At 70.3% G+C, this 115,343-nt stretch carries 102 protein-coding genes, 1 tRNA gene and 1 pseudogene (1 of these 104 running past the window's edge); 73 read left to right on the top strand and 31 right to left on the bottom strand.

Annotated elements, in window-relative coordinates; translation table 11 throughout:
• Both PV343_RS24235 and PV343_RS24230 read right to left on the bottom strand, forming a co-directional pair.
• Positions 1-1,388, bottom strand: the 5' portion of a protein-coding gene (locus PV343_RS24235; RefSeq protein WP_319149052.1) for a SpoIIE family protein phosphatase. 994 nt of this gene lie to the left of the window's left edge; 1,388 of the gene's 2,382 nt are visible here — the first part of the coding sequence; its start codon is at positions 1,386-1,388; the stop codon falls past the left edge of the window.
• A gap of 151 nt (positions 1,389-1,539) precedes the next feature.
• Positions 1,540-2,364, bottom strand: a complete 825-nt coding sequence (locus tag PV343_RS24230; RefSeq protein WP_319149051.1) for a lysozyme — start codon at positions 2,362-2,364, stop codon at positions 1,540-1,542.
• A gap of 239 nt (positions 2,365-2,603) precedes the next feature.
• Here PV343_RS24230 and PV343_RS24225 point away from each other — a divergent pair, with 239 nt between their 5' ends.
• Positions 2,604-3,095, top strand: coding sequence for a MarR family winged helix-turn-helix transcriptional regulator (locus tag PV343_RS24225; protein WP_319149050.1), 492 nt, complete (start codon positions 2,604-2,606; stop codon positions 3,093-3,095).
• Between the two features lie 60 nt (positions 3,096-3,155).
• Here the strand turns inward: PV343_RS24225 and PV343_RS24220 are convergent, their stop codons facing one another.
• A complete protein-coding gene (locus PV343_RS24220) occupies positions 3,156-3,944 on the bottom strand; it encodes a hypothetical protein (protein WP_319149049.1) in 789 nt (262 codons plus the stop codon).
• A 399-nt stretch (positions 3,945-4,343) separates the two neighbouring features.
• Between PV343_RS24220 and PV343_RS24215 the strand changes: the two genes are divergently transcribed.
• The 5 genes from PV343_RS24215 to PV343_RS24195 are packed head-to-tail and all read left to right on the top strand — an operon-like array spanning position 4,344 to position 10,052.
• Positions 4,344-7,235 (top strand): nitrate- and nitrite sensing domain-containing protein, encoded by a 2,892-nt coding sequence (locus PV343_RS24215; RefSeq protein ID WP_415923510.1) that lies wholly within the window; start codon positions 4,344-4,346, stop codon positions 7,233-7,235.
• Positions 7,232-7,729 (top strand): roadblock/LC7 domain-containing protein, encoded by a 498-nt coding sequence (locus tag PV343_RS24210; RefSeq protein WP_319149048.1) that lies wholly within the window; start codon positions 7,232-7,234, stop codon positions 7,727-7,729. Before PV343_RS24215 ends, PV343_RS24210 begins: the two co-directional genes overlap by 4 nt.
• Entirely contained in the window at positions 7,726-8,145 is a 420-nt protein-coding gene (locus PV343_RS24205) for a DUF742 domain-containing protein (protein WP_319149047.1), read from the top strand. Before PV343_RS24210 ends, PV343_RS24205 begins: the two co-directional genes overlap by 4 nt.
• Positions 8,126-8,773, top strand: coding sequence for a GTP-binding protein (locus tag PV343_RS24200; RefSeq protein ID WP_319149046.1), 648 nt, complete (start codon positions 8,126-8,128; stop codon positions 8,771-8,773). Before PV343_RS24205 ends, PV343_RS24200 begins: the two co-directional genes overlap by 20 nt.
• 25 nt (positions 8,774-8,798) lie before the next feature.
• Complete coding sequence (locus tag PV343_RS24195; protein ID WP_319149045.1) at positions 8,799-10,052, top strand: styrene monooxygenase/indole monooxygenase family protein; 1,254 nt, start codon at positions 8,799-8,801, stop codon at positions 10,050-10,052.
• On the opposite strand, the gene PV343_RS24190 is transcribed toward PV343_RS24195, so the two are convergent.
• The 4 genes from PV343_RS24190 to PV343_RS24175 form a co-directional block, all read right to left on the bottom strand.
• Positions 10,025-11,086 (bottom strand): C40 family peptidase, encoded by a 1,062-nt coding sequence (locus PV343_RS24190; protein WP_319149044.1) that lies wholly within the window; start codon positions 11,084-11,086, stop codon positions 10,025-10,027. The two genes, PV343_RS24195 and PV343_RS24190, sit on opposite strands and share 28 nt — an antisense overlap.
• A 112-nt stretch (positions 11,087-11,198) precedes the next feature.
• Positions 11,199-11,522 (bottom strand): hypothetical protein, encoded by a 324-nt coding sequence (locus tag PV343_RS24185; RefSeq protein WP_319149043.1) that lies wholly within the window; start codon positions 11,520-11,522, stop codon positions 11,199-11,201.
• A complete protein-coding gene (locus tag PV343_RS24180) occupies positions 11,509-12,162 on the bottom strand; it encodes a TetR/AcrR family transcriptional regulator (RefSeq protein ID WP_319149042.1) in 654 nt (217 codons plus the stop codon). Before PV343_RS24180 ends, PV343_RS24185 begins: the two co-directional genes overlap by 14 nt.
• A 106-nt stretch (positions 12,163-12,268) precedes the next feature.
• Positions 12,269-13,207 carry a diiron oxygenase gene (locus tag PV343_RS24175; RefSeq protein WP_319149041.1) on the bottom strand — a complete coding sequence of 313 codons (939 nt, stop codon included), beginning with the start codon at positions 13,205-13,207 and terminating at the stop codon, positions 12,269-12,271.
• Positions 13,208-13,330: 123 nt separating this feature from the next.
• Here PV343_RS24175 and PV343_RS24170 point away from each other — a divergent pair, with 123 nt between their 5' ends.
• Together PV343_RS24170 and PV343_RS24165 are read left to right on the top strand one after the other, a co-directional pair.
• Complete coding sequence (locus tag PV343_RS24170) at positions 13,331-14,440, top strand: ferritin-like domain-containing protein (protein ID WP_319149066.1); 1,110 nt, start codon at positions 13,331-13,333, stop codon at positions 14,438-14,440.
• Positions 14,441-14,475: 35 nt separating this feature from the next.
• Entirely contained in the window at positions 14,476-15,297 is an 822-nt protein-coding gene (locus PV343_RS24165; protein WP_319149065.1) for a hypothetical protein, read from the top strand.
• A gap of 129 nt (positions 15,298-15,426) precedes the next feature.
• On the opposite strand, the gene PV343_RS24160 is transcribed toward PV343_RS24165, so the two are convergent.
• The 5 genes from PV343_RS24160 to PV343_RS24140 form a co-directional block, all read right to left on the bottom strand.
• The gene (locus PV343_RS24160) at positions 15,427-16,884 is read right to left on the bottom strand and encodes a penicillin-binding transpeptidase domain-containing protein (RefSeq protein ID WP_319149064.1); all 1,458 of its coding nucleotides are present in this window, start codon (positions 16,882-16,884) and stop codon (positions 15,427-15,429) included.
• 23 nt (positions 16,885-16,907) lie between these two features.
• Positions 16,908-18,269 carry an FtsW/RodA/SpoVE family cell cycle protein gene (locus tag PV343_RS24155; protein WP_319149040.1) on the bottom strand — a complete coding sequence of 454 codons (1,362 nt, stop codon included), beginning with the start codon at positions 18,267-18,269 and terminating at the stop codon, positions 16,908-16,910.
• 172 nt (positions 18,270-18,441) lie between these two features.
• On the bottom strand, positions 18,442-19,692 hold the full coding sequence (locus PV343_RS24150; RefSeq protein WP_319149039.1) for a HAMP domain-containing sensor histidine kinase: 1,251 nt from the start codon (positions 19,690-19,692) through the stop codon (positions 18,442-18,444).
• Positions 19,689-20,510 (bottom strand): hypothetical protein, encoded by an 822-nt coding sequence (locus PV343_RS24145; RefSeq protein WP_319149038.1) that lies wholly within the window; start codon positions 20,508-20,510, stop codon positions 19,689-19,691. The genes PV343_RS24150 and PV343_RS24145 overlap by 4 nt, the downstream gene beginning before the upstream one ends.
• 91 nt (positions 20,511-20,601) lie before the next feature.
• A complete protein-coding gene (locus PV343_RS24140; RefSeq protein WP_319149037.1) occupies positions 20,602-21,108 on the bottom strand; it encodes a dual specificity protein phosphatase family protein in 507 nt (168 codons plus the stop codon).
• Positions 21,109-21,209: 101 nt separating this feature from the next.
• On the opposite strand from PV343_RS24140, the gene PV343_RS24135 reads away from it, so the two are divergent.
• On the top strand, positions 21,210-22,016 hold the full coding sequence (locus PV343_RS24135; protein ID WP_319149036.1) for a nuclease-related domain-containing protein: 807 nt from the start codon (positions 21,210-21,212) through the stop codon (positions 22,014-22,016).
• 85 nt (positions 22,017-22,101) lie between these two features.
• Here PV343_RS24135 and ligD read toward each other — a convergent pair whose 3' ends face one another.
• Positions 22,102-22,983, bottom strand: coding sequence for a non-homologous end-joining DNA ligase (ligD, locus tag PV343_RS24130; RefSeq protein WP_319149035.1), 882 nt, complete (start codon positions 22,981-22,983; stop codon positions 22,102-22,104).
• 62 nt (positions 22,984-23,045) lie between these two features.
• Between ligD and PV343_RS24125 the strand changes: the two genes are divergently transcribed.
• The 3 genes from PV343_RS24125 (at position 23,046) to PV343_RS24115 (ending at position 26,356) form a co-directional block, all read left to right on the top strand.
• Positions 23,046-24,092: a Ku protein gene (locus PV343_RS24125; RefSeq protein WP_415923511.1), complete on the top strand. Its 1,047-nt coding sequence runs from the start codon at positions 23,046-23,048 to the stop codon at positions 24,090-24,092.
• Positions 24,093-24,140: 48 nt separating this feature from the next.
• Complete coding sequence (locus PV343_RS24120) at positions 24,141-25,226, top strand: hypothetical protein (protein WP_319149034.1); 1,086 nt, start codon at positions 24,141-24,143, stop codon at positions 25,224-25,226.
• 161 nt (positions 25,227-25,387) lie between these two features.
• Positions 25,388-26,356 (top strand): Ku protein, encoded by a 969-nt coding sequence (locus PV343_RS24115; protein WP_319149033.1) that lies wholly within the window; start codon positions 25,388-25,390, stop codon positions 26,354-26,356.
• Positions 26,357-26,505: 149 nt separating this feature from the next.
• Here the strand turns inward: PV343_RS24115 and PV343_RS24110 are convergent, their stop codons facing one another.
• The 3 genes from PV343_RS24110 to PV343_RS24100 all read right to left on the bottom strand — a co-directional run bounded on the left by PV343_RS24110 (position 26,506) and on the right by PV343_RS24100 (position 30,539).
• Complete coding sequence (locus PV343_RS24110) at positions 26,506-28,614, bottom strand: hypothetical protein (RefSeq protein ID WP_415923509.1); 2,109 nt, start codon at positions 28,612-28,614, stop codon at positions 26,506-26,508.
• Positions 28,615-29,304: 690 nt separating this feature from the next.
• On the bottom strand, positions 29,305-29,682 hold the full coding sequence (locus PV343_RS24105) for a hypothetical protein (protein WP_319149031.1): 378 nt from the start codon (positions 29,680-29,682) through the stop codon (positions 29,305-29,307).
• A gap of 332 nt (positions 29,683-30,014) precedes the next feature.
• The gene (locus tag PV343_RS24100; protein WP_319149030.1) at positions 30,015-30,539 is read right to left on the bottom strand and encodes a serine/arginine repetitive matrix protein 2; all 525 of its coding nucleotides are present in this window, start codon (positions 30,537-30,539) and stop codon (positions 30,015-30,017) included.
• Between the two features lie 847 nt (positions 30,540-31,386).
• On the opposite strand from PV343_RS24100, the pseudogene PV343_RS24095 reads away from it, so the two are divergent.
• From PV343_RS24095 to PV343_RS24050, 10 genes and pseudogenes are all read left to right on the top strand, one after another.
• A pseudogene (locus PV343_RS24095) lies at positions 31,387-31,608 on the top strand (site-specific integrase); the annotation flags it as partial.
• Between the two features lie 188 nt (positions 31,609-31,796).
• On the top strand, positions 31,797-33,224 hold the full coding sequence (locus tag PV343_RS24090; RefSeq protein ID WP_319149029.1) for an FG-GAP-like repeat-containing protein: 1,428 nt from the start codon (positions 31,797-31,799) through the stop codon (positions 33,222-33,224).
• A gap of 57 nt (positions 33,225-33,281) precedes the next feature.
• Positions 33,282-34,640: an FG-GAP and VCBS repeat-containing protein gene (locus PV343_RS24085; protein ID WP_319149028.1), complete on the top strand. Its 1,359-nt coding sequence runs from the start codon at positions 33,282-33,284 to the stop codon at positions 34,638-34,640.
• A 1,103-nt stretch (positions 34,641-35,743) separates the two neighbouring features.
• On the top strand, positions 35,744-36,970 hold the full coding sequence (locus tag PV343_RS24080; protein WP_319149026.1) for a DNA sulfur modification protein DndB: 1,227 nt from the start codon (positions 35,744-35,746) through the stop codon (positions 36,968-36,970).
• 252 nt (positions 36,971-37,222) lie between these two features.
• A complete protein-coding gene (locus PV343_RS24075) occupies positions 37,223-37,879 on the top strand; it encodes a class I SAM-dependent methyltransferase (RefSeq protein ID WP_319149025.1) in 657 nt (218 codons plus the stop codon).
• Positions 37,876-38,889, top strand: coding sequence for an HNH endonuclease domain-containing protein (locus PV343_RS24070; RefSeq protein WP_319149024.1), 1,014 nt, complete (start codon positions 37,876-37,878; stop codon positions 38,887-38,889). Before PV343_RS24075 ends, PV343_RS24070 begins: the two co-directional genes overlap by 4 nt.
• A 332-nt stretch (positions 38,890-39,221) precedes the next feature.
• Positions 39,222-42,014 carry a serine/threonine-protein kinase gene (locus tag PV343_RS24065; RefSeq protein WP_319149023.1) on the top strand — a complete coding sequence of 931 codons (2,793 nt, stop codon included), beginning with the start codon at positions 39,222-39,224 and terminating at the stop codon, positions 42,012-42,014.
• A gap of 81 nt (positions 42,015-42,095) precedes the next feature.
• Positions 42,096-42,335: a hypothetical protein gene (locus tag PV343_RS24060; RefSeq protein WP_319149022.1), complete on the top strand. Its 240-nt coding sequence runs from the start codon at positions 42,096-42,098 to the stop codon at positions 42,333-42,335.
• Positions 42,336-43,033: 698 nt separating this feature from the next.
• A complete protein-coding gene (locus tag PV343_RS24055) occupies positions 43,034-43,654 on the top strand; it encodes a hypothetical protein (protein ID WP_319149021.1) in 621 nt (206 codons plus the stop codon).
• Between the two features lie 239 nt (positions 43,655-43,893).
• Positions 43,894-44,814 (top strand): hypothetical protein, encoded by a 921-nt coding sequence (locus PV343_RS24050; RefSeq protein ID WP_319149020.1) that lies wholly within the window; start codon positions 43,894-43,896, stop codon positions 44,812-44,814.
• Here the strand turns inward: PV343_RS24050 and PV343_RS24045 are convergent.
• The 3 genes from PV343_RS24045 to PV343_RS24040 form a co-directional block, all read right to left on the bottom strand.
• Positions 44,795-46,447, bottom strand: coding sequence for a class I SAM-dependent DNA methyltransferase (locus tag PV343_RS24045; protein WP_319149019.1), 1,653 nt, complete (start codon positions 46,445-46,447; stop codon positions 44,795-44,797). The genes PV343_RS24050 and PV343_RS24045 overlap by 20 nt on opposite strands.
• A gap of 2,462 nt (positions 46,448-48,909) precedes the next feature.
• Positions 48,910-49,635, bottom strand: a complete 726-nt coding sequence (locus PV343_RS40440; protein WP_415923508.1) for an MAE_28990/MAE_18760 family HEPN-like nuclease — start codon at positions 49,633-49,635, stop codon at positions 48,910-48,912.
• On the bottom strand, positions 49,595-50,656 hold the full coding sequence (locus tag PV343_RS24040) for a DUF262 domain-containing protein (RefSeq protein WP_319149018.1): 1,062 nt from the start codon (positions 50,654-50,656) through the stop codon (positions 49,595-49,597). Before PV343_RS24040 ends, PV343_RS40440 begins: the two co-directional genes overlap by 41 nt.
• A gap of 519 nt (positions 50,657-51,175) precedes the next feature.
• Between PV343_RS24040 and PV343_RS24035 the strand changes: the two genes are divergently transcribed.
• The 14 genes from PV343_RS24035 to PV343_RS23970 all read left to right on the top strand — a co-directional run bounded on the left by PV343_RS24035 (position 51,176) and on the right by PV343_RS23970 (position 61,338).
• Positions 51,176-52,027: a helix-turn-helix transcriptional regulator gene (locus PV343_RS24035; RefSeq protein ID WP_319149017.1), complete on the top strand. Its 852-nt coding sequence runs from the start codon at positions 51,176-51,178 to the stop codon at positions 52,025-52,027.
• Positions 52,028-52,124: 97 nt separating this feature from the next.
• Positions 52,125-52,514: an ATP-binding protein gene (locus PV343_RS24030; RefSeq protein WP_319149016.1), complete on the top strand. Its 390-nt coding sequence runs from the start codon at positions 52,125-52,127 to the stop codon at positions 52,512-52,514.
• A 175-nt stretch (positions 52,515-52,689) separates the two neighbouring features.
• Positions 52,690-53,541, top strand: a complete 852-nt coding sequence (locus PV343_RS24025) for a sigma factor-like helix-turn-helix DNA-binding protein (protein ID WP_319149015.1) — start codon at positions 52,690-52,692, stop codon at positions 53,539-53,541.
• Positions 53,538-54,359, top strand: a complete 822-nt coding sequence (locus PV343_RS24020) for an integrase (protein WP_319149014.1) — start codon at positions 53,538-53,540, stop codon at positions 54,357-54,359. The genes PV343_RS24025 and PV343_RS24020 overlap by 4 nt, the downstream gene beginning before the upstream one ends.
• 185 nt (positions 54,360-54,544) lie before the next feature.
• Positions 54,545-54,892 carry a hypothetical protein gene (locus tag PV343_RS24015; protein ID WP_319149013.1) on the top strand — a complete coding sequence of 116 codons (348 nt, stop codon included), beginning with the start codon at positions 54,545-54,547 and terminating at the stop codon, positions 54,890-54,892.
• Positions 54,893-54,897: 5 nt separating this feature from the next.
• On the top strand, positions 54,898-56,265 hold the full coding sequence (locus PV343_RS24010; RefSeq protein WP_319149012.1) for an FtsK/SpoIIIE domain-containing protein: 1,368 nt from the start codon (positions 54,898-54,900) through the stop codon (positions 56,263-56,265).
• Between the two features lie 86 nt (positions 56,266-56,351).
• Entirely contained in the window at positions 56,352-57,062 is a 711-nt protein-coding gene (locus PV343_RS24005) for a DUF2637 domain-containing protein (protein ID WP_319149011.1), read from the top strand.
• A gap of 13 nt (positions 57,063-57,075) precedes the next feature.
• Positions 57,076-57,255: a mobile element transfer protein gene (locus PV343_RS24000; protein ID WP_319149010.1), complete on the top strand. Its 180-nt coding sequence runs from the start codon at positions 57,076-57,078 to the stop codon at positions 57,253-57,255.
• A 14-nt stretch (positions 57,256-57,269) separates the two neighbouring features.
• Positions 57,270-57,425 (top strand): hypothetical protein, encoded by a 156-nt coding sequence (locus PV343_RS23995; RefSeq protein WP_319149009.1) that lies wholly within the window; start codon positions 57,270-57,272, stop codon positions 57,423-57,425.
• A gap of 19 nt (positions 57,426-57,444) precedes the next feature.
• Positions 57,445-57,747: a SpdD-like protein gene (locus PV343_RS23990; protein ID WP_319149008.1), complete on the top strand. Its 303-nt coding sequence runs from the start codon at positions 57,445-57,447 to the stop codon at positions 57,745-57,747.
• 97 nt (positions 57,748-57,844) lie between these two features.
• A complete protein-coding gene (locus PV343_RS23985) occupies positions 57,845-59,221 on the top strand; it encodes a replication initiator (RefSeq protein WP_319149007.1) in 1,377 nt (458 codons plus the stop codon).
• A complete protein-coding gene (locus PV343_RS23980; protein WP_093474702.1) occupies positions 59,197-59,391 on the top strand; it encodes a helix-turn-helix transcriptional regulator in 195 nt (64 codons plus the stop codon). The genes PV343_RS23985 and PV343_RS23980 overlap by 25 nt, the downstream gene beginning before the upstream one ends.
• Entirely contained in the window at positions 59,388-60,761 is a 1,374-nt protein-coding gene (locus PV343_RS23975; RefSeq protein WP_319149006.1) for a tyrosine-type recombinase/integrase, read from the top strand. The genes PV343_RS23980 and PV343_RS23975 overlap by 4 nt, the downstream gene beginning before the upstream one ends.
• A gap of 193 nt (positions 60,762-60,954) precedes the next feature.
• A complete protein-coding gene (locus tag PV343_RS23970; protein ID WP_319149005.1) occupies positions 60,955-61,338 on the top strand; it encodes a DUF6083 domain-containing protein in 384 nt (127 codons plus the stop codon).
• A gap of 176 nt (positions 61,339-61,514) precedes the next feature.
• Here PV343_RS23970 and PV343_RS23965 read toward each other — a convergent pair.
• Positions 61,515-61,586, bottom strand: a tRNA-Arg gene (locus tag PV343_RS23965).
• A gap of 118 nt (positions 61,587-61,704) precedes the next feature.
• Between PV343_RS23965 and PV343_RS23960 the strand changes: the two genes are divergently transcribed.
• The 25 genes from PV343_RS23960 (at position 61,705) to PV343_RS23840 (ending at position 88,557) form a co-directional block, all read left to right on the top strand.
• Complete coding sequence (locus tag PV343_RS23960) at positions 61,705-62,298, top strand: response regulator (RefSeq protein WP_319149004.1); 594 nt, start codon at positions 61,705-61,707, stop codon at positions 62,296-62,298.
• Between the two features lie 217 nt (positions 62,299-62,515).
• Positions 62,516-63,829, top strand: a complete 1,314-nt coding sequence (gene nrtL, locus PV343_RS23955; RefSeq protein WP_319149002.1) for an ArgS-related anticodon-binding protein NrtL — start codon at positions 62,516-62,518, stop codon at positions 63,827-63,829.
• A 52-nt stretch (positions 63,830-63,881) separates the two neighbouring features.
• Complete coding sequence (gene lysA / locus PV343_RS23950; RefSeq protein WP_319149000.1) at positions 63,882-65,273, top strand: diaminopimelate decarboxylase; 1,392 nt, start codon at positions 63,882-63,884, stop codon at positions 65,271-65,273.
• 171 nt (positions 65,274-65,444) lie between these two features.
• Positions 65,445-66,734, top strand: a complete 1,290-nt coding sequence (locus PV343_RS23945; protein WP_319149061.1) for a homoserine dehydrogenase — start codon at positions 65,445-65,447, stop codon at positions 66,732-66,734.
• Between the two features lie 6 nt (positions 66,735-66,740).
• Positions 66,741-67,799 carry a threonine synthase gene (thrC, locus tag PV343_RS23940; protein ID WP_319148999.1) on the top strand — a complete coding sequence of 353 codons (1,059 nt, stop codon included), beginning with the start codon at positions 66,741-66,743 and terminating at the stop codon, positions 67,797-67,799.
• 450 nt (positions 67,800-68,249) lie between these two features.
• On the top strand, positions 68,250-69,167 hold the full coding sequence (gene thrB, locus PV343_RS23935) for a homoserine kinase (RefSeq protein WP_319148998.1): 918 nt from the start codon (positions 68,250-68,252) through the stop codon (positions 69,165-69,167).
• Between the two features lie 401 nt (positions 69,168-69,568).
• Positions 69,569-71,617, top strand: coding sequence for a transcription termination factor Rho (gene rho / locus PV343_RS23930; RefSeq protein ID WP_319148997.1), 2,049 nt, complete (start codon positions 69,569-69,571; stop codon positions 71,615-71,617).
• A 385-nt stretch (positions 71,618-72,002) separates the two neighbouring features.
• Positions 72,003-73,136: an LCP family protein gene (locus tag PV343_RS23925; protein ID WP_319148996.1), complete on the top strand. Its 1,134-nt coding sequence runs from the start codon at positions 72,003-72,005 to the stop codon at positions 73,134-73,136.
• Positions 73,137-73,301: 165 nt separating this feature from the next.
• Positions 73,302-73,526: a 50S ribosomal protein L31 gene (gene rpmE, locus PV343_RS23920; protein ID WP_019753312.1), complete on the top strand. Its 225-nt coding sequence runs from the start codon at positions 73,302-73,304 to the stop codon at positions 73,524-73,526.
• Positions 73,527-73,633: 107 nt separating this feature from the next.
• Positions 73,634-74,701, top strand: a complete 1,068-nt coding sequence (gene prfA / locus PV343_RS23915) for a peptide chain release factor 1 (protein ID WP_319148995.1) — start codon at positions 73,634-73,636, stop codon at positions 74,699-74,701.
• Positions 74,702-74,775: 74 nt separating this feature from the next.
• The gene (prmC, locus tag PV343_RS23910; protein ID WP_319149060.1) at positions 74,776-75,615 is read left to right on the top strand and encodes a peptide chain release factor N(5)-glutamine methyltransferase; all 840 of its coding nucleotides are present in this window, start codon (positions 74,776-74,778) and stop codon (positions 75,613-75,615) included.
• Positions 75,616-75,667: 52 nt separating this feature from the next.
• The gene (locus PV343_RS23905; protein WP_319148994.1) at positions 75,668-76,315 is read left to right on the top strand and encodes an L-threonylcarbamoyladenylate synthase; all 648 of its coding nucleotides are present in this window, start codon (positions 75,668-75,670) and stop codon (positions 76,313-76,315) included.
• The gene (locus tag PV343_RS23900) at positions 76,312-76,992 is read left to right on the top strand and encodes a protein-tyrosine-phosphatase (protein ID WP_133920325.1); all 681 of its coding nucleotides are present in this window, start codon (positions 76,312-76,314) and stop codon (positions 76,990-76,992) included. The genes PV343_RS23905 and PV343_RS23900 overlap by 4 nt, the downstream gene beginning before the upstream one ends.
• Before the next feature lie 124 nt (positions 76,993-77,116).
• Positions 77,117-78,355, top strand: a complete 1,239-nt coding sequence (gene glyA, locus PV343_RS23895; protein ID WP_319148993.1) for a serine hydroxymethyltransferase — start codon at positions 77,117-77,119, stop codon at positions 78,353-78,355.
• A 175-nt stretch (positions 78,356-78,530) separates the two neighbouring features.
• Entirely contained in the window at positions 78,531-79,886 is a 1,356-nt protein-coding gene (locus PV343_RS23890; protein ID WP_319148992.1) for an MraY family glycosyltransferase, read from the top strand.
• Positions 79,887-80,174: 288 nt separating this feature from the next.
• Complete coding sequence (locus PV343_RS23885) at positions 80,175-80,612, top strand: hypothetical protein (protein ID WP_319148991.1); 438 nt, start codon at positions 80,175-80,177, stop codon at positions 80,610-80,612.
• A 273-nt stretch (positions 80,613-80,885) separates the two neighbouring features.
• The gene (gene atpB, locus PV343_RS23880; RefSeq protein ID WP_319149059.1) at positions 80,886-81,656 is read left to right on the top strand and encodes a F0F1 ATP synthase subunit A; all 771 of its coding nucleotides are present in this window, start codon (positions 80,886-80,888) and stop codon (positions 81,654-81,656) included.
• 69 nt (positions 81,657-81,725) lie between these two features.
• On the top strand, positions 81,726-81,965 hold the full coding sequence (locus tag PV343_RS23875) for a F0F1 ATP synthase subunit C (RefSeq protein WP_319148990.1): 240 nt from the start codon (positions 81,726-81,728) through the stop codon (positions 81,963-81,965).
• 38 nt (positions 81,966-82,003) lie between these two features.
• Complete coding sequence (locus PV343_RS23870) at positions 82,004-82,552, top strand: F0F1 ATP synthase subunit B (protein WP_319148989.1); 549 nt, start codon at positions 82,004-82,006, stop codon at positions 82,550-82,552.
• The gene (locus PV343_RS23865; RefSeq protein ID WP_319148988.1) at positions 82,549-83,364 is read left to right on the top strand and encodes a F0F1 ATP synthase subunit delta; all 816 of its coding nucleotides are present in this window, start codon (positions 82,549-82,551) and stop codon (positions 83,362-83,364) included. Before PV343_RS23870 ends, PV343_RS23865 begins: the two co-directional genes overlap by 4 nt.
• A 126-nt stretch (positions 83,365-83,490) precedes the next feature.
• Positions 83,491-85,083, top strand: a complete 1,593-nt coding sequence (gene atpA, locus PV343_RS23860; protein WP_020942272.1) for a F0F1 ATP synthase subunit alpha — start codon at positions 83,491-83,493, stop codon at positions 85,081-85,083.
• A 21-nt stretch (positions 85,084-85,104) separates the two neighbouring features.
• Complete coding sequence (locus PV343_RS23855; protein ID WP_319148987.1) at positions 85,105-86,022, top strand: F0F1 ATP synthase subunit gamma; 918 nt, start codon at positions 85,105-85,107, stop codon at positions 86,020-86,022.
• The gene (gene atpD, locus PV343_RS23850; protein ID WP_319148986.1) at positions 86,022-87,458 is read left to right on the top strand and encodes a F0F1 ATP synthase subunit beta; all 1,437 of its coding nucleotides are present in this window, start codon (positions 86,022-86,024) and stop codon (positions 87,456-87,458) included. The genes PV343_RS23855 and atpD overlap by 1 nt, the downstream gene beginning before the upstream one ends.
• Before the next feature lie 111 nt (positions 87,459-87,569).
• Positions 87,570-87,947, top strand: coding sequence for a F0F1 ATP synthase subunit epsilon (locus PV343_RS23845; RefSeq protein ID WP_020942275.1), 378 nt, complete (start codon positions 87,570-87,572; stop codon positions 87,945-87,947).
• A gap of 163 nt (positions 87,948-88,110) precedes the next feature.
• Complete coding sequence (locus PV343_RS23840) at positions 88,111-88,557, top strand: DUF2550 domain-containing protein (protein WP_319148985.1); 447 nt, start codon at positions 88,111-88,113, stop codon at positions 88,555-88,557.
• A gap of 81 nt (positions 88,558-88,638) precedes the next feature.
• Here PV343_RS23840 and PV343_RS23835 read toward each other — a convergent pair whose 3' ends face one another.
• Complete coding sequence (locus tag PV343_RS23835) at positions 88,639-90,465, bottom strand: glycoside hydrolase family 18 chitinase (RefSeq protein ID WP_319148984.1); 1,827 nt, start codon at positions 90,463-90,465, stop codon at positions 88,639-88,641.
• Between the two features lie 218 nt (positions 90,466-90,683).
• Between PV343_RS23835 and PV343_RS23830 the strand changes: the two genes are divergently transcribed.
• From PV343_RS23830 to PV343_RS23815, 4 genes are read left to right on the top strand one after another with little or no spacing between them, the layout of a single operon-like run.
• A complete protein-coding gene (locus PV343_RS23830; RefSeq protein ID WP_319148983.1) occupies positions 90,684-91,379 on the top strand; it encodes a response regulator transcription factor in 696 nt (231 codons plus the stop codon).
• A complete protein-coding gene (locus tag PV343_RS23825; protein WP_319148982.1) occupies positions 91,376-92,839 on the top strand; it encodes a sensor histidine kinase in 1,464 nt (487 codons plus the stop codon). The genes PV343_RS23830 and PV343_RS23825 overlap by 4 nt, the downstream gene beginning before the upstream one ends.
• Before the next feature lie 55 nt (positions 92,840-92,894).
• The gene (locus PV343_RS23820; RefSeq protein WP_319148981.1) at positions 92,895-93,296 is read left to right on the top strand and encodes a hypothetical protein; all 402 of its coding nucleotides are present in this window, start codon (positions 92,895-92,897) and stop codon (positions 93,294-93,296) included.
• Positions 93,296-93,547, top strand: coding sequence for a hypothetical protein (locus PV343_RS23815; protein ID WP_319148980.1), 252 nt, complete (start codon positions 93,296-93,298; stop codon positions 93,545-93,547). Before PV343_RS23820 ends, PV343_RS23815 begins: the two co-directional genes overlap by 1 nt.
• Before the next feature lie 40 nt (positions 93,548-93,587).
• Here the strand turns inward: PV343_RS23815 and PV343_RS23810 are convergent, their stop codons facing one another.
• Positions 93,588-94,160: a cob(I)yrinic acid a,c-diamide adenosyltransferase gene (locus PV343_RS23810; RefSeq protein ID WP_317445437.1), complete on the bottom strand. Its 573-nt coding sequence runs from the start codon at positions 94,158-94,160 to the stop codon at positions 93,588-93,590.
• 343 nt (positions 94,161-94,503) lie between these two features.
• Here PV343_RS23810 and PV343_RS23805 point away from each other — a divergent pair, with 343 nt between their 5' ends.
• From PV343_RS23805 to PV343_RS23795, 3 genes are all read left to right on the top strand, one after another.
• Positions 94,504-95,352 (top strand): 3-hydroxyacyl-CoA dehydrogenase family protein, encoded by an 849-nt coding sequence (locus PV343_RS23805; RefSeq protein ID WP_319148979.1) that lies wholly within the window; start codon positions 94,504-94,506, stop codon positions 95,350-95,352.
• 163 nt (positions 95,353-95,515) lie between these two features.
• On the top strand, positions 95,516-95,839 hold the full coding sequence (locus PV343_RS23800) for an STAS domain-containing protein (RefSeq protein ID WP_020942284.1): 324 nt from the start codon (positions 95,516-95,518) through the stop codon (positions 95,837-95,839).
• 271 nt (positions 95,840-96,110) lie between these two features.
• Positions 96,111-98,567, top strand: coding sequence for an ATP-binding protein (locus tag PV343_RS23795; RefSeq protein WP_319148978.1), 2,457 nt, complete (start codon positions 96,111-96,113; stop codon positions 98,565-98,567).
• Between the two features lie 78 nt (positions 98,568-98,645).
• Here the strand turns inward: PV343_RS23795 and nucS are convergent, their stop codons facing one another.
• A complete protein-coding gene (gene nucS, locus PV343_RS23790) occupies positions 98,646-99,317 on the bottom strand; it encodes an endonuclease NucS (protein ID WP_319148977.1) in 672 nt (223 codons plus the stop codon).
• 298 nt (positions 99,318-99,615) lie between these two features.
• Between nucS and PV343_RS23785 the strand changes: the two genes are divergently transcribed.
• On the top strand, positions 99,616-100,008 hold the full coding sequence (locus PV343_RS23785) for an SCO5389 family protein (RefSeq protein WP_020942287.1): 393 nt from the start codon (positions 99,616-99,618) through the stop codon (positions 100,006-100,008).
• A 134-nt stretch (positions 100,009-100,142) separates the two neighbouring features.
• Here the strand turns inward: PV343_RS23785 and PV343_RS23780 are convergent, their stop codons facing one another.
• The gene (locus PV343_RS23780; protein WP_319148976.1) at positions 100,143-101,171 is read right to left on the bottom strand and encodes an LLM class flavin-dependent oxidoreductase; all 1,029 of its coding nucleotides are present in this window, start codon (positions 101,169-101,171) and stop codon (positions 100,143-100,145) included.
• Positions 101,172-101,392: 221 nt separating this feature from the next.
• Between PV343_RS23780 and PV343_RS23775 the strand changes: the two genes are divergently transcribed.
• Complete coding sequence (locus tag PV343_RS23775) at positions 101,393-101,725, top strand: ATP/GTP-binding protein (protein WP_319148975.1); 333 nt, start codon at positions 101,393-101,395, stop codon at positions 101,723-101,725.
• Between the two features lies 1 nt (position 101,726).
• Here the strand turns inward: PV343_RS23775 and PV343_RS23770 are convergent, their stop codons facing one another.
• The 7 genes from PV343_RS23770 to mce all read right to left on the bottom strand — a co-directional run bounded on the left by PV343_RS23770 (position 101,727) and on the right by mce (position 111,645).
• A complete protein-coding gene (locus tag PV343_RS23770) occupies positions 101,727-102,602 on the bottom strand; it encodes an ABC transporter permease subunit (protein WP_319148974.1) in 876 nt (291 codons plus the stop codon).
• The gene (locus PV343_RS23765) at positions 102,599-103,870 is read right to left on the bottom strand and encodes an ABC transporter ATP-binding protein (protein WP_319148973.1); all 1,272 of its coding nucleotides are present in this window, start codon (positions 103,868-103,870) and stop codon (positions 102,599-102,601) included. Before PV343_RS23765 ends, PV343_RS23770 begins: the two co-directional genes overlap by 4 nt.
• A gap of 130 nt (positions 103,871-104,000) precedes the next feature.
• The gene (locus PV343_RS23760; protein WP_319148972.1) at positions 104,001-104,774 is read right to left on the bottom strand and encodes an ABC transporter permease; all 774 of its coding nucleotides are present in this window, start codon (positions 104,772-104,774) and stop codon (positions 104,001-104,003) included.
• 2 nt (positions 104,775-104,776) lie between these two features.
• The gene (locus PV343_RS23755; protein WP_319148971.1) at positions 104,777-105,733 is read right to left on the bottom strand and encodes an ABC transporter ATP-binding protein; all 957 of its coding nucleotides are present in this window, start codon (positions 105,731-105,733) and stop codon (positions 104,777-104,779) included.
• A 295-nt stretch (positions 105,734-106,028) separates the two neighbouring features.
• Positions 106,029-106,964 carry a cellulose-binding protein gene (locus PV343_RS23750; RefSeq protein ID WP_020942294.1) on the bottom strand — a complete coding sequence of 312 codons (936 nt, stop codon included), beginning with the start codon at positions 106,962-106,964 and terminating at the stop codon, positions 106,029-106,031.
• A gap of 183 nt (positions 106,965-107,147) precedes the next feature.
• Positions 107,148-110,996 (bottom strand): polarized growth protein Scy, encoded by a 3,849-nt coding sequence (gene scy, locus PV343_RS23745; RefSeq protein ID WP_319148970.1) that lies wholly within the window; start codon positions 110,994-110,996, stop codon positions 107,148-107,150.
• Positions 110,997-111,204: 208 nt separating this feature from the next.
• Positions 111,205-111,645 (bottom strand): methylmalonyl-CoA epimerase, encoded by a 441-nt coding sequence (gene mce / locus PV343_RS23740; RefSeq protein ID WP_133920352.1) that lies wholly within the window; start codon positions 111,643-111,645, stop codon positions 111,205-111,207.
• A 149-nt stretch (positions 111,646-111,794) separates the two neighbouring features.
• Here mce and PV343_RS23735 point away from each other — a divergent pair, with 149 nt between their 5' ends.
• From PV343_RS23735 to PV343_RS23725, 3 genes are all read left to right on the top strand, one after another.
• The gene (locus PV343_RS23735) at positions 111,795-112,994 is read left to right on the top strand and encodes an acetyl-CoA C-acetyltransferase (protein ID WP_319148969.1); all 1,200 of its coding nucleotides are present in this window, start codon (positions 111,795-111,797) and stop codon (positions 112,992-112,994) included.
• Between the two features lie 37 nt (positions 112,995-113,031).
• Positions 113,032-113,988, top strand: coding sequence for a methylmalonyl Co-A mutase-associated GTPase MeaB (gene meaB, locus PV343_RS23730; protein WP_319148968.1), 957 nt, complete (start codon positions 113,032-113,034; stop codon positions 113,986-113,988).
• Between the two features lie 145 nt (positions 113,989-114,133).
• Positions 114,134-115,343, top strand: a 1,210-nt coding sequence (locus PV343_RS23725) for an MFS transporter (RefSeq protein WP_319148967.1), incomplete at its 3' end; no start/stop codon positions are given.

Below are 115,343 nucleotides of genomic sequence, written 5' to 3'. Positions count from 1 at the left end.
ACGTCGAACCAGTCGCCGCCCACCCCGGCCCGGGTGGCCGCGGGCAGATAGCGGGTGGCGATCTCCAGGGCCGCCTGGTCGGGCAGGGTGTGCGGGAGCAGGCTGCGCTGCAGGGACATGGTGGTGGTGCGGGCCCGGGCGGCGCGGCGGCCGGTGCGCAGGCCGGTGGCCGCCTTCGTGGTGAGTTCCTCGGCCAGCCGCAGGTCCTCGGGGCCGAACGGCTCGCGCCGCCGGTGGCGGCCGAACAGGGCCACCCCGAGCGTGCTGCCCTCGGCCCGCACCGGCACCACCATCAGCGAGTGGGCACCGTAGGCGTGCAGCCAGGCGGCGGCCGGGTCCACCGCCGCCCATCCCGACACCACCGGATCCGAGGTGGCGTACAGGACGGACTGGCCGGAGATCAGGCAGTCCGCCGGGGGTGAGCCCGGTTCGTAGGCGGTCGCCTCGCCCACCCGGGCCCCCGGCGCGGGCCCGTCGCCGTCCGGGACGGCCCGTACCGCGGCGCGGCGCAGGACGAGCGGGCTCGCCGTGGAGTCGCCGGGCTCGGCCCGGCCACGCGGGGCGTCGAGCAGGTCCACGGCCATGAAGTCCGCTAGCCGGGGGACGGTGGCGTCGGCCAGCTCCTGCGCGGTGTGCCGCAGCTCGGGGGAGGTGCCGGCCCGTGTGCCGGCTGTGTCGGCGTCCCCTGGGCCGGCGTCCCCGTCGTCCGGCCCGGCGGCGGGGTCCGCCGCGCGCCGCTGCGCCGCGAGGCAGACGGCGCGCACCCGGCCGGTGCCGTCCTTGAGCGGGGTGAGGACGGTCGGCGGGCCGAGCCCCGCGCCGACACCGGTCCGCAGCTCCCGAGGCTCGCCGCTCTCCACCACCTCGCGCATCGTGCGGTCGGCGTCGTCGCTGGCCCGGCCGGGGGCGATGTGGGCCAGGTGCAGTCCGCGCATCGCCGCCTCGGGCAGCGACAGGGCCCGCTCGAGGCGGCGGTTGGCGCGCATGAGGCGCAGTTCGGTGTCGAAGATGGCCAGCGGGAACGGCGACTGGATGAAGGTCCACTCCTCCAGGGGCTCGCCCCGGGGCGGCTGCGGGCGGTCGCCCACGGCGGACACCACGAGCCAGTCGGTGGTCCCGGTGCCGGAGGTGCGGCGGTGGGCGAGCAGGCCCTGCTCCAGACGGTGGCCGTCCCGGTGCCGCAGCGGCACGGTGCCGTTCCACCGGTCGCGCCCGGCCAGGACCCGCCGGGCGGCCGCGCCCTCTGCGGCGAGCAGGGCGGTGGCGGGCCGTCCGACGACGGCCGAGGACTCGTAGCCGAGCAGTCGCCGGGCACCCTCGCTCCAGCTGGTCAGGATGCCCTGTTCATCGATGGTGGCCGTGGCCGTGTACGTCGACTGTCGCTCCATCGCCGCTCATCTCGCCCTTGCTCGTCAGGCTCTCCTGACCAGCATGATCCCGGCCGGCGCGGAGCACCAACGCAAGCCCGCACGGCGGCGGCGCGAGAACGCGGCGGCCGTCCCTCGGGGACGACCGCCGCTTCGGCGACACGCGAGGGGGCTAGCCGTTGGCCAGTGCCTGCACCCGGTCGAGGGCGCCGTTGAACTTGTCGTGGTCGCCGACCGTCGGGCCCGAGGAGGTGTACTGCCACATCGTGTAGTACCCCCAGCCCGCCGGCAGGGTGCCGGGGTCCGTGGCGTAGCGGGCGATCCACAGCGGGTTGTTCACGGCGAAGCCGCCGTAGTTGCCGGTGCACTGGGTCCACCAGCTGGTCGCCGTGTAGATGACGGCGTCCCGGCCCGTGCGCGCTTTGTAGGTGGCGAGGAAGTCCGCGATCCAGCTCACCATCCCGCTCGCCGTCTTGCCGTAGCAGGCGGCGCCGTACGGGTTCCACTCGATGTCCAGCACGCCCGGCAGCGTCTTGCCGTCCCGGGACCAGCCGCCGCCGTGGTCCACGAAGTAGTTGGCCTGGGTGGCGCCGCTCGTGGTGTCGGGGGTCGCGAAGTGGTACGCGCCGCGGATCATGCCGACGTTGTACGAGCCGTTGTACTGCTGGGCGAAGTAGGGGTTCGTGTAGTACGTCCCCTCGGTGGCCTTGGTGTAGGCCCAGCGGACGCCGCTGCCCCACAGGGTGCTCCAGGCGACGTTGCCCTGGTAGCCGGCGACGTCGACGCCCTCGGTCTGGGTGACGTCACCGGTGGTGGGGGTGCCGGCCCGGCCGTCGTGGGCGAGGACCCCCATGCCCATGTACGCCGTGCCCCGGCCGGGCGTGGTCGCGGCACGGGCGGTGGTGAGCGGGACGGAGAGGGCGAGCGCCGACAGCAGGGCCGTGAGGAGGACGGCGAGCGGGCTTGGCCGCAGGAAACCGGGTCTGGGCACGGGCATGACGTGTCTCCGGGGGAGTGAGGTGTGGGGGCGCGTGGGGTGACCGAAGTGACCGTTGCTTCACTGGCGTGGTCATGTCATTACTTGCCTGCTGAAGAAGCTACGCACGTAGATGACGGCGTGGGAAGAGGGTCCGGAGGCTGCCGTTGGTCTACGCCTGCGAAATACTTACGGAGCTGCGGCAATGACGACGTTTGACAGAAACTTTCAGGACCGCGAAACCGAGCAGGGGTGCTGACGTGCACGAGGACGGAAACGGCGGTGCGTCCGGCACCGTCGGCCAAGCGACGCCCAGTGGTGCAGACCAGGAGTTCCTGGCGCTGGAGCGCGAGTTGACGGTGCTGCTCCGGCGCGCCCGGGCCAGCCAGGGCGAGATGGCCCGCGAGGTCCACCCCGACCTGGAGTCCTCCGCCTACGGCCTGCTCATCCGCCTCGACGAGCTGGGCGGCCAGCGTGCCACCGAACTGGCCGCCTACATCGGCGTCGGCAAGGCCACCATGTCCCGCCAGCTGCGCGCCCTGGAGGAGCTCGGCCTGATCGCCCGCGAGCCGGACCCGGCGGACGGACGGGCCTGGCTGGTGACCCTGACCGACGAGGGCCGCGGCCGGGTCGGAAAGGTCCGCGAGGCCCGCCGCGCCCGCTACGTCCGCCAGCTCGCCCACTGGGACCGCCGCGAGGTGGCGGAACTGGCCCGTCTGATCCACCAGTTGAACAACGTCATGGAGCGCTAGGCCGGCTGGTCCCCACGCCGGCCCTCGCGGTGAATCGCACGGCGGCCCCCGCGGTGGTCCTCACAGCTCCACGAACACCGCCGTCGCGTCGTCGTGCGTCTTGGCGCGGCCGAGGAACACCCGGGCCTCGCGGTCCGCCGCCTCCAGCTCGCGCACCCGGCCGACGAGCCGGCGGGCGCCCGCCTCGGCGAGGAACCCGAACAGCGCCGTCCAGTCGCCCTCCTCGAACCGCTCCGTCCAGCGGGCCGCGCCGTCCGACAGCGCGGCCAGGGCACCGACCTCGGCGCGGGGCAGCGTGCCGGTGACCGCGCGGACGGCGACCGAGGGATCGGCCGCCGCCGTGAAGAACCCGCCCTCCTTGTTGCGCAGATGCGTGTCGACCAGCGCGTCGGTGGCCAGCGCCGCTCGCGGCAGCCGGGCGAGCCGGTCGTCCAGCACCGGGGTCACCGCACCGCCGGGCGACCGCAGCAGCAGCACGGAGTCCGACAGCACCAGGTACTCCACGGCCGCGTCCGACCAGCGGGACAGCGCCACGGTCGCCTGAGGCGTGCGCGGGTGAGAAAGGTCACAGGTGCCCGCGTGGGCCCCGGCGGTCCGCTCGATCGCCTCCGCGAGGACCTCCGGGAGCGTCAGATCCCGCCGCGAAACGGTCAGTTCGGTCAGCGCGCCGCCGAGCCGCCGGACGAACCAGGGGACCGTGTGCACACAGCCCGTGCCGTCCCGCGGCGGCGTCACTCCGTCCAGCAAGATCACGCAACCACCCTGACCGCAGGCGGGTAGTCCGACACCTGCGAAGTCCTCGTTGGGGCGGTTCGGGTCACCGGGTTCCGAAACGAGATCTGTTCGCATCCCGCCAGTCTGCACGAGCCCTTCACAGGCTCCGCCGCACGCCGGCAACCGCCGCCGAATCGGCCCCCCGCCCAGGTCAGCCGCCTGGTTTGCGGGTAATGCGCGGTAATGGGAGCACTCCGGGAAGACGTGGCGGCGAATACTGCCAAAGCCTGCCGCGCGCGTCCAACCGGCCCGCCGCGCACCGGCCGCGCACAGGCCGCTGGAACTTGCCCGCCAACTTCCCTTCGATGTTCACTCCTTCGGGTGGCGGGTCAGGTGATGCGCGACCACTGCTCACCGGCGCTGGGAGGGTCGGGAACCGTACGAACCGGGTGTACGCACCACTTGGCACCAGGACCCAGACGTCGGGGCGCCACCCGGGCCCATGGGTAGACGAGTTCAGGATTGCGAGCACCGGTGCAGATGAAGCGGCCTCGGCGCACAGGCAGGCAGACGACCCCCGAGGGGGCCGCCCCGCAGAACCCGGTGGGCGCCGGCCGCCCCACCCATGTGCGCACCCGGCTGATCGTCGCCGTGGCCGTGGTGGCCGCGGCCGTCGCCGGAGCGGGAGCACCCTCGCTGCTCGCCGCATCCCAGGACCTCAGCGACTCCCAGGACCTGGTGACGCTGGCCGGCCGCACCGAGGACGCGCTCGCGCTCGCCCACTCGCTCGCCGACGAACGCGACGAGGTCACCTCCTACGTCGCGGCCGGCCGCCCCAAGTCCAAGGCGCCCTCCGAGGACCGCAGCGCCCGCGTCGACCGCCAGGTCGAGGAGCTGCGCGCCGACACCGACACCCCGGCCGGGCTGCGCGCGGACCTCGACGGCATCGCCGCGGTCCGCCGGTCCGCGCTCACCGGCAAGACGGACGCGCTGCGCACCCACCAGACGTACTCGGCCACCATCGCCGCGCTGCACCGGCTCGCCGACGAACTGGCCGAACGGCTGCCCCCGCGGGCCGGCACCGGCGTCCACCCCCTCGCCGAACTGGACTCCGCCGTCCAGGACTCCGCGGCCGCCCGCGGCCTGCTGCTCGCCGCGCTCAGCGTCCCGTCCACCCGGCAGACGGTCATCGACCCCACCACCGGCCTGCCGACGACGACCACCACCACGACCGCCGCCGACCGCAAGCAGCGCGACGCGCTCACCGCCGCCGCGCAGATCGCCCGGCTGCGCTCCGACGCGGCCCTCGCCGACTTCCGCGAGACGGCCCCCAAGGCGTCCGTGACCTCCTACGACTCCACGGTCACCGGCCCCGAGGTCAACTCCGCCGACAAGTACCTGGCCGCCCTCACCGACCAGCCCTCCCTGACCGACGGCGAACTGTCCACCAGCACCAAGAAGCTGGACGCGGCCCTGTCCGCCCGGGTCGACCTCATGCGCGGCGCCGAGTCGGCGCTCTACGACCACCGCACCAAGGACCTCGCCCGGCTGCGGGACGACGACGTCACCGCCCTGGAGATCCGCGTCGCCGTCCTCGGCGCCCTCATGCTGGTCGCCGTCGGCATCGCCACCGCCATGGCCCGCACCCTCACCCGCCCGCTCTCCGTGCTGCGCCGCGGCTCCGCCCGCCTGGCCGACGCCGAGGACCCCGCGGGCCAGGAGCCGATCGCCTTCACCGGCCGCAACGACGAGTTCGCCCAGGTCGTCCGCTCGGTCAACGCCCTGCACGCGCACGCCGCCGCCCTGCACGAGCGTGTGGCCACGCTGGAGGCCGACCGCAAGCACCTGGTCGGCCAGCGGCAGAAGATGGCCGACGCCCGCGAGGAACTGCGCGCCGAACTCGCCGACTCCGCCGCCCAGCTGGACCGGCTGCGCACCAGCATCGGCGGCACCTTCGTCAACCTCGCGCTGCGCACCCTCGGCCTGGTCGAGCGGCAACTGGCCGTCATCGAGGGCCTGGAGGACCGCGAGCAGGACCCCGACCGGCTCGCCACCCTCTTCAAGCTCGACCACTTCGCCACGGTCATGCGCCGCCACAGCGAGAACCTGCTGGTCCTCGCCGGCACCGAGCACGTCCAGCAGCACCACGGCCCGGTCCCGCTGGTCGACGTGGTCCGCGCGGCGGTCAGCGAGATCGAGCGCTACGAGCGCGTCCGCATCGCCGCCCTGCCTCCGCACGCCCATCTGGCGGGCTTCGTCGCGGACGACCTCTCCCACCTGCTCGCCGAGCTGATGGAGAACGCCACCTCGTTCTCCCCGCCGGACCTGCCCGTCGAGATCTCCGGCTGGCTGCTGGAGTCCGGCGAGGTCATGCTGTCCGTCCAGGACGAGGGCATCGGCATGGCCGGCGACCGCCTCGACCGCCTCAACGCCCGCCTCGCCGAATTCGACCCCGAGTCGCCCTACGACCGGGAGGGCGAGGCCGGTCTCGGCCTCGGCCTGTACGTCGTGGCCCGCCTCGCCCACCGGCACGGCATCCGCGTCCAGCTGCGCGAGCAGAAGCAGGGCGGGGTGGCCGCCGTCGTCGTCCTGCCCCAGTCCCTGCTCGCCGAGGCCCCCGCGGCGGCGGTGCCGCCCCCGGCCAGGCGCCCGGACAGCACCCAGACCTTCTCCCTGCCCGGCGCCGACGCCGAGGCCAACTCCAACGTCCTGCACGCCCGCCCGAAGGACACCGACCCGCTGGTGGCACTGGCGGAGCGGGCGGCGCGCGCGACCGGGGAGCCCGCCCCGGAGCCCGCGGAGCCGGAGCCGCACGCCCGGCCCGCCGCGGAGCCCGAGCCGCACGCCCGCGCCACGGACGACCAGGAGCCGTCGGCCGAGGCCGCCGGCACCCCTGAGCCGCACGCCCGCGCCGCCGGGAGCCCCGAGCCCCACGCGGCGGCCGCCGAGGCGTCCGAGCCGCACGCACGGGCCGCCGAGCCGCACACCGGAGCCGTCGAGGCAGCGGAACCGGACGCGGCGCGGGCGCCGGCCCGGCCGAAGGGGCCGCGGGAGACACCCGCCGAGACGACCATGGAACTTCTCCTCCCCGAGCTCGCGGACCCCGCGTCCGCCGAGGGCGGAGACACCCCGGGGGGACCGCTCGCGGCCGGGGACGGAAAGCGCACGGCGGCCGCCGGCGACGACGAGGCCGCGCCCGAGGCGGAGCCGGTCACCAGCAAGGGCCTGCCCAAGCGCACGCCCAGGATCACCGCGCCGGCGGCACCGCCCCGCCAGCGCGCCGCGGGCGTGGACGCCGAAGCCCTGCGCCGCAGGCTCGGCGGCTTCCGCCAGGGAGCACAGGCCGGCTATCGCGAGGTGGCGGCGGAGACCGCGGAACGTACCGAAGAAGCCACGGGGGGCACAGTCGAGGAGGCAAGCAGTTGACCGCGCCCAGTACCTTCGGACTGAGCAGTGAGGCCCGCAACCTGCACTGGCTGCTGACCAACCTGGTCGAGGAGGTCCCCGGCATCCAGTCCGTCGCCGTGGTCTCCTCGGACGGTCTGCTGCTCCTGTCCTCCGACCCGGGACACACCGAGCAGTCCCGTCGCGCCCGTCCGGCCAAGGGCCCCCGTGGCTCCTCCGCCGACCTCGCCACCATCGTCTCCGGCATCGGCAGCCTCACCGTCGGCGCCGCCCGGCTGATGGAGTTCGGCGGGGTCAAGCACACGATGGTCGCCATGGACGAGGGCAGCCTGTTCGTGATGTCGATCAGCGACGGCTCGCTGCTCGGGGTGCACGGCTCGGCGGAGTGCGACATGAGCGTGGTGGCCTACCACATGGCGCTCTTCGTCGGCCGCGCCGGCCATGTGCTGACCCCCGAACTACGCAGCGAGCTGCGCAAGTCCCTGGAGGCCGAGTCGACCGGGAGCGCCCGATGAGCGGCACAGTGAGCAAACTGCCCGTGCGTGGCGGCGACCGCAAGCCCGCCCGGGTGCGCCCCTATTCGCTCACCGGCGGCCGCACCCGCTTCGGCCACGTCCTCCTCGTGGAGACGTTCGTGGGCACCACGGCCGCCCTCGAAGCCGCCGAGGAGCGCAAGGAACTGACGAACAACCCGCTCTCCAGCCGGGTGATGCCGGAGATGCGGGCCATCGTCGAACTGTGCCGCCGGATGCGCACGGTGGCCGAGATCGCCGCGCTGCTGCAGATGCCGCTCGGCGTGGTCCGCGTCCTCATCAGCGACCTCGCGGACCAGGGAAAGATCCGTGTGTACGGCACCGGCACCGGTCACGGCACCGGCCGTCCGGACCGCGCTCTGCTGGAAAGGGTGCTGAGTGGACTCCGCCGTCTCTGACGCCACCGGCGTCGCCCCCCTCGTCGCCGGCTTCGCCGAGCCCGACGAGGACCTGAAAGCCTGGCAGCAGGACCGTACCCGGGCCCCCATAGCCACCAAGATAGTGGTGGCCGGGGGCTTCGGGGTCGGCAAGACCACGCTGGTCACGGCCGTCTCGGAGATCACGCCGCTGCAGACCGAGGCGCTGATGACCGAGGCCAGCGAGGGCACCGACGACCTGTCCGCCACCCCCGGCAAGCTGAGCACCACCGTGGCCATGGACTTCGGCCGCATCACGCTCGACGACGACCTCGTGCTGTACCTGTTCGGCACCCCGGGCCAGCAGCGGTTCTGGTTCATGTGGGACGACCTGGTGCGGGGCGCGATCGGGGCCGTCGTGCTGGCCGACACCCGCCGGCTGAAGGACTGCTTCCCGGCCCTGGACTACTTCGAGAGCTGCGGGCTGCCGTACGTCGTCGCGGTCAACCACTTCGACGACAGCGAGCTGTTCGAGCCGGAGGACGTGCGCGAGGCGCTGACCATCCCCGCCCACATCCCTGTCATGATCATGGATGCGCGGCGCCGGATCTCGGCCATCGAGACCCTCCTGGCCCTCGTCGGCCACGCGCTCGACGAAACCCCCGAGTAAGTCCCCGTTAGGAGCCCTCACCCGCATGCGGAAGATACTCGTCGTCGGAGCCGGCCAGTCCGGTCTCCAGCTCGCCCTCGGCCTGCAGTCCCACGGCTACGAGGTCACCCTGATGTCGAACCGGACCGCGGACGAGATCCGCTCCGGCCGGGTCATGTCGACGCAGTGCATGTTCGACACGGCGCTCCAGCACGAGCGCGACCTCCAGCTCAACTTCTGGGAGTCCCAGGCCCCGAGGATCGAGGGGCTCGGCGTCTCGGTCGCGGCCCCGGGCTCGCACGACCCGGGGCCCACCCAGCGGGCCATCGACTGGGTGGGCCGGCTGAACGGGTACGCGCAGTCGGTCGACCAGCGGGTGAAGATGGCCGGCTGGATGGAGACCTTCGCCCAGCGCGGCGGCCAGCTCGTCATCCACGGTGCCGCGGTCGGCGACCTCGACTACTTCTCCCGCGCCTACGACCTCGTCCTGGTCGCGGCCGGCAAGGGCGAGCTGGTGTCGATGTTCGCCCGGGACCCGGAGCGCTCCCCGTACACCGAGCCGCAGCGCGCGCTGGCGGTGTCCTACGTCCACGGGCTCGGCCCGCGCCCCGAGCACCCGGACTTCGACGCGGTCCGCTGCAACGTGGTCCCCGGTGTCGGCGAGCTGTTCGTCATGCCGACGCTGACCACGTCCGGCCGGGCCGACATCCTGTTCTGGGAGGGCATACCCGGCGGCCCGCTCGACGTCTTCGGCGGCGTCAAGGACCCGGCGGAGCACCTCTCCCTGACCCTGGAACTCATGGAGAAGTTCACGCCCTGGGAGTACGCGCGGGCCACGAAGGTCGAACTGACCGACGCCGGGGGCACGCTGGCCGGCCGGTACGCGCCGACCGTCCGCAACCCCGTCGGCCGGCTGCCCGGCGGCGGACTCGTGCTCGGCGTCGCCGACGTGGTCGTCGCCAACGACCCGATCACCGGCCAGGGCTCGAACTCCGCGGCCAAGTGCGCGGCCGCGTACCTCGGCTCCATCCTCGAGCAGGGGGACAAGCCGTTCGACGAGGAGTGGATGCGGGCCACCTTCGACCGTTACTGGGCCACCGCCCAGCACGTGACCAAGTGGACGAACGCCATGCTGGCGCCGCCGCCGGAGCACGTCCTGAACCTGCTGGGCGCCGCGGGCGGGCTCCAGCCGGTGGCCGACCGCTTCGCCAACGGCTTCGACGACCCGGCCGACTTCGAGAACTTCTTCTACGAGCCGGAGCGCACGGAGGCCTACCTGGCCTCGGTCGCCGGGGCCTGAGCGGCGGAGCCGTCCGGTCGTACGGCGCCGAGCACCGGATAGGACGCCAGCGGGGAGACCTCCACCTTCTCGCCGGGCCTCGGCGCCTCGACGACCTCGCCGTCGCCCACGTACATCGCCACGTGGGTCGCCTCCGGGAAGTACACGACGAGGTCGCCGGGGCGCAGCTCGCGCAGCGGGACCCGCTTCAGCCGGGCCCACTGCTCCTGGCTGGTGCGGGGGATCGGGGTGCCCGCCTGCCGCCACGCCCGGGACGTCAGGCCCGAGCAGTCGAAGGACTCCGGGCCCTGGGCGCCCCACCGGTAGGGCTTGCCGACCTGGCCGAGGGCGTAGCGGACGGCCCGGTCGCCGCCGCGGGACGGCGGGCGGTCGTCGCCGCCGAGGGCGCCCGAGGCGGTGAGGCCGCGCTGGGCCTCGGCGACCGAGTTCCGCTCCAGCCTGGCCACCGCGCCGAGCTGTTCGGGTGTGAGGGTCGCCAGGAGCCGTTCGACGTCGGCCAGCCGGGCCCGCACGTCGTCGCGCTGCTTCCTCTGCCGCCCGGCGAGGGTGAGCCGGGCGTCCAGCGCCCGGCGGGCCGCGCGGGCCAGTTCGTCCCGCTTCCGCTCGGTCCCGGTGAGCCGGGTCATGGTCTCGGCCCGTTCGCGGGTCAGCCGGCCGATGACATGGCCCTCGTCCAGCGCGTGCTGCGGGTCGCGGGCCAGCAGCAGCCGCAGGTAGGCGGAGAAGTCGCTGCTGCTCTGGTACTGCTGCCGGGCCAGGCGCCCGGCGTCGGTGCGGCTGCCCTGCAGGGCGAGCCGGGCGCGGGCGAGTTCGCCGTCGAGCCGGGCCACCTCCGCCTGCTGCCGCTTCAGCCGCTCCGCGGTGGTGTTGTAGGTCTCGGTCGCCTGCTCGGCCTGCCGGTACAGCCGCTGAAGGTCCGTCAGCAGTCCGGAGACGGACCGCGGCGCGGGTTCGGCCACCGCGGGCACGGGCGCGAGGACCGCCTGGGCCGCGACCGCTGCCGTACAGGCCAGGCGCACGAGCACTCCTGACACGTCATCACCTCCGGTGCGGTACGGGCGGACCCTCCGCCCGCTTCCGCACGGTGATAATCAGACGTGTCGGTGTGCCGTGTGGAGCATGCGTACGCCGTCCGGCGCAGCCTTCTCACCCGGTCGGGCCGCCCGGCTTGCCGGACGGCGTGGCGTCCTTCCTGGCCCACGGCCATCTGATCCGGCCGCTGCCGCTGCCGCCCTCGGGGTCGTAGCGGTACTTCCAGCCCCGCACCACGCCGGTCCGCCTGCCGTACGCGCGGGCCACGCGGCGGTAGACGAGCACCGTGGGCGGGCCGCCGGCCGCGTCCGGGACGGGGATGCGGTACGTCTTCGGGGGGTGGCCGGTCATGCCCAGCAGGACGGGCAGCACGCGCCCGTCCATGGGGCCGCCCTCGAAGGGGGTGTCCTGACTCTTCACACCCTCAGTCTCGGCCATCCCCGGCGAGCGTGCCGACGAGGGCCGCGGTCTGCGGGTCGCGGGCGGCGGTCACCGTGAGGACCGCCACGAACTGCTCGACCAGCCAGTCGCGCAGTTCGCCGGCCTCGGGCTGCTTGCCCTCGTCCAGCCAGATCAGCGAGGCCGCCTCGACGGCCGTGATCCACATCCGGACGGTCATGCGCAGCCGCGGTCCGGGGTCGCGGACGCCGAGGTGGCCGAGGATGTGCTCGGCGGCGGCCCGGCGCACCCCGTCCACGATGGCGGTCGTCCGGGACGTCTCCACCACGCTGCCGCCCTGGAGCAGCGCGCTGAAACCGGTGTCGTGCCCGTCCACGAAGGCCAGGTAGCGGTCGAGCGCCCGGGACAGCCGGGGCAGCAGCCGGCCCTGGCGCGGCTCGTCGAAGCACTGGCGCAGCTCCTCGGCGGCCGACCGCAGCGCGGCCTCGTAGAGCTGCTGCTTGCCGCCGGGGAAGTAGCGGTACACGAGCGGGCGCGAGACCCCGGCCGCCTCGGCCACGTCGTCCAGCGAGACGTCCTCCGGCGCGCGGTGCGCGAAGAGGGAGAGCGCGGCGTCGAGGAGCTGGCTCCGCCGCTCCTCGACACTCAGCCTGCGGTAGGCCGGGACGGTGGGGGTCATGGGGTTCAGCGTAGTCGGCCCCGGTGCCGGCCGGTCGTGGCCGATCACGCCGTTCCTCGCGGCCGCCGGCTTATCCGGCGGCCGGAATCCGCCTGGACGGCGCGTCTCAGGCCAGGAGGCCCGAGGAGCGCCACAGCCGCCGGCCGACGCCGCGCAGGACCCCGATGTCGTCCAGGAAGTCGGTCAGCCGCTTCGCCCCGCTCTGCATGACCTCCCGCCGGTGCCCGCTGGCCTTCACCTGGACCATCGCCTCACGCCTGTCCAGGCCCACGTTGGTGTAGACGTCGGGGTTGACGAAGGCGACCGAGAACACCCGGGCGAACTCGCCCGAGGTGACCCGGGTGAACTCCTGCGACCACTTGGGCGCGGTCAGCATCTGGCGCCGCAGCTCCTCGCGGGCGTACCGCACGTGCCGGGCCTCCTCGACCACGTGGATGCGCGTGACCCCGCGGATCAGCGGCTGCACCCGCTCGTCGGGGAACGTCAGCCGCTGCATCCAGTCCAGCACCTCCTCGCCGAGCAACGTGGCCGTGAAGGAACCGGGGGTCGTGGAGATGGTCTTGAACAGGCGTCCGAGGTTCTGGTGCGCCCGGCTCACCGGGTACCAGGGCGCGTCACCGCGCTCGATCAGCCGCGCGAACATCTTGGAGTGCCGGCACTCGTCCTCGATCTCGGTGAGGGCGTAGCGCACGTGCGCGCTCGTCGCCGCCTTGTCGTAGATGTGCCGGCACAGCAGCTGCATCAGGATGATCTCGAACCAGATGCCGAGCGAGGCCAGTGCGGCCGCCTCGTGCTGGGAGAGCAGGATCCGCTGCTCCTCGCTCATCCGCCGCCACATCGGGGTGCCGTACAGCGAGACCAGCTCCGGCGGCCAGAACCACTTGCCCTCCTCGAAGGGCGCGTCCCAGTCCAGCTCCTTGTCGGGGTCGAAGGAGTGCTTGGCGGAAGAGACGAGCAGCCTTTCGGCCACCTGTTCGCGGTCCTTGAGCAGGCCGAGCGCGTCGCGCAGTCCGTCGAGCGCGTCCGCTTCCGTCAGGGTCGTCATGGCTCCCTCACCTCGTTACCCGGGGGTACGTCGTCCGCCTCTTATGAGACTGCGTGTCAGCAACGCCGTCAATCCCTCGCGCATGACTTGTTGACTCACCGTCTACGTGTGACTCTGCGAGGTATGCCGAGCCACGACCTGTACACAGACGACCCCGGAAGCTCCCCGTGGCAGGTGCCCGCGTCCGGCGCGGCCCGCTTCAGCTGGGAGTACGACGAGGGCCGCGACCGCCTGCTAGCCCTCTACCAGAAGGGCAAGGACAAGCAGTGGGACGGGCAGCGGCGCATCGACTGGGAGCTGGAGGTGGACCCCTACGACCCGCTGGGCACCCCCGAGGAGGCGATGTCCCTCTACGGCACCCGGTACTGGGACAAGCTCACCGACCGGGACAAGGGCGAACTGCGCAAGCACTACGCCTCCTGGCAGTTCAGCCAGTTCCTGCACGGCGAACAGGGCGCGATGATCTGCGCCGCCCGGATCGTGGAGTCGGTGCCCGACATGGATGCCAAGTTCTACTCGGCGACCCAGACCATGGACGAGGCCCGGCACGCCGAGATCTACGGCCGCTTCCTGCACGAGAAGATCGGCATGCTCTACCCGATCAACGACAACCTGCAGTCCCTGCTCGCCGACACCCTGCGCGACAGCCGCTGGGACATGCCGTACCTGGGCATGCAGGTGCTGATCGAGGGGCTCGCCCTCGCCGCGTTCGGCATGATCCGGGACACCACCGACAAGCCCCTGCCCAAGCAGATCCTGGCCTACGTCATGCAGGACGAGGCCCGGCACGTCGCCTTCGGACGTATGGCCCTGCGCGACTACTACCGGCAGCTCACCGACGCCGAACTGCGCGAGCGCGAGGAGTTCGTCATCGAGGGCTGCTACCTGATGCGCGACCGGCTGCGCGGGGTCGAGGTGCTGGAGAACTTCGGCATCCCGCGTGCGGAGGCCGAACGGATCAGTGAGGACTCGGAGTTCCTCCAGCTCTTTCGCAAGCTCCTCTTCAGCCGCATCGTGCCCTGCGTCAAGGACATCGGGCTGTGGGGCAGACGGCTCCAGCAGGCCTACCTCGACCTGGGCGTGTTCGAGATGGGTGACGCCAGCCTCGACCTGCTGATGACCCAGGACGAGGAGATCGCCGAGCGGCTGGACGCGGAGCGCTTCGCCGCCGAGGAGCGGGAACGGGTGGCCGAGGTGCGGGAGACCATCGAAGCAGCCGGCGAACCGTCCTGAACGTCACTCAGGTGCAGTAACGTGCTGGCGTGTCCATGCCTCCGCCGCCCCAGCCGCCGCAGTACCCCTACGGTCAGCAGCCCCCGCAGACTCCACCGCCGCCGGGCCCGTACGGCTCCCCGTACCCCCAGCAGCAGCCCTACCCCCCGGCTCCCGGGTCCTACCCGCAGCAGCCGTACCCCGCCTGGGGCATGCCCCCGATGGGCCCGCCCCCGAAGAAGAGCCGGGTCGGGCTGGTGCTCGGCATCGTCGGCGGAGTCGTCGGACTGGTCGTGCTCGGCGTGGTCGCACTCGCCCTGATCGGGCTGAAGGTCGAGCACGACTTCCCGGCGGCCAAGAACAAGCTCACCGCGCCCCGGACTCTGGTGGACGGCAAGTACGAACTCACCCAGGACCTCTCCGGCACCGAGGGCCAGAAGATCGAGGACGAGGTCGACGGCGCCTGGGACGCCAAGGTCACCGACTCCGTGGTGGCCCGCTACGGCGTGGGCGGCAACGACGGCCGGGGCAGCCTGGTGATCTCCGGCCTGTACGGCCGCTTCCAGAACACGGCCGACGGCCGCGCCAACATGCTCAAGGGCGCCGGCAAGGCCGACGGCGTGACCGTCGTGGAGCCCGCCAAGGACGTCACCCCGCCCGGCACGGACACCACCATCAGCTGCGAGGTCGTCACCGAGAACCACTCCGGTCTGAAGGCCACCTACCCGGTCTGCGCCTGGGCCGACGGCAACACGGCCGCCATGGTCGGCGAGATCGCCCCCGGCGCCCTGACCGCCGACCCCGCCGACGTGGACCTCGAAGCGGCGGCCCGGCTCACCGCCAAGGTCCGCTCCGAGACGGTCCGGCCGATCGGCTGACCACCGCCCGCCGGGACCCGGGCGGGCGCTGACCACCGCCCGCCGGGCCCGGGCGGGCAGCGACCACGGCCCGCCGGGGCCCGGGCGGGAGCCGACCACCGCCCGCCGGGGCCCGGCCGGGCCCTCGGCTCACAGCCCGAGCACCGCCCGCATGACCTCCCTGGCGATAGGCGCCGCGTCCCCGCCGCCGCTGATCTCCCCCCGGTCCGCCGAGGCGTCCTCGACCACCACCGCGACGGCGACCTTCGGCTCCGGGTCGTCGTCGCCCTGCGCCCAGGACACGAACCAGGCGTACGGCACCCCGGCGTTGCCCAGACCGTGCTGGGCCGTCCCCGTCTTGCCGCCCACCGTGGCACCGCGGATGGCCGCGTTGGTCCCGGTGCCCTCCCGGACCACGTCCGTCATCAGCTCCCTGAGCCGCACCGCCGTCGACGGGCGCATCACCTGCCGCTCGGGCCGCAACCCGCCGCCCGCGACCGTCTCGCCGCCCCGACGGGTGGTGCGCTCCACCAGGTACGGCGTCCGCAGCCGCCCGTCGTCCGCGACCGCCGCCGCGACCATCGCCATCTGCAACGGCGTCGCCCGGGTGTTGTACTGCCCGATCGACGACAGCGCCAGCTGCGCCTTGTCCACGTGCGTGTCGAAGGTGCTCGGCGCCACGGCGAACGGCACCCGCAGCCGGGTGTCGTTGAAGCCGAACGCCTGGGCCGTGGCCGCCATGTCCGTCACCCCCACGTCCACGCCCAGCTTCGCGAACACCGTGTTGCACGACCACGCGAAGGCGTCCCGCAGCGTGGTGTCCCGGCAGCCGTCGCCCTCGTTGGTCAGCCGCGTGTCCGTCCCCGGCAGCCGGTAGGGGTCGGGGGAGCGGGTGCGCCCGTCCAGATCCGTGACCACCCCCGCGTCCAGCGCCGCCGCCGCGGTGACCACCTTGAACGTCGAACCCGGCGGATAGGTCTGCCGCACCGCCCGGTTCAGCATCGGCTTCTCCGGATCGTGGTTCAGCCGCGCCCACGCCGAGGCCGCCGCCTCACTGTTGCCCGACAGCTCGGCGGGGTCGTACGACGGCGTCGACACCAGCGCCAGGACGCGGCCCGTGGCCGGCTCGATCGCCGCCACCGCGCCCTTGCGCCCGTGCAGCCCCCGGTACGCCGCCTGCTGCGCCTTCCGGTTCAGCGTCGTCACCACGTTCCCGCCGGGGCTCGCCCGGCGCGTCACGTCGTTCCACAGCGGCAGCGGCGCGAGCATCGGGTCGGTGCCGGAGAGCACCCCGTCCTCGGCGCGCTCAAGGAACGTGGTGCCGTACAGCTGCGAGGCGAACCCGGTCACCGGCGCGTACAACGGGCCGTCCCGGTAGGTGCGTTCGTAGCGCAGCTGCTCCCCGGTGTCCGTGGAGCCGGTGACCGGCTCGCCGCCCACCAGGATGTCGCCCCGGGGCTGCTGGTAACGGGCGATCGCCGGGCGGCGGTTGGCCGGGTTGGCGTCGTAGGAGGACGACTGCACGAGCTGCACCCGGGCCGCGTTGACCAGCAGTGCCACCAGCAGCAGCACGCAGAACGCGCAGGCGTGCCGGATGTACCGCGCCATCGGCCGGCCGTTGCCGTACTCCGTCACGGGGCCTCCTGCCCGTCGTACTGGCTGCGCGCCGAGTCGCTCACCCGGATCAGCAGCGCCACGATCGCCCAGTTGGTGACGACCGAGGAGCCGCCCTGGGCGAGGAACGGCATCGCCATGCCGGTCAGCGGGATCAGGCCGGTGACCCCGCCCGCGATCACGAACACCTGCAACGCCAGGATCGAGGACAGCCCGACCGCGAGCAGCCGCCCGAACGGCTCGCGCAGCGCGAGCCCCGCCCGGTAGCCGCGCTCCACCAGCAGCGCGTACAGCAGGATGATCGCCGCCAGGCCCGCGAGCCCCAGCTCCTCCCCTGCCGTCGCCAGGATGAAGTCCGACTTGGTCGCGAAGCCGATCAGGATGGAGTGCCCCAGCCCGAGCCCGGTGCCGAGCAGCCCGCCCGCCGCGAACGCGAACAGCGACTGGGCGAGCTGGTTGGGCCCCAGCCCGGCCTCGATGGTGGCGAAGGGGTGCAGCCAGTCCTCGATCCGGCCGTTCACGTGCGGCTCCAGACGGCCCACGGCCACCGCGCCGAGCACCGCGAGCATCAGGCCCACCGCGATCCAGCCGGTCCGGCCGGTGGCTACGTACAGCAGCACGACGAACTGCCCGAAGAACAGCAGTGAGGTGCCCAGGTCCCGCTCCAGCACCAGCACCCCGACGCTCAGCAGCCAGATCGTCACGATCGGGCCGAGCACCCGGCCGGTGGGGAACTGGATCCGCCACAGCCGGCGGCCCGTGTAGGCGAGCGCGTTGCGGTTGGCGGCCAGGTAGGCGGCGAAGAACACCGCCAGCAGCACCTTCGCGAACTCGCCCGGCTGGATGGAGAAACCGGCGATCCGGATCCAGATGCGGGCCCCGTTGACCGCAGGGAACAGGATCGGCAGCAGCAGCAGCGCCAGGGCCGCGACCACGCACACGTACGAGTACCGCTGGAGCACCCGGTGGTCGCGCAGCACCAGGACCACGGCGATGAACAGGGCCACCCCCAGCGTGGACCACACCAGCTGGGCGGGGGCCGCCCGGTCGCCCGGCGTCTCCAGGTCCAGCCGGTAGATCAGCACCAGGCCGAGGCCGTTGAGCAGCACCCCGATCGGCAGCGGCAGCGGATCGGCGTACGGCGCCCGGATACGGACCGCGACATGGGCGAACAGGGCGAGCACCCCGAGCCCGGCACCGTAGCCGACGGCCCCGGGCGGCACGGTACCGCTGCGCGCCAGGCCCACCGCGCAGTAGCCGTACACCGACAGCAGCACGGCCAGCACGATCAGCGCGAGCTCGACGCCACGGCGCCGGGGGAGGCGCACGGCGCGGGCACGTTCCCGAGGTGTCGCCACGGCGGTTCCGGCCTTGGTCATGTCCGGAACCTACCGAAATGACCGAGCCCGGCCGGACAGGCGCCCCGGAGTCACGGGGCACCGGCGGGGCGGAGGGCCGCGGTGCGGGGCGGGTCCGGCTCGGGTGCGGTGCCGGCCGGTGCCTGCGGCGGGGCGAGGGCAGCGGCCGGTCGCGGGGCCGCCCAGGGCCCCGCTACTCGCCTTCGGCTCCCGGCAGGGCCAGTACGGCGACCGCGCCGCCGTCCACCGCGTTGGTGAACGTCAGCCGTGCGCCCAGCACCTCCGCCTGTCCGACCGCGATGGTCAGCCCCAGCCCGTGCCCCTTCGCCCCGCCCTCGGTGCGGAACCGCTGCGGGCCGTGCGCCACCAGGTACCGGGGATAGCCGCCGCCGTGGTCCCGCACGGTCACCTCGGGCCCGTCCACGGTCAGCACCACCGGCGGGGCCCCGTGCTTGTGCGCGTTGGCCACCAGGTTGCCCAGCACCCGCTCCAGCCGCCGCCGGTCGGTCTCCACCCGGACGTCCCGCACCACCCGCACCTCGGTGTCCGTCCCCGAGGCCCGCACCACCCGGCCCACCAGTGCGCCCAGCTCCTCGGTGTCCGCCTCCAGCCGCTCCCGCCCGGTGTCCAGCCGGGAGATCTCCAGCAGGTCCTCGGTGAGCGTCCGCAGCGCCGCCACCCGGTCCCTGACCAGCTCGGTCGGCCGCCCCGGCGGCAGCAGCTCGGCCGCCGCGTGCAGTCCGGTCAACGGAGTCCGCAGCTCGTGCGCCACGTCCGCGGTGAACCGCTGCTCGCTCAGCAGCTTGCCCTGCAACGACGCGGCCATCGAGTCCAGCGCGGCCGCCACCACCGCCACCTCGTCCTGCGGGCGCGTCGGGTCCTTCGCCCGCGGATCGTTCACCCGCGCGTCCAGATCGCCCGCGCTGATCAGCCGGGCCACCCGCGCGGTGCCGTGCAGCCGCCGCGTCACCCGGGTCACCGCGAACGCGCCGACCAGCACCGTCGCCCCGATCGCCAGCGCCGACGACCACAGGATCGACCGGTCGAGCCCGGCGATCGTACGGGACTGCTGCGCGTAGTCGACCTCCACCGCCAGCGCCCGCCGCCCGTCGGCCGGGCCCGCCGCCCACATGATCGGCCGCCCCTGGTCCGAGGTCACCATCGTGCCCCGCGCCCCGGTCAGCGCCAGCGCCCGCAGCCGCGCCGGCAGCCCCCGGGAGTCCACCCCGGCACCCGGCGGCAGCGCGTCCCCGGCCTCGTACGCCTGCGTGGCGTCCTGCAGCCGGGACAGCGCCAGGTCCCGGGCCTGCCCGACGGTCTGGTCGGTCACCGACACATGCACCAGCACCCCGAGCAGTGCGGCCAGCGCACAGCACATCACCGTGATGAACGCGGCCGTCTTCACCGCGAGCGTCCCCGCCCACCGCGGCAGCGCGAGCCTCACCGGAGGCCCCCCGAGGGGGAGGCGCCGCCGGACGTGGCCCCGGGGGAGGCGCCGGCCGTGGCCGAGGAAGACGCGCCGGCCGTGTCCGATGCCGAGGGAGAGACGCCGGCCGTGGCCGACGGGGACGGCGCGTGGCTGTGCCGGCCCCGCCCGGTGCGCAGGAACTCGTCCCGCGAGAACACCATCGCCCGCCGCTCCGGGTCCCAGGTCCAGGTGGTGCGGTACTCGTACCCGGTGATCCCCGCCGCGGAGCGGACGATCACCGCCCGGCCGGCCAGCTCGACCCCGAGGATCGCGTCGTTGTCGGCGAGCACCTGCACCAGCCGGTGCTTGTCCACCGCGTACACCCGCACCGCCGTCTGGTTCGTCGGGTACAGCCGGAAGCCCAGCGTCATGTCGGCCCGGCCGTCCCCGGTCAGATCCCGGTAGTACGCCTTCAGCAGCGGGCAGCGCGCCCGGTTCCCGCCCGGCGCGCACTCCTTCATCCGGTCCACCGTCGCGTGGTACGTCCCCTTCGACCCGTAGTCGGACGGATGCGCGGCGAACTCGGCCCGCACCACGTCCACCGGGTCGACCTTCCTGATGTCGTCGTCCGGCACCGCGACGCCCTTGACGATCTCCGTGCTGCCCTCGTCGTACGCGTACGCCGGACTCGACGCCGGCCGCAGATCGGGCCACAGCCGCGCCGGGCTCACCGCGGTCGGGGTGGCCCCCGCGCCCTCAAGACCGCCCGCGTCCCCGCAGGCCACCGCCATCACCGACAGCAGGGCGACGGCGGCCGCGACGACGGCGGCGCGCACGGGACGACGGGCTGGCACGGTGCTCCTGGGACTGGCGGGATCACGGACCTCGTACACCTTATTCGTACGGAAGTCCTTTTTGCGCACTCGGGGCGGCGCTGGGGAGAGGCTACTCGGCCAGTTCCTCCAGCAGCCGGGCGGTGGTCAGTCCCGCCGTCAGGTACTCCACGAACAGCTCGTTGTGCAGTGCCCAGGGGGAGCGCCGGGCACGGATCAGCGCGATCGCCTCCTCGGCCGTCCGGCCCCGCCGCACCAGCGTGTGCGCGACCACGAGGCCCGACCGGTTGTACCCGTGGTAGCAGCGCACCAGCACCGAACGCCCCGCGTCCAGCGCCTCCTGCGCCGCCCGGGCCAGCCGCATCACCCCAGCCAGCTGGGTCCCGTCCAGCGGCCCGTCCGGGATCGGCCACACGTGGTGCTCGGTCCCGGCCCCCGGCCCGTGCCCCGGCAGCCGCAGCAGGCTCTGCACCACGTCGAACTGGTCGCGCACGACGGCGAACTCCAGCCCGCCCGAACGCCCCCGGAACTCGTGGCCGCCCATCCACAGGCCGGGTTCGATCTCGTTCCACGGGCTGTCCGGAGCCGGCACGCCTGGCTGCTCTCCGCGGGTCCGCAAGGGTGCCTCCCCAAGTCCCACCGACCGGACTGCCTCCAAGGTAGCCGGGTTCTTGCCGAGGGAGCACCCCGCCTGTTCCCATGGTCGAGGGGTGATGGCTCATGAGCCGACTGCGCGTGGTACCGACCTGGCGGCACGGCCGGGAGAGGCTGTACGTCTGCGGCCCGGACGGGGAGAACGTCGCCTGGTACGACCGGGAGACCAGCCGCGTGAACCTGATCGGCGAGGACCGCAGGGACGCCGTGCTCGAAGCCCTCAAACCCTTCCTGGCCGGCCCGGTGACCGTGGGCCCGCCCCCGGTGCCCACACCGGCGGAACTGGCCCGGCTGTCCCTCCACCCGGACGACGACCTCGCGCCCAACCGCCCCGGCGAGGCCCTGCTCGTCGGCCTCGAACGCGACCCCGGACCCGGCCACCGGCTCCGCCCCGACCCACGCCGGCGTGCCCTCACCGCCGAGCAGACGGCCGGCGAGGCCCTGGACCGCCTGGAGGGAGCCGGCTGGCACACCCTGCACTCCGTCCCGCTGCCCGGCGGCGACCGCCTCCACCACCTGCTCATCGGCCCCGGCGGCCTGTTCGCCGTACACGCCCTGTACGCCCGCAAGCAGCGGGTCAGGGTCGCCGACCCCCTGGTCACCGTGGGCCGCCGCGAGGCCCTGCCGCTGCTGCGCCGCCTGCGCGCCGACGCCGTCCGCGCCACCTACGCCCTGACCGCCGAGGTCCAGCCCGTGCTGGCCCTCGTCGGCCCGCCGGCCGACGTGCGGTTCACCCTGCCACCCCGGGGCGTACGTGTCCTCCAGGAAGCGGAACTGGCCGCTCTGGCCGGCCTGGGCGGAGTCCTGAAACCGGCGGACGTGGAGGCGCTGCACGCGATGGCACGGGACCGGAGGACGTGGGAGAAGGTGTGAGGGGCCGCCGGCCGCGGGCGCCGGTGCGGGCCGGGGCCGGTGTGACGGGCCGCGCGACCGCGGGCGCCGGTGCGGCCCGGCCGGCTCAGGGCAACGGCACCGACCGCCCCGCGTCCAGCAGCGGAGCCAGCAGATCCCCGTGATCCTGCACCCGGGGCGCGACGTCCCCGGCCAGGAACCGGAGCATCCCCGGCTCCCGGCACTCCTCGACCTCCGCCCACCGCACCGGCGCCGACACCAGCGGGGCCGGCCGGGCCCGCAGCGTGTACGGCGCCGCCGTCGTCTTGCGCGCCGCGTTCTGGCTCCAGTCGACGAACACCTTCCCCGGCCTGAGGCTCTTCGTCATCCGGTGCACCACGAGCCGGGGCATCGCCCGCTCGGCCTCCACCGCGAGCTGCTTCGCGTACTCGCTCGTCCGCTCGGACGACGCCCCGCGCACGGCCGCCAGCAGGTGCAGCCCCTTCGACCCGGCCGTCTTGGCGTACGCCTCGATCCCGTCCGCGGCCAGCCGCTCCCGCAGCCACAGGGCGACCTCGCAGCAGTCGACGATCGTCGCGGGCGCCCCCGGGTCCAGGTCGAACACCAGCCGGTCGGCCTCCTCCGGCGACTGCACCAGCCACTGGTGCGTGTGGAACTCGGTCACCAGGTTCGCCGCCCAGACCAGGCTCGCCAGATCCTGTACGACCACCATCCGGGCCGGGCCCTCGGAGCGGGGGACCTCGGCGGTCGTGACCCACTCGGGCGTACCCGGCGGCACGTTCTTGGCGAAGAACCGCTGCCCGTCCGGGCCGTCCGGGAAGCGCAGGAAGGACATCGCGCGGTCGCGCAGGTGCGGCAGCAGCACCGCGGCGGTGGTCGCGTAGTAGTGCACCAGCTCTCCCTTGGTGAAGCCCGTCTCCGGATACAGCACCTTCTCCAGGTTGCTGAGCGCGACCCGTCGCCCGTCCACCTCTGTGATAGGCGTCATAAGATGACAATCCCAGACATTCAGTCACGTAACACCGGAGACCGGAAGGAAGGCTGGTGCCCGTGCGATCCATCTGGAACGGTGCCATCTCCTTCGGTCTCGTCAGCATCCCGGTCAAACTGGTGAACGCCACCGAGAGCCACTCGATCTCGTTCCGCCAGATCCACGCCGAGGACAACGGCCGCATCCGCTACCGCAAGGTGTGCGAGCTGGACGACCGCGAGGTGAGCACGGAGGAGATCGGCAAGGGGTACGAGGACGCGGACGGCACCGTCATCCCGATCACCGACGAGGACCTGGCCCACCTCCCGATCCCGACCACCCGCACCATCGAGATCGTCGCCTTCGTACCGGCCGACCGGATCGACCCGCTCCAGATGGGCACGGCCTACTACCTGGCCGTCGGCTCGGCCCCCGCCGCCAAGCCGTACACGCTGCTGCGCGAGGCACTCAAACGCGGCAACAGGGTCGCCGTCGCCAAGTACGCGCTGCGCGGCCGGGAGCGCCTGGGCATGCTGCGCGTGGTGGGCGACGCGCTCACGATGCACGGTCTGCTGTGGCCGGACGAGGTGCGCGCCCCGGAGGGCGTGGCCCCGGACGAGAAGGTCACCGTACGCGCCAAGGAACTCGACCTCGCGGACGCCCTCATGGAGACCCTCGGCGACGTCGACCTGGACGACCTGCACGACGAGTACCGCGCGGCGCTCGAAGAGGTCATCGCGGCCAAGGCGGCCGGCGAGGCGCTGCCCGTGGCCCCCGAGCCCGACACCGGCGGCAAGGTGCTGGACCTGATGGCGGCCCTGGAGAACAGCGTGCGCGCGGCCCGAGAGTCCCGGGGCGACGGCAAGGCTCCGGAGAGGGCACCGGAGAAGAGGACCGCGGGGAAGAAGGCCCCGGCGAAGAAGACCACGGAGAAGAAGGCCGGGGAGAAGGGGGCAGCGGAGAAGAAGGTCACGGGGAAGAAGGCGGCGGAGCGGAAGCCCCCGGCGAGGAGGACGGCGCAGCGGTCTGCGCAGGGTTCCGCGCAGAAGACCGCCGCCCAGGAGGAGCGGAAGAGCGGACGCAAACCCCCGGCGAAGAAGGCGGCGCCCCGCAAGACCCCGGCCTGAAACCGCCATCCCTCCCCCCGAAGGGGAGGACTCGGGCACGATGAAGGCGTGACTTACGTGGTGACCGTGGCCATGGCCCACCCCCCGGGGGCCCCGGAACTCGACGCGCTCCAGCGCGAGGGCGTCATCTTCTTGCTGCGGAAGGGGTTCGACTCACTCGAAGCGATCGAGGGACCCGATGGCATGGAGATCGAACTGCTGGACGACCTCATCGCCGCCGGCCCCTCGGGAGCCCTGCTCAGGATCTTCGTGGACGCGCCGGCGCTGGAGTTCGCCGAGGACGCCGCCCGTGAGGTCGTCTCGGAACTCCTGGAGCGGACCGAAGCGCTCGCAGACTGGCGGATCACCCGGTGCGGAGTGGAACTGAACTCCGAACTCCTCCAGGAGAGCCTCGACGCGGCCGACGGCCCCGACGCGCCCCCGGCCGACCCGGCGGAACGCGCGCGGCGCCACGCCGCCGCCGACACCACGACCGGTCCCGACCGGCTCCACCCCGCCGAGGTCGAGGCCATGCGCGCCCGGCTCCGCGCCCTGGCGCCCACCCTGGCGGCCGTTCCCCTGGAAGCGTTCGGGCACGGCGACGACCCCGAGGAACGCACGGTCGGCCGGGAGGCCGCGGAGATCGCGGCCGGCGCCCTGGTGTTCGCCGTCGACCTGCTGGTGGACGAACTGTTCACCGACCTCGCCGCCCTGGAGGAGGACGGCCCCACGGTGGCGGAGAGCGACGCCGCCTTCATGCTCCTGGACGACCTGCCCCCACAGTCCGCCGACGAGTACACCGTCCTGTTCGCCCGCCGCCTCACGGTCACCGCCGTGACCCTGACCGGCCGCCTCGCCCAGCCCCGCCCGGTCCGCCCGTCCTGCGTGGCCGAGGAGATCCTGCTGCGCCTGCTGATCACCCAGGCCGAGGTGACGGCCGACCTCTACGACCTCCTCTCCGACGAGGTCGCCACGGCCCTGGAGACGTTCGCGGAGGGCATCGGCGCCGGCCCCGACGCCGATGCCACCGACTTGGCACCGCTCGGGGCCGAGGACTGGTTCACCCCCTTCGACGACGACGGGGACGCCGGATTCGTCCACCCGTACGCGGCACACGACGACGAGGAGTCCCTGCAGGGCCCTACGGCCCGCTGACCGGCGCCGCACGGTCCGGCGCCGCACGGTCCGGAGGCGCACGGTCCGGAGGCGTCCGCCAGAGACCCCCTGAGCCGCCCCCCGGTCGGGCGTACGTGGCCTGCGGGCGGGGGGAGACTTCCGTAGCCTGATGATGCTCGGGGCGACAGCGGAGGTCTGCCATGCCCCGGACCATCTGGTCAGGAGCCATCTCGTTCGGCCTGGTCACCGTGCCGATCCACGTGGTCGGCGCGACCGAGGACCACAGCATCCACTTCCACCAGTACCACCTGGAGGACATGGGGCGGGTCCGCTACCGCAAGGTGTGCGAGCTGGAGGACCGCGAGGTCGCGCAGGACGAGATCGGCAAGGGCTACGAGCTGACGAAGACACAGGTCATCCCCATCACGGACGAGGACCTGAGCAACCTGCCGCTGCCGACGGCGAAGGCGATCGAGATCGACGCGTTCGTCCCGCTGGCGTCGATCGACCCGATCAGGATCGCCGAGGGCTACTACCTCCAGCCGGCGGGCCAGGTCGCCGCCAAGCCGTACAAGCTGCTCGTCCAGGCACTCGGCCGCTCCAGCAAGGTGGCCGTCGCGAAGTACGCGTGGAGCGGCCGGGAACGGCTCGGTCTGCTGCGCGTCCGGGACGACGTCCTGGTGCTGCACGCGATGCGCTGGCCCGACGAGGTCCGCGACCCGGCCGAGCTGCTCCCGCCCCCGGTCGAGGTGACCGACGAGGAGATCGAGGGCGCGCTCGCCCTCATGGACACCATGACCACCGACTCCCTGGAAGGCCCCGAGTTCCAGGACCAGTACACCGAGGCACTCGCCCAGATCATCGAGGCGAAACGCGAGGAGAAGCCGCTGCCGGAGGCGCCCGAGCCGGAGCAGCCTGCCCAGGTGCTCGACCTCATGGCCGCGCTGAACGCATCCGTCCAGCAGGCGAGGGCGTCCCGAGGCGAGCAGCGCGAACCGGCCGAGGTGCACGAGCTGCCGAGCCCGAAACGGAAGACGACGGCGAAGAAGCAGCCGACGGCGAAGAGGACGACGACGGGGAAGACGACGACGCAGAAGAAGACGACGACGGCGGGGAAGCAGCCGACGCGCGCGAAGAAGACGACGCCCCGAAAGCCGAGGAGCGCCTGAAGCGCCTGAAGCGCACGGACCGCACAGTTTCCGGAAGGCGGCGGAAAACACCACGGCCGCCGTACCGAAACGGTACGGCGGCCGTGGGCTGGAAGGCTTGCGCCGGAAGGCGTCAGCCGTCAGCCGGCGGTGATCCGGTGATCCGGCGCTCAGCCCTTGACGTGATCGCTGCTGTTGTCGAGCACGGCCTCGTTGTCCCGCTGCGTCGGAATGACCGGAAGCGTGCGCACGGCCATGCCGGCCCGGTGCTCGTCGGCCCTGGCGCACAGCGCGCGGGAGGCGTCGTTGAAGCGGACGACGGACGGCGGGTCCGACGGACCCAGCAGGTGCAGCTTGAGCTCGGTGCGGTCCGCGGCGTAGGCGTCCTTCTCGGGGTGGCGCACGGACTCCAGCAGGGCCGGCACACCGGAGGCGTCCGGCGTGAGGACGGCACCGGCGCGGACGGTCGGGAAGGTCTCCCGGAAGTCGCGCTCGGGAAGACCGCTGGTGTTGGCGACGGCGTACGGCTTCTCGCTGGCCAGGTAGTCCGAGATCACGCTGGAGACGTCGCTGATCAGCAGGTCGGCCACGTTGAAGCAGGCGTAGACGGTGGGGCCGGCGCCGACGACGATCTGGTGCTCCCAGACGGGGAACGAGGCCCAGTAGGCGGCCTCCCAGGCGGCGGTCGCGGCGGCGACGGCGTCGGCACGGCCCGGCTCAGGGGCGGACTGGAGCAGCATCCGCTCCGCGTCGTCGGCGCCCGCCCGGTAGGAGGAGGAGGTCAGCCGGCCGAGCTCGGCGGTGCGGGCGGCCAGGTCGGCGGCGGCGGTGGGCGCGGGCCGCTCCTGGGCGTGCTGCGCGGCACGGGCGGTGTTGGCGGCGCGGATCATGTCCTGGATGCGGACGTTCGCGGCGCCGGCACGGGGGTCGACCGAGCCGGTCAGCGGGTGCGGCTTGTACAGCAGCCGGACCTTGGGGTCGGCGAGGAGGGCGCGGACGATGTTCTCGCCGGCCTCGACGACGGAGGTGTTGCCGGGGTTGCCGTCCCAGCCCTCCCAGGTGGGGGCGTACAGGACGGTGGTGTACTCGCCCGTGGGCGCACCGGCGTAGGGCTCGATGGCGTGGAGCTGGGGGCGCCCGATCTCGACGACGTCGCGGTTGTCGACGCCGACGTTGGCGAGGGCGTACCGCTCACGCGCCGCGGGACCGGCCACCCAGACCTCGTCGTAGGCCTTGGCGTACGGGTTGCAGCTGGACAGCTTGTCGCTCTCGCCGTGGTTGACGAAGGCGTGCTTGATGGTGGGGATGCGCAGGACCTGGGAGGTCTTGCCCGAGTTCGACGGGTGGATGAGCATCTTGAGCGTGGACTGCTCGAGCCGCATCAGGTCGGCGACCTTGGGGAGGCAGACGATCGGGATGTCGGTGGAGGCGATCCGCTTCACCATGAACCGCTCGCGCAGCACGATCAGCGGACGGCCGTCGAGACGGGCCAGCGGCTCCAGCCACATGTTGGCCTGGTAGGCGGAGCTGGTGCCGCCGGAGAAGTACATGCCGACCGTCGGCTGGTACTCGGCGAGCCAGGCCTCGAACCACTCCAGCGTCTCTTCGCTCGTCGCGGGCCGGCGGGAGGGCAGGAGCCGCACCAGCAGCATGCCGACGGCCACGGCCGCGAGGACGACGGACAGGGCGATGCCGGCGGCGGCGAGCCGGGCCGAGCCGGTCGCGGCGGCGGCGAGCAGGCCGGCCGCCGAGGGCAGACCGAACAGGAGCAGCCGCTGCCCGGCACGCTGCATGACCAGCGCCGGGGGAGCGGCGCTCAGCCGCAGAGCCGAGGCGTCGACGTTGCGGGTGAGCACGGGCAGGGTGCGGGTGCGGCGCACGACTATGGCCAGTGCCTGGCAGGCGAAGTGCAGGCCGTAGAAGACGAGCAGGCCGCAGACGAGGGCGAGGTACCGCGTCTCGTAGTCCTGCTCCTCGAGGCGGAGCAGGCCGGCGACCATGAGCAGGTCACGGACGACCTGGCGCACGGTCACGGTGGCGTGCAGTTTGCCGATGCTGCTGGCGAGGCTCCGCTGCCAGCGGTGCAGGGCTATGTCGGCCGCGAGCCCGAGGGCGAAGGACGCCATGAGCAGCGGGATGCTCGGGAGGAAGGCCCCGGCAGCCTGACCGGCGAACGACAGGGCGAGCAGCGTGGGCAGGAGGAGGCGTGCCGCGGCGGTGCGCAACCGTGCGGACAAGGGCGATGCTGACAACTTCGCGGGCTCCAGGCAACTCGACATCCCCGGGCACGGACTTGCTGACTGGCCCGATCAAGGCCGAGCCCGGAAGCCGATACGTATGGATGTTCTTTTCATGAAGTGAGTGGTGGGACTTTACCTGCGCGCCACCATCTTCGGCAGGGGGAGGGCAGGAGCGGGACGTCACATCGCCCTGTATCAGCCGCACCGATGACGACTGTACCGACCGGGACATGACACGTCGATGGGGCAGTGGCGTGGCTTGGAGTGATTGGGAATCGTATGAGCCGATTTACCCCTTCTGCTGGAACAGGATTGTGATGACGGCATCGGTCGAGCGGCTTTGGGGAGAGGTGAGGGGGGCGGCGGAGCCGGCGGGGAAGGTGAGGGGAGCGGTGGAGGCCGTAGGTGGGGCTCGGGGGCGGCGTCCGCTGGGCCAGGGGTGGTGGCTGTTGTCTGATAAGTCTCGCTCGATGCCTGCAACGGCAACGGCAACAGCAGGCAACCGGTGCGGATCCAGCAAAGGGGCGGGCGCGGAGCCTCGCCTCGGAGGGATCGAGCCCCTGGGCGCGCGGGAAACGGCGCCGAGGGTCGTCAAAGCCGGCGCGCCGAGCGCGTCGCCAGGCGCCGGAGGAGCGCTGACCGCCAGGTGAAACACCGGCTGGCGGATGACGACCGCGGACGGGGCGCGGGCCCAGTGGGTGCAGGCGCCGTACGGGCGCGCTGTATCGCCTAAACAGCCGTACGGCGGTCCTTCCGGGCCTGCCGGAAGTCGAGGTAGGACAGGGCGAGGACCAGAATCGGAATGATGGCCCACAGCAGGAGGACACGGAGCCGCCCCCCTGTCACGGTCGCGACCAGGACGACGGCGACGGTGCTGCCGACGAAGCCGAAGAACTGGCGGTAGGAGCGGAACCCTCCCACCGAGGCCGCCCTGAGGGCATCGGGATCGTCCTCCTCGGCCAACACGGCGCGCACAGGGTGACTGTCACCGTCGCGGCGGGCCTGCTGCCAGGTGAAGAACCAGCGGGCGAGCGTGTAGAGGACAATCGTGCCGAGGAAGATCCACCACTCGGCGGGACTGTCCGGGAGTGAGCGCGCCAGTGTCATGAACACCACGTGCCCGGGGCCTGAGTGAACAGACGATTCCGCATGCGACAGAAGCACCGCTGGCTGGCCGCTCCCGACCGGTGATCCTTATCGCCAGGCCCCGGGTCCGCCGGCGGGAGCACCATCACGAGTCACCGGGAGGCCCTGGGCCGATCCGGGCAGGCGCGCGGCAGGATCAAGATGGCGAAGCAGGCGGGCTACTCGCCGGCGAGCGGCAGGGACTTCATCCTGGCGACAGCCGCGGCCTGGCGCGCACCTGCCCAGAAAACGATCCTCTCGTCGCACGGGGGATGACGGGTGCCGACTCGTGACTAACCCATCGCACCGACCGACTAGAACGGCGGGTTGTGCGGAGGCCCCGGTACGGGACCGGAGGCTGCTTGGCCCCACTGCTGCTGCGGAGCGCCCCATGCAGAAGCAAGCCGTCGACGGTGGCGGCTGCGTCGGACAGCGGTGACGACGACGATGGTCACCACCGAGGCGAACGCGGCGAGGAAGCAGCCGATCGCCGCGGCGATACCGCCGATCGCGGCTCCCACACGGGGCTGGTCACCCAGAGCGAACTCGGCCGGCAGCTGTGAAGTGCAGGTGAGCGTGTAGTCGCCGCTGCTGCCGGGCTTCACCTCCAAGACGCGCTCCCAGGTGCGGGACCCGACGGTGATGCGGAAGCTGCTGCCCGGCGGGGTGATCGACCCGGACCGCATCCCGGGGATCCGGCAGTCGACCCGGGCCTTCCCGGACTGCGAGACGTAGATCGCCTTGGTCTTCCCCTCGACGAAGCTGAACGTCTGCGAGTCACCGCTGGAGAAGCTCCGGGCCGTGTCGACGGAGTGCACCGCGGTCCGCACTGTCGTCACGAGGAAAGCGGTACCGACGCCGGCCAGTACGAGACCCAGCAGTGCGGCCACCAGATACCAGACGCGCCGGGGCCGCAAATCCTTCGCCGGGACGTTCAACGGCGGAGGCGGCGGGCCCCCGTACGGTGCTCCCCACGGATACTGATTCGGTATCGCCACAGTGACGCATCGTACGACAATCGCTGCGGCGGGGCGTCTGCGGTGTGGGCCGCCGCCGGCCGGACGGTGACACCGGTGAGCTCTAGGCGGCGGCCACCGAAGCCGGCTTGTGACAACGGCTTCTTCGAGGCGGCACACAGCGGCAGGTGAGGCAGGTTGCCGTCACCTCTCGGCCCTGCTGAAGTGGCCAAAAGCCGCCAGGCGCCGCCCCGGTCGACACTTCACAAGTCGGGTCTTCCGGAGATTGTCGGTTCTCCTTCCGTTCCGGGGGCCGGTTCGAGGGCCCCAAACCTTGACGTCGAGAGCCTTCAGGTCGAGTGCCACGGACACTTCAGGTTCGCAGCCCCTAATCAGCGGCCGAGTCGTCGTGAGACACCGGGCGGCCAGGCTAGGGGAACCATCGAGGGCAACCGCATGAAAGCCTTACCCGGTGTCTCTGGGTCTCTGGACCTTACGACGGCCCGTCCAACCCACGAGCAAGGTAGGACCGCATGACGTCAATCGCCAAAGCCATTCTCACCCTGGAGCGGCAACGCTGAAGAGGCTCAATGAATCTCCTACGAGCGTGACCATGGAACTTCTCCTGGAGCGGCCAGGGCGGCCGTCCGACGAGGAGATCCGTAAGGCCTTACGCAACTGGGCCTTCGTGCTGCCAGGGCCCAGAGACCGGGAGGTTCCAGATAACGTCCTTCCGCCGGCCGTCGCGGCCTCGCCGCTGGCGAGTAGGCCGTACGACCTTCGGCACTCGGCGCTGTCGACATGGCTCAATGCCGGAGTCGATCCCACCGAGGTTGCCGAGCGCGCCGGCAACAGCGTTGAGGTCCTGCTGACGCGCTACGCGAAGTGCCTCGACGGACGGCAGGACGTCGCCAACCGGCGCATCGAGGACCTGCTGCGCGAGTACGAGTGAGACAAGGGCATCACGCTGAAGCCTCGGGCATGTCGCCTGGGTCCTCCCTCGTTTGCGCCCTACCTGGTGAACGGCCGCCGTACTCGATGGAACGTCCGTATCTCGCAACGGAGTTCCAGCGGTGTACAACCTTCACTCGAAGTGGTCCGTCTCCCGTTACGTCCCACACGTTCCGCACAGGAGGCACAGTGCCCCGCCGCACTCTCACGGCCGCGATCGCCGTCACCGCGCTCGCGACCCCCCTCGCGCTCTTCGCCGCCTCCGGCGCGGCGTCGGCCGCGCCCGTGCCGCCCCGCACGCCGATGACTGACTTCAACCACGACGGACACGCCGACCTCGCGGTCGCGGCGCCCTTCGGCACCGTCGGCGGTGTGGAGAAGGCCGGTTACATTTCGGTCGTGTACGGCACCGCCTCCGGGCCCGGAACGGCGCGCCACCAGATGATCAGCCGGGCCACGCCCGGCGTCCCCGGCGACCTCCAGGGCACCTTCGCCTTCGGTGTCCAGACGCTCCCCGGTGACCTCGACGGTGACTCGTATACCGACCTGCTCGTGACGAGCGGCGGCGACGAAGGCGAGCCGACCGTGCTCTGGGGTTCCAAGGACGGCCTTACCGGCCAGAACACCGTTCTGCCGTACCGGTACTCCGAGTTCGCCCTCGGTGACTTCAACGGCGACGGCAAGCGCGACCTCGTTGTGAACTCCGACCCGAGCGACGACCCGGACGTCTCCGGGATGACGATCCAGTACGGTCCGTTCACCCGCGACGGCAAGACGCGCACCCAGGACAGCATCACCACGGACGACGGCCCCTCGGGTCTGCGCTCCTTCATCACCGGTGACCTCACGGGTGACGGTGTCGACGACATCGTCACCACGCACGGCTTCGAGGAGATGCAGCACCAGGCCCGCTTCTGGAAGGGGTCGAGGACCGGCGTCGGCCACACCTCCAAGGCCCTCGGCACGGCGTACAGCGGCACCGTCGGCGATGTCGACGGCGACGGCTACGGCGACCTGATCACCCGCGACATCGGCTCCGTCACCGAGGTCATCGACTCCGCCCCGGGCAGCATCACCATCCAGTACGGCGGCTCCACCGGGCCGAGCAACACGCGCAAGAAGGTCATCACCCAGGCCACTGCGGGGGTGCCCGGGGCGAGCGAGGCGAACGACGCCTTCGGCGCGTCCCTCAGCGCCGGTGACGTGAACGGCGACGGCAAGGCGGAGGTCGCGGTCGGCGTTCCCGGCGAGAGCCTCGGCGCCGCCACCGGTACCGGCGCGGTGATTCTGCTCAAGGGCGCGCCCAAGGCCGCCGGCGGTATGACCGGCAAGGGCGCGATCGCCTACAGCCAGTCCACTGCGAACGTGCCCGGTGTCTCCGAGTCGGGCGACGATTTCGGCCGCCAGGTGAGCCTCTCCGACTTGAACAAGGACGGCAAGGCGGACCTGACCGCGACGGCCCCCGGCGAGGACGGTGCCTTCGCCGACTCGGGGGCCCTGTGGAACCTCTACGGCTCCGCGAGCGGCCTGACCACGACGGGCGCCGGCACGCTCAGCCCCGTGAAGCTCGGCGCTCCCGAGAAGGACGCCAAGTTCGGCCACACGCTCGGCGGCTGACCCCCTCCCTCTCTCTCGCCTTCTGTTTTCCCTGTCTTTCTCTCTTCTGGAGGATCAGTGCGAGGCTCTCTCGCGGCCGCCCTCGCGGTCACCACGCTCGTCACTCCCCTCGTGCTCGTCGACTTCAACCACGACGGGTACGCCGACCTCGTGTTCTCCGCGGTCGGCGGCTACGAGGAGTCGACGCCCGGCCGGGTGACGGTCGTCTACGGCTCCGCGTCGGGCCCCGACACCGCGCACGCCAAGACCTTCAGCCGCGCCACCCCTGGCGTGCCCGGCGACCCGCGGAGCGGCGGACGCTTCGGTCAGGAGACGGCCGCCGCCGACCTCGACGGCGACCGGTACACCGACCTGGTCGTCAACGGCTACGACGGCAAGGCCGTGGTCCTGTGGGGCTCCGCCGCCGGCCTGTCCGGCCAGGGCAGCACCGAGCTGCCCTGGAACGGCGGGCACGTCACCGCCGGCGACTTCAACGGCGACGGCAAGCGCGACCTGGTCACGGTGGACTTCCCGCGCAGCGACGACCCCGACAACGACGACCAGGGCATGCTCATCTCCTACGGCCCCTTCACGCGCGAGGGTAAGGCCGCGAGCACCCAGGCGGTCGCCACCAGCCAGACCTTCGGCCCCGGCGGCTTCGTCACGGGCGACATCACGGGCGACGGCGCCGACGACATCGTCTCCAACCACGGCTTCGAGGAGATGGCGTACAGCAGCAAGTTCTGGGCCGGCGGCAAGGACGGCGTGAACACCACCCCGAAGCCGCTCGCGGCCTCCGTCGGCGGGGCGATCGCGGACGTCGACAAGGACGGCTACGGCGACCTGATCGTCCGCGACATCGGCAACAACTTCGAGGACATGCCGTACCAGAAAGGCACGATCCTCATCAAGTACGGCACCGCGAACGGGCCTTCGACGACCCGCACCGCGAAGATCACGCAGGACTCGGCGGGCGTGCCCGGCGTCGGCGAGAAGGGCGACGAGTTCGGCTCCTCGATCAGCGCGGGCGACGTCAACGGCGACGGCTACGCCGACGTCGCGGTCGGCATCCCCGGCGAGGACATCGGGTCGGTCGCGGACGCGGGGAGCACGGTGCTGCTCAAGGGCTCCCGCACCGGTCTGACCGGCACGGGCGCGCAGGCCTTCCAGCAGTCCACGACCGGCGTGCCCGGCGTCTCCGAGAAGGAGGACAAGTTCGGCAGCCAGGTCCTGCTGTCGGACACCAACAAGGACGGCAAGGCCGACCTGACGGCGACCGCGCCTCTGGAGGACGGCACCTACGCCGACTCCGGCGCCGCCTGGCACCTGCGGGGCGCGGTCGGCGGCCTGACGGTCACCGGCATCAAGTCGTTCGGCCCCAAGGCACTCGGCGCGCCGGAGAAGGGCGTCGTGTTCGGCTCGTGGCTGGCGCGCTGACCCGTCCCTTCGGGACAGCCCCGGGCGGCGGTGGCGAGTCGCAAGGCACGAGGCCCCCACGCGCCACCGCCCTCCGGAAGCAGCGCGAGGAGGCGGCACGCCAGGCCCGCAGCAACAACCACGACTAGGTGTCGGCAGTCCTTGAGGGAGCCCGCTGGTAGCCCTGATGGCGTGAGGATGTGTATCAAGGCAGCGGCACCTGGCGCCGGTGCTGGCCTCGCCCTTTCATGGACCTCACCTGCGGCGATGCTCCAAGATCCCATCAACGCCTCGTCCACAGACCCCGGCATACGGCCGCTCCGGGCCTCATATGGTTGCACATACGCGAAGACCCCGGCCTCAGCGTTTCCGCTGGTGACGGGGTCTTTGGGCACCTCATGCTGGGTGCCCCCGGCAGGATTCGAACCTGCGCACACGGCTCCGGAGGGCCCTTGAGTCCTGGAGAAAAGCACCGGTCAGACCCTTATGAACCCACGACGGCCCGAGGTTCGTCCACGGATAGTCCACACTGACCGCGTACATCACTGTGCGTGAAGGTCCCCGGGCCCCTGCCACTGCGGAGCGTCGTGGCAAACCCGTAATCCGCGGCAACCTGCTCAAGCTCGCCGGTCCACGGCTGCCGGTGAGTACCTCGCAGAGGCCGTGACCCGCCCACGGGTCTTTCCCTGCCTGAGCGGGCACGCATGGGGCACTGCCCGAAACTGGGAGAGCAAGCGATGTTTCTGATCCGCATCTTCGTACGCTCCATCTCCCCTTGGTCTGGACTAGGCGAATCGACCGGAACAGCCCCTGGTGGTCAGACGTCGTCCGGAGCGGTTGCGGTGGAGTCAGATACGCAAGCGGGACCGTCATCACCTTAGCTGATCAAGGTGCGCTCCAGCTGGGGCCGCCGCTGTATCCGCGGATGACTTAAGTGACCGAGAATTGCCCGCCGCGGTCGCATCTGCAGAGTAAATGACTCCACCGCAGTCCAAAATCCCTAACTGCGGTACAGCGATAGGGGATACTCGGTCACCTCAGTTGACGCCCTGACGGTGTGTCCGCTAGCGTCATCGCACGTGACGGTGCGTCAAAGTGGCGCCCATGGGGTGGGGAGTTTGAGCATGCCTACGTCTTTGAAGCCGGTGACCACCGGCCTGCCCGTCGACCTTCGAGAGATCCGCAAGGGGGTCATGGCTAACGGCGTCATTGACTGTGAAAACCTCCTGGCGATCGTCAACGATCCCCAGGAGATCGAGGACGCCACCAAGCGCGCACAGAAGGCCGGACAGCCGATCAGCGAGTATGCCCGCACGCGCGCCGAGATCCAGCGGCTCCTGGGTACTGCGGGCAGCAAGAAGGCCAAAAACGTCGGCGAGTACGCCGATTACATTGCGGCCGGCCTGCGAGGGGACTATGACGACGCTTGGTCGCTGCCGCAGATCACCCTGTGGTCGCCGCGCCCGCTGATCATCTCTGAGGACGGCTCGTCGGCCCTGCCGATCAAGGACGGCCTCTACGCTCTCGACAGCGAGACCCAGGTCACCGCCTGGCACCGGATCAAGAAGCACCCGGGCGCGTACGGCCTGGAGGACTGCGACTTCGGCGCGATCCCGCTGTCGTTCGAGATCTTCCACGGCATCAGCGTCATGGCCGCCCGCCAGATCTTCCACGACCGTAACCTGAAGGGCGTTCCGGTCGACAAGTCCCTGGCCATGTCCATGGACGGCCGCGACTTCGGCACCACCGTCACGCGCAAGCTGATGGAGTCGCTGAAGGTGCCGGCCGGGGAGACCACGGTTCCGCTGTCCAGCCTGATCCTCACCGGTAAGCGCCAGGTGTCGGACAAGGCCCCGGAGTGGATGACGATGTCGGTCCTGCGGACCCTCATCGCCACGGCCATGCTCGGCAAGGCCGGTATCCACGCCGCGTCGACCGGCATCGAGTATGAGGACATCCCCTCCAACGAGAGTGGCGACCGACCGGACAAGGCGATCGTTCAGCGTGAAGTCATGGAGACGGTGGGCGCGTTTCTTCAGGAGAACGCCGCGCTCTTCCATGCCAAGACTGCCGTCACCGCGCCCGCCGTCGTGGCCGGCCTCGGCGCGACCATGAACCGCACCATGTCTTGGAGCGCCGACCCCATGCCCGAGGGCATCACCCTGGAGCGAATGCTGGAAGGTATCCAGTGGGAGCGTGAGGCGAAGTACTGGAGCGGCATCGCGGCCAAGGTGACCGACCGGGGGGCCGTCTCCTGGGCAGGCGGTGCCCGTGACTCCGGACACAAGGTCTACGACGCGCTGAACCACCCGGAGAGCGACACGGGTAAGCAGATCCGCGGACGGTTCTAGCTGTAGGTATCGGCTCCTGACCAGCAAGTTTGGGCAGGAGCCGATTTCTTGGGCCTGCAGCTCGTGGCCACGTTTCCTCTTGGACCCTCTCGCACTGACACCTTGATCACGCGTGTTTCTCGGTGTTCCCCGTGGCTTCCCGCACGACCTGGCACGGTTCTGGCACGTCGGCCCGGGGTGCCGAATGACTCCACACCCACCCCTCGTCTTCATGCGTCGGCCGTTGTCAGTGCGGTCCCGTAGCTTGAGGCCATGGTTGGTATAGGCGAGAACTTCCCTCACCTCGACGAGTCGTCGGCGGTGGGCCAGCCCGCTGCGGGCGTCCAGCCTTACTACGCGCAGCGCGCCGCATTGCTGGGGCAGAGGTACGGGAGCGTCACCTTCGAAGAAGTGCATGGCGGGGTGTTGGATCTGCTTCCGCCGACGTCGGCGAAGGTGCTGGACGTAGGTGCTGGCACTGGGCGGGACGCCGTGGCACTCGCACGGCGCGGTTACCAGGTGGTGGCGGCGGAGCCGGTCCGTGAGCTTCGGGAGGTCGCGCAGAGCCTCAGCCCGTGCGAGGCCGTCCGTTGGGTCGAGGACTCGCTGCCCGCACTGTCCCACCTGCAAGGGCCCTTTGACCTGGTGCTGCTGTCGGCTGTTTGGATGCACCTGGCGCCGGCCGAGCGTGAGCAGGCGATGGAGCGGCTGGCCACGCTGCTGACTCCGGCGGGGCTGCTGGTCGTCTCGCTTCGGCGCGGAGTCCCTCCGACAGACCGGGTGATGTTCGATGTGCCCGCGGAGGAGGTCGTGCGGGACGGGGAGCGGCAGGCGCTGCGGTTGGTGCGACTGGTAGAGGAGGGCGCGGACCGGCTCGGCCGCGCCGAGGTGTGGTGGCAGACGGTTGTCCTGCGCAAGGGGGGCGAGTGAGCGGGCGCGAGTTCTACGCCCAGGATTCCTCGGCGCGCGCGTCGTGGCGGTTGGCAGTGCTGATGGGAGCCAACTCGCGCACCTACAAGTTTGCTCTTGGGCAAGCCCTGCTGGAGTTCGGGCGGACCGGGCGTGAGGAGATCTCGCTTGCCGAGCTCGCCGCTGCCTACAGCCTGGGCCTAGTACAGCATTTGGCCCAGGACCCGCAGGCGCCGCAGACGGTGGAGCTGGGCGAGAAGGACTTCCTCACCGTCGCTGAGCAGGAGAGGGCCGCGACGCTGGAGGCCGCCCAGCCCACCGAGCGTCTGCTTGCAGCCGCAGTGCGTTCCATGCCGATGATGGTGATGCAAAAGTTCCACAATCTCCGCGGTGAAACTGCGGTGCCCCACATCTTCTACGAGCTGGCAGGGACGGGACGGCAGCGTGTCGTGCGCCTGACTCCTGCCCTGCTGCGACTGGCGCAGTCGGAGCAAGCACCAGGCCTGGCTGCGGAGTTGGGTGCGCGCTGGAGCATCGTGGAGAGCTCCTTCGCTGCCGGCGTCGGGCGCAGCCTCGTCGAGGATGGTGTCACGGTCGACTGGGACACCCTTAAGATCACCGACAAACGCCGGCGCCGCTCGGTGACCGGCATCGTTGACGCCACGGTCGGTTTTCAACACGGCCGCTGCCTGATCTGCGGCGATGTTCTCGCCCCGGGGGAAGCCATAGCCGTCGACCACGTCTTCCCGTTCTCCCTGATGCGTCGCTTCGACAGCGTCGGCTCCTGGCACGGTCCAGATCTGGACGCCCTGTGGAACCTTGCCCCCGCACATGCAATCTGCAACGCAGCCAAGAGCGACCGACTGCCCACCCCGGCCGAACTCGCCCGCCTCGCGGCCCGGAATGACGCAATCATGCAGTCCCCCCATCCCCTGCGCCGCACACTGCAACTCAGCCTGAAACACGCCCTGCCCGGTCAGAGGGCGCCCTTGTGGACCGAGTTCCTGGGAGCGGTTCAGGCAGCAGTCTGAGTCCTACCCCAGGAGTCCTGGGCCGTTTACGGACGGCGTGCATGGCTCAGAAGTGATCGCGACGGATGAGCACCGCTTTAGGAGTTCGATCTACGCCCGCTCCTGGTGCCGTCCCCGGCTGGTCCGACGGATGCAGGACAACGGGGGCGATCGTCGGATACGGGGTATGACCCCGACGAGGTCACTGACGTCCGGTCTCCAGAAGGGTGGCCAGGTCTCACCAGACATGGTCACGCCCAAGCTCTTTGAGCAGTGCGGATGCCCTGATGGACCATCATCCGCTAGCGTCTCGAGGCATATCACCATCTCAGTCATACTGGGGGATCCCGAAGATGCCGGTGCGCGATTTGGCGGAAGTACAACTTGACCGGCAGCAGTGCGCCTTGCTGGTCACCATCGGCACGCAGCAGGCAAAGGATCCGGCTGGCCGGTGGCCCTTGTGGGAGTGGGTGGAACACAGAGCTGCTTCCCTCGGGCTGGAGAATCCCCGTGCGCTGCTCAACTCACTCCCGCGGATCGGCACCCCGGCCGATTCCTTCGGACTCTCCTACGGGTTCACTACAGCGCTTCCGCGTTCCTTCGTGGATGACACACGGGTGGCGCTGACGGTTGCTGCGGCCTGGGCGCTAGACGAGGCGAGATCAGACCTTGGTGACCCCTTTTTGCAAGTGATGCACCACATGATCGCGCTGTGGCGGGACACGCCGCGTTCTCCAAACGAGGTCACCCGCATCGCGCTGACATCAGAGAACCTCCAGGCCGCGTTCCCGAATCTGCGTGCCCGCACCATCAGCTTGATCCCCGAGATCTTCGCCAACGAGCCCTTCCTGTCCGCTTCTCGCAGCAGACAGTCAGACGACAGTTGGGCGATGGAGATTCCGCGGCAGGTCATGCAGTACAAGGACGTCAAGACACTGCATGACTATGTGAGGGCCGTCAGCCATCACGTGAACGATGTCGTTGAGGCCGATAGATCGCTCTATGTCGGCGTTCCAACCCCCGTTCCATTTCCCTTCACGGCGTTCGAGTCTGAGTCCATGCCCGTCCCTGTCAACGGGGGCGAACGTGCACCGGCTCAGTTCGAAGCACCCACTACCACGGTCGCGTTCCCTGGCGAGGCCATCGAGAGCAGTGCTTACCTGGCCCGGCTGCTGCTGTGGCTGGACGCTCAAGCGCAGCAACATCCAGGAGAGTACTCGGACGTCACCCGGTTCGTTGAGGAGCTTGGACTGGAGGAAGAGGACCCGACTGTCCTCGCTCTCCAACTAGAACAGCGCGGCCTGGTGAACATTGCCCGCAACCTCGCAGGCATCCCCGATGTCTACCTCAGCGACGAAGGCCGCGTCACCGTGCATAAGCTGAAGAAGCTGCAGGGAGACCGCGCCGCCCGGTTGCGCTACACGATGGGGGCCTTTCTGCAGTGGTTGTTCGACACTGCCGGCGACCAGGCTCCCACCAATCCGGTCTCGTTCCTAACGACGCCCGGATCGTCCTTCGCGGGAGCCGATGTCTCCGCAGTAGACCTCGACCAGGCCCTCGCCTACCTGGCAGAGCGCAGTTTCATCGAACACATCGACACTGACCCGATCACCGTTGCTATTACCCGCGCAGGCGTCGGCTGGGCCCTGTCGGGAGAGCGTGTGCAAGGCCGCGCCAGCGCGGCCGGCGCGGACACGGTGGGCACCATCGCCCGGCCGACCAGTGGCTCCCTGACGCACCAGGCTCGTCAGCAGCAGGATAGGGGCGACGCCCCTCATCAGACGACCGGCATGGACCCCCAGCTTTCCGCTGCCACTCAGGACCGCTACGAGCAAGTGCGTAGCCAGGCGTCAGGTGACCCCAAAGCGTATCGGCGTGACAAGGACCCTCACCCCGAGAGCAATCAGGCGGACGTCTTCAAGGCGACACACAAGAACACCGACGTGACCGTGGCGCTGAAACAACTGCACGGAAGGTACCCGCGAGAGCAGAAGATCGCTCGGATGAAGCGGGAGATCGAGGCCGGGAAAGCCTTGAGCGGACATCCGCACGCTATGCCCATCCTGGATCACGGCAACGAACACACATGGTTCGTAATGCCCTGGGCCGACAGCACCGCCGCGGACCACAAGGAAGTTCTCAAGGACCCCGAGCAGCTGCGTGTTCTGGTGGACGCCCTGACCTCGGTACTGCACGCGGCGCACAAGCTCGGATGGATCCACCGGGACATCAAACCGCCGAACATCCTGTGCTTGAGCGGCCGATGGGTCCTCGCTGACTGGGGTGCCGTCCGACGACCCCCTGGACAGACCACCAAGATCGACCGGACTGCAATCGGTATCGGCACCGAAGGCTTCTCGGCACCCGAAGTACTTGCAGGCCAGGATCGCCCACAGGCATGCGGCGACGTATACAGCGTAGGCAGAGTGATTGCGTGGGCGCTGACTGGCGACATGCCCCAGCCCAACAAACAGCTGCTACCTGCCCCTGGCCCTTGGCGAAACATCGTCCGAGCGGCCACACAGGATACGCCCGCTCGTCGTCCTCAGAGCATCAGCGAGCTGGTGAATCTCATCGACCGGGAGCATCAGGCCATTCCGGTGGAGCCCCTCGAGCGAGCCACGACGCTGCTGGAGCGGGCCAACGGCGGCAACACCGGTGCCGCTGACGCGTTTCTCACGCTGCTTACCGACCACACTGGCGACTACGACCTCTACGTCGGATCGCTCACCGAGCTCACCGCTCGCCAAGCTGGACCGGCACTTGTCCGGAACCTTCCCCAAGCACAGAACATCCTCAGAGCCCTGACCGAACACGTGGACGGAGGTGACGCACGCTGGGTGCAGTTCCCAGAAGCCTCCCGGGTAACGATCTGGCTCTACGAGATCGCCGCTCACGCGGCCTCCGTACAGCAGTGGGATCTCCTTGAAGAAGCCATGCAGGCGATGTGCACCTGGGACGGCGCTTGGGACCAATGGAACGCACAGGGCAAGATCGGCCCCTGGCTCGCCTCCCTCAAGGGCGATGCTGCAGCCACCGTTGGGGCGGTCCTCCGTGACTACCCCAGCTCCGCCAGCCACTTCAGCCACCTCGCAGACGACCGTACAAGTGACCCCCACATTCGTCAGGCAGTACGCCAGCACTGAGCTTTCGCACTACTGAGGGCGCCCGTTCCGTCGAACCGGCCACCGACGAGGCGAGACCGGGCGGTGATCAGTGCATGCCGCATGACGGGTCTCAAGACCGCTGGCTGGCGCGCGCTCTGGCAGGGCCTGCCCTCAGGGACCGAGCACACCCAGCGCGCCGAGTACGAGGCACGCGGTACCGAAGAGGAAGAACCCACCCATGGCTATCGCGGCTGCCCCGAGCTTCATAGCGCCGGCACTCTTGCCCTCTTGCGGCACAAGCGTGCCCGACGCCTGCTGTTTGAAGTCGAGATACGCAGGGAGCCGTCCGGTTCGCCGTAGCGTCCGTCCGACGCTGATGAGTGCTATGCCAAAGATCAGCGTGAGCTAGCTCGTCTGGAGTAGGTAGGCCGGGTCATGCCCGTCCGAGACAGCGATGATCACGGAAGTCCCCCCAGGACGTGCCGGACGGCGCTGCTGGCCGGCGGAAAGAAGCGCCCCATCTTGCCTCACCGCCACCCCTAGATGGAAACCCGATCTCGCTGGGCGCTCTGACCTGCAGGTTCACCGGTGAAGGCTTGCGACTCACCTGTCACTGTCGGTCGCCGTTGGTCGCCGTTGGTCGGCGTCGAGCGGCCTCGCACGGCCCAGGGACGGCCCAGGAACGATCACCCGTCAGCCATCCGCCCCGCATCGGGCCGGCCCTCACCTGGCGCTTGTGGGCGTGCCCCCTTGACAGAGACTCCGAGGGCACGCACGCCCATCCCGCGCGACATCTCCGTGATCTCCGCCAGCGCCACAGCGTTCGGCACCGTTTATACGTAGGCGACCGATGACCTCTCCGGTGATCGCGGTGCCCACCGGCAGAGCCGCGACGGTCGCCGCCCAGCTCCGCCGCACTATGTCTCGGGCCGGCACTTCCGGGCACGTGAGCCACGCGTCCTCAGCCATCGCTAGATCATGACGTCCTGAGCGGGCTGGCGCTTAACTTCAACACGTTCGGCTGCGGTGCGGACGCCACGTCTTAAACACTGTCCTGCATGGACTGGCTCTCTCCCCTCTCGGGCCTCGTGGGCGCCATCGTCGGGGCGGCGGCTTCCTACCTCGGTACGCACCAGGCGCAAGCACGAGCGATCAAAGATGCGCGTCAGTCGAGGGTGGAAGCGAAGCAGGATGCCGCTGTCCTCCTACTTTCCAATGGTTTCGCCGAGCTACACAAGCACATCAGGTCCGTGCCTGAATCCTCGCAACCCCACTTGGGCACACAGGCATTACAAGAACTGGCAGCAGCACAAGCAGCATGGGATCGGCAGCTACGAGACCTGCTAGGTCCCGTACGCATCGCTGTGGAAGCTATGCGTGACAAGGAGTTGCGTCATCGCCTCCAAGAGGGCGTCAGCCTGCTTGAGCAGTGGGAGTACGAGCTTGAGTACGCCTACTTCCAAAGCCGGCGGGCGTGGGTCCTCGGCGGCATCGTCGACGACGCTGTGGCGTGTGTCGGAGCTTGGCAGCGAGAGGATGCGATGCCCGAGCCGAACAATGCCTATCGGCGGGCCAAGGAGTCAGTAGAGACGCACGAGGAGGAATGGCGGCTCACTTTGGAGGCGCAGGAAGAAGATCGGCGCGAACAGGCTCGTCGGGAGGGTAGGGCTGACCCGTAGGGTCCCGCAGGCGCGTACCGATCACTGGAAGCACTCCCGCGGTCAGCCTGATCCTATCGACACTCGTCTCCTGAGGCCCCTTGACGTGCTCGCATCTGAACAGCTCACACGGGGTGCTGGGCCCGGTCTTCGGGAGAGCAGTCCACACCTGTCCACGGTTTGGCTGTCGCTAGGACTGAAGATCCTCTAGCGTGCCGAGGGGCCCAGGCCCATCCATCGGAGCGACCATAGGAATCTGAGTGCCTGAGAAGCTGGACAATATCTTTGACCTAGTACATCCGATTTTGTCAGGAGCGTCGTCGGCGTCCCCATGGACGATGACGGACACGGGGCCGTCCTATGAGGCCGACACTGCCCTTCTTGAGAAGTTGCTTGCCATCCCCGTCGAGGAGGACGCTGACTCGCAAAGTGGTCGCCTCGCGAAGGCGCTAGATGCCTGGGTAGCTCACGAGCTCCGGAGGGCCGGATTCGACGCGGACGAGGTATGGCCACGGCGGGACGCCCCCAGGGTCTTGCCGCGTGAGGTGGGAATCTTCATCAGTAAGCTGCCGCAAAAATTGCGCGCGCAAGCGCAGCATTACTTGGTGAAAGATAAAGCTACAGCACCTTCGAACGCTAGCATTCTGGGGAAAGCGTATGTTAAGCAGGTCGATGTAGTAGTTGCCCAATGGGCGCGTGGTCCAGAGATCCTAATTTCAACGAAGACTATGGCGTCATCATTCGCAAAAAACCTCCCTAATCGCTTTGAGGAAGCTTACGGAGATGCAAAAAATCTCCGGGGGCGGCACCCGCTAGCAGCGATAGGATTTGTTTTCCTCCTTCACTCCTCGGTTGCGGCTAACGAGCCGGCATCCTATGAGCGTGCGCTAGATATGCTACGCAAACTGCGAGCTGAATATGACGTCTACGACTCCACAGCTGTCTTGATAGCAGATTGGACCCCGGGAGACGGATCGACTGTGAATGTTCGCCATGACTTGGTGCCGGAAGACCTGAGCATCCATCAATTCTTTCGTGTGTCTATAGATGCGGTACTGGCGCGGACGCCGATTGACATGCATGTGCAGGTGAGAGAGCGAAGGGAAATCCGCGAGTTGCCTGTGCATGACGAGGACGTAGCAGCGCATCACCCGGAGGAAACTACTTCGGAAGGCTCGTAAAAATTCCGTAGGCGCGTAGGGCGGCACTTGTCGCCGCCTCAACGTCTCGACTACGGAAAGCTGCGATCAGGTCGTGCCGATTCCTTGCACTCAGCGAATCTGGTTGTGGCACCCGAATCCTACGGAGGTATTGAGCTTGGAACCTCAGCGTTCCACCTCGCATGCGTACGGCATAGGATTCCACAAAAAGTTGAGCGACACGGGAAAGCAACAACCCTCCCAGCACTTCCAAATCCCAACTATCCGAAGTTACGTAATAGAGATTGTGGTGGGGGTAGTGGCCGCCCTGTTCCAAGGTGGGATGGATAGTGAGTCGCATGTCGGGCAGAAGCAGTTTGGGCTTGCCAACTAGGCTCGCATCAACCTTGTCGATCGTGCGATACCACTGATCTGTGCGCTTCTTCGCGACGTGCCGGCGGCTCAACAGGTCACGATTTTTCTGTAGATAATTGTTGAGCCGAGGGTAGCTATCCAGCGAAACCAAATCGCCATCAGCCGTCCACGGGTTCACGAGGTACGAGCCGGTCCAGTCAAAGACGCCAGACCGAGCATCCTTGACCATGGAGAGTGGGAGAAGGCGGTCTGATTCCACGAGATTCGCATCGGTGGTCAAGAAAACAGAATCTGCACCGGTGGCGACTCCGATGCCAACTTTGGTATCCGTTTCTTCAAGTACGGGGAATGTGTCGTTCAGATGTTCCAGGAGCGCCAGTCGGGCCGGGCTTCCTGTCGGCCAGGATTCGCCTCCAGAAAACCAATGAGGAAGGCAGGCGGCCGTAAATCCCACATCGCCCACTTCTGTCGGCTCCCTTTTCTGAAGCCATGAGAGCAGTCTTCTTGCTTGTTTCGGCCCGAGTTCTCTTGAGGTGTCTGCCACCATCGTGTCACTTTGAGGGCTATTGCGAATGATCGTGACTGCAGGATAAGCCGCTACTCGGTCCTCAAAGGCGTCAACGTCATGCATGATAACGACGCAATCTACGCTGAATCTGCTTGCGATTAGCTTCCTGAGTTCGCGGCCATACTGATTTCTCATCCAACGGTCAGCGCAGATGAAGCCGAGGACTCCACCTTCCTTGAGGGATTCAAGGCCGCGCTCGAAAAATCCGACGTAGATGTCCGAGCGGCCCGTCATGGTCCGATTCCGAGCGCGATAGCTCTGCATTCTGTCTGCGGGGACATCTTCCAGACGGATGTATGGCGGATTGCCGACCACAATGTCGGCTGGTGTGGTATCTGAAAGTAGGTAATCGCCTTGAGTGACCCACTTGTCTGTGAGGATCTCGACGCTACGTTGTCCCCAGCCGTCTGCTGTAAGTATTGAGCTGATCTTTTCGCGGCTTGAAGTCACGTTGCGAGCCAGGATGTCAAAGGCTCGGATGCCGTCGACGGGGAGTTCTTTGCCGAACTTCCTGCATGACTCGCTGAGGCGCTCAGCGATTCCCACAAGAAAGGCCCCACTACCACAGGCCGGATCCGTGATTACGACCTTGGAAAGGTCTCTGTCCGGTGTGTAGTCGACAAGGTCAAGAATAAGATCAACGACCCAGCGCTGCGTGTACACCTCACCGTGGTTAATGGACTCGGCTGGGATTGCGCTGGGGTGTGGGAGTTGCCTCATCTTGCTCGTCACGCGAGGGAGCCTAGCTTGTGGGGAGCGTCGCCTTGGGTCCGCTGGTTGGCAGCTCGGTCTGCGCCCGTTGGGGTTCGTGGCCGGCAAGCAACAGAGAACACGCGGGTGAGACGTGGCTCAGTGGGACTCTTATCGACACCCGCTTCCAGCCTGCGCTCACGCTTTGCAGTGAGACGCAGAGCGGGTTCGACGGCCGCCGCCGCGCCAGTGACCCGCGGCACATGACCAGATCGCACACATATCACCCCCCCGAACGCGTTGACCGCATGCGAGGAGTTCGCGCAGCGCGCGCGGCTGAGGTTCTTGTCTGCCCTCTGTAGCTGGGCGACGCCGATGGCCCTCGCTGTCCGCTGGACCAGGTTCTGCAGCACAGTAGCGGCCAGGCTCTTCCTATGACACGTGATGCTGTCGGTCTGACACGGCACGGGTTCCCCTCCCCCTCACTTCGTCAGCGCAAGCTAGCACTTAGCACTGACATTCGATCAACCGGTCAGGTCGCCATGCCAGAAGCCCCCTGAACAGACTTCCTGCGCCTGCCTATCATGCGGCACACATAGTGTGGCGAGCATCACACTCTCGTGATCAAGCTCTTGTCTTGTCACGCTCAAGCGCTGTGTGGCTCCCTAACGGCCGTTCTGGTGCTCGGAGGTCAAAAATGATCCCTAGAGCTCGAGAGTTTTCAAGCGGATCCTCGAGAATGTATTACCCGTGGTGTGCCAACGGGCGTGCGATGGCCAAGACAGCGCGTTAGGTGCCGAGTTGACGCGCTACGCTTTACGCGCTGGTTCCCCCTCCTCATGAACCTCCGGTTGGCAAGAGACCGACTGGAGCACCCGCTGAGGGTGCACTGGGAAGAAGGGAACGAGCGAATGCGGGACCGACGGTATAGAAGGCCACGGAAGCGCTGGCCTGGGCCGGATCGCTGGCAAGTCGCATTGTCCGCGCTAAGCCTCGCCGTAGCCGTCGTTGCTCTCGTGGAACAAGTGAGGCGGTGAGCCCGGCCGCCCTATAAACGGCCGGGCTCACTCGCTGCTCCGCGGGCACTGGTCCGGCTTGGTGGCACCCAAGCCGGACTGTGTCCCGGAGCGGTCCTACTGGATCGACACTGAGCTGCAAGTTGAGCTACAACCTGTGTCACGACCTAAGCTACATGGATCCAGCGCAGCGGTGGCTCTTGTGCGGGTCACCCCTCGAAGGTCTGTGGAGTCTCAGTGGGCGACTAAGACCTGTCTTCTTGCTTTGGGTCTTGTCGGGGATCTTGATAAGTCGGGTCTTGCTGCTCAGGGGCGGTGGGCGCGTGCACCTGGTGGTCGTCGCTGGTCGTCATTGGCCACTGTTCAAGCGACCCCGGACGGCCCAACCTTGGCGCGCTCGACTGGCGGCCGGCACCTTCGACGCGACCCGTCTGAATCTCAGCCGACGACAGTCAGCAACGATGCTGAGGACACCAACCAACAATGCACGTGTACGCCTCGCTGCACCCCCACCGGCCTGAGCCGACACCTCGCTGGCCTTCGCCTTTAGGACCCTGGCGGAACAGTTTCACAAGTGTGTAACAGCGAACGGGACTTTCAGCTTCTGTCATGAGTCGCAGAGCAGAATTCTGAACGGAGCGGCTTACACCAAACGGCATGTCCATGCACGAGCTACTCGACCAGGGCCAGGCCAGGCTTCTGTCCGAGACTCGCGGATATGACTATGGGTCCCTGGCCTCTCTGTTTCCCGCCGCCACTGCCAGGGCGGGAAGCCCTGACTGCCCTGAACTGGAGACCGCCATCTCCGGTCCGATCGAAAGGACTATGTGCGATGGCCAGCACCATCGACCCGTGACCCGTGGGTTGCTGATCACGTTGAGTGGATCAGCGTTGATAGCAGCCGCCCCCTGGTGGATCACTGCCATCCTGCTCGGCCTTCCGCTGATCGTGCTAGCTGCGATCTTCCTGCCGGCCGTGTGGTCGCGCAGGGCCGCTCGAAGGCGAGCCGCCCGCCTCCTTTCCGAACGCATCCTCAGTACGTTCGGGCGGAGGCACCGATGATCCCCACTCGATCGGGCCGTGCGCCGCCGTGCTAGTTCGAGCCCTGCTGCTGTGATTGAGCAGCGGGGCTCTCTGCGTCAAACGAACGCCAACCTGTACCGGCCGCTGAGCCACTAGTTCCCGAGGCGGTCAGTGCTGTGCTGCCCCACCATGACTGAGGACCACTCACGTGCGACCACTGCTTTAGGGGTTCGATCCCTCAGCCGTACGGACGGCCCTGGCTCGTACTCACCGGGCGGTCCGTAGTCCGGTTTCAATTGCCGGGGGCCGCCGTAGTCCGATGACATTGATGTCAGTCGGTGATGTCAGACCGTGGGGTGTTCGTTCGGCAGGGGGGACGTACGAACTGGGCGCATCGCTCGTCGCAAGCACCCAGAGCGCGGCCCGGGGGACGATATGCGCCAGGTTCGACCGAGAGAGGGCCGCCTAGCAAGGCTCCCGATAGAAGTCCCTGTTTGACGCCTTACTTTCCACGTCTGCAAGGAACTCACACCATCTTCGCTCCCAAATGTCTACCAAATTCCTGAGTTCACCAACTGAATAGTTTCGGCCAACTTCTTCGGGTGTGCGCTGGCCGTGAGCAATGCTGTTCCGTTCCGATACGACCGTGTTGATACGCCCCCATGCTTCCCGGAGAATGGGACCGGGGGGGTTTAATCCATAGACTTCGCATAGTGTGACTACCTGGGCGGTCTTCATGTGACTGCCATCATTTGGGAAAATGTTCGAGTTTATGGAACAGGTCTTGTCTAGGAGCGCATCGACCACCCCTCTACCCGGACCCTTCCAAATCTGGGACGCAGAGATATCGGTAAGCGCCTGCAGCTTCGCGTGAATGGCGAATACTTGGAAGTTTGGCTTGAGTCGCCTGTTCCCGAGTCTCAATTGAACGGCGGACTCCAGGAGGCTACGAGATATCCCTTTCAGGAGATTTTCGTACGCAGCGTACAGGAGTACGATGCTGAGGCCTCTAGTTTCTCGCGAGATGTCGATAGGGGATGCTGCCCCTGGCGCCCCTAGAGATGAGTCCGTAGCGTCGAGAAGTTTACGTACGACTGCGATGCGCTGTCGAAATTCTTTCTCCAGCGGGCTACGGTCAAAGATCGGGCGCCTAGCCAAGGAACCTGTCCCTGGCGAATTCGATGCGACCACGTACGCGCGGCCTGCTGTTAGTGGCACCAGTTACAAGGGATCGAAGTTCGTCCGAGAATACCCAATCCATGTTGGGAACCTTGATCTTCCGATTCTCGCGAAGGGCCAGAGCAGCGCCAACGGATACGGCTTCGAAGAGGTTGACAGGCGTTTGCCCCTTCCTGCTCTTTAGGCCGTCGGGGAAGCATGAGGCCAAGTATGAGAAGGTGCTGTGGAATACGGCTTCCCTCGATGAAATCTTTGGCGCTTTGTGGGCCTCCGCAATGAAGTTGTCAAGGAAGTCTTTGACCGAGTGGTCAAACTTCTGGTAGCGGTCAAGGAAGGCGAAAAATCGAAGAACGTAGTCTTCGCGCGTCCCATCCTTCTGGCGGGCGGCAGGAAGTTTGACAACGGTGTTGAAGTCAGGATCTTCGGCAAGCCTTCCAAGGAGATCGACAAATTCTCCGCGATATACGCACTCACGGATCTCCTGATTGGTTAGCTCGATCCCGCCGGTATTCAAACGCTCGAACAAATCGTAGCGCACCTGCAGTTCACTTTTATCATTGAGAATGATGATTTTGAGCGGCCGGTCTTCGAAGGCGGTACGGATATCCTCGGGCAATCCATCAAAGGCGTAACCTTCGAAAGTGGTCAGCTTCTCAAGTTCGGTGAGGCGAAGAGGGTCACCATCCAAATTTGCGGCGCTTCTCGTTTTCTCGTCCCCGGCGAAATTCGCTAGAGTTAGCAGTCTTTGAAGGCCATCGACTACCTCCCAACGGGTCTGTTCCCCGCTGGCACTGTTAGTGGCCATGAATAGCGGAGGGACAGGGATCCCTAGCATTACTGACTCAATTAGGCGCGACTGGCGTGACTTGTCCCATCGAAATTGTCGCTGGTAGACAGGAGCGATGTCGATCCGCTTCCTGCTCACTCGGCGCAGAAGCTCATCCACAGTGACGTCGTAAGTGTCGAAATCGACTTTGCGCCGCTGAGCTGCAAGCTGCGTCCGCTGTTCGGTAGGTGCGACGGGGGTAGACACGTTGTCCTTGTCTCTTAGGTGGTCAGGTACATCCTCGGCGGAGTATGTCCAACATACTCATATGAGCAGCCCTGTGGGGGGAGTTCCGGGAACGAGCGGGCGGTGCAGCGGCTTTGGGGTGGCGCTGCTTTGGCGCGAGTGATCATGGCCCCGTAAGCTTCCGGCGCGTCGGGCAGTCTGTGGAGCTGCCCGCTAAAGCACGACGTTGGGGCCATGATCTTCGAGGCTCGCGCCAAAGTGGCTCCGTAAAGCCGCGGAGCCGACCGCCCCAGCCACGACGTACCCCCTCTCTGGCATCAGGGGGTCGATTGCTAAGTGCGCGGCATGGGCGCCGGCCGGGCTGGAGCGGGGCGGAGACAGGAGCGCAGGCCCGGCCGGGGGCCGGGCCGCGCGCGGTGAGCGGAGCGAGCCGCCTTGAACCAGTAGAGAAAGTTTGAATCATGCTCGTGACCGCTGCTGATCGCTGCGGCTCGCGCACTCGCTCCGGCGTCTACTGCTCCGTGGTGTACAACCCTGAGTATGGGGAGTGAGCGACAGGAGCGGATGAAGGCGCTTGGGATGCGTCTTCGGGGGCTGCGTGCTGAAGCTGGCCTGACCGGAGCCTTGTTGGCGCAACGGGCCGGCGTAGGGCAGCCAACCGTGTCCAAGGTGGAGAACGGGCGCATGGTGCCGAGCTTCGATGTCCTTGACCGGCTCTCTCGTGCTCTCGGCCTAGATGACTCGTCGGCTGGTGAGGTGCGTGACCTCCTGGTCGCCATCGAGGCCGCCGCTGACGCCGGGCTGGTACCCGATGACGGCGGAGTCGCCGGCGCGGTGCTCGATGACGCTGTCCGGTCGGCTCGGCTGGTGCGGTCGTTCCAGTGCGTGGTACTGCCGGCCATGCTCCAGAGTGCGGAGTACGCCCGCCACGTCTTCCAAAGCGCGCCGAACTCGACGCCTGAGACGGTCGGCCGGGCTGTCGCTGCCCGTGTTGAGCGGCAGAGTGTGTTGTACGAGCCGGGGCGCGAGTCGGTGTTCGTGCTGACGGAAGCGGTGTTGCGCACCTGGCCCGGCACCCCGACGCTGATGCTCGCTCAGCTCGACCGGCTGCTGGCCGTCGAAAGTCTCAGTTCGGTCCGTCTCGGGGTGATCCCGTGGCGTAGGGCGGTGCCGGTGCTGCCGCGGCTCGGCTTCACGTTGTGCGATCGACAGGCGGTCGTCATTGAGGCGTTCACTGGCGAACAGATGCTGACCGACGTCGCTGACGTGGCCGCGTACGAGGAGACGTTCGATCAGTTCGAGCGGGCTGCCGTCTTCGGTGACGACGTACGTGGGCTGCTGTTGCGGGTGATGAGGGAGTTCCGCGACTTGGGAGACACAGTCACCCAGTAGAGGAATAATTCCTCTAGATGCCTGGCCTGCTGGCCCAGCTTGGGAATACGCTGCCGTTGCGCTGTCTAGCCCCCTAGACGAAGAGAGGTGGTTTCCCATGCTCACTAAGTGGTGCCGCGCCTTCCCCGGCCTCGCCGAGGAAGTGGCTCACGCCCGGCACTTCGTCGCATCACTCACCGCACAACATGGCCCGGTCGACGAGGCCGTCCTGGTCGTGAGCGAGCTGGCGACCAACGCCGTACGGCACTCGCTGAGCGGCGCGGCCGACGGCTGGTTCCTCGTGATCGTGGGCTTCGGCGAAGACCTCGTGCGCATCGAGGTGGTCGACCAGGGCGGCGACCGCGAACCGCGCCTGTGCGACGCCACCAGCCAGGAAGAGGGCGGCCGCGGACTGTTACTGATCGCGGGCTGTGCCAAGGACTGGGGAGTGAAGAACTGGCCCGACGGGCGCTCCGTGTGGGCCGAGCTGGCCCGGGAGGGGGTGTGATCACGCTCAATTCGTCGGCGGTCGGCGGCCGCTTCACGGGCGGTGACAGGTGAGTCCTCGGGGCGTGCCGCGGCGGCGGTCCCGGTTCTACGTGGTCGGCGTCCGTACAGGACGGCGGCTCCCGCCGATTCCGTCTAGGGCCCTAGACTCCTGGGTACTGCTGGGAGGTGTGGTCATGTCGGACGAGTTGCAGCGGATCACGGCGATCGATGATCCGTATCTGCTCCTGCGTGAGGTCACGAAGAGGCTGGCCGACGCGCAGCAGGAGGTGACCGAGCTCGCCCGGCTCCGCCGCCGTGTGGTCCAGGACCTCCACGCACAAGGGCTGTCGTATGCGCAGATCGCCGAGAAGGCCGGCCTGAGCCGTGGGCGGATTCATCAGATCCGGCACACCGGCCCGGCACCCGAGGGGGCCTTCCTTGGTGCGGGTGCCGTCACCGTTGCGACTCCGCTGCGGTGGGACAGCGAGAAGAAGCGTCCGGTCGTCGCCATGGCCGACATGAACTCCGGGAAGCGGCTGGAGGAGTTGGCAAAGTCCTACGGGCTTGCCGTCAGCTCCGGTCACGTGCTCGTGAGCGGTGAGATCGACCTGAACCGTGACGGCCTGATCGTCGTCTGCGGGCCGGGGATGTCCGAGGCGATGAAGGATCTTTACGCCCAGGACCCGGTACTCAGCTGGGAACACCCGGAAGGTGAACCGTGGGCGCTGGTGGACCGGCGCACCAGCACGGCTTATCACGCGGGGGCGGACATCGAGCCGCGCCGCCCGCACGACGTCGGATACCTCGGCAGGCTGCCCCGACCGGACGGCAACGGTTCGGTGCTCGCCATTGCCGGAATCCATACGGCAGGCTCCCTCGGTGTGGTCCACCTGCTCACCTCCGACCTCAACACGCTCTGGGGGCAGGTGGGCGAGCGCCACTTCTCCACGCTGGTGAGCGTCGAATACGACCCCGAGACCGATGAGCCGCAATCCGTGGAGCTGCTCTGTCCCCTCTACCTGCACGACGAGGAGGCGACGGCGTGAACGTCGCCTTCGCCTCACAGTCGGCCGATCCGGGACGGGAAAACGAGGACTTCGCCGCCGCTTCATTCGGCGCGGCCGTCCTCCTCGACGGCGCCGGCGTGGCCGGTGCGGAGACCGGGTGCCTACACGGCATCGCCTGGTTCTCCTCCACGCTGGGCGGCCTGCTGCTGGCTGACATCGCGGCGCATCCCTCCCGGCCGCTCGCCGACTGTCTCGCCGACTCGATCCGGGCTGTCCGTTCCCTGCATGAGGACACGTGCGATCTGGCCAATCGAGCCAGTCCGACCAGTACGGTCGTCGCTGTCCGGGCCGATGCGGCAACTCTGGAATACCTCGTTCTCGGCGACTCGACCCTCCTCCTCGCCGAGACGGACGGGAGTACGGCCGCCATCACCGACCAGCGTTTGGACGAGGTGGGCAAGCGCCTGCGTGGACCGGTCGACGCCCTGCCCACGGGGTCGCCCGCACACTCCGCTGCACTAGCGGAGTACCGGGACGCCCTGACCGGCCTGCGCAACCGGCCAGGTGGCTTCTGGATCGCCGGCCCCGATCCGCAGGCAGCCGAGCACGCCCTTACGGGGACGGTGCCGCTTGATTCACTGGCTTCCGTGACGCTGCTGAGCGATGGCGCGACACGCCTCGTCGACAGCTTCGAACTCGCCGACTGGAAAGCCGCGCTGGGCCTCCTTAACTCGTCGGGCCCGGATGGGCTGATCGGTCGCGTACGTGCCGCTGAGGCCGGCGACCCCGACGGTCGGCGCTGGCCGCGTGGCAAGGCGCGCGACGACGCAACCGTCCTCCACTGGGTCCTGCCGTAGCGCGTTCCCGCCGGCTCTGAGACACGCTCGTATACCCCCCTAGACAGTTGACGGGTCGTCGGCTACCTTTACCGTCAACCCCCCTAGACAGTTAGGGCGGGCTCCCTCCTTGGCTGTCTAGGGGGGTATTCAGACCGGATGGCGCCGAGCAACAAGGGCGCCAACAGCCCAGTGAGGTACAGGCAATGCGTGTAATCCCCGTGGAGACTTCCGCCGCGACGCTCCTCGTCACCAAGCTGCCCGAGGTCAAGGTGAGGGACCGGCAGACCGGTGAGATCGCCGTGGACCCGGTGACCAACCAGCGGCTGATGACGCTGGAGCTGGTCTTCATTGCGGCCGGTGGCTCCGACATGATCAAGGTCACCGTTCCTGAGCAGGGCATCGGCGACGGCCTGGTGATGGGCGCCCCGGTCATCCTGTCCGGTCTGGTGGCTCGGCCCTGGGAGAGTGAGTTCGGCGGCCGCACCCGTCACGGCATCGCCTACCGGGCGGACGCCGTCATGGTGAACGCCCCGGCCGCGATGCAGGGCTGACGGCCATGGCTGACACCGTCCGGGTGCTGTTACCGGTTCTGCTGGTCCTGTTCGCGCTGCTGGTGCTGCGCCGGCGGATGCCCGTCTTGTTCTGGTGGCTCGTCGGGTATCCGGTCGTCGTTGTGCGGGTGCTCATCTCGTACCGGGCGACGATGGACGCCTGCGGCCTGACGGTACCGGCGTCGGCCGTCCGCCGGGCCACGGCCCGAATGATGGGGCGGCAGGCGGCCCCCGTACCGCCTCGCCACTCGTTCCCACTGCCGACCGGATCCGGGCTCGTGATGCGGCTACGCATGGCGACCGGGCAGGCGCCCGAGGACTTCACCGCCTCGGCCGACCGGCTTCGGCACGCCTGGGGCGCCCACGCCGTGTACGTGCACCCCACAAAACCGGGGTGGCTCGAACTGCGGCTGGTCGGCTGGGACGTACTCGCCGACGTACGGCCCTCCCGCCGTCGGCTGGCGGCCGGTCCACTCTGCCTTCCGCTCGCGCTGCGAGAAGACGGCCGATGGCATTCAAGGGACTTCCGTACCGTGCCGCACGAACTGATCCTCGGCGCCACCCAGTCCGGCAAATCCATCTACTTGCGCAACTTGCTGTGCGGCCTGGCCCGCCAGTCGGTCGTCCTCGTCGGCATCGACTGCAAATGGGGCGTCGAACTCGCGCCCTTCGCGCCCCGCTTGTCCGCGCTCGCTGACAACCCCGACCGGGCGAACGAACTCCTCGACGCCCTGCTGGCGGAGATGGAGGCACGCTTCCGCCTCATCGGCCTTAGCGGCGGGGCCGCCCCGGACGCCGTGCTCACCTCGGATGTGTGGGGGCTGCCGGACGACGTACGGCCGGTGCCGGTCGTGGTCGTCGTGGACGAGGTGGCGGAACTCTTCCTCGCCGCGGGAAAGGACGACGAGAAGCGACGGGACGCGATGGTCACCAAGCTCATCCGCCTCGCCCAGCTCGGCCGCGCCGCTGGCATCTACCTGGAGGTGTGTGGACAGCGCTTCGGCTCCGAACTCGGCAAGGGCGCCACCATGCTTCGCGCCCAGTTGACCGGACGGGTCTGCCACCGGGTCAACGACGAGGCGTCGGCGAACATGGCGCTGGCCGACATCGCCCCTGAAGCGGCCCTGGCCGCTACCTCCATCCCGGCCGAACGACCCGGCGTCGCGATCGTCGGGGACTCCTCTGGCGGCTGGTCCCGCGTCCGCTCGCCTCACCTGACCCTCGACGAGGCGGCGGCCGTGTGCCGCGACACCTCCGGCCTGGTACCGGAACTCGCCCGGCTCGACTCCTTCCGGCCCGCCATCGCCGTGGAGTCCGCCAGCCCGGCCTCACCTGCCGCTGCCGCGCCTACAGCTCGCCCGGTGACCGGGTAGCCGCGTTCTTTCCCTCGGTCGGCGTGACCGCCTCACGCCACGTCCTTACCCCCTCCATGCCCGAAACCGGAAGGAGCGCCGTGCCCATGCGTGCCCACCTGGTCCGCGTAGACGCCGTGCTCGTGCAGGCGGTCATCGCCGGGGCCCTGTCCTTCTCCCACCTCCACGACCTCGCCGAAGCGTCCGGACAGGGCGGGTGGAAGGCATGGGCCTACCCGGTCAGCGTCGACCTGCTGCTGGTAGCCGCCTGGCGCCGGATGCGCGACCAGCAACGCGCCGGACGACCGGCCGGGGGCCCGCGGCTGTGGTTCCTGGTCGCCCTGGCCGCGTCCCTCGGCGCCAACGTCGCCACCGCCGGGCTCCTCGACCTGGGCCACGTTCCCGCCTCGCTCCGCGTGGTCGTCGCCGGCTGGCCCGCCGTCGCCTTCTTCGGCGGAACGCTCCTGGCCCACGCCCCGCACGGTCCTGAAGCGCCAGCCGCACCGGGCGACGGTACGGACATGGCTGAGGAGTCGCGCCCGGCCCCGGCCACTGCCGACGCGCTCGACCGGGACGCGCTTCCGGCACCGTCCAACGACGCCGAACTCGCTGCTACGGCCGCTACCGCCGAACCGGTCGCTGCCCCTTCCCCGGTTCCCGTTGCCGCCGTCTCACTCCCGCCCGCCCTCATCGATCGCGCTCGTGCCCTGGCTGACGAACATCGCTCGGCCACCGGTCGTCCTGCCGACCCCGATGCCGTACGCGCCCGGCTCGGCCTGCCCCCGTCCATGACCGCATCCGTCGCCGCCCACCTCTGAGAGGAGCACCACCATGCACCGGCGCTTCCGCAACGTCCGGCGTATCGGCCCGGTGAACGTCGCCTCCTTCCTCGATCGCGGGAAGAACCGCCACCTGGCCGCCTGCACGGCGCCCCGCTGCGACTTCTCCGCCGAGTACGACAGCCGTGCCGCCGCCGAACTCGCCGCCCGCACCCACCGCTGCTCGGCCTGAGAGGAAACCACCGCATGGATGTCCCGCTCTGGCTCGCCCTGCTCTGCATCGGGGTCCTGGGCGTCAAGCTCATCCGCCCGCCTTGGTGGCTCATCGCCGTGCTGCTCCTCGGCGGCTACCTCCTCGCCGACAGCCTGCTGGCCCCGGTCATCGACTCCCTCATCAAGTAACGCGAAAGGAGATCCGCCCATGTTCCGCCCCAACGTCCCGACCATGCCCCAGCCCACCGGCCTGGTCACCCCGCCCGCCGTCGTCGAGCCGACCACCATCGCCCCGGCCGCCCCGACTCCGCCGGCCGCAGTTACCCCGGCATTGACCCGGCCCACCGTTCAGCTCACCCCTGGCGCCATGCTCGCCCTCGTCGGCGGCGGTACCGCCGTGGTCCTGGTCGTCGGCGCCGTCCTGGTCTCCATGCTCCTCGCCGTCGCCATCACGGCCACCTCCGTGGCCGTCTGCGCCGTCGTAACGCGCTCCCTTCTCACCAGGCGCTGACCGCATCCGCTCCTACCTGTCCGGCTTGCTCACGGTGTCTAGCCCCCTGGACAAGCCGGAGGGCTCTCAGCCCCGCTCTCCATGGAGGAACCCGCACATGCGTCCCGCGGCTCCGACCGGAGCCATCCGCCACCTGGTCACCCTCGCCCAGCACGGCGACCTCAGCACCTACGCACGACAGATCCAGCGCCTGGGCGGCTGTGAGCGGCCGGTACGGATGGAGGGCCACCGGCTCGACGTCCATGCCGCGACCGGCGAGATTGTCCGGGAGATCGTGGACCGCGACCTCCCCGCCGGACAGCTCCTCATCCGCTGCAACAATCGCCGGGCCACCCGGTGCGCCGCCTGTGCCGAGGTGTACCGCAAGGACACCTTCCACCTCGTCACGGCTGGCCTGAGCGGCGGCAAGGGCATCGGCCCGGCCGTCGCCCAACACCCCCGCGTCTTCGCCACCTTCACCGCCCCCTCCTTCGGCCCCGTCCACAACCGGCCCGGCGGCGGTCGGTGCCGCTGCGGTCAGAGGCACCTGGAGGACGACCCCGCCCTGGGCACACCGCTCGACCCGGACCGGTACGACTACCGCGCGGCCGTCTTGTGGAACGCACACGCAGGCGCGCTGTGGGCCCGCTTCACCACCTACCTGCGCCACCAACTCGCCTCCCGCGCAGGCATCGGACGCTCCGCCCTGCGCGAGTGCCTGAAGGTCTCGTACGCCAAGGTCGCCGAGTACCAGCGGCGCGGCGCCGTCCACTTCCACGCCGTCATCCGCCTCGACGGCCCGGACGGTGCCGAAGACGCCCCGCCGGCCTGGGCCACGACCGAACTGCTCACCGACGCAATCCGCTCGGCAGCCCACCTCACCGAGGCCCCCGGCCTGGACCTCGACGGCCACGCGTACGCCTTCCGCTTCGGCGAACAGCTCGACATCCGCCCCATCCGCTCGGCCGACTTCGCGGGCACCTCGGAGCTGTCCAGCCGTGCCGTGGCCGCGTACATCGCCAAGTACGCCACCAAGGGCGCCGAGACTGCGGGCACCCTCGACCGCCCCATCCGCAACCCCATCACGGACCTGATCGGCTCCGGCGTCACCGACCACGCCCGGCGAATGATCCTCACCTGCTGGCACCTCGGCGCGCTCCCCGAACTCGAAGACCTACGGCTGCGCAAGTGGGCCCACATGCTCGGCTTCCGCGGCCACTTCTCCACCAAGTCCCGCGCCTACTCCGTCACCCTCGGCGCCCTCCGCCAGGAGCGCGCCGACCACAACGAGGCCCTGGCCCGCGAACGCGCGGCCGAAGCCGGTCACCCGTTGCCCGACCCAGACACCGTCCTCGTCCTCTCGCACTGGGTCTTCGCCGGGACGGGCCTAACTGCGGCGGAACACCTCATCACTCACGGCACTGGCGCCCCGACAGGCCAGGCAGACGACGATACGGAAGGAGCGCTGACATGGACCACCGGCGCGACGAACTGATGACCGTCCCGCAGATCCTCACGGAGCTGGGTGGGGTGTCTCGCCGCACCTTCTACCGATGGCGTGAACTGGGGCAAGGGCCAGCTGCGTTCAAGCTGCCCAACGGCGAGCTCCGCGTGTGGCGTGCTGACTTCGCCGCTTGGCTGCGGCAGCTGGAGGCGGCGGCGTGAAGTCTCTAGACGTGAAGGTGTGGGGCGTCCGCAAGCGGAACACCAAGAATCCGTCCTATGACGTCCGGTGGATGGTCGCCGGAAAGGTCTTCTCCGAGCAGTTCCGCACCAAAGGGCTGGCAGACCACTACCGGTCCAAGCTGCTCCGGGCTACCCATGCCGGTGAAGAATTCGACACGGTGGCGGGGCTACCGGAATCGATGGTCGAGAAGGCGGCCTCGATGACCTGGTACGGCTTCGCTCTGAAGTACCTCGCTATGAAGTGGCCGCACGCGGCGCCGAACACGCGAAACGGGATCAACGAAGCGCTGACTGCAGTGACGATGGCCCTCCTCGACGAGCGTCCGGGGCAGCCGTCCGAGGAACTGCTCAGGAAGGCGCTTCGCAACTGGGCCTTTGTCCTTCCCGGCCCGGACGAGCGTGAATTGCCGACCGAGGTCGCAAACGCTTTGCACTGGGTGGCCAAGGCGTCACGCCCTCTCTCGGACCTCGGGGACGCTGCGATTGGCAGGGCCGTCCTGGACTCGCTCAGGTTGAAGCTCGACGGGACGGCGGCAGCCGCGGAGACCGTCCGGCGCAAGCGTCGGACCCTCGTCAACGCACTGCACTACGCGGTGGACCTGGGGGAGTTCAAAGAGAACCCGATCACGGGTATCCGCTGGAAGAAGCCGAAGGTCGCTGGGGAGGTCGATCCTCGGGTGGTCGCCAATCCCGAGCAGGCTCGTTCCCTGCTTACGGCGGTTTCGTACGTCGGTGGGTACGGCCGTGCGCGTGGCCGTCGGCTCGTCGGCCTGTTCGCGCTCATGTACTACGGCGCCCTGCGTCCGGCCGAGGCGGTCGGCCTCACTAGGGCGGACGTGAAGCTGTCCGGGACCGGCTGGGGGACGGTCCTGCTGAACCGGACGCGTCCCAGTGTCGGCAAGCAGTGGACGGACTCCGGCGAGACCCATGACGACCGCGGTCTGAAGAACCGGCCGGCGGAGGAGGTTCGCATCGTGCCGATTCCGCCCCAGCTCGTCGCGATCCTCCGGCAGCACCTCGACACCTTCGGCACCGCCGAGGACGGGCGGCTGTTCACCAACGAGCGCGGGGGAGTGGTCGGCTCGTCCACGTACTACCGCGTCTGGCAGGAGGCCCGTGCGCTGGCGCTTCCGCCGGCCGCGGTTGCCTCTCCGCTCGCTGCGCGACCGTACGACCTCCGGCACTCGGCCCTGTCGACCTGGCTCAACTCCGGGGTGGATCCGACCGAGGTCGCCGAACGGGCGGGCAACAGCGTCGAGGTCCTGCTGGGCCGATACGCCAAGTGCATCGACGGGCGGCAGGAAATCGCCAACCGCAAGATCGAAGACCTGTTGCGCGAATACGAGTGATCACGCAGGTACGTCGGAGCCCTCCGCTTGTATGAGCGGGGGGCTCCGACGTGCATCAGCCGCATCTAGAGCGGCCGGTAGATGTTCGATGCACCTGCCGCGTCGCTTTCTGCATCATCAGTGGGCGGCCGCCTCAGGGGTCCTGTCTAATTCGCTTCTACGAATATGACACCGGGCTGTCGACGCTCACCGTATGGGGCTTTTAGAAGAGGGGCCGCGCCGACTGCACAGCGGGCAGTTCCGCTGTCCGTACTGTGGCCTACTGCAGGACCGGGTTCCCACAGTTGAGCATGATTGGGTGCTACTGGAGCCGGACATGTCTCCGCTGGCCCATACGGTGCCGGCGGAGTATCGGTGGATTGAGCTATCCGACGGTCGAGTGGCCGTCTATGGAGTGGGGCCGCCGGACCCATATCAGCGGTGTCGTATCGAGCATCGGTTGGCTTGCTCGGCACAGCCGCTGCCGGATCTCTGGCCGTGGTTGACGACGCTCCGCGGGGAAAACGCGCGACGGGTAGAGCGCCAGGAGGCCCCGGAGCCGCTGGAGCTCCCTGACGAGTGGCCGGATGCCGGGTGACGGCTTCCTCGCCCAAAGTGAGGGCTGACCTGGGCAGATGCTCCGTGATCCTGTCCACGAATAGTCCACAGACCCCGTCATACGCCCGCTCCGGGCCGCATACGCCTGCACATACGCGAAGACCCCGGCCTCAGCGTTTCCGCTGGTGACGGGGTCTTTGGGCACCTCATACTGGGTGCCCCCGGCAGGATTCGAACCTGCGCACACGGCTCCGGAGGCCGTTGCTCTATCCCCTGAGCTACGGGGGCGTGTCGGGCGTTGAGCTGCTCGCTCTCGGCGACGTGTAGAACACTAGCAGGTCTTCCGGGGTGATCAGGAACAGGTTTCCCGGGGTCGGGTCGGGGGCGTCCCCCGCAGGGGTTGGAAGTGGGGAAAAGCCGGACGCGGTGGCCGGTCCGGACCTACTCTCGAGTTGTGCCAGGCGCGTCGGGCCGGGTGCTTGTTGTCGACGACAACAAGGTCATCCGGCAGCTGATCAGGGTCAACCTCGAGCTGGAGGGGCTTGAGGTCGTGACCGCGATCGACGGTGCCGAGTGTCTGGATGTCGTGCACCAAGTGCGGCCCGATGTCGTCACCCTCGACGTCGTCATGCCTCGTCTTGACGGGCTCCGGACCGCCGCCCGCCTTCGTGCCGATCCGCGCACCCATCACCTTCCTCTCGCCATCATCAGCGCCTGTACTCAGTACGAAGTCGAGACCGGGCTCGATGTCGGCGTCGACGCCTTCCTCGCCAAACCCTTCGAACCCGCCGAACTCGTCCGGCTCGTCAAACAGCTCATCGAGCGCCGGCCCAGCAGCGGCAGGGGAGTCGGGGGCAGCGGGGGCGTAGAGGGTCAGGGCGACCGTGGTGACGGTGATGGTGGTGGTGACTCCGAGGGGCATGGGGATGGTGAGGACGACCGGCCTGGCGGGGAGGTGCCCTCCCAGCCCTCCCATGGTGTCTCCGGTGGAGTTTCCTGACGCCGCCGGCGTTCGGCTCCCAGTTTCCGGCCTTCGGTAGGTCTCGCGACTCGTGTGACGTGTTCGGCCAGCCGTCCCTGACTGTCGTGTCCGATCTGTAAGCGGCCTGCGCTGTCCCCCGTTCGCTCGGGCTTGGAGCCACCGGCCGCCAGCCCGTCCGTCTCACCCCGTAAAACCACTTCGCATACCCACCCCCCACCTCCCCTACGCTTGTCCCGTGACCCCCGTCGAGCTCTCCCGCACCGTGTTGTCCGCGGTGCGTCGTGCTGTGGAGGCCGGCGAGCTGGTCGTCCCGGTGCCCGAGCGCGTTGTCGTGGGGGAGCCGGGGGCCGGGGGGTGCGGGGACTTCGCCACCACCGTCGCTCTGCGGCTTGCTCGGCCCGCTGGGCTGCCGCCGCTCAAGGTCGCCGAGGTGCTGCGGGCCTACCTCCTTGAGTGCCCCGGGATACGGGACGTCGTCGTCACCGGGCCCGGGTTCCTCAACATCAGCCTCGCCCGGGAGGCCGATCCCGCGGTGGCGCTCGTTCGGGAGATCCGGGAGCTCGGTTCCGCCTACGGGCACAGTGACCTCCTCGCCGGGCAGGTCGTCGTCCTGCGCGTGCCGTACGAGGTGCGGGCCGAGGTCGTCGCCGACGCGGTCGTCCGCATCGTCGCCAGCCAGGGCGGGCGCGCCGAGGTCGAGCACGGGGAGCCGGTCAATCTGCGGCCCGTGCCCGCGCCCGAGGATCCCGCGCCGCTCGGCGCCGACGCCGCCCAGTGGGCGCTGCTCCATCCCGCGCCGCACGACCGGCCCCGTATCACCGCCGACCATCTCGCGCAGCGGGAGAGCAATCCGTTGTTCCGGGTGCGGTACGCCCACGCCCGTGTCCGGTCCGTCGTCCGCAACGCCGGCCGGCTGGGCTTCGCCGCCGAGCCCGGCCCCATCGACACTCACATCGACATTCGTGAGTCCGGGGCCGTCGGCGTTCCTGGGGCGGGGTCCGTCGGCGTTCATGGGTCTGAAGCCGTCGTGGACTCTGACGGTGGCTCCGGGGCCCTCGGCGTCCGCGGGTCCGTCACCGTCGCCGGCCAGGACCGTGACCGTGACCGGGAGTCCGAGCCCCTCAGCCTCCGCGAGCCCGGACCCGTCGAGGCCCGTGAGTCGTCGCCCGTAGAGGCCCCCGCCCCCACCCAGCTTCACGAGCCCGCCCCCGCCCAGCCCCACAACGCGCTCCCCACCCCCCTCGCCCCCCTCGTCCAGGCCACTCCCTCCGCCTCACCCCCCACCCCCCTGACCCCCCTCCTCGCCGCCCTCTCCGCCCACCCCCGCATCCTCGCCGCGGCGGCGAGGCACCGTGCCCCCGACCGGCTCGCCCGGCATCTCGTCACGCTCGCCGATGCCGTGCTGCCGTTCCTGTACACCGTGCTGCCGTGCGGCGAGGAGAAACCCTCGGCCGCCCACCGTGCCCGGCTGGCCCTCGCCGAAGCCGCCGGGACGGTGCTGGCCGGTGGCCTGTCCCTGCTCGGCATCGACGCACCCGAACACCTCTGAGGCCCCTGAGCAGTGGGCCCCGGAGAGAGACAGAGAGTCTGAGAGTCACGTCATGAGCCGTTCCGCCCACCCCGCCGGGCCCCGTCACGCCGACGTCCTGCCCGAGGGGCACTACTCGGCCCCGCCCGCCGATCTCAACGCCCTCGACCCCAAGGTGTGGGCCCAGACCGTCAGCCGGGACGACGACGGTGTGCTGACCGTCGGCGGGATTCCCGCGACCCGGCTCGCCGAGGAGTTCGGCACCCCCGCCTACATCCTCGACGAGACCGACTTCCGGGCCCGGGCGCGCGCCTGGCGGACCGCGTTCGGGGCCGACGCCGACGTCTTCTACGCCGGGAAGGCGTTCCTGTCCCGAGCCGTCGTGCGCTGGCTGAAGGAGGAGGGGCTCAACCTCGACGTCTGCTCCGGCGGGGAACTGGCCACCGCGCTCTCCGCCGGCATGCCCGCCGAGCGCATCGCCTTCCACGGCAACAACAAGTCGGTCGAGGAGATCACCCGGGCCGTCGAGGCGGGTGTCGGGCGGATCGTGCTCGACTCCTTCCAGGAGATCGTGCGGGTCGCGCACGTCGCGCAGTCCCTCGGCAGGCGCCAGAAGGCGCAGATCCGGATCACCGTCGGCGTCGAGGCGCACACCCACGAGTTCATCGCCACCGCGCACGAGGACCAGAAGTTCGGCATCCCGCTCGCGGGCGGCCAGGCCGCCGAGGCCGTGCGGCGGGCGCTGCAGCTCGACGGACTGGAGCTGATCGGGATCCACAGCCACATCGGGTCGCAGATCTTCGACATGTCCGGCTTCGAGGTCGCCGCCCACCGGGTCGTCGGACTGCTGCGGGACATCCGGGACGAGCACGGGGTGGAGCTGCCCGAGATCGACCTCGGCGGCGGCCTCGGCATCGCCTACACCAGCGACGACGACCCCCGCGAGCCGCACGAGATCGCCAAGGCGCTCTCCGAGATCGTCACGCGCGAGTGCGAGTCCGCCCGGCTGCGGACCCCGCGCATCTCCGTCGAGCCGGGGCGCGCCATCGTCGGGCCGACGGCGTTCACGCTGTACGAGGTGGGCACCGTCAAGCCGCTGGAGGGGCTGCGGACGTACGTCTCCGTCGACGGCGGGATGTCCGACAACATCCGCACGGCGCTGTACGACGCCGAGTACAGCGTCTCCCTCGTCTCGCGCGCCAGTGACGCCGAGCCGATGCGGGCCCGCGTGGTCGGCAAGCACTGCGAGAGCGGGGACATCGTGGTCAAGGACGCGTTCCTGCCCGCCGACCTGGCACCGGGTGACCTCATCGCCGTGCCGGCCACCGGCGCCTACTGCCGGTCCATGGCCAGCAACTACAACCACGTGCTGCGGCCGCCGGTGGTCGCCGTCAAGGACGGCGAGGCGCGGGTCGTCGTCCGGCGCGAGACCGAGGACGACCTGCTGCGTCTCGACGTCGGATGAGGTGCCGCCGGGCACCCGCGAAGCCCCGGGGGGAGCCGGCCGGAAGATCTCCGGTCCGGCTGGTCCGGAAAAATGAAATAGATGTCTCACGATCCGGACGAAGGGTAGAAACTCCCGTCCGGTGAGTGAGACTGGGTCAACCTAGACGGTAAGAGGAAACGAGGTCGGATGATGCGTACGCGTCCGCTGAAGGTGGCGCTGCTGGGCTGTGGAGTGGTCGGCTCAGAGGTGGCGCGCATCATGACGACGCACGCCGACGACCTCGCCGCCAGGATCGGCGCCCCGGTCGAGCTCGCCGGGGTCGCCGTGCGGCGCCCGAGCAAGGTGCGCGAGGGCATCGACCCCGCCCTCGTCACCACCGACGCCACCGCCCTCGTCAAACGCGGCGACATCGACGTCGTGGTCGAGGTCATCGGGGGGATCGAGCCCGCCCGCGGTCTCATCACGACCGCCTTCGAGCACGGCGCGTCCGTGGTCTCCGCCAACAAGGCCCTGCTCGCCCAGGACGGGGCCGCGCTGCACGCCGTCGCCGAGGAGCACGGCAGGGACCTCTACTACGAGGCCGCCGTCGCCGGCGCCATCCCGCTGATCCGGCCGCTGCGCGAGTCCCTCGCCGGTGACAAGGTCAACCGCGTGCTGGGGATCGTCAACGGCACGACCAACTTCATCCTCGACAAGATGGACTCCACGGGCGCCGGCTACCAGGAGGCCCTGGACGAGGCCACCGCGCTCGGCTACGCGGAGGCCGACCCGACCGCCGACGTCGAGGGCTTCGACGCGGCCGCGAAGGCCGCCATCCTGGCCGGCATCGCCTTCCACACCCGGGTGCGCCTCGACGACGTCTACCGCGAGGGCATGGCCGAGGTCACCGCCGCCGACTTCCGCTCGGCGAAGGAGATGGGCTGCACGATCAAGCTGCTCGCCATCTGCGAGCGGGCCGCGGACGGCGGTTCGGTGACCGCCCGCGTGCATCCCGCGATGATTCCGCTGAGCCACCCGCTGGCCTCCGTGCGCGGCGCGTACAACGCCGTCTTCGTGGAGTCCGACGCGGCCGGGCAGCTCATGTTCTACGGCCCCGGCGCCGGCGGTTCACCGACCGCCTCCGCCGTGCTCGGCGACCTGGTCGCCGTCTGCCGCAACCGACTCAACGGCGCAACGGGGCCCGGTGAGTCGGCGTACGCCGCCCTGACCGTCTCGTCCATGGGCGAGGTCGTCACCCGCTACCACATCAGCCTCGACGTCGCGGACAAGCCCGGCGTCCTGGCACAGGTGGCGACCGTGTTCGCGGAGCACGGGGTGTCGATCGACACGGTCCGGCAGCAGGGCAAGGACGGCGAGGCCTCCCTCGTCGTCGTCACCCACCGCGCGTCCGACGCCTCCCTGAGCGGGACCGTCGAGGCGCTGCGCAAGCTCGACACCGTGCGGGGTGTCGCCAGCATCATGCGGGTTGAAGGAGAGTAACCAGCAATGACCCACCAGTGGCGCGGAATCATCGAGGAGTACCGGGACCGGCTGCCGGTATCCGACACCACGCCGGTCGTGACGCTCCGCGAGGGCGGCACTCCCCTCGTGCCCGCGCAGGTGCTCTCCGAGCGCACGGGCTGCGAGGTCCACCTCAAGGTGGAAGGGGCCAATCCCACGGGCTCCTTCAAGGACCGCGGCATGACCATGGCGATCTCCAAGGCCAAGGAGGAGGGGGCGAAGGCGGTCATCTGCGCCTCCACCGGCAACACGTCCGCCTCCGCCGCCGCCTACGCCGTCCGCGCGGGCATGGTCTCGGCCGTGCTCGTGCCGCAGGGCAAGATCGCGCTCGGCAAGATGGGCCAGGCCCTCGTGCACGGCGCGAAGATCCTCCAGGTCGACGGAAACTTCGACGACTGCCTCACGCTCGCCCGCTCGCTCAGCGAGAACTACCCGGTGGCGCTGGTGAATTCGGTGAACCCGGTGCGCATCGAGGGCCAGAAGACGGCCGCCTTCGAGATCGTGGACATGCTCGGGGACGCCCCCGACATCCACGTCCTGCCGGTCGGCAACGCGGGCAACATCACGGCCTACTGGAAGGGCTACAAGGAGTACGCCGCCGACGGCTACTCCACCCGGACGCCGCGCATGTGGGGCTTCCAGGCCTCCGGCAGCGCCCCGATCGTGCGCGGCGAGGTCGTCAAGGACCCCTCGACGATCGCCACCGCGATCCGCATCGGCAACCCGGCGTCCTGGCAGTACGCGCTGGCCGCGCGGGACGAGTCCGGCGGTGCCATCGACGAGGTGACGGACCGTGAGATCCTGCGCGCCTACCGGCTGTTGGCCGCACAGGAGGGCGTCTTCGTGGAGCCCGCCTCCGCCGCTTCGGTCGCCGGTCTGCTGAAGGCCGCCGAGCAGGGCAAGGTCGACCCGGGCCAGCGCATCGTGTGCACCGTCACCGGCAACGGTCTGAAGGACCCCGACTGGGCCGTCGCCGGTGCTCCGCAGCCGGTCACCGTCCCGGTCGACGCGGCCACCGCGGCCGAACGCCTCGGCCTGGCCTGACGGCCCGCTCCACGGCCAGGTTTGACGGCCACGTTCGAGGGCCAGGTCCGACGGTCCGGCCGGACGGCCTGATCGGACGGTCGGCCCGATGACCCGGCCCTACGGCCAGGTCCGACGGCCGGTCCGACGGCCTGGTCCGACAACCCGCTGTGACGGTCGGCCCGACGGTCGGCCGCCCAGGTCGGAACAGCTCCGTGGCAGGGTGCACGGGGGGCTTACGACACGCATCGTGCGCCTCCTGTGCGCCCTATGTCGCCACGGAACCTTCCTTCGATAGGCTGTACTGAACCCGCCTACCGCATATGCCCCCGCGTGTGGGCGCGGGCCGCGTCGTCTCCGCGGCCCTACGGGTCCTCGTACGTCATCGAATGTCCATCGAATCGGTCGAGCGGCATTCGAGTCCCTCGGATGTCCTCGACAGTCACGCAGCTCAAGGAGAGTCTTCGAGCGATGGCCGGTCCCGCCTTCCGCGCCGCCGCCGTCCGGGTGCGCGTCCCCGCCACCAGCGCCAACATCGGTCCGGGCTTCGACGCCCTGGGCCTCGCGCTGGGGCTCTACGACGACGTCGTCGTCCGGGTGGCCGACTCCGGGCTGCACATCGACATCGCGGGCGAGGGCGGCGAGACCCTCCCACGCGACGAGAGCCACCTCCTCGTGCGTTCCCTGCGCACCGCCTTCGACCTGCTGGGCGGGCAGCCCCGCGGCCTGGAGATCGTCTGCGCCAACCGCATCCCGCACGGCCGTGGCCTGGGCTCCTCCTCCGCCGCCATCTGCGCCGGCATCGTCGCCGCCCGCGCCGTGACCATAGGCGGCGAGGCCCGGCTGGACGACGCCGCGCTGCTGGAACTGGCCACGGAGATCGAGGGTCACCCGGACAACGTGGCGGCCTGTCTGCTCGGCGGGTTCACGCTGTCCTGGATGGAGGCCGGCGCCGCGCGTGCGATCAGGATGGAGCCGGACGATTCCATCGTTCCGGTGGTTTTCGTGCCCGGTAAGCCGGTCCTGACCGAGACCGCCCGCGGCCTGCTGCCGCGCACCGTGCCGCACGTCGACGCCGCCACCAACGCGGGCCGTGCCGCCCTGCTCGTCGAGGCCCTCACCCGGCGCCCCGAGCTGCTGCTGCCCGCCACCGAGGACCGCCTGCACCAGGAGTACCGCGCCCCGGCGATGCCGGAGAGCGCCGCGCTGGTGGAGCGGCTGCGGGCCGACGGGATCCCGGCCGTCATCTCGGGCGCCGGACCCACCGTCATGGCCCTCACCGACGCGGACACCGCCGACAAGGTGGAGGCCCTGGCCGGCACCGACTGGGCCGCCAACCGGCTGAGCCTGGACGCTCAGGGAGCGAGCGTGCTGCCGCTTGCGACCTGACACGCGGTTGCCGGATTTGGAGAGGGGGAATGTTTGTTGGATCCGGTAGTGTTAATCTCAAGTCTGCACCCGACCCCACCATGGCGAGGTGCTTCGTGTCCCCGTCCGGGACAGACATTCTTCCGGGAGCCTCCCACACCACTCCGTGTTCCGTGCGCCGTACCTGGGCAGTACGTCGCACGCGGGCACTGAGCCCTCTGGGGGAGCTCCGGAATCGGTGCTACCACGCCACGTGACACAGGGTGCCACGGCTCGCGGAAGCGCCATCACCAGCAAATACTCTTCCGCCGCTTAGGCGGACCACCGCCCCGGCACGGTTCACAGAGACAGGACCGTAGCCGGACAGCACAACCGGTCGCCGAGCCAGACAGGCCGACGTCCGCTCCAGGGAAGGACCCTTCGTGAGCGACACCACCGATCTGATGGGCGCACGTGTCGAGGAGACCGCTGCCGCGCCCGCCACGGACGCCTCCGCGCCTGCCACCGGTGCCGGCTCCCGGCGGCGCCGTGGTACCGGCCTCGAGGGCATGGTGCTGGCCGAGCTGCAGCAGGTCGCCTCGGGCCTCGGTATCAGGGGCACGGCGCGCATGCGCAAGAGCCAGCTGATCGAGGTCATCAAGGAGGCCCAGGCCGCGGGCGGAGGTGCCCCCGCCGGGGGAGCCGCTGCCAAGGCCGAGGCCGCCACCGAGACCAAGCCCAAGCGGCGAGCCACCTCGAAGGCCCGCACGGGTGAGGACGCCGCCGAGAAGAAGGCCGACAAGGCTGCCGAGGCGCCCGCCGAGAAGGCCGTGGCCCAGCAGCAGATCGAGATCCCCGGCCAGCCCTCCCCCAAGGTCTCGGCTCCGCTCGACCAGGGCGGTGCCCCCACCGACGACGCGCCGACCGAGCGCCGTCGCCGCCGCGCCACCGCCGAGGCGGGCAGCCCGGCCGCCGGCAGCGCCGAGACCGTCGCCGCCGAGGCCCGGACCGAGACCAAGGTCGAGACGCCCGCGCAGCAGGGCGACGCCGGTGACGGCGAGGGCCGTGGCCGCCGTGACCGCCGTGAGCGCGGCCGGGACCGTGACCGCGGTGACCGTGAGCGTGGCGACCGCGGTGAGCGTGGCGACCGGGACCGTCGCGGCAAGGGCGACGACCAGCAGGGCGGCCAGCGTCAGCAGGGCCAGCAGCAGGGCGGCGGCCGGCAGGACCGCCAGCAGCAGCAGGACGACGACGACTTCGAGGGCGGCCGTCGCGGCCGTCGCGGCCGCTACCGCGACCGCCGTGGCCGCCGTGGCCGTGACGAGATCGCCGAGCCGCAGGTGGCCGAGGACGACGTCCTGATCCCCGTCGCGGGCATCCTGGACATCCTCGACAACTACGCGTTCATCCGGACCTCCGGCTACCTGCCGGGCCCGAACGACGTGTACGTCTCCCTCGCCCAGGTCCGCAAGAACGGCCTGCGCAAGGGCGACCACATCACCGGTGCGGTCCGTCAGCCGAAGGAGGGCGAGCGCCGCGAGAAGTTCAACGCGCTGGTCCGCCTCGACTCCGTCAACGGCATGGCGCCCGAACACGGCCGTGGCCGCCCGGAGTTCAACAAGCTGACCCCGCTCTACCCGCAGGACCGCCTCCGCCTGGAGACGGACCCGGGCGTGCTCACCACCCGCATCATCGACCTGGTGTCGCCGATCGGTAAGGGTCAGCGCGGTCTGATCGTGGCCCCGCCGAAGACCGGCAAGACCATGATCATGCAGGCGATCGCCAACGCGATCACGCACAACAACCCCGAGTGCCACCTGATGGTCGTCCTCGTCGACGAGCGTCCGGAAGAGGTCACCGACATGCAGCGGTCGGTCAAGGGCGAGGTCATCTCCTCGACCTTCGACCGTCCGGCCGAGGACCACACCACGGTCGCCGAGCTCGCCATCGAGCGCGCCAAGCGTCTGGTGGAGCTGGGTCACGACGTCGTCGTCCTGCTCGACTCGATCACGCGTCTGGGCCGTGCGTACAACCTGGCCGCCCCGGCCTCCGGCCGCATCCTGTCCGGTGGTGTCGACTCGACCGCGCTCTACCCGCCGAAGCGGTTCTTCGGTGCGGCGCGCAACATCGAGGACGGCGGTTCGCTGACCATCCTGGCCACGGCTCTCGTCGACACCGGCTCCCGCATGGACGAGGTGATCTTCGAGGAGTTCAAGGGCACCGGCAACATGGAGCTCAAGCTCGACCGGAAGCTCGCCGACAAGCGCATCTTCCCGGCGGTGGACGTCGACGCGTCCGGCACCCGCAAGGAAGAGATCCTGCTCGGCAACGAGGAGCTGGCCGTCGTCTGGAAGCTGCGCCGTGTGCTGCACGCGCTCGACCAGCAGCAGGCCATCGAGCTGCTCCTCGACAAGATGAAGCAGACCAAGTCGAACGGCGAGTTCCTGATGCAGATCCAGAAGACGACGCCGACGCCGGGCAACGGCGACTAGTCGTCACCGCTCCAGGGTCGTCAAGGACCCGGTGAGCACCCAGGGCCGCCCCCCGTCACCCAGTGACGGGGGGCGGCCCTGTATCCGTACCGGATCCGTACAAGGGCACCGGAAAGGTCGCAAGGCGAGACCTTTGCCACAAGAGCGTCGCCCGGCGGCGGTGTCCGGGCGTACGGCGCCCGGGCTCGAAACCCCAGGTGAGCACGGTTCGCGCGGTTCACGGCGGTCACGCAACGTGTCCGGCGCGGGACGCTTTCGGCACGCTGCGTCATGCAAGGCTGTCCCGAGTTTCTCCGTCCTGCCCGACGGGGCGACGATGGAGCGGTGACGACCGCGCCTGACCCTGAAAGCAGGGGGTAACCGACCGACGAGACCTAGGAGCGATGTGTCCGCCGAGAGCACGCCGGAGCCCGGCATACCCGAAGCCGTGGTGACCGGCCCCCGCAGCACAGGCAGGGGCGGCCGCCGCAAGGCGCGCGGCAAGGCCCGCAAGGCCCTGCGCGTCACGGCATGGACGGCCGCGGGCGTGGTCGCGCTGGGCGGCATCGGCGCCGGGTACGTCTACCTCAAGCTCAACGGCAACATCAGGAGCGTCGACATCGAGCAGGCCCTCGGCGCCGACCGGCCGGGCAAGGCCGCCAACGGCTCCGAGAACATCCTGGTCCTCGGCTCGGACACCCGGTCCGGCAGCAACCGGGCGCTGGGCGGGGGCACCGACGACGGCAGCGCCCGCTCCGACACGGCGATGATCGTCCACGTCCACAAGGGGCACCGCAGGGCGTCCGTGGTCTCCGTCCCCCGGGACACCCTCATCGACCGGCCCTCCTGCACCGACACCGAGGGCGGCAGCCACCCCGCCGCGTCCGGCGTCATGTTCAACTCCGCGTACTCCACCGGCGGCGCCGCCTGCGCCGTGAAGACGGTCGAGTCGCTGACCGGGCTGCGCATGGACCACTACCTGGAGGTCGACTTCGCCGGCTTCCAGCGGCTCATCGACGACCTCGGCGGGGTCCGGGTGACCACGACCCGGGCCATCGCCGACCCGCAGAGCCACCTCGACCTCAAGGCCGGCACCCACACCCTGGACGGCCGGCAGGCCCTCGGCCTGGTCCGCACCCGGCACGGCGTCGGCGACGGCTCCGACCTCGGCCGCATCCAGCTCCAGCAGGCCTTCGTCAAGGCCCTGCTCAGCCAGGTCGGAGAGGTCGGTGTGCTCACCAGCCCCAAGAAGCTGTACGACCTCGCCGACACCGCGACCAAGACCGTCACCACCGACTCCGAACTCGGCTCGGTCAACGCCCTGGTCGACTTCGCGGACGGCCTCAAGGGCATCCGCTCGTCCCGCATGACGATGGTCACCATGCCGGTCCGGTACGACCCGGCCGACCCCAACCGGGTGCTCCTGCAGAAGGACAAGGCCCAGCTCGTCTGGGACGCGCTGAAGCACGACCGGCGGATTCCGCGGGCCGCCGTCCAGGGCACGGCCACCGGCGAGGCCAAGGGCGTCGTCAGCCCCTGAGGACGCGCGCGGGAAGCCCTCGCCGAAAGCCCTCAGGAATAGAACAAGCGCACCCCCGGTTTGGGTGGATGGCCCCAGTCCTGGCAGACTGGTACGTCGGCTCCGGTTCACGCCTCCGCATCCCGCGAATGCGACCCGGCGCCCTCCCGAAACTAGGAGAACCCCTTGAAGCGCGACATCCACCCCGAGTACGTCGAGACGCAGGTCAGCTGCACCTGTGGCGCGTCGTTCACCACCCGTAGCACGATCTCCAGCGGCACCATCCGCGCCGAGGTCTGCTCCGAGTGCCACCCGTTCTACACGGGCAAGCAGAAGATCCTCGACACCGGTGGCCGTGTGGCCCGCTTCGAGGCCCGCTTCGGCAAGGCTGCCGCCGGCTCCAAGAAGTAGCGAGCCCCATTTCGCCGGTCCACGGTCGCGCCCCCAGCGGGGGTGTGCCCGGGACCGGCGTTTTTGGTCGCCCGCCAGCCGTTCACCCGCAGTACAGGAGCCGAAAGATGTTCGAGGCCGTCGAGGAGCTCGTCGCCGAGCACGCCGACCTGGAGAAGAAGCTCGCCGATCCGTCGGTCCACGCCGACCAGGCGAACGCGCGCAAGCTGAACAAGCGCTACGCCGAGCTGACCCCGATCGTCGCCACGTACCGCTCCTGGAAGCAGACCGGCGACGACATCGAGACCGGGCGCGAACTCGCCGCCGACGACCCCGACTTCGCGGCCGAGGTCAAGGAGATGGAGAAGCAGCGCGAGGAGCTCACCGAGAAGCTGCGCCTGCTGCTCGTCCCGCGGGATCCGAGTGACGACAAGGACGTCATTCTGGAGATCAAGGCCGGTGCCGGCGGCGACGAGTCCGCGCTGTTCGCCGGTGACCTGCTGCGCATGTACCTGCGCTACGCCGAGCGCGTGGGCTGGAAGACCGAGATCATCGACGCCACCGAGTCCGAGCTGGGCGGCTACAAGGACGTCCAGGTCGCGGTCAAGGCACGCGGCCAGCTCGAACCGGGACAGGGCGTGTGGGCCCGGCTGAAGTACGAGGGCGGGGTGCACCGCGTGCAGCGGGTGCCCGCCACCGAGTCGCAGGGCCGCATCCACACCTCCGCCGCCGGTGTCCTCGTCACGCCCGAGGCGGAGGAGGTCGACGTCGAGATCAACCCGAACGACCTGCGCATCGACGTCTACCGGTCCTCGGGCCCGGGCGGCCAGTCCGTCAACACCACCGACTCCGCCGTGCGCATCACGCACCTGCCGACCGGTGTCGTGGCCTCCTGCCAGAACGAGAAGAGCCAGCTCCAGAACAAGGAGCAGGCCCTGCGCATCCTGCGTTCCAGGCTGCTCGCGGCCGCGCAGGAGGAGGCCGAGCGCGAGGCCGCCGACGCCCGCCGCAGCCAGGTCCGCACCGTCGACCGCTCCGAGAAGATCCGTACGTACAACTTCCCGGAGAACCGCATCTCGGACCACCGCGTCGGCTTCAAGGCGTACAACCTGGACCAGGTGCTGGACGGCGAGCTCGACGCCGTGATCCAGGCCTGTGTCGACGCCGACTCGGCGGCGAAGCTGGCGGCCGCGTAACCGGCACGTACGAGTTACCACGGAGGACTTGCGTGCAGCCATCACCTCAGGGACGCACCCCGAACACCCGCAGTCTGCTGCTCGCCGAGGTGGCCCAGGCCACCCAGCGGCTGGCCGACGCCGGCGTGCCCTCGCCGCGCACCGACGCGGAGGAGCTCGCCGCGTTCGTGCACGGCGTGAAGCGGGGCCAGCTGCACCTCGTGAAGGACTCCGACTTCGACGCCCGCTACTGGGAGGTCATCGCCCGGCGCGAGCAGCGCGAGCCGTTGCAGCACATCACCGGGCGGGCCTACTTCCGCTATCTGGAGCTCCAGGTGGGCCCGGGCGTCTTCGTGCCCCGGCCGGAGACCGAGTCGGTGGTCGGCTGGGCGATAGACGCGGTGCGCGCCATGGACGTCGTCGAGCCGTGCATCGTCGACCTGTGCACCGGCTCCGGCGCCATCGCGCTCGCTCTGGCCCAGGAGGTCCCGCGCTCGCGCGTGCACGCCGTGGAGCTGTCCGAGGACGCCCTGGTGTGGACCCGCAAGAACGTGGCCGGGTCCCGGGTCGACCTGCGCCAGGGCGACGCCCTGAGCGCCTTCCCGGACCTCGACGGACAGGTCGACCTGGTCGTCTCCAACCCGCCCTACATCCCGCTCACCGAGTGGGAGTACGTCGCTCCCGAGGCCCGCGACTACGACCCGGAGCTCGCGCTGTTCTCCGGTGAGGACGGCCTCGACCTCATCCGCGGCATCGAGCGCACCGCGCACCGGCTGCTGCGCCCCGGCGGCGTCGTCGTCATCGAGCACGCCGACACCCAGGGCGGCCAGGTGCCGTGGATCTTCACCGAGGAGCGGGGCTGGGCCGACGCGGCCGACCACCCGGACCTCAACAACCGCCCCCGGTTCGCGACCGCGCGCAAGGCGCTGCCGTGACCGTCCCCACCACTTCCAGCCTGCAGTACGTGTACGAGGAGGCCCGCTAGACATGGCACGGCGATACGACACCAACGACGCGACCGACCGCGTGACGGGTCTGCGCGAGGCCGCGTCCGCCGTCCGCCGGGGCGAGCTGGTGGTGCTGCCGACCGACACCGTGTACGGCATCGGCGCCGACGCGTTCTCCTCCGAGGCGGTCGCCGACCTGCTCGCCGCCAAGGGCCGGGGCCGCAACATGCCCACGCCCGTCCTCATCGGCTCCCCGAACACGCTGCACGGCCTGGTGACCGACTTCTCCGAGCTGGCCTGGGAACTCGTCGACGCGTTCTGGCCGGGCGCCCTGACGCTGGTCGCCCGGCACCAGCCGTCCCTGCAGTGGGACCTCGGGGACACCCGCGGCACGGTCGCCGTGCGCATGCCGCTGCACCCGGTCGCCATCGAGCTGCTCAACGAGGTCGGTCCGATGGCCGTGTCGTCCGCGAACCTCACCGGCCACCCCTCGCCGGAGACCTGCGACGCGGCGCAGGAGATGCTCGCCGACTCCGTCTCCGTCTACCTCGACGGCGGCCCCACCCCCGGCAACGTGCCGTCGTCCATCGTGGACGTCTCCGGCCGTGTCCCGGTGCTGCTGCGCGAGGGCGCGCTCTCCCCGGACGAGCTGCGCAAGGTGGTACCCGATCTCGAGGTGGCGAATTGACGGCCCCTGAGGCGGGGCGTGGCATAGGCAACGGGGAACGTGCCGCGGAGATCACCACGACGTTCGTGGGGCTCCCGCGGGACTGCTTCCGCATCCTCCACGTCAGCACCGGCAACGTGTGCCGCTCGCCCATCACCGAGCGGCTGACCCGACATTTCGTGGCGGAGCGGCTCGGCGTGCTCGGCGGCGGCCTGATCGTGGAGAGCGCGGGCACCTGGGGCCACGAGGGCGCCCCGATGGAGACCAACGCGGAGACCGTGCTGGCCGAGTTCGGCGCGGACGCCGCCGGCTTCGTCGGCAGGGAACTGCTGGACGAGCACGTCATCATGGCCGACCTGGTGCTGACGGCCACCCGCGACCACCGCGCCCAGGTCATCTCCATGGGCCACTCGGCCGGTCTGCGCACCTTCACCCTCAAGGAGTTCACCCGGCTGGTGCGCGCCATAGACCCGGCCACGCTGCCGCCCCTGGAGGACGGGGTGGTCCAGCGCGCCCGCGCCCTGGTCCGCGCGGCCGCGGCCCTGCGCGGCTGGCTGCTGGCCCCGACCGCGGAGGCCGACGAGGTGTACGACCCGTACGGCGCGCCGCTGCCCTTCTTCCGCTCCATCGGGGACGAGATACGGGACGCGCTGGATCCCGTCGTCACCGCGCTGACGGGCGTGCCGGCCCGGATGTGAGGCCGTACCGGCGCGGCCGTCCGGCGGTACCGGAACCGACCCGGAACGGGTGAAACGGTCGCGCGTGCCGTCCACCCCGGGCCTACATTGGACTCACGTCACCGTCGACCGCCCGGAGCCCGTCATGTCGGTCACACCCCTCCTCGAGACGGACGTCCTGCGGCACCAGGACCCGGAGCTGGCCGAGATCCTGCGGGCGGAGCGGGAACGGCAGTCGACGACGCTCCAGCTGATCGCCGCGGAGAACTTCACGTCCCCGGCCGTGCTCGCCGCGCTGGGCTCGCCGCTCGCCAACAAGTACGCCGAGGGATACCCCGGCGCCCGCCACCACGGCGGCTGCGAGCTGGTCGACCTCGCCGAACGCCTCGCCGTGGAGCGGGCCAAGGCGCTCTTCGGCGCCGAGCACGCCAACGTCCAGTCCCACTCGGGCTCCTCGGCCGTCCTGGCCGCCTACGCGGCCCTGCTGCGCCCCGGGGACACCGTCCTCGCCCTCGGGCTGCCCCACGGCGGCCACCTCACCCACGGCTCGCCCGCGAACTTCTCCGGCCGCTGGTTCGACTTCGTCGGGTACGGCGTCGACGCCGAGACCGGTCTGGTCGACCACGACCAGGTGCGCCACCTCGCCCGCAACCACCGGCCCAAGGCCATCGTGTGCGGTTCGATCGCCTACCCCCGCCATATCGACCACGCCTTCTTCCGCGAGGTCGCCGACGAGGTGGGCGCCTACCTCATCGCCGACGCCGCGCACCCGATCGGACTGGTCGCCGGGGGAGCGGCGCCCAGCCCGGTGCCGTACGCCGACATCGTGTGCGCCACCACCCACAAGGTGCTGCGGGGCCCGCGCGGCGGGATGATCCTGTGCGGCGCCGAGCTGGCCGAGCGGGTCGACCGGGCGGTGTTCCCGTTCACGCAGGGCGGCGCGCAGATGCACACCATCGCCGCGAAGGCGGTCGCGTTCGGCGAGGCGGCGACTCCGGCGTTCGCCGCGTACGCGCACCAGGTGGTCGCCAACGCCCGGGTGCTCGCCGGCCACCTGGCCGCCGAGGGGTTCACCATCACCACCGGCGGCACGGACACCCATCTGATCACCACCGACCCGGCGCCGCTCGGCGTCGACGGGCGCAGCGCGCGCGGCCGGCTGGCGGCCGCCGGGATCGTCCTGGACTGCTGCGCCCTCCCGCACGGCGACGGACGCGGGCTGCGCCTGGGGACGGCCGCGGTGACCACCCAGGGCATGGGAGAGCCGGAAATGGTCCGGATCGCCGCGCTGATGGCGGCCGTGCTGCGCGGGGACAGCGAACCGGCCGGGGCGCGGGTGGAGGTCCGCGAGCTGACCGGTAAATTTCCGCCGTATCCCGGCTGAGCGAGGGTAGGCGCACAGGCGTACGCCCCGGCTCTGCACCCCGGTGCGCCCGGCGGTGCGACCGTCGTGCACAGCCACCCGTGCAACCATCGCCCGTACCCGGAAGTCCTCATCCATATGCGTCCGTCGCTAGGGTGTGAGGCTGTGATGGCCAGCGAGACCTGTGGGGAAGCCCGTGCGTGAATACCTGCTGACGCTCTGCATCACGGCCGCGGTGACGTATCTGCTGACAGGGCCGGTACGCAAGTTCGCGATCGTGGCCGGAGCCATGCCGGAGATCCGGGCACGTGACGTGCACCGGGAGCCCACTCCGCGCCTCGGCGGTATCGCTATGTTCTTCGGACTGTGCGCGGGCCTGCTGGTCGCGGACCACCTCACGAACCTCAACGAGGTCTTCGCCAAGTCCAACGAGCCGCGCGCGCTGCTGTCCGGTGCGGCCCTGATCTGGCTGATCGGCGTCCTGGACGACAAGTTCGAGATCGACGCGCTGATCAAGCTGGGCGGCCAGATGATCGCCGCGGGCGTGATGGTCATGCAGGGTCTGACGATCCTGTGGCTGCCCATCCCGGGTGTCGGCAACGTGGCGCTGACCCAGTGGCAGGGCACCCTGCTGACGGTGGCGCTGGTCGTCATCACGATCAACGCGGTGAACTTCGTGGACGGCCTGGACGGCCTGGCGGCGGGCATGGTGTGCATCGCCGCGGCGGCGTTCTTCCTGTACTCGTACCGGATCTGGTACTCGTACGGCATCGAGGCCGCGGCCCCGGCGACGCTCTTCGCGGCGATCCTGATGGGCATGTGCCTGGGCTTCCTGCCGCACAACATGCACCCGGCGCGGATCTTCATGGGCGACTCGGGATCGATGCTCATCGGGCTGGTGCTGGCGGCGGGTGCGATCTCGATCACCGGTCAGGTGGACCCGGACGCACTCGCCCTGTTCACGGGTTCGGAGAAGGCGGCCGTGCACCAGACGGTGCCGGTGTACATCCCGCTGCTGCTGCCGCTGACCATCATCGCCGTGCCGGCGGCCGACCTGGTGCTGGCGATCGTGCGGCGCACCTGGCGCGGCCAGTCGCCGTTCGCGGCGGACCGCGGCCACCTGCACCACCGGCTGCTGGAGATCGGCCACTCGCACAGCCGGGCCGTGCTGATCATGTACTTCTGGTCGGCACTGATCGGTTTCGGTGCCCTCGCCTACTCGGTGAACTCGGCGTCGATGTGGATCGTGCTGGGCGTGGTCTTCCTGAGCGCGATCGGCCTGGTCCTGCTGCTGCTCCCGCGCTTCACCCCGCGCGCCCCGAGGTGGGCGGAGCGGTTCGTGCCGCCGCGCTACCGCCGGCGCCGGCAGGCAGCGGAGGCGCTCACGGAGGCCGCGGAGACCGCGCCGCAGGAGGCCGTGGCGCAGGAAAGCACCGCGCGGGAGTGCGCCCCCGCCACCGACGAACGGGCCCCTGTCACGGCCGGTACGACCGGGGTCAACGGGGCCACGGCCATCGGCGCTCGTTCGCGTATCGGCAAGGCCACAAGGTAAGAATCTGACTAGAGCATTGCCAACTCGTGGGGGAGCAAAGCGCCCCAATACCAGACAGATGGGCGCTGTTTTTGCACAGACGCGCACGGTCACTCTCATGTGTGACAGCAAGCACACCCAGCAGGTAAAGACCTCATCAAATAGTTTGTGATACGGTTCACGAGAACCCGGGATAGAACCGAAGGACCGTAGTGCGACGGTCCCTTGGTGTGAGGTCTCGAATGCTCAGCCCGGGACTACGCTCGTCCATGACGACACCTGCCCCCCTGTGAAAGCGGAGTTGCCGCCATGCCGTCCAATGACGCCCGGAATCTTCTGCAGATCGCTGTGCCCTCAGCGGCCGCCGGCGTGATCGCCGTCGCCGTGAGCGCCGCGGTCGCGGGGGGCAAGGGTGCGCTCGGAGCGGCCGTCGGCGCGGTGATCGCCATCCTGTTCATGGGAATCGGCCTGTACGTGCTGCAGCGGACGGCGAAAACGCTCCCGCAGCTCTTCCAGGCCATGGGGCTGATGCTGTACATGGCACAGCTGCTCCTGCTCTTCATCTTCGTCGCCGTCTTCAAGGGCACCTCACTCTTCAACCCCAAGGCGTTCGCCTTGTCGCTGGTCGTCACGACCGTCGTGTGGATGGCCGCGCAGGCGCGCGCCCACATGAAGGCCAAGATCTTCTACGTCGACCCGGACCACGAGAAGAGCGAGAAGCACGAGAAGACCGGGCCGTCGTCGTGAGGGGTAGGGGCGGGATAAAGGCCTGTGAGATCTCCTGCTATCGTCCGGTGCCAACTGCGGCATCGCGGGCGCGGGCATCTGAGCTGACGCCTGCCCCATCGCGAGGCTCGATGCCCCCCAGCCGCCCCCACATCCGTAACACCAGTCCGGTGCCGATCCGCGGCCGTGCGCCGCGCCGACACAACGAGGTTGCCGTACCTATGCGTCACGCCGAAGGAGCCCGTGGTGAGTGCTGACCAGACCCAGCTCGCCTTTGACTGGAGTTGTCGGATCATGTCCGACAACGGGTGTGGCTTCCCGGCTCCGGGCCTGCACTCGTTCCTGTTCAAGCCGATGGCCACGGTCGGCGGCTTCGAGTTCAACAAGGTGATGCTGCTCGCGCTCGTCACCTCCGTGCTCGTCGTCGCGTTCTTCTGGGCGGCCTTCGGCAAGGCCAAGGTCATTCCCGGCAAGCTGCAGATGGTCGGCGAGGCCGGCTACGACTTCGTGCGCCGCGGCATCGTCTACGAGACGCTCGGCAAGCGCGAGGGCGAGAAGTGGGTGCCGCTCATGGTCTCCCTCTTCTTCTTCATCTGGATCATGAACATCTGGTCCGTGATCCCGCTGGCCCAGTTCCCGGTCGCCTCGGTCTTCGCCTTCCCCGTCGTGCTGGCCCTGCTCGTCTGGGTCCTGTGGGTCGGACTGACCTTCAAGCGCCACGGCTTCGTCGGGTTCTTCAAGAACATCACCGGCTACGACAAGTCGCTCGGTGCGGTGCTGCCGCTGGTCATGCTCATCGAGTTCTTCTCGAACCTGCTCGTCCGCCCGTTCACGCACGCGGTGCGACTCTTCGCCAACATGTTCGCCGGTCACCTGATGCTGGTGATGTTCACCGTCGCCTCCTGGTACCTGCTGAACAGCTGGATGATCCCGGCCGCCGGTGTCTCCTTCGTGATGACCATGGCCATGATCTGCTTCGAACTTTTCGTGCAGGCCGTCCAGGCGTACGTCTTCGTACTGCTGGCCTGCTCGTACATTCAGGGCGCTCTCGCCGAGCACCACTGAGCCTCAACACACCCCCCGGTCGTCCGGTGGTCAACCCCCACCGGTCCGTAAAGAGAAGGAAGAATCAGCATGGCTGCCACTGAGACCCTTGCCGCTGTCACCGGTTCCATCGGTTCCGTCGGTTACGGCCTCTCGGCCATCGGCCCCGGCATCGGCGTCGGCATCATCTTCGGCAACGGCACCCAGGCCCTCGCCCGCCAGCCCGAGGCCGCCGGCCTGATCCGTGCCAACCAGATCCTGGGCTTCGCCTTCTGTGAGGCGCTCGCCCTCATCGGCATCGTCATGCCGTTCGTGTTCGGTATCAAGTAAGACCTCCATACCGACACGCATCGACGAAAGGCACTGATGTGATCGCCAACCTGGCACAGCTGGCGGCCGAGACGGAGCAGAACCCGCTCATCCCGGCCGGTCCCGAGATGCTCGTCGGCACCATCGCCTTCGCCATCGTGTTCTTCTTCTTCTGGAAGAAGCTGCTTCCGAACATCAACAAGGTTCTGGAGGAGCGTCGCGCGGCGATCGAAGGCGGTATCGAAGAGGCCGACGCCATGAAGGTCGAGGCCCAGAGCGTCCTTGAGCAGTACAAGGCTCAGCTCGCCGAGGCCCGGCACGAGGCCGCGCGTCTGCGCCAGGAGGCGCAGGAGCAGGGTGCCACGCTCATCGCCGAGATGCGGGCCGAGGGCCAGCGGCAGCGCGAGGAGATCGTCGCCGCCGGTCACGCCCAGATCGAGGCCGACCGCAAGGCCGCCGCGGGCGCGCTCCGTCAGGACGTCGGCAAGCTCGCCACCGACCTGGCCGGCAAGCTCGTCGGCGAGTCCCTCGAGGACCACGCCCGCCAGAGCCGTGTGATCGACCGCTTCCTCGACGAGCTCGAGGAGAAGGCCGAGGCCGCCCGATGAACGGAGCGAGCCGCGAGGCCCTGGCAGCCGCGCGCGAGCGTCTCGACGCGCTGACGGACTCCACGTCCGTCGACGCGAGCACGCTCGCCGACGAGCTGGCGGCCGTCACCGCGCTGCTCGACCGCGAGGCCGGCCTGCGCCGGGTCCTCACCGACCCGGCGCAGTCCGGAGAGGCCAAGGCCCAGCTGGTGCAGCGCCTGATCGGCGGCCAGGTGAGCGGCGCCGCCGCCGACCTGGTGTCCGGCCTGGCCCGCTCCCGCTGGTCGCAGCCCCGCGACCTGGTGGACGCGCTGGAGGAGCTGGCGAACATCGCCGACCTCACCGTCGCGGAGAAGACCGGCACGCTCGACGACGTCGAGGACGAGCTGTTCCGGTTCGGCCGGATCGTCTCCTCCAACACCGGACTGCGGGCCGCGCTGACCGACCGGGCCGCGAGCGCCTCGGCCAAGGTCGAGCTGCTGCACCGGCTCCTCGGCGGCCGGGCCAAGCCCGTCACCGAGCGCCTGGTGGTCCGCCTCGTCACCGCGCCGCGTGGACGTAGCCTGGAAGCGGGACTGGAGTCCCAGTCCAAGCTCGCCGCCGAGCGCCGGGACCGCATGGTGGCGACCGTCACCTCCGCGGTGCCGCTGAGCGACCCGCAGAAGCGCCGCCTGGGCGACGCCCTGGCGAAGCTCTACGGCCGCCGGATGCACCTCAACCTGGACGTGGACCCCGACGTCATCGGCGGGATCCGGGTGCAGGTCGGCGACGAGGTCATCAACGGCTCCCTCGCGGACCGACTGGACGACGCCGCCCGCCGCATGGCGAGCTAGCAGCAACACAACAGAACGTGCTTACGGCCCTGGTTGGGCCGTGCAGAGGATTCACCTCGTTCAGGGGGGAGTCCCCATCCCCCCAAAGTGAAACTTCGGGCCCAACAAGGAGAGCAGGGAACCCAGATGGCGGAGCTCACGATCCGGCCGGAGGAGATCCGGGACGCGCTGGAGAATTTCGTCCAGTCGTACAAGCCGGACGCGGCCTCGCGCGAGGAGGTCGGTACGGTCACCGTCGCCGGCGACGGTATCGCCAAGATCGAGGGCCTGCCCTCGGCCATGGCGAACGAGCTGCTGAAGTTCGAGGACGGCTCCCTCGGTCTCGCGCTGAACCTGGAAGAGCGCGAGATCGGTGCCGTCGTCCTCGGTGAGTTCAGCGGCATCGAGGAGGGTCAGCCGGTCACCCGTACCGGCGAGGTCCTCTCCGTCGCGGTCGGCGAGGGCTACCTCGGCCGCGTCGTCGACCCGCTCGGCAACCCGATCGACGGCCTCGGCGAGATCGAGACGTCCGGCCGCCGCGCGCTGGAGCTGCAGGCCCCCACGGTCATGCAGCGCAAGTCGGTGCACGAGCCGATGGAGACCGGCTACAAGGCCGTCGACGCGATGACCCCGATCGGCCGTGGTCAGCGTCAGCTGATCATCGGTGACCGCCAGACCGGCAAGACCGCCCTGGCCGTCGACACGATCATCAACCAGCGCGACAACTGGCGCACCGGCGACCCGAAGAAGCAGGTCCGCTGCATCTACGTCGCCATCGGCCAGAAGGGCTCCACCATCGCCGGCGTGCGCCGCGCGCTGGAGGAGAACGGCGCCCTGGAGTACACGACCATCGTCGCCGCCCCGGCGTCCGACCCGGCCGGCTTCAAGTACCTGGCGCCGTACACCGGTTCGGCCATCGGTCAGCAGTGGATGTACGAGGGCAAGCACGTCCTCATCATCTTCGACGACCTGTCGAAGCAGGCCGACGCCTACCGCGCCGTGTCGCTGCTGCTGCGCCGCCCGCCGGGCCGCGAGGCCTACCCGGGTGACGTCTTCTACCTGCACTCCCGCCTGCTGGAGCGCTGCGCCAAGCTCTCCGACGACATGGGCGCCGGCTCGATGACCGGTCTGCCGATCGTCGAGACCAAGGCCAACGACGTCTCGGCGTTCATCCCGACCAACGTCATCTCCATCACCGACGGCCAGTGCTTCCTGGAGTCGGACCTGTTCAACGCCGGTCAGCGCCCCGCGCTGAACGTCGGTATCTCCGTCTCCCGAGTCGGTGGTTCCGCGCAGCACAAGGCGATGCGCCAGGTCTCCGGCCGTCTGCGCGTCGACCTCGCCCAGTTCCGTGAGCTGGAGGCGTTCGCCGCCTTCGGTTCCGACCTGGACGCGGCCTCGAAGCAGCAGCTGGAGCGCGGTCAGCGCATGGTCGAGCTGCTGAAGCAGGACCAGTACCAGCCGATGTCCACCGAGGACCAGGTCGTCTCCGTCTGGGCCGGCACCAACGGCCGCATGGACGACGTGCCGGTCGCCGACATCCGCCGCTTCGAGCGCGAGCTGCTGGACTACCTGCACCGCAAGGAGGCCGGTCTGCTCACCTCCATCCGCGAGGGCGCCAAGATGTCGAACGACACCATCCAGGCGATCGACGACGCGGTGGCGGAGTTCAAGAAGCAGTTCGAGACCTCGGACGGCAAGCTGCTCGGCGAGGACACTCCTGCCGCTGCCTCCAAGTGACGTAAGGAAGGGACCTGACTCATGGGAGCCCAGCTCCGGGTCTACAAGCGTCGCATCCGATCCGTCAGCGCGACCAAGAAGATCACCAAGGCGATGGAGATGATCGCCGCCTCGCGTGTCGTCAAGGCACAGCGCAAGGTGGCGGCCTCCACGCCGTACGCGCAGGAACTGACCCGCGCGGTGACGGCGGTCGGTACGGGTTCGAACACCAAGCACCCGCTCACCACGGAGGCGGAGAACCCGGCCCGTGCCGCGGTCCTGCTCCTCACGAGCGACCGCGGTCTGGCCGGTGCCTTCAACTCCAACGCCATCAAGGCGGCGGAGCAGCTGACCGAGCGCCTGGAGCGCGAGGGCAAGCAGGTGGACACGTACATCGTCGGCCGCCGTGGTGTCGCCCACTACAACTTCCGTGAGCGCAAGATCGCGGAGACGTTCACGGGCTTCACCGACGAGCCCACGTACGCGGACGCCAAGAAGGTCGCGGCGCCCCTGATCGAGGCCATCGAGAAGGACACGGAGGCGGGCGGCGTGGACGAGCTCCACATCGTCTACACCGAGTTCGTCTCGATGATGACGCAGACGGCGCTCGACGCGCGGCTGCTTCCGCTGCGCCTCGACGAGGTCGCGAAGGAGGCGAAGCCGCAGGGCGAGATCCTTCCGCTCTACGACTTCGAGCCGTCGGCGGAGGACGTCCTCGACGCCCTGCTGCCCCGCTACGTGGAGAGCCGGATCTACAACGCGCTGCTCCAGTCGGCCGCTTCGAAGCACGCCGCCACGCGGCGCGCGATGAAGTCGGCCACCGACAACGCGGGCGAGCTGATCAACACGCTCTCCCGTCTTGCCAACGCGGCCCGCCAGGCCGAAATCACCCAGGAAATCAGCGAGATCGTCGGTGGCGCGAGCGCCCTGGCCGACGCGACCGCGGGGAGTGACCGATAATGACCACCACTGTTGAGACCGCGACGGCTACGGGCCGCGTCGCCCGGGTCATCGGCCCGGTCGTCGACGTGGAGTTCCCCGTCGACGCGATGCCGGAGATCTACAACGCCCTTCACGTCGAGGTGGCCGACCCGGCCAACGCCGGCGAGAAGAAGACGCTGACCCTCGAGGTCGCGCAGCACCTGGGTGACGGCCTGGTCCGCACCATCTCGATGCAGCCCACCGACGGTCTGGTCCGCCAGGCCGCCGTGGTCGACACCGGCGACGGCATCACCGTCCCGGTCGGCGACTTCACCAAGGGCAAGGTGTTCAACACCCTCGGTGAGGTGCTGAACGTCGACGAGCAGTACGACGGCGAGCGCTGGTCCATCCACCGCAAGGCGCCGAACTTCGACGAGCTCGAGTCGAAGACCGAGATGTTCGAGACCGGCGTCAAGGTCATCGACCTGCTGACCCCGTACGTCAAGGGCGGCAAGATCGGTCTGTTCGGCGGCGCCGGCGTCGGCAAGACGGTGCTCATCCAGGAGATGATCTACCGTGTCGCCAACAACCACGACGGTGTCTCCGTGTTCGCCGGTGTCGGTGAGCGCACCCGTGAGGGCAACGACCTGATCGAGGAGATGGCCGACTCGGGCGTCATCGACAAGACCGCCCTGGTCTTCGGTCAGATGGACGAGCCGCCGGGCACCCGTCTGCGCGTCGCGCTGGCCGGCCTCACCATGGCCGAGTACTTCCGTGACGTCCAGAAGCAGGACGTGCTGTTCTTCATCGACAACATCTTCCGCTTCACGCAGGCCGGCTCCGAGGTCTCCACGCTGCTCGGCCGTATGCCGTCCGCGGTGGGCTACCAGCCGAACCTGGCCGACGAGATGGGTCTCCTCCAGGAGCGCATCACGTCGACCCGCGGTCACTCGATCACCTCGATGCAGGCGATCTACGTCCCCGCCGACGACCTGACCGACCCGGCCCCGGCCACCACCTTCGCCCACCTCGACGCGACGACGGTGCTCTCCCGTCCGATCTCGGAGAAGGGCATCTACCCGGCCGTGGACCCGCTGGACTCGACGTCCCGGATCCTGGACCCGCGGTACATCGCCGCGGACCACTACAACGCGGCCATGCGCGTGAAGAACATCCTGCAGAAGTACAAGGACCTGCAGGACATCATCGCGATCCTCGGTATCGACGAGCTCGGCGAGGAGGACAAGCTCGTCGTCCACCGTGCCCGTCGCGTGGAGCGCTTCCTGTCCCAGAACACCCACGTCGCCAAGCAGTTCACCGGCGTGGACGGCTCGGACGTGCCGCTCGACGAGTCGATCGCCGCGTTCAACGCGATCTGCGACGGTGAGTACGACCACTTCCCCGAGCAGGCGTTCTTCATGTGCGGTGGCATCGAGGACCTGAAGGCCAACGCCAAGGAGCTGGGCGTCTCCTGAGCCCCGTGCTCTCGGTGAGGGGGCGGGCGCGTCCCGCCCCCTCTGCCACGCCTATTAGAATTGACCCCAACACCCGGCACCCCCGCCGGGTGGTGACCCGAGGAGCCAACCTTGGCTGCTGAGCTGCACGTCGAGCTGGTCGCCGCCGACCGCCAGGTCTGGTCCGGAGAGGCCACCCTGGTCGTCGCGCGCACCACGTCCGGCGACATCGGCGTCATGCCCGGTCACCAGCCGCTGCTCGGTGTGCTGGAGTCGGGCCCGGTGACCATCCGTACGAGTGAAGGTGGAACGGTCGTCGCCGCGGTGCACGGCGGTTTCATCTCGTTCGCGGACAACAAGCTGTCCCTGCTGGCCGAGGTCGCCGAGCTGTCGGACGAGATCGATGTCCAGCGCACCGAGCGCGAGCTGGAGCGCGCGAAGGCGGAGGACGACGCGGAGGCCCAGCGCCGGGCCGATGTCCGCCTGCGGGCGGCGACGGCGGCGCGTTGATCCACCGCGCCGTGTGATGATGTCACTCAGCCGCGGTCGGCCCGGAGCAATCCGGTGCCGACCGCGGCTGTGGTGAATGTGGGTGTCTTTTCCGTTCCATTACCTAGTTCGAGGCTAGTTCGAACGTGGTTCCACTACCTGGGAGACGAGGAGGTCGGTGCCGATGGTCCTCGCTCTGACTGTGTGCGGGATCGTGATCGCGCTCGTGGTGGTGGGGCTGTTCCTGTTCGGGCTGCGGCGCAGGCTGATCCAGCGGTCCGGCGGCACCTTCGACTGCTCGCTGCGCTGGGACGTGGCCGAGAAGCCGGACGCGGGCGGCAAGGGCTGGGGCTACGGCGTCGCCCGCTACAACGGCGACCGCATCGAGTGGTACCGCGTCTTCTCCTACGCGCTGCGTCCCCGCCGCACCCTGGAGCGCGCGGCGATCGAGGTGTCCGGCCGCCGGCTGCCCGAGGGCGAGGAGGAGCTGGCGCTGCTCTCCGACGCGGTGGTCCTCGCCTGCACCCACCGGGGCACGCGGCTGGAGCTCGCGATGAGCGAGGACGCGCTGACCGGTTTCCTCGCGTGGCTGGAGGCGGCTCCGCCCGGCCAGCGGGTGAACGTGGCGTAGCGGCGTTCGGACGAGGACGACGGAAAGCGAACCGCGGGCGGGCCCTTGGGCCCGCCCGCGGCGGTCGTGCGGCGGGAGCGGTCAGCTCAGTCCGCTGTTGATGGCGCTCACCAGCTCACCGTTGCTGGTGTCACCGCTGAACTCCCAGAAGAACGCGCCGCCCAGGCCCTGGTTCTTGGCCCAGGTCATCTTGGAGGCGATGGTGGCGGGGGTGTCGTAGGACCACCAGTTGCCGCCGCAGTGCGCGTAGGCCGTGCCCGCGACGGTGCCGGTGGCCGGGCAGGACGTCTTGAGCACCTTGTAGTCCTCGATGCCCTGCTCGTAGGTGCCCGTGGCCGGGCCGGTGGCGGTGCCGCCGGGGGCGTCCTGGGTGACGCCGGTCCAGCCGCGGCCGTAGAAGCCGATGCCGATGAGCAGCTTGCTCGCGGGGACGCCGATCGCCTTGTACTTGGCCATCGCGTCGGCGGTGGTGAAGCCGTCCTTCGGGATGCCGGAGTACGAGGTGAGCGGGGAGTGCGGGGCCGTCGGGCCCTTGGCGTCCCAGGCGCCGAAGAAGTCGTACGTCATCACGTTGTACCAGTCGACGTACTGGGCGGCGCCCGCGTAGTCCGCGGCCTCGATCTTGCCGCCGGCCGAGCCGTCGGCGGTGACCGCGGAGGTGACCAGGGCCTTGGAGCCGAACTTGGCGCGCAGCGCCGACATCACGTTCTTGTACGCGGCCGCACCGCTGGTGTCACAGGACAGGCCGCAGGCGTTCGGGTACTCCCAGTCGATGTCGATGCCGTCGAAGACGTCGGCCCAGCGCGGGTCCTCGACCAGGTTGTAGCAGGACTGGGCGAAGGCGGTCGGGTTGGCCGCCGCCTGCGCGAAGCCGCCGGACCAGGTCCAGCCGCCGAAGGACCAGATGACCTTGAGGTTCGGGTACTTGGCCTTCAGCTCGCGCAACTGGTTGAAGTTGCCGCGCAGCGGCTGGTCCCAGGTGTCGGCCACGCCGCTGACCGACTGGTCCGCGGTGAACGCCTTGTCGTAGTCGGCGTAGGAGTCGCCGATGGCGCACTGGCCGTTGGTGACGTTGCCGAAGGCGTAGTTGATGTGGGTGATCTTCGCGGCGGAGCCGGACGTCACCAGGTTCTTGACGTTGTAGTTCCGGCCGTAGATACCCCACTCGGTGAAGTAGCCGAGCTTGACCTTGTCACCGCCGGTGGGCGGGGGAGTGGTGCCGCCGCCGGTGGTGTGCACCTTGACCGCGCCACTGACCGGACCGGTCTGGTCGGCGGTGTCGCGGGCCTGCACGGTGTAGGAGTAGTCGGTGCCGGCGGTCAGACCGCTGTCCGTGTAGGACGTGCCGGTGACCGTGGCGACCTTGCTGCCGTCGCGCAGCACGTCGTAGTTCTTGACGCCCTTGTCGTCGGTGGCCGCGCCCCAGCTGAGCTTCACCGAGGTGTCGGTGATGCCGGAGGCGGTCGGGGTGCCGGGCGCGGAGGGGGCCGCGTCGCCGGGGACCGTCGTCCCGTCGCAGCTGTCGCCGTTCAGCTTGCAGTTGGACGGGGAGCCGGGGCCCGCGCCGTTGAAGCCGAAGGAGACGGAGGCGCCGGGGGCGAGGGTGCCGTTGTAGGACTTGTTCTTGGCGGTCCAGTGGGTGCCGGAGTTCGTGACGTCGGCGTCCCACGCCGAGGTCACGGAGGTGCCGGAGGGGAAGTCCCACTCGACGGTCCAGGAGCTGATGCTGCTGGTACCGGTGTTCTTGATGGTCCACTGACCGCCGAAGCCGGTTCCCCAGTCGCTGGTCTTGGCGAAGCTCGCGGTCGCGTTGGTCGCGGCCTGGGCGGGGCTCGCGAGACCGACCAGGCCGGCCAGGGGGAGCAACAGGGTCGCGAACCCTGCCGCGGCTCTGTGTCTGAAGCGCATGCTGCGCCTCCCTCTTCATCGGGGGTGTCAGGGGCATGACTGAGCCTTCACGCCCACGGTGCCGCGAGAATAGAAAGGTCTGGACCACAGGTCAATAGGTCTGGACCACTTGCCTGTTCGCCCCTCTTGATCACCAACTCCCGCATCACAGGAGCCTCTTGGGAAGCGCCCCAGGCCGGGGGCCGTACTCTGTCCGGGCGATGAGCGAGGGAGGGCACATGAGCGAGCCGACACGCCCCGGGACCGTGCTGGTCGTGGACGACGACGAGGCCATCCGGCGCTCGCTGGAGCGGGGGCTCAGGCTCAGCGGCTTCACCGTCCGCACCGCCGACAGCGGCCCCGGGGCCCTGGCCGCGGTCCGGGACGTGGCCCCCGACGTCCTGGTGCTCGACGTGTCGATGCCCGGGATGAGCGGCATCGAGGTGTGCACCCGGCTCCGGGACGAGGGCCGGGACCTGCCCGTGCTGATGCTCTCCGCGCTCGACGAGACCGCCGACCGCATCGCGGGACTCCAGGCGGGCGGCGACGACTACCTGGTCAAGCCCTTCGCCCTCCAGGAACTGGTGCTGCGCCTGCGGGCCCTGCTGCGCCGCCGGCCGCCCACCGGCCGTGAGGTGCTGCGCGTCGCCGCCCTCGTGATCGATCCCGCCGCCCGCACCGCCGAGCGCGCCGGACGGCCGCTGGAGCTGACCCGCCGCGAGTTCGAACTGCTGGAGGTGCTCGCCCGCAACGCCGGTCTCGTCCTCACCCGCGACCAGCTCCTGGAACGTGTGTGGGGCTACGACTTCGACGTGCGCACCGACGCCGTCGACACCTTCGTCAGCTACCTGCGGCGCAAACTGGAGGCCGGCGGACACCCCCGGCTGATCCACACGGTGCGCGGTGTCGGCTTCGTCCTGCGGGAGACCCCGTGAGGCTCTCCACCAGGATCGGCCTCGCCGTCGGCTGCACCGTCCCGCTCCTGGTCCTGGCCTCCGGCTGGTTGCTGCTCCACCTCGTCGCCCGGGACCTGCGCGGCGCCGAGGACCGGCAACTGCGCCAGCGGGCGGCGGCCGTCGCACCCGACGCCCGGGCCCTGCTGCGGGCCGCCTCGAACGGCCGGCCCAAGGCGGCCGACACCCGCGAGCGGCAGCTCTACAGCGCCGCCCTCGACGTCGGCGTACGCGTCGTCACCCCCGGAGCGACCTTCAGCGGCGGCCCCCAGCCCGGCCCCGCCGTGCCCCTGCCGCCGCGCACCGCCGGGCCGGTGACCGTGCACGCGGCCGGCCGCGACTGGCGCGCCCTGGCCCGGCCGGTGCGGACCGCCCGCGCCACCGGCACCCTGTGGGTGTTCGCGCCCGACACCGCGGAGCGCACCCGGGTCCGGCTCGTCCGGCGCCGGGTGCTGCTGACCGCACTGCTCGCCGCCCCGCTGTCCGGACTGCTCGCCTGGGGCCTGGCCAGCGGCGCGAGCGCACCCCTGCGCCGACTGACCCGGCGCACCGCGGGACTCGACCCGCGCACCAGCACGGCCCGGCCGCCCGGGGAGCACACCGGGGTGCGCGAGGTCGACGAACTCGCCGCCACCGTACGCACCGTCCTCGCCCGCTACGACGAGCAGGCCGCGCGCACCGCCCAGGCCCTGGACACCGCCCGCTCCTTCTCCTCGGCCGCCGCGCACGAACTGCGCACCCCGCTCATGAGCATCGGCACCAACCTCGACATCCTCGCCGACCACCCCGGCCTGCCCGCCGCCGACCGCGGCGAGATCGTCACCGACCTGCGCCGCGAACACGCCCGGCTGCTCGGCCTGCTGGTGATGCTGCGCGAGCTGGGCCGCGGCGACCTGGTCGACGCGGACGCCTTCCACGACGTCGACCTCGCGGACCTCGCCGACACCGCGGTCGCCGAGGCCAGGCGCCGCGCTCCGGACGCCGTGATCACCCTGGACGCGCCGCCCGGCCCCGCCGTGCACGGCTGGGAGGCCGGGCTGCGGCTGCTGCTCGACAACCTGCTCGCCAACGCCCTGGCCCACGGCCGGGACGCGGACGGCCGGGCCACCGTGGCGGTCGGCGTGAGGGCCGAGGCCGGACAGGTGCTGATCACCGTGACCGACCGGGGCCCCGGGGTGCCGCCCGACGCCCGCGACCGGATCTTCGAGCGGTTCCGGCGGGGCCCGCACAGCCCCGGCTCCGGCCTCGGCCTCACCCTCGTCGCCCAGCAGGCGGCACTGCACCGGGGGAGCGCCCTGGTGACCGACGCGCCGGACGGCACCGGGGCACGCTTCGAGATACGGCTGCCCTCGGGCGACGGCACCCCGCCCGACCGGCGGGACTGGCTGATCGGGACAGCCCGGGCAGACCGGTCACAGAGTTTCCCCAAAGACCGTTCCTAGCCTCCGTACCGGCGGACGGACGACAGGCCCGTCCGGGAACGGAACGGAGAGACGGATGAACGCACGACGAGGCACCCGCACGCTGCTCGCCGGGTTCGCCGCGGCGGCCGTGCTCGCGGGCACCACCGGCGCGGCCGCCGCCGACGCCACCCCCGCACCCGGCCCCACGGGGGACGGGGCGCGCGCCCTGTGCAAGCGGGTGCCGAAGCTCGACCGCCGGATCGAGCGCGCCCTGAAGCGGCTGGACGCGGGAGCCGGCCGGCGCGGCTCGGTGGCGCGGCTGCAGCGGCGCGTGGACAACGCGAAACAGGCGGGCCACACCGAGATCGCCACGTTCCTCCAGGACCGGCTGGACTTCCGCAAGTCCCTGGTGACGAACCTGAAGCAGCGGCAGAAGGACCTGAACGACGTCCGGACCTGGTGCCGGGACAACGGCACCGGCAAGGCGGCGGGCTGATGCGGGCGCGCGCCGGGTGGGCGGCACTGTCGGCGGCGGCGCTGCTGGTCACGCTCGTCGCGGGCTGCGCGCACCACGACGGGGCCGCGCCGAAGGCGCCGACCTCCTCCACGCCCTCCGCCTCCGCGTCCCTCCCGGGCACGTCCTCGGGCTACGCGGAGATGCGGAAGAAGGTCGACGCCGCCGAGTCCGCGGCCGCGGCGGCCGACCGGGACGCGGCCGACGACGCGACCGGCGGCACGGACCGCTGAGCCGGGCGTGACCGGCGCGAGGGGACCGGGCGGGGGAGTCTCAGCGCTCCCCGCCCGGCACCCACAGCACGTCCCCGGTCTCCTTGTTGGCGATCCTGGCCAGGATGAACAGCAGGTCCGAGAGCCGGTTGAGGTAGGTCGCGGTGAGCGGGTTCATGTGCTCGCCGTGCACCTCAAGGGCCGCCCACGTGGAGCGCTCGGCGCGGCGCACGACCGTGCACGCCTGGTGCAGCAGGGCAGCGCCGGGCGTGCCGCCGGGCAGGATGAAGGAGCGCAGCTTCTCCAGCCGCTCGTTGAAGCGGTCGCAGTCCGCCTCCAGCCGGTCGACGTAGAACTGCTCCACCCGCAGCGGCGGGAACTCCGGGTTCTCCACCACCGGCGTGGAGAGGTCCGCGCCCACGTCGAACAGGTCGTTCTGGACGCGGGTGAGGACCTCGACGACCTCCGCCTCCAGACCGCCCAGCGCGATCGCCGTGCCGAGGACCGCGTTGGCCTCGTTGGCGTCGGCGTACGCCGAGATCCGCAGATCGGTCTTGGCGACTCGGCTCATGTCCCCGAGGGCGGTGGTGCCCCGGTCGCCGGTCCTGGTGTAGATGCGCGTCAGATTGACCATGCGACCAGCGTAGTTACACCCCGGCGGTAGGGAACACGCCTCCCGGCCCTACGGCGCGCGCCTCCCGGCCGGCGGGGGCCTCCACGGCGCGGCGGACCCGTGCGCGAGGAGGCCGCCCGCAGGGGCAACCAGGGGGCCGCGACGGGGCTTTGAGGCCCCGGCCGGCAGGACCGCGGACGCGCCCGGAAGGCCGTCGGGAGGAGCGCCGGGGCCGCCGCACAGGACGTGACGGGTGTCTCACTCGCTGAGACAGTGACACGCATTACTTACCGTCCTCAAGACGCCACGCGAGCGCTAATGTCCGCCGAAGAGGCAGACGTCGAACGCGTACAAGGGAGTCGGAGTGGCAGGGAAGCTCGCCGTCATCGGGGCCGGTCTCATGGGGTCCGGCATCGCCCAGGTCGCCGCGCAGGCCGGCTGGGACGTCGTCCTGCGGGACGTCACCGACGAGGCGCTCAAGCGTGGCACCGACGGCATCAAGGCCTCGTACGACAAGTTCGTCGCCAAGGGCAAGCTCGCGGCGGACGACGCCGAGGCCGCCCTCGCCCGCATCACCGCGACCACCGACCTGGACGCCGCCGCCGACGCCGACATCGTCGTCGAGGCCGTCTTCGAGAAGCTGGAGGTCAAGCACGAGATCTTCCGCGCGCTCGACAAGATCGTGCGCGCGGACACCGTGCTCGCCTCCAACACCTCCGCCATCCCGATCACCAAGATCGCGGCGGCCACCGAGCACCCCGAGCGGGTGGTCGGCGTGCACTTCTTCTCGCCGGTGCCGATGATGCAGCTCGTCGAGCTGGTCCGCGGCTACAAGACGAGCGACGAAACCCTCGCCACGGCCCGCGAGTTCGCCGAGTCGGTCGGCAAGACCTGCATCGTCGTCAACCGCGACGTCGCCGGCTTCGTCACCACCCGGCTGATCTCCGCCCTCGTCGTCGAGGCGACCAAGCTCTACGAGTCCGGCGTCGCCACGGCCGAGGACATCGACCTCGCCTGCAAGCTGGGCTTCGGGCACGCCATGGGCCCGCTGGCCACGGCGGACCTGACCGGCGTGGACATCCTGCTGCACGCCACCGGCAACATCTACACCGAGTCCCAGGACGAGAAGTTCGCCCCGCCGGAGCTGATGCGCCGGATGGTGGACGCCGGTGACATCGGGCGCAAGAGCGGGCAGGGCTTCTACAAGTACTGACCCGTACACGACCGGACGCACGCCCCGGGAGCATCACTCTCGGGGGTGAATTCGGTATCGGTTCGCTTACAAACAGCAACCACTCTGCCACTCAAGCAGTCAGACGTTGCACAACATGAGCACCGACACGGAGTACGCACACCGCACTCAACGGGGAGCGCATATGTACATCAGGGGCGACCACGCCGAGCTGGTCGTCGGGGGCCGCCTCGACGTCCGCAGCGCGGCGGACGCCCGTACGGCCCTGCACTCGGCCGTCGACGACGGAGTCGGTGACCTGGTGCTCGACCTGTCCGAACTGGACTCCTGGGACGCCACCGGACTCGGCGTGATCATGGGTGCCCACCGGCGGGCCGGCCGCTGCGGGCGCCGCCTGGTCCTGCGCCGTGTCCCGCCGCAGATGCAGCGCCTGCTGGTGGCCACCCGGCTGCACCGCATCCTCGCCATCGAGGGCGGCATCGGCGTGGAGTCGCTGCCCCGGGTGTAAGGCCGCGATCGGGTGTGAACCGGGCGTCGGGCAGGAGCCGGACGCAGCCGCCGAACCGCACGTCGAGGGCAATCCTCACCGGACCGTGACGTCTCGGGCCGCGCGGCACCCCGCCCTGTCGTGGATACTGTGCGAAGGTTTAGGGTTCGGTCGCCCGCAGCCTCATGAACCCTCGAGCGGGCCCGGACCAGAAGCGACAGCACGGTGTGTGCAACAGGCCGGGAGGGGCCGCCTGATGAGGGCACACGACGCTTTTGGGGGGCTTGAACCCATGGACCCGATCACTCCGGGACCCGAGGAGCAGGGCCAGGCTCCAGGCCGCCGCCCGCCCCGGGAATCCCTCACCTCCGACTTCGGCCAGAGCACGCCCGCGGTCGTCCGCACGGCGCAGCTCGTCTCCGGCGACTTCCTGCTGACCGTCAACCCCGTGGACGGCAGCGAGATCGAGCCCTGCCCGCCGCACGAGCGGCCCGGCCGGCCCCGCAAGCGCACCGCCGCCGAGCGTGCCGAGACCGAGCGTGCCGCCCGGCCTCCCGTCCCCGCGGGTCCGGCGCTGCCCACGTTCGCCCTCCTGGAACGCCAGGACGAACGCGAGCGCCTGGTCCGCCTGCTGGCCCGCGGCCGCTCCGTGCGCCTCACCGGCCCGGGCGGTTCCGGCCGCACCGCGCTGCTCGACCTCGTCGCCGACGACTGCCTGGACCTCGCCCCCGACGGCGTCGTCCGGCTCACCGGTTTCCGGCGCACGGCCACCGATCTGCTCCACGACCTCTTCCACGCCGTCCACGACGCCCCGCGCCACCGGCCGGAGCGGGAGGAACTGCTCGAACTGGTCGGTGAGATCGGCGCGGTCGTCGTCGTGGACGACCTGGAGTTCGGCGGCGCCGCCCTGGAGGAGCTGCTCGACGCCACCCCCGAGTGCGCCTTCCTGCTGGGTGCCACCCCGGACGTCCCCGCGCCCACCGCGGACTCCGAGGTCGAGGAGGTCTTCCTCGGCGGACTCGACCGCGCGGCCGGCGTGGAGATCCTGGAGCGCGCCGTCGGCCGCGTGCTCTCCGAGGAGGAGGCCAACTGGGCGGGCGACCTCTGGTTCGAGTCGGAGGGGCTGCCCCTGCGGTTCGTCCAGGCCGGCGCCCTGCTGCGGCAGCGCGAGCAGCTGCGGGCCAGCACCGGCGCGGTGGACGAGTACGGCGTCTTCGAGGACGTACGGCCCCCCGTCGAGGACGTGTTCGGCGACGCGGCGCTCGACGAGGCGGAGGCCGAGCGGGTGCCGCTGCCCTCGCTCGCCGAGGCGGCGGCGCCCGCGCCCCTGCTCGCCTCCCGGCTCAGCGCCTCCGCCCGTGCCACGCTCCGCTTCGCCGTCGCCCTCGGCGGCGAGGTGCCGCACCAGGCCCATCTGCCCGCGCTGGTGGGTGACACCCACGCGGACGCCGCGCTCGGCGAACTGGCGGGCTGCGGGCTGGTCTCCCCGGTGGGCGCCCGCTACCGTCTCGCGGCCGGTGTGCAGGCCCAGCTGGAGGCGGCCGGCTACGACGCCGACGCCCCGGCCCAGGCGCTCACCGCGGCCGAGCACTACGCCTGGTGGGCCGGACACCCCTCGGTCACCCCGGAGCGGGTCGGCGCCGAGGCCGACGCGGTGCTCGCCGCGCTCACCGTCGTGGTGCCCGCCACGGTGCCGCCGGCCGAGGACGAGGAGAGCGTCGCCGTCCGGCTCGCCCGCACGGCCGCCCCCGCCTTCGCCACCGGCCTGCACTGGAGCGCCTGGGAGCGGGCGCTGCGGCTCGGCGCCGAAGCCTGTCTGGCGTCCGGCGAGGCGGCGGACGAGGCTTACTTCCACCACGAGTTGGGGGTCCTCGCGCTCTGCGAGGGCCGTCTCGACCGGTCCCGGGCCGAGCTGGAGACGGCGGGCGGCCTGCGCGGGGCGCTCGCCGACAAGCGGGGCGCGGTGGCCGGGCGGCGCGCGCTGGCGCTGGTCGCCGACCTCTCGGGCGAGGCGCCCGGCATGCCGTCGACGGCGGGCGAGGAGGTGCCGGACGCGCGGCACGAGGAGTCGGCGTCGCCGCCGGGCGGGGTGCCCGCGCTCCACGGCTCCCACGAGCTCACGGGCGCCACCCTGGTGACCCGCCGGCCTGCCACCGCCGGGTCCGCCGGCGGGATGCGCCGGCCGGCCCGCCGCAACCTGGTGGCGGCCGGTTCGGGCGCGCTGCTCGCGGTGGTGCTCGGCACGGTCGTCACGCTGGGCATGACGTCCGGTCAGGACTCCGGGAAGGACCCGGCCGGCAAGGTCGAGGTCAACCCGTCGGTGAGCCAGGACCTGGACGACGGCAGCCTGGGCGCCGACCCGGCGAAGGACACCGGCGGCGGCGGTCGTACGACCACCCCGAGCAGCAGCCCGACGGACCCGGGTCCGGACGGCACCTACGGCACCTCGGACGACCCGGCGTCGACCGCGGCCACCACCGGTCCGACGGTCCACCCGAGCGGTTCGCGGACGCCGGGAGGCGGGGGCACGACGCCGAAGCCGTCGAGGACCACGCGGAAGCCGGGTTCCCCGACTCCGACGCCGACCAGGTCGACCCGGCCGTCGTCCTCCCCGTCCGGCACGCCCTCGACGTCTCCTTCGGCCTCCCCGTCGGTGACGCCGTCCGGCAGCACCCCGTCGACCAGCGACTCGGCGAGCGGCCCTTCGTCCCCGGACGGCACGGCGGGCAGTTCCGCCCCGGTGATGTAGGACGGCCGGGGGCCGTCGCCGCGTGGCGACGGCCCCCGGCCTCCGTGCCGCTGCCCGGTGCTGCCCGGCGCCGCCCGGTCAGAACAGCCTGAGCTTGTCGTCCTCGATGCCGCGCAGGGCGTCGTAGTCCAGGATCTGGCAGTTGATGCCCCGGTCCGTGGCGAGGACCCGGGCCTGCGGCTTGATCTCCTGGGCGGCGAAGACACCGCGGACCGGGGCGAGGTGCGGGTCGCGGTTCAGCAGTTCGAGGTAGCGGGTGAGCTGTTCGACGCCGTCGATCTCACCGCGCCGCTTGATCTCCACGGCGACCGTCCCGCCGTCCGCGTCCCGGCACAGGATGTCCACCGGTCCGATCGCGGTCATGTACTCGCGGCGGATCAGGGTGTAGCCGTCGCCCAGCGTCTCGATGCGGTCGGCGAGGAGTTCCTGAAGGTGCGCTTCCACGCCGTCCTTGATCAGGCCGGGGTCCACGCCGAGTTCGTGCGAGGAGTCGTGGAGGATCTCCTCCATCGTGATGATCAGTTTCTCGCCCGCTTTGTTGACGACGGTCCAGACGCCCTCGTCCTCGCCCGCGCCCTCCTTCAGCGTGCAGGGCGGCGACATCCAGTTGAGGGGCTTGTAGGCCCGGTCGTCCGCGTGGATGGAGACGCTGCCGTCCGCCTTGACCAGGATCAGGCGGGGCGCCGAGGGCAGGTGGGCGGTGAGTCGGCCGGCGTAGTCGACCGAGCATCGGGCAATGACGAGACGCATGGTCGGCAACGCTACTCGACGCCCGCGGGTGCTCGCGATTCGCCCTGCTCCCGTCCCTCTCCGCCGTCCCCCGCGTCCCGCTGGGCCACCCTATTCATCCTGGTAACTCTTGTTCATCCTTGGCCGATTGTGGGCCCAAAGGGACCGTTCCATATACGCAATCTGCTGGTGTGGTCACCGACCGTTGCCTACCGTAGAGAACGGGAGGTCGCGACGTGTGTACTGAGCGTGTTCGATATCGCGAACTTCCGCATCTGTCCGGCAACCCCTGCTCGTCGGGGGTGCGAGAGGAGAACCCATGTCGCTCGACGTCTCACCGGCCCTACTCGAACAGGCCGAGCGAGGCGAGGTCGACGAAGCAGCATTCGTCGACTGCGTCCGGACCTCCCTGCCCTATGCGTGGGAGATGATCAGCTCCCTGGTGGCCCAGCTGAAGGTGGACGGCGGTTCCTTCGCCGACAACCAGACGCCCCCGCCGGACGAGCAGGCACGGGGTCAGCTGCTGCGCGCGCTCGCCAGTGACGCCATACGCGGCGCCCTGCAGCGGCACTTCGGGGTGCGGCTGGCCTTCCAGAACTGCCACCGGGTGGCGGTGTTCCCGCTGGACGCCTCGGTCGACGAGACGTTGGCCCGCTTCACCTCGGTGCGCAGCCAGTTGCTGAACCAGTCGCCGGAGTTCCGGGACTGCTGACGCGCGATCGACGGGCCGCTTCCGCAGTGGGCCCGGTGCTTGCCGCTCCGCCCGGGGGAGGTGCGTGCGTACTGGGGCGGCAAGCCCCCGTTGTGCCGTGACGCGCCCGTGCCCCCGGGGGAGCCGGCGGCCGCTCAGCGTAGTTGCGGCAGGACCTCGGCGCCGATCCGCCGCAGGTTCTCCTCCGTGGCCGCGAGGTCGCCGGAGCCCTCGACGAGCAGGGCGAAGCGGGAGATGCCGGTGCGCTCCGAGGTGGCCGCGAGCCGGTCGGCGGCGAGCCGCGGGGTGCCCACCGGGTGCAGTCCGCAGAGCAGTTCGGTGTACGCGAGCGGATCGCGCATCGCGCGCGCCCGGCCGTCGACCGTGACATGCGCGTCGAGGCCCTGCTTGAGCCAGCCCGGCATGGCCTTCAGCAGCGTCTCCGCCGCGTCGCTGCGCCGGTCCGCGATCTGGCAGACGCCGGCCGAGACATGGGCCGCGCCCGTGATCTCCTCGGCCGGCCGCCCCGCGGCCCGCGCGAACTGCCGCCACAGGGCGACCATCTCGGCCTTTTCCTCGTCCCCGATGTGCATCCCGAGCAGCATCGGCAGTCCGCGCTCGGCGGCCAGCCGCACGGTCGACGGCGAGGTGCAGGCGACGACCACCTCCGGCCCGGGTGTGTCCGTCAGCGCCTCCGACGGACGGGGCACGACGGGCACCTCGCGGAAGGAGAACCGCTCTCCCGCGGCCGACACCGACGGTTCGCTCAGCCAGCGGACCAGCAGATCGAGTGATTCCGGGAACCCGTGCTCGTACGCGCCGACGCCCGAGCCGAACACCTCCAGATCCACCCACGGACCGCCGCGCCCCACGCCGAGCGTGAACCGTCCGCCGCTCGTCAGGTGCAGCAGCGCCGCCTGCTCGCCGAGCGCGACCGGGTGCGCGGTGGGTAGTACGCTGACCGCCGTGCCGACACGGATGCGGCGGGTGCGGCCGAGCAGCAGCGCGGCCAGGGTGACGGCGGACGGGCAGGTGCCGTACGGGACGAAGTGGTGCTCCGCCAGCCACACCGCGTCCAGCCCGGCCTCCTCGCTGACCTCCGCCGCGCGGACCGCCCGGTGCAGCGCCTCGCCCTGGCCCTGCCCCGGGAACTGTGCCGCCAGCACAAAACTACCTACGTGCATCGCATTTCCTGCTTCCTTGGCTCCGACCGGAGCTCCCCCACCCGGCATAACCGTCTGACACGTGCCGAGGACACGGCCTGGCGGAGGGATTTGCGGATTGTCTGCAGAATGGGCCGTCCAGGAGGGGGACTTGTACGGGTTGGAGCGCTTCGGGTACCCGTCCGGAAGCCGCGTAGGCTGGATGCAGTCCGTGCTTCCTGTATAGCCCCGAGAGGTGTCCCGTGTCTCCGCGTCGCAACCGACCGAAGGCCGCCGGAGAGTCCGGCCGGAGCGCCGAGGACGACTCCGCCGGCCGGTACGGCGGCTGGCAGTCGACCGAGAGCTGGCAGGGCGAGGAGTGGAGCGTGCGCCATGTCGCGGGGGCGAGCGTGCAGGGCAAGACCTACCGCTGTCCCGGCTGCGACCAGCTGATCCCCTCCGCCGTCCCGCACGTGGTGGCCTGGCCGGAGCACGCGGGCGTCGACGACCGCCGCCACTGGCACAAGGCGTGCTGGAACGCGAAGGACCGCCGCACCACGAGGGTGCAGCGGTCCCGTAACGCGCCGAGGTTCTGAGCTACACGTCCCGGCTCTGCAGCAGCGCGCAGGCGCCGGCGAACGCGGCCGCCGTCACGCCGAGCATGATCCACAGCGGGTCCCAGCCCGTCGGGCCGGACGAGCTCAGGGTGTTGTCGTAGAAGACGCCCATCTGGCTCGGGATCGAGTACTCCAGCAGCGCCTTCTGCACCTTCTCCAGCGACGAGGCGTTCATGAACAGGGCGATCACCAGCGGGGCGAGCACGGCGCCGATCATGATGGTGATGGCGCCCGCCGAGTGCCGGATGATCGAGCCCACGAGCAGCGAGAGCAGTCCGAGCAGCGCGATGTAGAGGCTGATGCCGACCGTGGCCTTCAGCCATTCCCCGCCGGAGGGGGAGTGCGCGCCCTGGCCGTCCAGCATGGACGTCTGCACCATCGCCACGAACGACACGGTGATCAGCGTCACCGCGAAGGCGATGACGAAGAACACGATCGCCTTGGCGGTCAGCACCCGGGCCCGGCTCGGGCACGCGGTCATCGTCGTGCGGATCATGCCCGTGCCGTACTCGGACGCCGTGGTCAGCACGCCGAGCGTGATGATGCACATCATGCCGATCAGCAGGCCGAAGAACCCGAGGGTCAGCGGGCTGGTGCCACCGAGGTCGCCGGAGCCGCGGACCGCGACACCGGCCAGCAGGCCGATGCCGACCACGAGCAGGACGAAGACGCCGAGCGTCCACATCGTCGAGCGCACCGACTTGATCTTCGTCCACTCGGAGGCGAGGGCGTGCCCGAGGTGGGTGCGCACCACCGGGATCGGCGAGCTGTAGCCGTGGTACGGCCCGCCGGGCGCCGCCTGCCGGTCGGGCGCTGCGGGGGATCCCTGCGGCATCGGGGGCTGGTGGGTGCTCATCGGGCGTCCTCGGGCTGGGTCTGGGCGGGGGCGGCGGGAGCGGGCTGGGCCGGGGCGGCGGCCGGCGCCGGGGCGGCCGCGGGCGGCTCGGTCTGCGGGGCCTGCGGAACCGGCTGTGCCTGGGTGCCCGGCGCGGCGTACGGGTTGGGGGCGCCGGCGCCCGGAGCGCCGTAGCCGGGCGCCGGAGCGGCGCCGCCGTACGGGCCCGAGGGCGGCGTCGGCATCGCGAACGGCTGTCCGCCCTGCTGGGGCGGCGGCGGGGCGTACCAGCCGGGCTGGCCCTGGCCGGGGACCGGCATCGGCGGCTGGGCGCCCGGCGGCAGCGGCTGCTGCAGGCCCGCCTTCTGGTCGATGGTCGAGCGGTAGTCGACGGCGCCCTGCGTCATCCGCATGTACGCCTCCTCCAGCGACGCCTGGTGCGGCGACAGCTCCCACAGCCGGACGCCCGCCTCGTACGCGAGGTCGCTGATGCGGGGCAGCGGCAGCCCGGTCACCCGCAGCGCGCCGTCCTGCTCCGGCAGGACGTGCCCGCCCGCCTCGGTGAGCGCGGAGGACAGCTTCTCGCGCAGCTGGGGCTCGGTGTCGGGGGTGCGGACCCGCGCGAAGTCCGCCGAGTTCGCGGAGATGAAGTCCTTGACGCTCATGTCGGCGAGGAGCTGCCCGCGCCCGATCACGATGAGGTGGTCGGCGGTCAGCGCCATCTCGCTCATCAGGTGCGAGGAGACGAAGACCGTACGGCCCTCGGCCGCCAGCGCCTTCATCAGGTTGCGCACCCAGAGGATGCCCTCGGGGTCGAGGCCGTTGACCGGCTCGTCGAAGAGCAGCACCTGGGGGTCGCCGAGCAGGGCGGCCGCGATGCCGAGGCGCTGGCCCATGCCGAGCGAGAAGCCCTTGGAGCGCTTGCGCGCCACCTCCTGCAGGCCGACCACGCCGAGCACCTCGTCCACCCGGCGGGCCGGGATGCCGGAGAGCTGGGCGAGGCTGAGCAGGTGGTTGCGGGCGGACCGGCCGCCGTGCACCGCCTTGGCGTCGAGCAGCGCGCCGACCTGGCGGGGGGCGTTGGGCAGCTTGCGGTACGGGTAGCCGCCGATGGTCACCGAGCCGGACGTCGGGTTGTCGAGCCCGAGGATCATCCGCATGGTGGTCGACTTGCCCGACCCGTTCGGCCCGAGGAAGCCGGTCACGGCCCCCGGCCGCACCTGGAAGGAAAGGTTGTACACGGCGGTCTTGTCGCCGTAGCGCTTCGTCAGGCCTACAGCCTCGATCATGCTCCGCACCCATCAAAGGTTCAGGACAGCGGGGCACACGCCCCCGTAAGGGTTAGGAGGATATCCGGGCGCTGACGGTTCCGCTCAAGAGCGGGTAAAGCCCGACCAAGTCCGAACGCGTGGCCGTCGCTCACTGGGCGTCCCGGTGCCTGAGCAGCAGGTAGCCGCCCACGAGCGCGGCGACCACCCACAGCGCCATGATCCCGAGCCCGCCCCACGGCCCGTAGGGGGTGTCGTCGCCGATCCGGGGGACCACCCGCATGATCCGGCTGCCGGCCTGGTCGGGCAGGAACCGGCCGACCTTCCGCGTGACGCTCACGTTGCCGAGGATCGTGGAGATCAGGAAGAAGAACGGCATCAGGATGCCGAGCGAGAGCATCGGCGAGCGCAGCATCACGGCCACGCCCATGGAGAACATCGCGATCAGGGTCATGTAGAGGCCGCCCCCGACGACCGCGCGCAGCACGCCCGGGTCGCCGATCCGGGTGCCCAGGGGGCCGAGCATGGCCTGCCCGAGGAAGAAGGCGGCGAAGCTGGTGACCATGCCGACGAGCAGGGCGAGCGCGGTGGCCACGGCGATCTTGCTGAACAGGAAGGTGCCGCGCCGGGGCACCGCGGCCAGGGAGACGCGGATCATGCCGGTGCTGTACTCGTTGGACACGACCAGCACCCCGAACACGATCATCGCGAGCTGGCCGAGGGTCATGCCGGCGAAGCTGACGACCGTGGGGTCGAAGGAGAGCCGGTCCGTCACGGGCATGTTGTCGAACTGACTCCTCGACAGGGCGGAGATGAGCATCCCGAGCGCGAGGGTGACCACCACGGCCAGCGACAGCGTCCACACCGTGGACGCGACCGACCGGATCTTGGTCCATTCCGACCGGATGACCTGCGCGGCCGCCATGGTCAGGCCTCCTTCCAGCCGGCGCCCCGGTCGCCCGCGGCCGGGGCGGGCCCGGCGGCGCGCGCGTGGTACTCCACCGACTCGGCCGTCAGCCGCATGAACGCCTCCTCCAGCGACGCCTGCCGCGGGCTCAGTTCGTGCAGCACGATCCCGGACCGCGCGGCCAGCTCCCCGATCCGCTCCGCCTTGCCGCCCTCCACCTCCAGCGCGCCACCGCCCGTCTCCACCACGGTGATCCCGTCCTCCCGCAGCACGTCGAGGAGCCGCTCCCGCTGCGGGGACCGGATCCGGACATAACTGCGCGAGTTCTGCCGGATGAAGTCGGCCATGGAGGTGTCGGCCAGCAGCCGTCCCTGTCCGATGACCACCAGGTGATCGGCGGTCAGTGCCATCTCGCTCATCAGATGGCTCGACACGAACACGGTCCGCCCCTGCGCGGCCAGCGACTTCATCAGGTTCCGGATCCAGTGGATGCCCTCCGGGTCGAGCCCGTTGACCGGCTCGTCGAACATCAGGATGCGCGGGTCCCCGAGCAGCGCGGCCGCGATCCCGAGCCGCTGCCCCATCCCGTACGAGAACCCCTTCGCCTTCTTCCGCGCCACCGCGGTCAGCCCGACGGTGTCGAGCACCTCGGCCACCCGCCGCGCGGGGATGCCGTTGCTCTGCGCGAGGCAGAGCAGGTGGTTGTAGGCGCTCCGCCCGCCGTGCACGGCCTTGGCGTCCAGCAGCGCCCCGATGTACGTCAGCGGGTCCGTCAGCTCGGCGTAGTGCCGGCCGTCGATCCGGACGTCGCCCGCGGTGGGCCGGTCGAGACCGAGGATCATCCGCATGGTCGTGGACTTCCCGGCGCCGTTCGGGCCGAGGAACCCCGTCACGATGCCCGGGCGCACGGCGAAGGTGAGACGGTCCACGGCGACCTTCTCGCCGTACCGCTTCGTCAGCCCCTCCAGCTCGATCATGCGGCCACGCTATGACCGCTGTTGGGGGGCTGCCACTCGGACGGGCGGAGAGGATCACGGGCACCGGCACGCGGGATATGCTCCGGCTCCCGGGCCCACCGCGGGCGTCCTGGCGTTCGCGCTGACCTTCGTCGGCTCCATCTCCCCTCGACACACGCGACGGTCACCGCGTCGGCGAGGACGACGGCGTCTCGGTGCGCACCGGCCGCTACAGCGCCGACGCCCGGCACGCACGCGGAAGGGGCGGCGGGACCAGGTCCCACCGCCCCTTCCGGAGTCCTGCGACTGCCCGAACCTACCGGGACTGCTGCGCCGGAACGCCCCGGGAGATCGGCTCGTCCTCGGCGGGGGAGCCGGCCGCGGCCACCGCGGCGCCGGTCAGCGTGGCGAGCATCTCGCGGACGTTCGTCAGCTGGGCGTTGATCGAGTCGCGGCGGTTGGTGAGGGCGGCCAGCTCGCGCTCGGATTCCGACCGGATGCGGTCGGCCTTGGCGTTCGCGTCGGCCACGATGTCCTCGGCCTGGCGCTGGGCCGTCTCCACCGTCTGGCGGGCGCGGCGCTCGGCGTCGGTGCGCAGCTTCTCCGCCTCCAGGCGCAGCTGCTCGGCACGGTGCTCGATCTCGGCGAGACGCTTCTCGGCCTTCTGCTGACGCGAGGCCAGGTCGCGCTCGGACTGCTCGCGGCGCTTGGCCAGGTTCGTCTCGAAGTCCGCGGCGGCCTGCGCGGCCTTGGCGCGGGTCTCCTCGAAGAGGGCGTCCGCCTCCTCGCGCTTGGACTGCGCGTCCTTCTGCGCGTCGGCGCGCAGCTGGGAGGCGTCGCTCTTGGCCTTCTCGACGATCCGGACGCCCTCGTCCTCGGCCTTGGCCTTGCGCTCGGCCGCGAAGGACTCGGCGTCGTTGCGGACCTGCTGGGCGGCCGACTCGGCCAGCTCGCGGTGCTGCTCGGCCGCGCGCCGCGCCTCCTCACGCAGGTCCTTCGCCTCTTCCTCGGCGAGGCGCAGGATCTTCTCGACCCGCGCGCCGAGACCCGCGTACGACGGCTCGGCGTCGGTGATCTGGGCCTGGGCGTTCTGCGTCTCGAGGTGGAGCTCCTCGATGCGCTTCTCCAGAGCGGTGATGCGGGCGAGAGCGCTGTCACGGTCGGAGACGAGCTTGGAGATACGTTCGTCCACCTGAGCGCGGTCGTACCCACGCCGCACAAGCTCGAAGCCGTAGGGGGAAGTGTCGCTCATGGGGTTCCTGTCAATGAGACCGGTGAGGTGATAAGGGGAATCCTAGGGGCCGAAGCGGTGTGTCATCGAGCGGATACGGTTTTGATCTGGAGAATGGCACCTCTTTTGGGTGGCTGACCTCGGGACGGCTTGCCAAAGAGCGGGGCAAAGTCCCTCAGACCGCCCCGGAAGCGACCTCGTTCCCTAGCTCTCCGACGACTTGCCACCCGATCGAGGGGGACCGACGGTGGCACCCGCCTTGACCCCGCCCTCCTTGCCGGACGACGGCGCCTCGAAGGACTCCAGCGCCTCCAGGACGTCCTGCACCCGGGAGATCTCGGCGTTGATGTCCTCGCGCCGGCGCACCAGGATCTCCAGCTCGCGCTTGCCCTCGTCGACCGTGCGCCGGGCCTCGCGGATCGCCTCGGCCTTCAGCTCCTCGGCCTCCTTGACCAGCGTGGCCTTCTTCTGCTCGGCCTCCTTGAGCAGGCCCTCGGCCTTCTTGACGGCGGCGATGCGGACCTTGCCCGCCTCGGAACTGGCCTCCGACACCATCTCCTTGGCCTTCGCCTGCGCCTTGGACAGCTGCTCCTCGGCCGCCTTGATGAGCGCGTCGCACCGGTCGCCGGTGGACTTCATCGTCTCGGCGGCCTCGCGGCGGGCCCGCTCGTGCAGCTCCTCGATCTCGGCGGTGACCCGCTCGCGCAGCTCCTCCGCACGCTCCCTTATGGCGGTCGCGTCCCGGCGGGCGCCGACCAGCAGCTCGTCCGCGTCCGTACGGGCCTTCTCCACCAGCGAGTTGCCCTCGACGGTCGCCTCGGAGACGATCCGGTCGGCCTCGCTGCGGGCCGCGCCCACCATCGTGTCGGCCTGCGACTCGGCGTCCGCGGTGGTCTGCAGCGCCTGCTGCTGGGCCTCGGTGAGGAGCTTGTCCGCCTCCGCCGTGGTCTCCGTGATGAGCGTGTCGACCTGCTCGGCCGCCTCCGACCGCCGCTTGTTGGCCTCCTGGCGGGCCTCGTCCAGGGTCCGCTCGGCCTCCTCGCGCGCGGAGCCCACCAGCCGCTCGGCCGCCGCTTCCGCGTCCGCCGCGAGCCGCTCGGCGTCGGCGCGCAGCCGGTCCGCGTGCCGCTGGGCCGAGCCGACCTTCTCGGCGGCCTCGGCGCGCAGCCGCTCGGCGTCGCCGGTGGCGTCCGCGACGAGCTGCTCGGCGTGCGCGACGGCCTCGACGCGCACCCGCTCGGCCTCGGCGGCCGTCTCGGTGCGCAGCCGCTCCGCCTCGTTGCCCGCCTCGGTGATGAGGGTGTCGGCCTGGGTGGCCGCGTCCGACCGGATGCGGTTGGCGTCCTCGCGGGCGTCCGCCCGGGTGCGGGACGCGGCCTGGTCGGCCTCGGCGAGCTTGTCGGAGGCCTCCGTGCGCACCCGCTGGGCGTAGTCGCCCGCGTCGGAGCGCAGCCGCTCGGACTCCGCGATGGCCTCGGCGACCGTGCGCTCGGCGAGCGCCTTGGCGGCCTCCGCCTCCTCGTTCGCCTCGCGCCGCAGACGCGTGGCGTCCTCGCCGGCCCGCTCCCGCTCCGCGTAGGCGTCGGTGCGGACCCGGTCCGCCTCCTCCTCGGCCTCGCGGCGGGTACGGTCCGCCGCGTGCTCGGCGGCCGAGCGCAGCCCGGTGATCTCCTCCTGCGCCTGCTCGTGCAGCCCGGCGACGGAGTCCCGCACCTGCTGCGCGTGCTGCTCGGCGGCGGACACCATCTCGGTGGCGCGCCGGTCGGCCTCCTCGACCAGCCGGGTCGCCTCGGTCTGCGCGTCCTCCACGCGCCTGCGCGCCGAGGCCAGCAGCTCCTCGCTCTGCTCGCGGGCCCGCTCGCGCTCCTGGTCGGCCTCGGACCGCGCGGCACCGAGCAGTTCCTCGGCCTCGCGGCGGCGCCGGGCCGCCTCCTCCTGGGCGGCGGCGAGCGTCTCGGACGCCTCGGTGCCCAGCCGCTCGGCGGCGGCCTGCGCCTCGGCGCGCATCCGGTCGGCGCTGTCCTGGGCCTCGACCTTGAGCCGCTCCGCCTCGGCGGCCGCCTCCGAGCGCAGGCGTACGGCGACGGTCTCGCCCTCGGCGCGCGAGGCGGACGCGTCGGCCGCGGCCTCGTCGCGCAGCCGTTCGGCCTCGGCCTCGGCCTGCTGCTGGAGCGCGCGGATCCGCTCGGCGGACTCCGAGCGCAGCCGCTCGGCCTCCTCGCCGGCCTCGCGGCGGATCCGGGCCGCCTCCTCGCGGGCGTCGGCGAGCGCCTGCTCGGCGGCCGACAGCCGCTCCTGGGTCTCCGTCTGGAGCCGGGTCAGCTCACCCGCGGCCTCGACACGGCGGGCCTCGACGGCCCGCTCGGTCTCCTCGCGCAGCTCGCGCGCGGCCTGCTCGGCGTCGGACCGGACCGTCTCGACCTCTTCGGCGGCCTCGGCGCGCAGCCGCTCGGCCTCCTTGCGGGCGCGCTCCAGGGTCTCCTCGGCCTGCCGGCGCAGCGAGGTGGCCCGCTCGATGGCCTCGGTGCGGACCTTCTCGCTGTCCCCGGTCGCCTTCTGCCGCAGCTCGTCGGCGTCCGCCTTGGCCTTGGCCAGCAGCTCCTCGGCGGACTTGGCCGCCTCCTCGATCTGCGCCACGGCCTCGCGGCGGGCCTCGGCGCGGATCGACTCGCCCTCGGCGACCGCGTCGGCGCGCAGCTGCTCGGCCTCGCCGCGCAGCCGGCGGGCCTCCTCCTGCAGCTCGACCGTCTTGGCGCGGTACTCCTTGGTGTCGTCCTTCGCCGCGCCCTTGAGCTCCTCGGCGATGTCGTGCGCCTCGGCGCGCAGCCGGTCCGCCTCGGCCTCGGCCTCGGTGCGGATCCGCTCGGCCTCCTCGGCCGCCGCCCTGGTCGTCTTCTTGGCGTCCTCGGACGCCTTGTTGAGAACGTCCTCGGCGGTCCTGGCCGCCTTGGAGAGCTGGCTCGCGCTCTCCTCGGCGGTGACCGCCCGGGCCTTCTCGGCCGCCTCGGCGACGATCTTCTCGGCCTCGGCCCGCGCGTCGGCGACCAGCTGCTCGGCCTCGGACCGGGTGTTCTCGGCCTCCTTGGTGGCCTCCTCGACCAGCCGGGCGACCTGTTCCTTGGCCGTGCGCGTGCGGGTCTCGTTGGCGGCCTCGGCGCTCGACAGCGTCTTCGAGGCGGCCTGCTCGGCCTCCGTGACCAGCTTCTCGGCCTCGGACTGCGCCTTGCGCAGCGCCTCCTCCGCCTCGGTCATGCGCTGCTCGGCGGCGCGGCTCAGCTCGGCGGCCTGCCGACGGGCGGCGTCGGACTCGCTGATGGTGGAGGTGCGCAGCTGCTCGGCGTGGTCGGTGGCCTCCTGGGCCTGCGTGGAGGCGGCGTTCAGCAGCCGTTCGGCGTCCGTGCGGGCGCGGCGCAGGATCTGCTCGGCCTCGGTGCGGGCGGCCTCGGCGTCGCCCTGCAGGCGCTCGCGGGCCTCCCGGGTGAGCCGCTCGGCCTCGGCGCGTGCGGTGGCCATGGCCTGCTCGGCCTCGGCGCGGGACTCGTCGAGCAGCCGGCGGGCCTGCTGCTCGGTGCGGGCGCGCAGTTGCTCGGCCCACGCCACGTTCTCGTTGACGTGCGACTCGACGGTCTGGCGGCGCTCGGCCAGCTCCTGGTCGAGCTGCTGGCGGCGGGTGACCGCCTCCTGGTGCAGCTCGGCCTGCAGACGGGCGGCCTGCTCGGCGTGCTCCTGCAGGATGCGCTGCGTCTGCGCGCGGACCTGGCTCAGCTCCCGCTCGGCGTCCTGACGCAGCTGGTCGGCCTGCACCTGGGCATTGCGGAGCAACTGTTCGGCCTGATAGCCGATGTCACCGCCGTCGTAGGCGGGCCGGGTCATCAGAGTGCGGCGCGCCTCGTGCAGCTTGGCGCGCAGCACCTCGACCTGGTAGCCGAGGTCCTCGGCGTGCTGGATCGCCTTTTCCCGCTCGGTCCTCAGCCGCTTCATCTCGGCCTCGAACCGAGAGAGGTGGTCGACGTCAGCCGCCGGCTCTCGCTCCTGGCTCTCGTAGCCCCGCACTGCGCGGTCCCATCCGTCCCCTGGTCAGCTTCTCCAACGAGCTCCGTCCATCCGCCGGACGGGGCCCCCGGGGAATGGTGTCAGATCAACGGCGGAGCACGGGCTGCTGCCCCGACGCTCTTCCCCCGAAACCCGGACCCCGGCATGCGGCCGCCCCCCGCCTTCGGGGACGACCGCCCCCAACCCTACCGGCCCATATGTACGGCGGTCAGTGCTCGGGCGACTCAACAGGGGCCGAAGTGACCAGTTCTGTCAGGACGCCGTGGCAATCCTTGGGGTGCAGGAAGGTGATCCGCGACCCCATGGAGCCGCGTCGTGGCTCGTCGTACAGAACGCGTACGCCCTTGCCGCGGATCTCGTCCGCGTCCCCGTCCACATCCGCCGTACCGAAGGCGATGTGGTGGACGCCCTCCCCGTTCTTGGCCAGCCACTTGCCGACCGCGGAGTCCTCCCTGGTCGGTTCCAGCAGCTGGAGGTAGGAGGCGCCGCCGTCGGACGTCTCGTTGATCTTGAGCATGGCCTCCCGCACGCCCTGCTCCTCGTTGACCTCGGTGTGGAACACCTCGAAGCCGTACGTGGCCCGGTAGAACTCGACGGTCGCGTCGAGGTCGTGGCAGGCGATCCCGATGTGGTCGATTCGCGTCAGCATGGAATCAGTGCAGCGCCAAGACGGTGGTTACGCAACGTGCGCGCGATCACACCGACGGGCCGATGACGGCACGGAGTGCCACTCAGTACATTCGAAGTAAACCCTCGTTCACTCCTCGGCTGTGCAGGCCGGTAAGGGGATCGCAGCTCATGTCTTCTGGAACGAACACCTCGGTGATCGTCGCGGGCGCGCGTACGCCCATGGGACGGTTGCTCGGCTCGCTGAAGTCCTTCTCCGGGGCCGACCTCGGCGGCTTCGCTATCAAGGCCGCCCTCGACCGTGCGGGTATCGGTGGCGACCAGGTGCAGTACGTGATCATGGGGCAGGTGCTGCAGGCCGGCGCCGGGCAGATCCCGGCCCGCCAGGCCGCGGTCAAGGCCGGCATCCCGATGAGCGTCCCCGCGCTGACCATCAACAAGGTGTGTCTGTCCGGCCTGGACGCGATCGCGCTGGCCGACCAGCTCATCCGCGCCGGCGAGTTCGACATCGTCGTCGCCGGCGGCCAGGAGTCCATGACCAACGCCCCGCACCTGCTGCCCAAGTCCCGCGAGGGCTTCAAGTACGGCGCGGTGCAGATGCTCGACGCGATGGCCTACGACGGCCTGACCGACTCCTTCGAGAACATCGCCATGGGCGAGTCCACGGAGAAGCACAACACGCGCCTCGGCATCCAGCGCCCCGAGCAGGACGAGATCGCCGCCCTGTCCCACCAGCGGGCCGCCGCCGCGCAGAAGAACGGCGTCTTCGAGGCCGAGATCACCCCGGTCGAGATCCCGCAGCGCAAGGGCGAGCCGGTCGTCTTCAGCAAGGACGAGGGCATCCGCGGCGACACCACCGCGGAGTCGCTCGGCAAGCTGCGCCCGGCCTTCGCCAAGGACGGCACGATCACGGCCGGCTCCTCCTCGCAGATCTCGGACGGCGCGGCCGCCGTGGTCGTGATGAGCAAGGCCAAGGCCGAGGAGCTGGGCCTGGAGTGGCTCGCCGAGATCGGCGCGCACGGCAACGTGGCGGGGCCGGACAACTCGCTGCAGTCGCAGCCGTCCAACGCCATCCGGCACGCCCTGAAGAAGGAGGCCCTGGAGGTCTCCGACCTCGACCTCATCGAGATCAACGAGGCGTTCGCCGCGGTGGCCGTGCAGTCAATGAAGGACCTCGGCGTGTCCACGGAAAAGGTGAACGTCAACGGCGGCGCGATCGCCCTCGGTCACCCGATCGGCATGTCCGGCGCCCGGCTCGTGCTCCACTTGGCCCTGGAGCTCAAGCGGCGCGGCGGCGGCGTCGGCGCGGCCGCGCTGTGCGGCGGCGGCGGTCAGGGCGACGCCCTGATCGTGCGGGTCCCGAAGGCCTGAGTTCCAGTTACGTCTGTGAAGTGAACGGAGCTGTTTGATGCAGGACGTCTCCTCTCTGGTGGCCCAGGCCAGGGACGGCCGGCCGCGGGCCGTGGCCCGGCTGATCTCGCTGGTGGAGGGGGCGTCCCCGCAGCTCAGGGAGGTCATGGCGGCACTGGCCCCGCTGACCGGCAACGCCTACGTGGTGGGTCTGACCGGCTCGCCGGGTGTCGGCAAGTCGACCTCGACCTCCGCCCTCGTCACCGCGTACCGCAAACAGGGCAAACGCGTGGGCGTGCTGGCCGTGGACCCCTCGTCGCCGTTCTCCGGGGGTGCGCTGCTCGGTGACCGGGTCCGGATGTCGGACCACGCCTCCGACCCCGGGGTCTACATCCGCTCGATGGCCACCCGCGGTCACCTGGGCGGCCTGGCCTGGGCGGCGCCGCAGGCGATCCGGGTGCTGGACGCGGCGGGCTGCGACGTGATCCTGGTGGAGACGGTCGGCGTCGGCCAGTCGGAGGTGGAGATCGCCTCCCAGGCGGACACCAGCGTGGTGCTGCTGGCCCCGGGCATGGGCGACGGCATCCAGGCGGCCAAGGCCGGAATCCTGGAGATCGGCGACGTCTACGTCGTCAACAAGGCCGACCGCGACGGGGCCGACGCCACCGCCCGCGAGCTGAACCACATGCTGGGCCTGGGCGAGTCCCGCGGTCCGGGCGACTGGCGGCCGCCCATCGTCAAGACGGTCGCGGCCCGTGGGCAGGGCGTCGACGAGGTGGTCGAGGCGCTGGAGAAGCACCGCGCGTGGATGGAGGAGCGCGGGGTGCTCACCGAGCGCCGCACGGCGCGCGCGTCCCGCGAGGTGGAGACCATCGCGGTCACCGCGCTGCGCGAGCGCATCGCCGACCTGCACGGCGACCGACGCCTCGGCGCGCTCGCGGAGCGGATCGTCGCCGGGGAGCTCGATCCCTACCGCGCGGCGGACGAACTCGTGGCGGGCCTGACCGAGGGCTGACCCCTGGCGGCCGCCGGACCGTGTCGCTACATTGATCCACATGTTCCTCCTCCTGGCGTAGAGAGCGCACCGGACCGCGAGGCCGATCACCGGCCTTCGCGTCCCTCGGTGTCCCCTCTCCCGCCTCCCGCAGAGGAATTCCCGCGTGTCCACGCACCCTTCGCGGCCCTCGTACGCCGCCGTCCTGCGCGTCCCGCACGCGCGCCGCACCTTCGCCGCGGCCCTCGCCGCGCGCCTGTCCTACGGCACGGTCTCCCTTGCCGTTCTGCTGTCCGTCACCCGCGCCACCGGGTCCTACGCCGTCTCCGGCGCGGTGATGTCCCTGTTCGGGGCGATGACGGTCTTCCTGATGCCCTTCCGGGCCTCGCTGATCGACCGGCACGGCCCCCGCCGGGCCCTGCCGGTCATGGCCGCGGTGTACGGCGTTCTGCTGTGCGCCCTGGCGGCCCTGACCTGGCGCCCCGGGGCGCACGCGGCGGCCGTGGCCGGGGCGGCCGCCCTCGCCGGGGCGTGCGCGCCCCCGCTCGGCCCGACCATGCGCGCCCTGTGGGCCGATCTCGTCCCCGACCGGGCCCTGCTGCAGCGTGCGTACAGCCTGGACGGAGTCGCCGAGGAACTGCTCTACGTCTCCGGTCCGGTCCTGGTCGGCGCGCTGGTCGGATTCGCGCCGCCGGCCTCCGGGATCCTGCTGAGCGCGCTGCTGATCGTGGGCGGCACCTGCGCCTTCGTCATGTCTCCGGTGATGCCGGGTCCGCGCCCCGCGGCGGAAAAGGGCCGGCGCGCCGGCGTCCGGGGCCTGCTGCCCCCGGTGGCCGTGGCCCTCGGGGTCGGACTGACGCTCAGCGGGGTGGACCTCCTCGCGGCGGCCTTCGCCGCCGAACGGTCCTACGACCCGGCGCTCGTGCCCTGGGTGCTGGGCGCGCTCTCCGCGGGCAGCGCGGTGGGCGGGCTGGTCAACGGGGCGGTGGCGTGGCGGGCTCACGCGCGGACCCGGCTGTGCTGGTTCGCGGTGGGTCTCGGGGCTGTGGTCGCGGCCGGCGGCCTGGCCCCCGGACTGTGGTCACTCACGGGCGCCATGGCGCTCGCGGGGGCGTTCATCGCCCCGGCGCTGACGACGGCGTACCTCCTGGCCGACGAGAGCGCGGCCGAGGGGTCCCGGACACAGGCCGGGGCGTGGGTGAACACGGCGGTCAACGCCGGGTGTGCAGGGGGAGCGCTGGTGACCGGGCTGCTGATCGGCCGGTTCCCCCTGGCCGTGTGCTTCACGGCGGCCGGTGCCACCGCCCTCGCGGCGGCCCTGGCCGCGGCGCTCGGCGGGCGGTCACCCCTGCCCGCCGCCCGGCGCCGCGAGGGGG

The sequence above is a fragment of the Streptomyces sp. WI03-4A genome (genome assembly GCF_033792105.1).
GTDB classification, from domain to species: Bacteria; Actinomycetota; Actinomycetes; order Streptomycetales; family Streptomycetaceae; genus Streptomyces; species Streptomyces collinus_A.
The sequence above is the reverse complement of the archived record's forward strand: the minus strand, read 5'-3'. Positions and strand labels throughout refer to the sequence as shown.

Excerpts from the sequence above, each read along its gene's own strand:
- PV343_RS23750 (WP_020942294.1), bottom strand. The coding sequence starts at position 106,964 with ATGAGCGACACTTCCCCCTACGGCTTCGAGCTTGTGCGGCGTGGGTAC.
- PV343_RS24205 (WP_319149047.1), top strand. The coding sequence starts at position 7,726 with ATGAGCGGCACAGTGAGCAAACTGCCCGTGCGTGGCGGCGACCGCAAG.
- PV343_RS23755 (WP_319148971.1), bottom strand. The coding sequence starts at position 105,733 with ATGATCGAGCTGGAGGGGCTGACGAAGCGGTACGGCGAGAAGGTCGCC.
- PV343_RS23735 (WP_319148969.1), top strand. The coding sequence starts at position 111,795 with ATGTCTTCTGGAACGAACACCTCGGTGATCGTCGCGGGCGCGCGTACG.
- PV343_RS24005 (WP_319149011.1), top strand. The coding sequence starts at position 56,352 with ATGCGTGCCCACCTGGTCCGCGTAGACGCCGTGCTCGTGCAGGCGGTC.
- PV343_RS23830 (WP_319148983.1), top strand. The coding sequence starts at position 90,684 with ATGAGCGAGCCGACACGCCCCGGGACCGTGCTGGTCGTGGACGACGAC.
- PV343_RS24000 (WP_319149010.1), top strand. The coding sequence starts at position 57,076 with ATGCACCGGCGCTTCCGCAACGTCCGGCGTATCGGCCCGGTGAACGTC.
- PV343_RS23800 (WP_020942284.1), top strand. The coding sequence starts at position 95,516 with ATGTACATCAGGGGCGACCACGCCGAGCTGGTCGTCGGGGGCCGCCTC.
- PV343_RS24185 (WP_319149043.1), bottom strand. The coding sequence starts at position 11,522 with ATGGCCGAGACTGAGGGTGTGAAGAGTCAGGACACCCCCTTCGAGGGC.
- PV343_RS24180 (WP_319149042.1), bottom strand. The coding sequence starts at position 12,162 with ATGACCCCCACCGTCCCGGCCTACCGCAGGCTGAGTGTCGAGGAGCGG.
- PV343_RS24105 (WP_319149031.1), bottom strand. The coding sequence starts at position 29,682 with ATGACACTGGCGCGCTCACTCCCGGACAGTCCCGCCGAGTGGTGGATC.
- meaB (WP_319148968.1), top strand. The coding sequence starts at position 113,032 with ATGCAGGACGTCTCCTCTCTGGTGGCCCAGGCCAGGGACGGCCGGCCG.
- PV343_RS23780 (WP_319148976.1), bottom strand. The coding sequence starts at position 101,171 with ATGCACGTAGGTAGTTTTGTGCTGGCGGCACAGTTCCCGGGGCAGGGC.
- PV343_RS24165 (WP_319149065.1), top strand. The coding sequence starts at position 14,476 with ATGCCTCCGCCGCCCCAGCCGCCGCAGTACCCCTACGGTCAGCAGCCC.
- PV343_RS24220 (WP_319149049.1), bottom strand. The coding sequence starts at position 3,944 with ATGCGAACAGATCTCGTTTCGGAACCCGGTGACCCGAACCGCCCCAAC.
- PV343_RS24160 (WP_319149064.1), bottom strand. The coding sequence starts at position 16,884 with ATGGCGCGGTACATCCGGCACGCCTGCGCGTTCTGCGTGCTGCTGCTG.
- PV343_RS23770 (WP_319148974.1), bottom strand. The coding sequence starts at position 102,602 with ATGAGCACCCACCAGCCCCCGATGCCGCAGGGATCCCCCGCAGCGCCC.
- PV343_RS24025 (WP_319149015.1), top strand. The coding sequence starts at position 52,690 with ATGTCGGACGAGTTGCAGCGGATCACGGCGATCGATGATCCGTATCTG.
- PV343_RS23815 (WP_319148980.1), top strand. The coding sequence starts at position 93,296 with ATGCGGGCGCGCGCCGGGTGGGCGGCACTGTCGGCGGCGGCGCTGCTG.
- PV343_RS24080 (WP_319149026.1), top strand. The coding sequence starts at position 35,744 with ATGCCTACGTCTTTGAAGCCGGTGACCACCGGCCTGCCCGTCGACCTT.
- PV343_RS24155 (WP_319149040.1), bottom strand. The coding sequence starts at position 18,269 with ATGACCAAGGCCGGAACCGCCGTGGCGACACCTCGGGAACGTGCCCGC.
- atpB (WP_319149059.1), top strand. The coding sequence starts at position 80,886 with ATGTCCGACAACGGGTGTGGCTTCCCGGCTCCGGGCCTGCACTCGTTC.
- PV343_RS23820 (WP_319148981.1), top strand. The coding sequence starts at position 92,895 with ATGAACGCACGACGAGGCACCCGCACGCTGCTCGCCGGGTTCGCCGCG.
- PV343_RS24055 (WP_319149021.1), top strand. The coding sequence starts at position 43,034 with ATGGACTGGCTCTCTCCCCTCTCGGGCCTCGTGGGCGCCATCGTCGGG.
- PV343_RS24195 (WP_319149045.1), top strand. The coding sequence starts at position 8,799 with ATGCGGAAGATACTCGTCGTCGGAGCCGGCCAGTCCGGTCTCCAGCTC.
- PV343_RS23795 (WP_319148978.1), top strand. The coding sequence starts at position 96,111 with ATGGACCCGATCACTCCGGGACCCGAGGAGCAGGGCCAGGCTCCAGGC.
- PV343_RS23905 (WP_319148994.1), top strand. The coding sequence starts at position 75,668 with ATGGCACGGCGATACGACACCAACGACGCGACCGACCGCGTGACGGGT.
- PV343_RS23985 (WP_319149007.1), top strand. The coding sequence starts at position 57,845 with ATGCGTCCCGCGGCTCCGACCGGAGCCATCCGCCACCTGGTCACCCTC.
- PV343_RS24230 (WP_319149051.1), bottom strand. The coding sequence starts at position 2,364 with ATGCCCGTGCCCAGACCCGGTTTCCTGCGGCCAAGCCCGCTCGCCGTC.
- PV343_RS23865 (WP_319148988.1), top strand. The coding sequence starts at position 82,549 with ATGAACGGAGCGAGCCGCGAGGCCCTGGCAGCCGCGCGCGAGCGTCTC.
- PV343_RS24030 (WP_319149016.1), top strand. The coding sequence starts at position 52,125 with ATGCTCACTAAGTGGTGCCGCGCCTTCCCCGGCCTCGCCGAGGAAGTG.
- PV343_RS24170 (WP_319149066.1), top strand. The coding sequence starts at position 13,331 with ATGCCGAGCCACGACCTGTACACAGACGACCCCGGAAGCTCCCCGTGG.
- PV343_RS24135 (WP_319149036.1), top strand. The coding sequence starts at position 21,210 with ATGAGCCGACTGCGCGTGGTACCGACCTGGCGGCACGGCCGGGAGAGG.
- nucS (WP_319148977.1), bottom strand. The coding sequence starts at position 99,317 with ATGCGTCTCGTCATTGCCCGATGCTCGGTCGACTACGCCGGCCGACTC.
- atpD (WP_319148986.1), top strand. The coding sequence starts at position 86,022 with ATGACCACCACTGTTGAGACCGCGACGGCTACGGGCCGCGTCGCCCGG.
- PV343_RS24065 (WP_319149023.1), top strand. The coding sequence starts at position 39,222 with ATGCCGGTGCGCGATTTGGCGGAAGTACAACTTGACCGGCAGCAGTGC.
- mce (WP_133920352.1), bottom strand. The coding sequence starts at position 111,645 with ATGCTGACGCGAATCGACCACATCGGGATCGCCTGCCACGACCTCGAC.
- PV343_RS23945 (WP_319149061.1), top strand. The coding sequence starts at position 65,445 with ATGCGTACGCGTCCGCTGAAGGTGGCGCTGCTGGGCTGTGGAGTGGTC.
- prfA (WP_319148995.1), top strand. The coding sequence starts at position 73,634 with ATGTTCGAGGCCGTCGAGGAGCTCGTCGCCGAGCACGCCGACCTGGAG.
- PV343_RS24010 (WP_319149012.1), top strand. The coding sequence starts at position 54,898 with ATGGCTGACACCGTCCGGGTGCTGTTACCGGTTCTGCTGGTCCTGTTC.
- PV343_RS23810 (WP_317445437.1), bottom strand. The coding sequence starts at position 94,160 with ATGGTCAATCTGACGCGCATCTACACCAGGACCGGCGACCGGGGCACC.
- lysA (WP_319149000.1), top strand. The coding sequence starts at position 63,882 with ATGAGCCGTTCCGCCCACCCCGCCGGGCCCCGTCACGCCGACGTCCTG.
- PV343_RS23990 (WP_319149008.1), top strand. The coding sequence starts at position 57,445 with ATGTTCCGCCCCAACGTCCCGACCATGCCCCAGCCCACCGGCCTGGTC.
- atpA (WP_020942272.1), top strand. The coding sequence starts at position 83,491 with ATGGCGGAGCTCACGATCCGGCCGGAGGAGATCCGGGACGCGCTGGAG.
- PV343_RS23885 (WP_319148991.1), top strand. The coding sequence starts at position 80,175 with ATGCCGTCCAATGACGCCCGGAATCTTCTGCAGATCGCTGTGCCCTCA.
- PV343_RS23875 (WP_319148990.1), top strand. The coding sequence starts at position 81,726 with ATGGCTGCCACTGAGACCCTTGCCGCTGTCACCGGTTCCATCGGTTCC.
- PV343_RS24060 (WP_319149022.1), top strand. The coding sequence starts at position 42,096 with ATGACGGGTCTCAAGACCGCTGGCTGGCGCGCGCTCTGGCAGGGCCTG.
- PV343_RS23760 (WP_319148972.1), bottom strand. The coding sequence starts at position 104,774 with ATGGCGGCCGCGCAGGTCATCCGGTCGGAATGGACCAAGATCCGGTCG.
- PV343_RS23840 (WP_319148985.1), top strand. The coding sequence starts at position 88,111 with ATGGTCCTCGCTCTGACTGTGTGCGGGATCGTGATCGCGCTCGTGGTG.
- PV343_RS23995 (WP_319149009.1), top strand. The coding sequence starts at position 57,270 with ATGGATGTCCCGCTCTGGCTCGCCCTGCTCTGCATCGGGGTCCTGGGC.
- PV343_RS24035 (WP_319149017.1), top strand. The coding sequence starts at position 51,176 with ATGGGGAGTGAGCGACAGGAGCGGATGAAGGCGCTTGGGATGCGTCTT.
- PV343_RS23970 (WP_319149005.1), top strand. The coding sequence starts at position 60,955 with ATGGGGCTTTTAGAAGAGGGGCCGCGCCGACTGCACAGCGGGCAGTTC.
- PV343_RS24115 (WP_319149033.1), top strand. The coding sequence starts at position 25,388 with ATGCCCCGGACCATCTGGTCAGGAGCCATCTCGTTCGGCCTGGTCACC.
- thrB (WP_319148998.1), top strand. The coding sequence starts at position 68,250 with ATGGCCGGTCCCGCCTTCCGCGCCGCCGCCGTCCGGGTGCGCGTCCCC.
- thrC (WP_319148999.1), top strand. The coding sequence starts at position 66,741 with ATGACCCACCAGTGGCGCGGAATCATCGAGGAGTACCGGGACCGGCTG.
- PV343_RS23765 (WP_319148973.1), bottom strand. The coding sequence starts at position 103,870 with ATGATCGAGGCTGTAGGCCTGACGAAGCGCTACGGCGACAAGACCGCC.
- PV343_RS24110 (WP_415923509.1), bottom strand. The coding sequence starts at position 28,614 with ATGTCGAGTTGCCTGGAGCCCGCGAAGTTGTCAGCATCGCCCTTGTCC.
- PV343_RS23980 (WP_093474702.1), top strand. The coding sequence starts at position 59,197 with ATGGACCACCGGCGCGACGAACTGATGACCGTCCCGCAGATCCTCACG.
- glyA (WP_319148993.1), top strand. The coding sequence starts at position 77,117 with ATGTCGGTCACACCCCTCCTCGAGACGGACGTCCTGCGGCACCAGGAC.
- ligD (WP_319149035.1), bottom strand. The coding sequence starts at position 22,983 with ATGACGCCTATCACAGAGGTGGACGGGCGACGGGTCGCGCTCAGCAAC.
- PV343_RS24075 (WP_319149025.1), top strand. The coding sequence starts at position 37,223 with ATGGTTGGTATAGGCGAGAACTTCCCTCACCTCGACGAGTCGTCGGCG.
- PV343_RS24015 (WP_319149013.1), top strand. The coding sequence starts at position 54,545 with ATGCGTGTAATCCCCGTGGAGACTTCCGCCGCGACGCTCCTCGTCACC.
- PV343_RS23855 (WP_319148987.1), top strand. The coding sequence starts at position 85,105 with ATGGGAGCCCAGCTCCGGGTCTACAAGCGTCGCATCCGATCCGTCAGC.
- PV343_RS23835 (WP_319148984.1), bottom strand. The coding sequence starts at position 90,465 with ATGCGCTTCAGACACAGAGCCGCGGCAGGGTTCGCGACCCTGTTGCTC.
- PV343_RS23785 (WP_020942287.1), top strand. The coding sequence starts at position 99,616 with ATGTCGCTCGACGTCTCACCGGCCCTACTCGAACAGGCCGAGCGAGGC.
- PV343_RS24175 (WP_319149041.1), bottom strand. The coding sequence starts at position 13,207 with ATGACGACCCTGACGGAAGCGGACGCGCTCGACGGACTGCGCGACGCG.